General features: G+C 63.2%; 113 protein-coding genes and 1 pseudogene (2 of these 114 cut by a window edge). 48 read left to right on the forward strand and 66 right to left on the reverse strand.

Features of this window, described 5'->3' with window-relative positions:
• Positions 1-735: the 5' portion of a helix-turn-helix domain-containing protein gene (locus tag JQ624_RS09850; RefSeq protein ID WP_312014403.1), read on the reverse strand. 219 nt of this gene lie to the left of the window's left edge; only the first 735 of its 954 coding nucleotides appear in the window; its start codon is at positions 733-735; its stop codon lies beyond the left edge, outside the window.
• 261 nt (positions 736-996) lie between these two features.
• Between JQ624_RS09850 and JQ624_RS09855 the strand changes: the two genes are divergently transcribed.
• Positions 997-1617 carry a GNAT family N-acetyltransferase gene (locus JQ624_RS09855; protein WP_212418675.1) on the forward strand — a complete coding sequence of 207 codons (621 nt, stop codon included), beginning with the start codon at positions 997-999 and terminating at the stop codon, positions 1615-1617.
• Positions 1618-1782: 165 nt separating this feature from the next.
• Here the strand turns inward: JQ624_RS09855 and JQ624_RS09860 are convergent, their stop codons facing one another.
• The 4 genes from JQ624_RS09860 to fabG form a co-directional block, all read right to left on the reverse strand.
• Complete coding sequence (locus JQ624_RS09860) at positions 1783-2085, reverse strand: hypothetical protein (protein ID WP_212418676.1); 303 nt, start codon at positions 2083-2085, stop codon at positions 1783-1785.
• A 161-nt stretch (positions 2086-2246) separates the two neighbouring features.
• Positions 2247-2933, reverse strand: coding sequence for a DUF2161 domain-containing phosphodiesterase (locus JQ624_RS09865; protein ID WP_212418677.1), 687 nt, complete (start codon positions 2931-2933; stop codon positions 2247-2249).
• A gap of 312 nt (positions 2934-3245) precedes the next feature.
• Entirely contained in the window at positions 3246-3446 is a 201-nt protein-coding gene (locus JQ624_RS09870; protein ID WP_212418678.1) for a hypothetical protein, read from the reverse strand.
• 3 nt (positions 3447-3449) lie between these two features.
• Positions 3450-4130 (reverse strand): 3-oxoacyl-ACP reductase FabG, encoded by a 681-nt coding sequence (fabG, locus tag JQ624_RS09875; protein ID WP_212418679.1) that lies wholly within the window; start codon positions 4128-4130, stop codon positions 3450-3452.
• Positions 4131-4379: 249 nt separating this feature from the next.
• Between fabG and JQ624_RS09880 the strand changes: the two genes are divergently transcribed.
• Together JQ624_RS09880 and JQ624_RS09885 are read left to right on the forward strand one after the other, a co-directional pair.
• Positions 4380-4580 (forward strand): hypothetical protein, encoded by a 201-nt coding sequence (locus JQ624_RS09880; protein ID WP_028346392.1) that lies wholly within the window; start codon positions 4380-4382, stop codon positions 4578-4580.
• A gap of 77 nt (positions 4581-4657) precedes the next feature.
• Positions 4658-5350, forward strand: coding sequence for a hypothetical protein (locus JQ624_RS09885; protein ID WP_312014404.1), 693 nt, complete (start codon positions 4658-4660; stop codon positions 5348-5350).
• A 52-nt stretch (positions 5351-5402) separates the two neighbouring features.
• Here the strand turns inward: JQ624_RS09885 and JQ624_RS09890 are convergent, their stop codons facing one another.
• Positions 5403-6149 carry a tyrosine-protein phosphatase gene (locus tag JQ624_RS09890; protein WP_212418680.1) on the reverse strand — a complete coding sequence of 249 codons (747 nt, stop codon included), beginning with the start codon at positions 6147-6149 and terminating at the stop codon, positions 5403-5405.
• 92 nt (positions 6150-6241) lie between these two features.
• Between JQ624_RS09890 and JQ624_RS09895 the strand changes: the two genes are divergently transcribed.
• Complete coding sequence (locus tag JQ624_RS09895) at positions 6242-6559, forward strand: MliC family protein (RefSeq protein ID WP_409334308.1); 318 nt, start codon at positions 6242-6244, stop codon at positions 6557-6559.
• A gap of 92 nt (positions 6560-6651) precedes the next feature.
• Here JQ624_RS09895 and JQ624_RS09900 read toward each other — a convergent pair whose 3' ends face one another.
• The gene (locus JQ624_RS09900; RefSeq protein ID WP_212418681.1) at positions 6652-6849 is read right to left on the reverse strand and encodes a DUF2735 domain-containing protein; all 198 of its coding nucleotides are present in this window, start codon (positions 6847-6849) and stop codon (positions 6652-6654) included.
• Positions 6850-7421: 572 nt separating this feature from the next.
• On the opposite strand from JQ624_RS09900, the gene JQ624_RS09905 reads away from it, so the two are divergent.
• From JQ624_RS09905 to JQ624_RS09920, 4 genes are all read left to right on the forward strand, one after another.
• Positions 7422-8459 carry a glutamine synthetase beta-grasp domain-containing protein gene (locus tag JQ624_RS09905; protein ID WP_212418682.1) on the forward strand — a complete coding sequence of 346 codons (1038 nt, stop codon included), beginning with the start codon at positions 7422-7424 and terminating at the stop codon, positions 8457-8459.
• 194 nt (positions 8460-8653) lie between these two features.
• Complete coding sequence (locus JQ624_RS09910; RefSeq protein WP_212418683.1) at positions 8654-9358, forward strand: hypothetical protein; 705 nt, start codon at positions 8654-8656, stop codon at positions 9356-9358.
• Positions 9359-9363: 5 nt separating this feature from the next.
• Positions 9364-10050 (forward strand): substrate-binding domain-containing protein, encoded by a 687-nt coding sequence (locus tag JQ624_RS09915; RefSeq protein WP_212418684.1) that lies wholly within the window; start codon positions 9364-9366, stop codon positions 10048-10050.
• Between the two features lie 32 nt (positions 10051-10082).
• Positions 10083-10907, forward strand: a complete 825-nt coding sequence (locus tag JQ624_RS09920; protein WP_212418685.1) for a tetratricopeptide repeat protein — start codon at positions 10083-10085, stop codon at positions 10905-10907.
• Positions 10908-10920: 13 nt separating this feature from the next.
• Here JQ624_RS09920 and JQ624_RS09925 read toward each other — a convergent pair whose 3' ends face one another.
• Complete coding sequence (locus JQ624_RS09925) at positions 10921-11364, reverse strand: DMT family transporter (protein ID WP_409334309.1); 444 nt, start codon at positions 11362-11364, stop codon at positions 10921-10923.
• A 138-nt stretch (positions 11365-11502) separates the two neighbouring features.
• Here JQ624_RS09925 and JQ624_RS09930 point away from each other — a divergent pair, with 138 nt between their 5' ends.
• Both JQ624_RS09930 and JQ624_RS09935 read left to right on the forward strand, forming a co-directional pair.
• Positions 11503-11652: a hypothetical protein gene (locus JQ624_RS09930; RefSeq protein WP_141686549.1), complete on the forward strand. Its 150-nt coding sequence runs from the start codon at positions 11503-11505 to the stop codon at positions 11650-11652.
• Positions 11653-11735: 83 nt separating this feature from the next.
• Entirely contained in the window at positions 11736-12440 is a 705-nt protein-coding gene (locus JQ624_RS09935) for a hypothetical protein (RefSeq protein WP_212418687.1), read from the forward strand.
• 17 nt (positions 12441-12457) lie between these two features.
• Here the strand turns inward: JQ624_RS09935 and JQ624_RS09940 are convergent, their stop codons facing one another.
• The 3 genes from JQ624_RS09940 to JQ624_RS09950 are packed head-to-tail and all read right to left on the reverse strand — an operon-like array spanning position 12458 to position 16012.
• Positions 12458-12658, reverse strand: coding sequence for a hypothetical protein (locus tag JQ624_RS09940; protein ID WP_212418688.1), 201 nt, complete (start codon positions 12656-12658; stop codon positions 12458-12460).
• Entirely contained in the window at positions 12655-13758 is a 1104-nt protein-coding gene (locus JQ624_RS09945; RefSeq protein WP_312014405.1) for a PepSY-associated TM helix domain-containing protein, read from the reverse strand. Before JQ624_RS09945 ends, JQ624_RS09940 begins: the two co-directional genes overlap by 4 nt.
• 52 nt (positions 13759-13810) lie before the next feature.
• Positions 13811-16012, reverse strand: a complete 2202-nt coding sequence (locus tag JQ624_RS09950) for a TonB-dependent siderophore receptor (protein ID WP_249129667.1) — start codon at positions 16010-16012, stop codon at positions 13811-13813.
• A gap of 382 nt (positions 16013-16394) precedes the next feature.
• Between JQ624_RS09950 and JQ624_RS09955 the strand changes: the two genes are divergently transcribed.
• From JQ624_RS09955 to JQ624_RS09965, 3 genes are all read left to right on the forward strand, one after another.
• Positions 16395-17270 carry a S1C family serine protease gene (locus JQ624_RS09955; protein ID WP_212418690.1) on the forward strand — a complete coding sequence of 292 codons (876 nt, stop codon included), beginning with the start codon at positions 16395-16397 and terminating at the stop codon, positions 17268-17270.
• Positions 17267-17644, forward strand: a complete 378-nt coding sequence (locus JQ624_RS09960; RefSeq protein WP_212418691.1) for a LuxR C-terminal-related transcriptional regulator — start codon at positions 17267-17269, stop codon at positions 17642-17644. The genes JQ624_RS09955 and JQ624_RS09960 overlap by 4 nt, the downstream gene beginning before the upstream one ends.
• A gap of 159 nt (positions 17645-17803) precedes the next feature.
• On the forward strand, positions 17804-19426 hold the full coding sequence (locus JQ624_RS09965) for an ABC-F family ATP-binding cassette domain-containing protein (RefSeq protein WP_212418692.1): 1623 nt from the start codon (positions 17804-17806) through the stop codon (positions 19424-19426).
• A gap of 3 nt (positions 19427-19429) precedes the next feature.
• Here JQ624_RS09965 and JQ624_RS09970 read toward each other — a convergent pair whose 3' ends face one another.
• Both JQ624_RS09970 and JQ624_RS09975 read right to left on the reverse strand, forming a co-directional pair.
• Positions 19430-20410: a glycerophosphodiester phosphodiesterase family protein gene (locus tag JQ624_RS09970; protein ID WP_212418693.1), complete on the reverse strand. Its 981-nt coding sequence runs from the start codon at positions 20408-20410 to the stop codon at positions 19430-19432.
• Between the two features lie 106 nt (positions 20411-20516).
• Complete coding sequence (locus JQ624_RS09975; RefSeq protein ID WP_212418694.1) at positions 20517-21392, reverse strand: dienelactone hydrolase family protein; 876 nt, start codon at positions 21390-21392, stop codon at positions 20517-20519.
• A gap of 126 nt (positions 21393-21518) precedes the next feature.
• Between JQ624_RS09975 and JQ624_RS09980 the strand changes: the two genes are divergently transcribed.
• Both JQ624_RS09980 and JQ624_RS09985 read left to right on the forward strand, forming a co-directional pair.
• The gene (locus JQ624_RS09980) at positions 21519-22394 is read left to right on the forward strand and encodes an MBL fold metallo-hydrolase (RefSeq protein WP_212418695.1); all 876 of its coding nucleotides are present in this window, start codon (positions 21519-21521) and stop codon (positions 22392-22394) included.
• Between the two features lie 35 nt (positions 22395-22429).
• Entirely contained in the window at positions 22430-23107 is a 678-nt protein-coding gene (locus tag JQ624_RS09985) for a nitroreductase (RefSeq protein WP_212418798.1), read from the forward strand.
• 6 nt (positions 23108-23113) lie between these two features.
• Here JQ624_RS09985 and JQ624_RS09990 read toward each other — a convergent pair whose 3' ends face one another.
• Positions 23114-25198: a methyl-accepting chemotaxis protein gene (locus JQ624_RS09990; protein WP_212418696.1), complete on the reverse strand. Its 2085-nt coding sequence runs from the start codon at positions 25196-25198 to the stop codon at positions 23114-23116.
• A 163-nt stretch (positions 25199-25361) separates the two neighbouring features.
• Between JQ624_RS09990 and JQ624_RS09995 the strand changes: the two genes are divergently transcribed.
• Positions 25362-26108 carry an SDR family oxidoreductase gene (locus JQ624_RS09995; RefSeq protein WP_212418697.1) on the forward strand — a complete coding sequence of 249 codons (747 nt, stop codon included), beginning with the start codon at positions 25362-25364 and terminating at the stop codon, positions 26106-26108.
• Between the two features lie 804 nt (positions 26109-26912).
• Here the strand turns inward: JQ624_RS09995 and JQ624_RS10000 are convergent.
• Positions 26913-27167 (reverse strand): hypothetical protein, encoded by a 255-nt coding sequence (locus JQ624_RS10000; RefSeq protein WP_212418698.1) that lies wholly within the window; start codon positions 27165-27167, stop codon positions 26913-26915.
• Positions 27168-27382: 215 nt separating this feature from the next.
• Between JQ624_RS10000 and JQ624_RS10005 the strand changes: the two genes are divergently transcribed.
• Positions 27383-27625, forward strand: a complete 243-nt coding sequence (locus JQ624_RS10005; protein WP_212418699.1) for a hypothetical protein — start codon at positions 27383-27385, stop codon at positions 27623-27625.
• A 28-nt stretch (positions 27626-27653) separates the two neighbouring features.
• Here the strand turns inward: JQ624_RS10005 and JQ624_RS10010 are convergent, their stop codons facing one another.
• Positions 27654-28088: a hypothetical protein gene (locus tag JQ624_RS10010; RefSeq protein ID WP_212418700.1), complete on the reverse strand. Its 435-nt coding sequence runs from the start codon at positions 28086-28088 to the stop codon at positions 27654-27656.
• A 178-nt stretch (positions 28089-28266) separates the two neighbouring features.
• Here JQ624_RS10010 and JQ624_RS10015 point away from each other — a divergent pair, with 178 nt between their 5' ends.
• Complete coding sequence (locus tag JQ624_RS10015) at positions 28267-29055, forward strand: SDR family NAD(P)-dependent oxidoreductase (protein WP_212418701.1); 789 nt, start codon at positions 28267-28269, stop codon at positions 29053-29055.
• Between the two features lie 108 nt (positions 29056-29163).
• Here the strand turns inward: JQ624_RS10015 and JQ624_RS10020 are convergent, their stop codons facing one another.
• The gene (locus JQ624_RS10020; protein WP_212418702.1) at positions 29164-29319 is read right to left on the reverse strand and encodes a hypothetical protein; all 156 of its coding nucleotides are present in this window, start codon (positions 29317-29319) and stop codon (positions 29164-29166) included.
• Between the two features lie 9 nt (positions 29320-29328).
• Positions 29329-29562, reverse strand: a complete 234-nt coding sequence (locus tag JQ624_RS10025) for a DUF6894 family protein (protein WP_212418703.1) — start codon at positions 29560-29562, stop codon at positions 29329-29331.
• A 246-nt stretch (positions 29563-29808) separates the two neighbouring features.
• Here JQ624_RS10025 and JQ624_RS10030 point away from each other — a divergent pair, with 246 nt between their 5' ends.
• Complete coding sequence (locus JQ624_RS10030) at positions 29809-29994, forward strand: hypothetical protein (protein WP_212418704.1); 186 nt, start codon at positions 29809-29811, stop codon at positions 29992-29994.
• Positions 29995-30076: 82 nt separating this feature from the next.
• Here JQ624_RS10030 and JQ624_RS10035 read toward each other — a convergent pair whose 3' ends face one another.
• The 3 genes from JQ624_RS10035 to JQ624_RS10045 all read right to left on the reverse strand — a co-directional run bounded on the left by JQ624_RS10035 (position 30077) and on the right by JQ624_RS10045 (position 31770).
• On the reverse strand, positions 30077-31090 hold the full coding sequence (locus JQ624_RS10035; protein ID WP_212418705.1) for a hypothetical protein: 1014 nt from the start codon (positions 31088-31090) through the stop codon (positions 30077-30079).
• A gap of 254 nt (positions 31091-31344) precedes the next feature.
• Positions 31345-31527 (reverse strand): hypothetical protein, encoded by a 183-nt coding sequence (locus tag JQ624_RS10040; protein ID WP_212418706.1) that lies wholly within the window; start codon positions 31525-31527, stop codon positions 31345-31347.
• Positions 31528-31536: 9 nt separating this feature from the next.
• Complete coding sequence (locus JQ624_RS10045) at positions 31537-31770, reverse strand: DUF6894 family protein (RefSeq protein WP_212418707.1); 234 nt, start codon at positions 31768-31770, stop codon at positions 31537-31539.
• 468 nt (positions 31771-32238) lie between these two features.
• Between JQ624_RS10045 and JQ624_RS10050 the strand changes: the two genes are divergently transcribed.
• The 3 genes from JQ624_RS10050 (at position 32239) to JQ624_RS10060 (ending at position 33733) form a co-directional block, all read left to right on the forward strand.
• Positions 32239-32829, forward strand: coding sequence for an NADPH-dependent FMN reductase (locus JQ624_RS10050; RefSeq protein ID WP_212418708.1), 591 nt, complete (start codon positions 32239-32241; stop codon positions 32827-32829).
• Between the two features lie 243 nt (positions 32830-33072).
• On the forward strand, positions 33073-33429 hold the full coding sequence (locus tag JQ624_RS10055; protein ID WP_312014406.1) for a cytochrome C: 357 nt from the start codon (positions 33073-33075) through the stop codon (positions 33427-33429).
• 121 nt (positions 33430-33550) lie between these two features.
• The gene (locus tag JQ624_RS10060) at positions 33551-33733 is read left to right on the forward strand and encodes a hypothetical protein (RefSeq protein WP_212418709.1); all 183 of its coding nucleotides are present in this window, start codon (positions 33551-33553) and stop codon (positions 33731-33733) included.
• Positions 33734-33809: 76 nt separating this feature from the next.
• On the opposite strand, the gene JQ624_RS10065 is transcribed toward JQ624_RS10060, so the two are convergent.
• Entirely contained in the window at positions 33810-34736 is a 927-nt protein-coding gene (locus JQ624_RS10065; protein ID WP_212418710.1) for a ketopantoate reductase family protein, read from the reverse strand.
• 241 nt (positions 34737-34977) lie between these two features.
• Between JQ624_RS10065 and JQ624_RS10070 the strand changes: the two genes are divergently transcribed.
• A complete protein-coding gene (locus JQ624_RS10070; RefSeq protein WP_212418711.1) occupies positions 34978-35253 on the forward strand; it encodes a hypothetical protein in 276 nt (91 codons plus the stop codon).
• On the opposite strand, the gene JQ624_RS10075 is transcribed toward JQ624_RS10070, so the two are convergent.
• Complete coding sequence (locus tag JQ624_RS10075) at positions 35243-35521, reverse strand: hypothetical protein (protein WP_212418802.1); 279 nt, start codon at positions 35519-35521, stop codon at positions 35243-35245. The genes JQ624_RS10070 and JQ624_RS10075 overlap by 11 nt on opposite strands.
• Here JQ624_RS10075 and JQ624_RS10080 point away from each other — a divergent pair.
• The 3 genes from JQ624_RS10080 to JQ624_RS10090 all read left to right on the forward strand — a co-directional run bounded on the left by JQ624_RS10080 (position 35423) and on the right by JQ624_RS10090 (position 38293).
• The gene (locus JQ624_RS10080; protein WP_212418712.1) at positions 35423-36829 is read left to right on the forward strand and encodes an adenylate/guanylate cyclase domain-containing protein; all 1407 of its coding nucleotides are present in this window, start codon (positions 35423-35425) and stop codon (positions 36827-36829) included. The two genes, JQ624_RS10075 and JQ624_RS10080, sit on opposite strands and share 99 nt — an antisense overlap.
• Positions 36830-37182: 353 nt before the next feature.
• Positions 37183-37668, forward strand: a complete 486-nt coding sequence (locus JQ624_RS10085) for a septal ring lytic transglycosylase RlpA family protein (protein WP_212418713.1) — start codon at positions 37183-37185, stop codon at positions 37666-37668.
• Between the two features lie 172 nt (positions 37669-37840).
• Entirely contained in the window at positions 37841-38293 is a 453-nt protein-coding gene (locus JQ624_RS10090) for a pyridoxamine 5'-phosphate oxidase family protein (protein WP_212418714.1), read from the forward strand.
• Positions 38294-38400: 107 nt separating this feature from the next.
• On the opposite strand, the gene hisC is transcribed toward JQ624_RS10090, so the two are convergent.
• Both hisC and pdxY read right to left on the reverse strand, forming a co-directional pair.
• Positions 38401-39465, reverse strand: coding sequence for a histidinol-phosphate transaminase (gene hisC / locus JQ624_RS10095; RefSeq protein WP_212418715.1), 1065 nt, complete (start codon positions 39463-39465; stop codon positions 38401-38403).
• 104 nt (positions 39466-39569) lie between these two features.
• Positions 39570-40418 (reverse strand): pyridoxal kinase PdxY, encoded by an 849-nt coding sequence (pdxY, locus tag JQ624_RS10100; RefSeq protein ID WP_212418716.1) that lies wholly within the window; start codon positions 40416-40418, stop codon positions 39570-39572.
• A 111-nt stretch (positions 40419-40529) separates the two neighbouring features.
• Here pdxY and JQ624_RS10105 point away from each other — a divergent pair, with 111 nt between their 5' ends.
• A complete protein-coding gene (locus tag JQ624_RS10105) occupies positions 40530-40799 on the forward strand; it encodes a DUF2312 domain-containing protein (protein ID WP_212418717.1) in 270 nt (89 codons plus the stop codon).
• Positions 40800-40999: 200 nt separating this feature from the next.
• Here JQ624_RS10105 and JQ624_RS10110 read toward each other — a convergent pair whose 3' ends face one another.
• Together JQ624_RS10110 and JQ624_RS10115 are read right to left on the reverse strand one after the other, a co-directional pair.
• A complete protein-coding gene (locus JQ624_RS10110) occupies positions 41000-41173 on the reverse strand; it encodes a hypothetical protein (RefSeq protein WP_212418718.1) in 174 nt (57 codons plus the stop codon).
• Positions 41174-41507: 334 nt separating this feature from the next.
• Complete coding sequence (locus JQ624_RS10115; RefSeq protein ID WP_212418719.1) at positions 41508-41858, reverse strand: zinc ribbon domain-containing protein YjdM; 351 nt, start codon at positions 41856-41858, stop codon at positions 41508-41510.
• 444 nt (positions 41859-42302) lie between these two features.
• Here JQ624_RS10115 and JQ624_RS10120 point away from each other — a divergent pair, with 444 nt between their 5' ends.
• Positions 42303-43016: an ROK family protein gene (locus tag JQ624_RS10120; RefSeq protein ID WP_212418720.1), complete on the forward strand. Its 714-nt coding sequence runs from the start codon at positions 42303-42305 to the stop codon at positions 43014-43016.
• Positions 43017-43286: 270 nt separating this feature from the next.
• On the opposite strand, the gene JQ624_RS10125 is transcribed toward JQ624_RS10120, so the two are convergent.
• From JQ624_RS10125 to JQ624_RS10155, 7 genes are all read right to left on the reverse strand, one after another.
• Complete coding sequence (locus tag JQ624_RS10125; RefSeq protein WP_212418721.1) at positions 43287-43982, reverse strand: hypothetical protein; 696 nt, start codon at positions 43980-43982, stop codon at positions 43287-43289.
• 169 nt (positions 43983-44151) lie between these two features.
• On the reverse strand, positions 44152-46218 hold the full coding sequence (locus JQ624_RS10130; RefSeq protein WP_249129671.1) for an ATP-dependent helicase: 2067 nt from the start codon (positions 46216-46218) through the stop codon (positions 44152-44154).
• A gap of 143 nt (positions 46219-46361) precedes the next feature.
• Positions 46362-46775, reverse strand: a complete 414-nt coding sequence (locus JQ624_RS10135) for a hypothetical protein (RefSeq protein ID WP_212418723.1) — start codon at positions 46773-46775, stop codon at positions 46362-46364.
• Between the two features lie 168 nt (positions 46776-46943).
• The gene (locus tag JQ624_RS10140; RefSeq protein ID WP_212418724.1) at positions 46944-47426 is read right to left on the reverse strand and encodes a hypothetical protein; all 483 of its coding nucleotides are present in this window, start codon (positions 47424-47426) and stop codon (positions 46944-46946) included.
• 433 nt (positions 47427-47859) lie between these two features.
• A complete protein-coding gene (locus tag JQ624_RS10145) occupies positions 47860-48048 on the reverse strand; it encodes a hypothetical protein (protein WP_212418725.1) in 189 nt (62 codons plus the stop codon).
• Between the two features lie 50 nt (positions 48049-48098).
• A complete protein-coding gene (locus JQ624_RS10150; protein ID WP_212418726.1) occupies positions 48099-48650 on the reverse strand; it encodes a hypothetical protein in 552 nt (183 codons plus the stop codon).
• A gap of 234 nt (positions 48651-48884) precedes the next feature.
• Positions 48885-52631 (reverse strand): vitamin B12-dependent ribonucleotide reductase, encoded by a 3747-nt coding sequence (locus JQ624_RS10155; protein WP_212418727.1) that lies wholly within the window; start codon positions 52629-52631, stop codon positions 48885-48887.
• A gap of 822 nt (positions 52632-53453) precedes the next feature.
• Between JQ624_RS10155 and JQ624_RS10160 the strand changes: the two genes are divergently transcribed.
• Entirely contained in the window at positions 53454-54350 is an 897-nt protein-coding gene (locus tag JQ624_RS10160) for a DMT family transporter (RefSeq protein WP_212418728.1), read from the forward strand.
• A 171-nt stretch (positions 54351-54521) separates the two neighbouring features.
• On the forward strand, positions 54522-55583 hold the full coding sequence (locus JQ624_RS10165; RefSeq protein ID WP_212418729.1) for a ketopantoate reductase family protein: 1062 nt from the start codon (positions 54522-54524) through the stop codon (positions 55581-55583).
• Positions 55584-55664: 81 nt separating this feature from the next.
• Here the strand turns inward: JQ624_RS10165 and JQ624_RS10170 are convergent, their stop codons facing one another.
• From JQ624_RS10170 to JQ624_RS10195, 6 genes and pseudogenes are all read right to left on the reverse strand, one after another.
• Positions 55665-56003 (reverse strand): HNH endonuclease, encoded by a 339-nt coding sequence (locus JQ624_RS10170; RefSeq protein WP_212418730.1) that lies wholly within the window; start codon positions 56001-56003, stop codon positions 55665-55667.
• Between the two features lie 103 nt (positions 56004-56106).
• A pseudogene (locus tag JQ624_RS10175) lies at positions 56107-56316 on the reverse strand (hypothetical protein); the annotation flags it as partial.
• 40 nt (positions 56317-56356) lie between these two features.
• The gene (locus JQ624_RS10180; RefSeq protein ID WP_249129632.1) at positions 56357-57025 is read right to left on the reverse strand and encodes a hypothetical protein; all 669 of its coding nucleotides are present in this window, start codon (positions 57023-57025) and stop codon (positions 56357-56359) included.
• A 58-nt stretch (positions 57026-57083) separates the two neighbouring features.
• Positions 57084-58364, reverse strand: coding sequence for a DUF2254 domain-containing protein (locus JQ624_RS10185; RefSeq protein ID WP_212418731.1), 1281 nt, complete (start codon positions 58362-58364; stop codon positions 57084-57086).
• A 168-nt stretch (positions 58365-58532) separates the two neighbouring features.
• Entirely contained in the window at positions 58533-60776 is a 2244-nt protein-coding gene (locus JQ624_RS10190; RefSeq protein WP_212418732.1) for a CHASE3 domain-containing protein, read from the reverse strand.
• 18 nt (positions 60777-60794) lie between these two features.
• Entirely contained in the window at positions 60795-61199 is a 405-nt protein-coding gene (locus JQ624_RS10195) for a response regulator (protein WP_212418733.1), read from the reverse strand.
• A 181-nt stretch (positions 61200-61380) separates the two neighbouring features.
• Here JQ624_RS10195 and JQ624_RS10200 point away from each other — a divergent pair, with 181 nt between their 5' ends.
• Positions 61381-62271: a DMT family transporter gene (locus JQ624_RS10200; RefSeq protein WP_212418734.1), complete on the forward strand. Its 891-nt coding sequence runs from the start codon at positions 61381-61383 to the stop codon at positions 62269-62271.
• A gap of 60 nt (positions 62272-62331) precedes the next feature.
• On the opposite strand, the gene JQ624_RS10205 is transcribed toward JQ624_RS10200, so the two are convergent.
• The gene (locus JQ624_RS10205; protein ID WP_212418735.1) at positions 62332-63006 is read right to left on the reverse strand and encodes a BA14K family protein; all 675 of its coding nucleotides are present in this window, start codon (positions 63004-63006) and stop codon (positions 62332-62334) included.
• A gap of 268 nt (positions 63007-63274) precedes the next feature.
• On the opposite strand from JQ624_RS10205, the gene JQ624_RS10210 reads away from it, so the two are divergent.
• The 3 genes from JQ624_RS10210 to JQ624_RS10220 all read left to right on the forward strand — a co-directional run bounded on the left by JQ624_RS10210 (position 63275) and on the right by JQ624_RS10220 (position 64998).
• Positions 63275-63685 carry an NADH:ubiquinone oxidoreductase subunit NDUFA12 gene (locus tag JQ624_RS10210; protein ID WP_212418736.1) on the forward strand — a complete coding sequence of 137 codons (411 nt, stop codon included), beginning with the start codon at positions 63275-63277 and terminating at the stop codon, positions 63683-63685.
• A 75-nt stretch (positions 63686-63760) separates the two neighbouring features.
• Positions 63761-64204, forward strand: coding sequence for a MarR family winged helix-turn-helix transcriptional regulator (locus JQ624_RS10215; RefSeq protein ID WP_212418737.1), 444 nt, complete (start codon positions 63761-63763; stop codon positions 64202-64204).
• A 71-nt stretch (positions 64205-64275) separates the two neighbouring features.
• Complete coding sequence (locus tag JQ624_RS10220; protein WP_212418738.1) at positions 64276-64998, forward strand: hypothetical protein; 723 nt, start codon at positions 64276-64278, stop codon at positions 64996-64998.
• 429 nt (positions 64999-65427) lie between these two features.
• Here the strand turns inward: JQ624_RS10220 and JQ624_RS10225 are convergent, their stop codons facing one another.
• Positions 65428-66132 (reverse strand): DJ-1/PfpI family protein, encoded by a 705-nt coding sequence (locus JQ624_RS10225; RefSeq protein WP_212418739.1) that lies wholly within the window; start codon positions 66130-66132, stop codon positions 65428-65430.
• A gap of 112 nt (positions 66133-66244) precedes the next feature.
• Here JQ624_RS10225 and JQ624_RS10230 point away from each other — a divergent pair, with 112 nt between their 5' ends.
• The gene (locus JQ624_RS10230; RefSeq protein ID WP_212418740.1) at positions 66245-67183 is read left to right on the forward strand and encodes a GlxA family transcriptional regulator; all 939 of its coding nucleotides are present in this window, start codon (positions 66245-66247) and stop codon (positions 67181-67183) included.
• A gap of 17 nt (positions 67184-67200) precedes the next feature.
• On the opposite strand, the gene JQ624_RS10235 is transcribed toward JQ624_RS10230, so the two are convergent.
• From JQ624_RS10235 to JQ624_RS10260, 6 genes are all read right to left on the reverse strand, one after another.
• A complete protein-coding gene (locus tag JQ624_RS10235; RefSeq protein WP_212418741.1) occupies positions 67201-67713 on the reverse strand; it encodes a hypothetical protein in 513 nt (170 codons plus the stop codon).
• Positions 67714-67879: 166 nt separating this feature from the next.
• The gene (locus JQ624_RS10240) at positions 67880-68761 is read right to left on the reverse strand and encodes a hypothetical protein (RefSeq protein WP_212418742.1); all 882 of its coding nucleotides are present in this window, start codon (positions 68759-68761) and stop codon (positions 67880-67882) included.
• A 185-nt stretch (positions 68762-68946) separates the two neighbouring features.
• Positions 68947-69243, reverse strand: coding sequence for a hypothetical protein (locus JQ624_RS10245; protein WP_212418743.1), 297 nt, complete (start codon positions 69241-69243; stop codon positions 68947-68949).
• A 181-nt stretch (positions 69244-69424) separates the two neighbouring features.
• On the reverse strand, positions 69425-70645 hold the full coding sequence (locus JQ624_RS10250) for a citrate transporter (protein ID WP_212418744.1): 1221 nt from the start codon (positions 70643-70645) through the stop codon (positions 69425-69427).
• Positions 70646-70705: 60 nt separating this feature from the next.
• Complete coding sequence (locus JQ624_RS10255) at positions 70706-71653, reverse strand: alpha/beta hydrolase (protein ID WP_212418745.1); 948 nt, start codon at positions 71651-71653, stop codon at positions 70706-70708.
• A gap of 32 nt (positions 71654-71685) precedes the next feature.
• The gene (locus JQ624_RS10260) at positions 71686-72465 is read right to left on the reverse strand and encodes an SDR family NAD(P)-dependent oxidoreductase (RefSeq protein ID WP_212418746.1); all 780 of its coding nucleotides are present in this window, start codon (positions 72463-72465) and stop codon (positions 71686-71688) included.
• A gap of 401 nt (positions 72466-72866) precedes the next feature.
• Between JQ624_RS10260 and JQ624_RS10265 the strand changes: the two genes are divergently transcribed.
• The gene (locus tag JQ624_RS10265; RefSeq protein WP_212418747.1) at positions 72867-73874 is read left to right on the forward strand and encodes a DUF2155 domain-containing protein; all 1008 of its coding nucleotides are present in this window, start codon (positions 72867-72869) and stop codon (positions 73872-73874) included.
• A 22-nt stretch (positions 73875-73896) separates the two neighbouring features.
• Here the strand turns inward: JQ624_RS10265 and aat are convergent, their stop codons facing one another.
• Entirely contained in the window at positions 73897-74571 is a 675-nt protein-coding gene (gene aat / locus JQ624_RS10270) for a leucyl/phenylalanyl-tRNA--protein transferase (RefSeq protein ID WP_212418748.1), read from the reverse strand.
• A gap of 86 nt (positions 74572-74657) precedes the next feature.
• Here aat and JQ624_RS10275 point away from each other — a divergent pair, with 86 nt between their 5' ends.
• The gene (locus JQ624_RS10275) at positions 74658-75011 is read left to right on the forward strand and encodes an AEC family transporter (protein WP_212418749.1); all 354 of its coding nucleotides are present in this window, start codon (positions 74658-74660) and stop codon (positions 75009-75011) included.
• 10 nt (positions 75012-75021) lie between these two features.
• On the opposite strand, the gene JQ624_RS10280 is transcribed toward JQ624_RS10275, so the two are convergent.
• The 10 genes from JQ624_RS10280 to JQ624_RS10325 form a co-directional block, all read right to left on the reverse strand.
• Positions 75022-76113: a sensor histidine kinase gene (locus JQ624_RS10280; RefSeq protein WP_212418750.1), complete on the reverse strand. Its 1092-nt coding sequence runs from the start codon at positions 76111-76113 to the stop codon at positions 75022-75024.
• Positions 76110-76550 (reverse strand): response regulator, encoded by a 441-nt coding sequence (locus JQ624_RS10285; protein ID WP_212418751.1) that lies wholly within the window; start codon positions 76548-76550, stop codon positions 76110-76112. The genes JQ624_RS10280 and JQ624_RS10285 overlap by 4 nt, the downstream gene beginning before the upstream one ends.
• On the reverse strand, positions 76547-78079 hold the full coding sequence (locus JQ624_RS10290) for a CHASE3 domain-containing protein (protein WP_212418752.1): 1533 nt from the start codon (positions 78077-78079) through the stop codon (positions 76547-76549). The genes JQ624_RS10285 and JQ624_RS10290 overlap by 4 nt, the downstream gene beginning before the upstream one ends.
• Positions 78080-78195: 116 nt before the next feature.
• The gene (gene accC, locus JQ624_RS10295; RefSeq protein WP_212418753.1) at positions 78196-79554 is read right to left on the reverse strand and encodes an acetyl-CoA carboxylase biotin carboxylase subunit; all 1359 of its coding nucleotides are present in this window, start codon (positions 79552-79554) and stop codon (positions 78196-78198) included.
• Between the two features lie 86 nt (positions 79555-79640).
• Positions 79641-80132, reverse strand: coding sequence for an acetyl-CoA carboxylase biotin carboxyl carrier protein (gene accB / locus JQ624_RS10300; protein WP_212418754.1), 492 nt, complete (start codon positions 80130-80132; stop codon positions 79641-79643).
• Positions 80133-80208: 76 nt separating this feature from the next.
• On the reverse strand, positions 80209-80676 hold the full coding sequence (gene aroQ, locus JQ624_RS10305) for a type II 3-dehydroquinate dehydratase (protein ID WP_212418755.1): 468 nt from the start codon (positions 80674-80676) through the stop codon (positions 80209-80211).
• Between the two features lie 486 nt (positions 80677-81162).
• Entirely contained in the window at positions 81163-81978 is an 816-nt protein-coding gene (locus JQ624_RS10310; RefSeq protein WP_212418756.1) for a DUF1236 domain-containing protein, read from the reverse strand.
• 159 nt (positions 81979-82137) lie between these two features.
• The gene (locus JQ624_RS10315) at positions 82138-82488 is read right to left on the reverse strand and encodes a nuclear transport factor 2 family protein (protein WP_212418757.1); all 351 of its coding nucleotides are present in this window, start codon (positions 82486-82488) and stop codon (positions 82138-82140) included.
• Between the two features lie 55 nt (positions 82489-82543).
• On the reverse strand, positions 82544-83311 hold the full coding sequence (locus JQ624_RS10320; protein WP_212418758.1) for a DsbA family protein: 768 nt from the start codon (positions 83309-83311) through the stop codon (positions 82544-82546).
• Positions 83312-83437: 126 nt separating this feature from the next.
• Positions 83438-84841: a M48 family metalloprotease gene (locus JQ624_RS10325; RefSeq protein ID WP_212418759.1), complete on the reverse strand. Its 1404-nt coding sequence runs from the start codon at positions 84839-84841 to the stop codon at positions 83438-83440.
• Positions 84842-85111: 270 nt separating this feature from the next.
• On the opposite strand from JQ624_RS10325, the gene JQ624_RS10330 reads away from it, so the two are divergent.
• On the forward strand, positions 85112-86299 hold the full coding sequence (locus JQ624_RS10330; protein ID WP_212418760.1) for a pyridoxal phosphate-dependent aminotransferase: 1188 nt from the start codon (positions 85112-85114) through the stop codon (positions 86297-86299).
• A 198-nt stretch (positions 86300-86497) separates the two neighbouring features.
• Positions 86498-87826, forward strand: a complete 1329-nt coding sequence (locus JQ624_RS10335; protein ID WP_212418761.1) for a dicarboxylate/amino acid:cation symporter — start codon at positions 86498-86500, stop codon at positions 87824-87826.
• A 66-nt stretch (positions 87827-87892) separates the two neighbouring features.
• On the opposite strand, the gene JQ624_RS10340 is transcribed toward JQ624_RS10335, so the two are convergent.
• Positions 87893-91036 (reverse strand): ribonuclease E/G, encoded by a 3144-nt coding sequence (locus JQ624_RS10340; protein ID WP_212418762.1) that lies wholly within the window; start codon positions 91034-91036, stop codon positions 87893-87895.
• A 734-nt stretch (positions 91037-91770) separates the two neighbouring features.
• Here JQ624_RS10340 and JQ624_RS10345 point away from each other — a divergent pair.
• From JQ624_RS10345 to JQ624_RS10370, 6 genes are all read left to right on the forward strand, one after another.
• Positions 91771-93099 (forward strand): N-acetylmuramoyl-L-alanine amidase, encoded by a 1329-nt coding sequence (locus JQ624_RS10345; RefSeq protein ID WP_212418763.1) that lies wholly within the window; start codon positions 91771-91773, stop codon positions 93097-93099.
• Between the two features lie 237 nt (positions 93100-93336).
• Positions 93337-95850: a penicillin-binding protein 1A gene (locus JQ624_RS10350; protein WP_212418764.1), complete on the forward strand. Its 2514-nt coding sequence runs from the start codon at positions 93337-93339 to the stop codon at positions 95848-95850.
• Positions 95851-96016: 166 nt separating this feature from the next.
• Positions 96017-98509 (forward strand): penicillin-binding protein 1A, encoded by a 2493-nt coding sequence (locus JQ624_RS10355; RefSeq protein ID WP_212418765.1) that lies wholly within the window; start codon positions 96017-96019, stop codon positions 98507-98509.
• A 91-nt stretch (positions 98510-98600) separates the two neighbouring features.
• A protein-coding gene (gene prfB / locus JQ624_RS10360) for a peptide chain release factor 2 (protein WP_212418766.1) occupies positions 98601-99732 on the forward strand; the annotation gives its coding sequence in 2 pieces (ribosomal slippage) (positions 98601-98669 and positions 98671-99732; 1131 coding nt in all).
• 3 nt (positions 99733-99735) lie between these two features.
• Positions 99736-100608, forward strand: coding sequence for an NAD(P)-dependent oxidoreductase (locus JQ624_RS10365; protein WP_212418767.1), 873 nt, complete (start codon positions 99736-99738; stop codon positions 100606-100608).
• An 81-nt stretch (positions 100609-100689) separates the two neighbouring features.
• Positions 100690-101595: a DMT family transporter gene (locus tag JQ624_RS10370; protein ID WP_212418768.1), complete on the forward strand. Its 906-nt coding sequence runs from the start codon at positions 100690-100692 to the stop codon at positions 101593-101595.
• Here JQ624_RS10370 and JQ624_RS10375 read toward each other — a convergent pair.
• Positions 101586-103661, reverse strand: coding sequence for a carbamoyltransferase C-terminal domain-containing protein (locus tag JQ624_RS10375; protein WP_249129635.1), 2076 nt, complete (start codon positions 103659-103661; stop codon positions 101586-101588). The genes JQ624_RS10370 and JQ624_RS10375 overlap by 10 nt on opposite strands.
• A 262-nt stretch (positions 103662-103923) precedes the next feature.
• On the opposite strand from JQ624_RS10375, the gene JQ624_RS10380 reads away from it, so the two are divergent.
• Positions 103924-105147: an ABC transporter substrate-binding protein gene (locus JQ624_RS10380; RefSeq protein ID WP_212418770.1), complete on the forward strand. Its 1224-nt coding sequence runs from the start codon at positions 103924-103926 to the stop codon at positions 105145-105147.
• A 41-nt stretch (positions 105148-105188) separates the two neighbouring features.
• On the opposite strand, the gene JQ624_RS10385 is transcribed toward JQ624_RS10380, so the two are convergent.
• The 3 genes from JQ624_RS10385 to JQ624_RS10395 form a co-directional block, all read right to left on the reverse strand.
• Positions 105189-105638 carry an SRPBCC family protein gene (locus JQ624_RS10385; RefSeq protein WP_212418771.1) on the reverse strand — a complete coding sequence of 150 codons (450 nt, stop codon included), beginning with the start codon at positions 105636-105638 and terminating at the stop codon, positions 105189-105191.
• Positions 105639-106046: 408 nt separating this feature from the next.
• A complete protein-coding gene (locus JQ624_RS10390) occupies positions 106047-106472 on the reverse strand; it encodes a hypothetical protein (RefSeq protein WP_212418772.1) in 426 nt (141 codons plus the stop codon).
• Positions 106473-106528: 56 nt separating this feature from the next.
• Positions 106529-106693 (reverse strand): hypothetical protein, encoded by a 165-nt coding sequence (locus tag JQ624_RS10395; RefSeq protein WP_212418773.1) that lies wholly within the window; start codon positions 106691-106693, stop codon positions 106529-106531.
• A 116-nt stretch (positions 106694-106809) separates the two neighbouring features.
• Here JQ624_RS10395 and JQ624_RS10400 point away from each other — a divergent pair, with 116 nt between their 5' ends.
• The gene (locus JQ624_RS10400; protein WP_212418774.1) at positions 106810-107682 is read left to right on the forward strand and encodes a DUF6502 family protein; all 873 of its coding nucleotides are present in this window, start codon (positions 106810-106812) and stop codon (positions 107680-107682) included.
• The gene (locus JQ624_RS10405; RefSeq protein ID WP_212418775.1) at positions 107679-108851 is read left to right on the forward strand and encodes a DUF5666 domain-containing protein; all 1173 of its coding nucleotides are present in this window, start codon (positions 107679-107681) and stop codon (positions 108849-108851) included. The genes JQ624_RS10400 and JQ624_RS10405 overlap by 4 nt, the downstream gene beginning before the upstream one ends.
• A 72-nt stretch (positions 108852-108923) precedes the next feature.
• On the opposite strand, the gene JQ624_RS10410 is transcribed toward JQ624_RS10405, so the two are convergent.
• Complete coding sequence (locus JQ624_RS10410; RefSeq protein ID WP_212418776.1) at positions 108924-110282, reverse strand: M23 family metallopeptidase; 1359 nt, start codon at positions 110280-110282, stop codon at positions 108924-108926.
• 112 nt (positions 110283-110394) lie between these two features.
• A protein-coding gene (locus JQ624_RS10415; RefSeq protein WP_409334310.1) for a peroxiredoxin crosses the window boundary here: on the reverse strand, positions 110395-111197 show its 3' portion. It continues 232 nt past the right edge of the window; 803 of the gene's 1035 nt are visible here — the last part of the coding sequence; its start codon lies off the right edge, out of view; it ends in the stop codon at positions 110395-110397.

The raw sequence follows: 111197 nt of genomic DNA on the forward strand, positions 1-111197 counted from the left end.
GCTGGCGTAACGCGGCGAGATTCCTGTCGCCGCCGCGGCGCGCGACAGCGACAATTCGGGATCGGCGAGATGCGTCAGGATATGATTCTTGAGACGATAGAGCAGCGCCGAGCGGTGGACCGACTGGTCCGGCAGGCGCGCGTGCAGCCTGTCGGCCAGCGTCATCGCGAGCAGGTCGAGGGCCTGGTCGAGCAGGCGGCTTGCGGCCGCGGGATCGACCTGCTCGATCGTCCGGCTCACATTGCGCACGAAATCATAGGTCAGCCGTTCGAGCGGACGATCGCCGGCGAACGTGGTCGCGGTCAAGCCATCGAATGAGCCGACGCGCTGTTGCAGCAGCTTGCGCGGCATCTGGAAGATGGTCTGTGAAAAGCTGTCGTCGAAGCGCAGCTCGTAGGGGCGCGTGGTATCGTAAAGCACGAATTGTCCGGCGGAGACGATCGCCTCGCGGCCGTCCTGGAAGACGCCGTTCACGCCGCTGTTGCCCAGCGCCATCAGCACGTAATCTTCGCTGGCGCGGGCTATTCGCGACGGCGTGCGGAATACCCGCTGGGCGGTGGACTCGACCTGCGTGAGCGCCACCGGTCCGATTCTGGATTGCGAAACAGCCCCCCAGAACGCGCCGCGCATGTCAGATTTGCAGTCTAACCCGACAAAGGTGTCGCAGACGATGTCCTGCCACACCGCAAGCCGGCGCTCCGGAAGGCACGAACTCGTGTCGAGCACGACAGCCACGACGGACCTCCACAAACCATCCGAGTGTGTTCTCTAAAACCTGATTTGTTCAGAAATAAGCAATCCCCATGCCCAGTCTGCGCCGGGTGTCGAACCTTAACAATTGGTTAATAAAGATGCCGCTAAGCCACTGCAATTACTGCTGTTATTTAAGGCAGGATACCGAGAGTCCGGACTTGAATTTCATGTTGCGACGCACAATATTGGTCGCCTAGGGATTCGACGCCTCCTCGAGGGCTTCTCTCAGAGGAGTTTTAGGATATGTACCTCACCTACATTGCGGCCGCGCTCGCCAACTCTAGCGTGCGCACGCTGAGCCAGCAGGAAGAATTGCCGCTGTTGCGCGATCACCTGCTGCGGCTCGACCGCATCAGCCGCCACGACCGTTTCCATGGCTTCATGGACGACAGCTTCATCGAGCGCTACGCCGAGAAATGCGCCAATGACGGCACGACCATCATCGCCTTCTTTGAAAACGGCGTGGTTCGGGGCGCGGCGGAGTTGCATCCGCCGGACCAGTCATCGGATTCGCTCCCCGAGATCGCCTTCAGCGTCGAAGCGTCGGTGCGACGCCGGGGCGTCGGCAGCATCCTGTTCAGAAAACTGATCACGGTGGCGCGCGCCAAGGGCTACAAGAACCTGCGGATCACCACCGGCGCGCAGAACCAGGCGATGCGGGCGCTTGCCAGCAAGTTCGGCGCGCAGCTCGTGTTCCGCCACGGCGAATCCACCGGCACCATCGACCTGACGAAACAGGATCAGACCGAGCTCGCGACCACCTGGGCGGACAGCGCGCTGAATGCCGCGCGCACGGTCGCGAATTTCAACCGTGCCTATTGGCGGATGCTGCTTCGGATGTATGGCTGGGGCCGCGCCGCCTGAGCGGCGCGTTCAATCAGGGCAATTCGCTGAAATTGGATCCAGCGAATTGCCCAGAAACTTTTAGAGCCCGGTTCTGATCGAATCAGAACCGGGCTCTAGTCTTTTGTCTTGACGTTGTTTTCTTTACGCGAACCGGTATCCACTTCGCTCAGAACGGTTTGGGCTTCAGGTACCGGTACGCTTGTCGTTGCCAAAGCGCCTGATGACGCGGCGCTCGACTACGACGGCGCGCTGGGCGCCTTGCTCGCCCGCGATGATGCGGGTGGCCGATCGCGCCACCGCGCGGCCGGTCTTCTTCACTTCAGCCAGCACATCCTCGTAAGGCAGGCCCATCAGCGCGGCGGCGATTTCCGCCTGCTGCTGCTGATCGTCGGTGATCCCCACCGCGGCGAAGATTGCCTCCTCCAGCGTCGGCGGATCCCGCCGGACGCGTCGTGTGCCGTATTTCGTGTTCCAGTCTTCGCTCATCGGGGCCTCGCAATCTGATTGCGGAGATACCTAGGTGCCCGCATGTTGCATTGCAATATGAATTTCGCATGGCAATACAGCCATGCGTCGACAATCTCTCAAGTCCGGTAACGCCGTACGGTTCGGTGTTTTCACCGTTGGTGTTTTCACCGTTTTTGCCGTCATGGCGTGGGATTGCCGGCGGCGGTCAGGTCCAGCGGCTGCTGCGGCCAGCGTTTCAGCGCGGCACGTCCGGCATCGGTTAGCACATAGATGCCGCGCTCGGCGCGGTCGAACCAGCCATAGACATTGTGCAGCAGGATTTTTCCGGCATCGGGAATCTCGGCCCGCAGGTCCCTGACGCGTCGCGGCCCGCCTGACAGCGCCGAGGCGCAGGCCAGCGCCTGCTGGCGATAGGCCGTCATGATCGGCGCGCGCGTCGATCCGCCCATGGCCGGATCGCCCTTGCGCTTCTGGTGCTCCGCGACCAGCCGCGAGCGCTTTTTCGGATTGCGGCGAGGGGCTGCCGTCGCCGGCTGGACGATCACCTCGACATCGCCCGTGTCGGTGACTGCCAGCATGCCGAAACCGAGCCGGCGGCAGAGATTGCGATAACGCGCGTCGCTCTCGCGGCCCTTGCCGCGGGCAGATAATTTCGCCGCGAGCCAGACCTCGTCGGCGGCGCCGGCGCGATCGACCGCCTGCAGGATCAGTTCCAGATTGAAGGCAAGCTTCAACTCGCCGATCACCACGATCGGCGGATCGTCGCTGCTCAGCGCCACCAGATCGCAGCCACCGACCTCGCCCTTGACGGTGAAGCCGAGTTTTTCGAGGAAGCGTTTGACGGGCAGATAAAGCGCGGTTTCCAAAATTCGCTCCGGCGGCGCATGCGGCCACGACTCAACCCAGGGACTCTAGCCGAATTCCGGCAAAGCATTGAAGGCTAGAGCAGGATGAGATTAGGTTGGGCCGTGACGACGGACCACCTCGTGCCCCGGACGCAAGCGGCGTAAGTGCTGCGGGCCGAGCCCATTCTACTTTGCATGGGGTTGTTTTCGCGATTTTGTGTCTGGGCCCTGCGGTTTACCGTCGAAGGGTATCTGCACTGCGTCCGGGACACGAGATCGTTAGTGCTTCGCGCTAACGGCGGATCGATTCGACTCCAACCCGTCCCGCTTTAGTCACAAATCGCGAGATTGCCCTGTCCGGTAGTGGACAATCGCTTCCTCAGCCAATGCGTCGAGCCTTCCAGCACCTGCGTCTCGCTCGATGGCTGCATCGAAGCGGCGGGCGTCGAACACCTCGAACCAGGCACGAAAACGTGCCAACTCCCGGGCGGAGAGCAATTCGACAGCTTTCCGTATCTGCTCCATCGTCTTCATAAGCTAAACCCTCCCGTTCACCGGCAGCAGCGCTCCGGTGACGGCGCTCGCCGCGTCGCTGGCGAGGAACAGGATCACGTCGGCCAGCTCCTTCGGTGTCACCCATTTGGTGAAATCGGCTTTGGGCATGCTGGCGCGGTTGGCCGCGGTGTCGATGATCGACGGCAGCACGGCATTGACCGTGATCTTGCCATTGAGTTCGGCGGCGAGCGCCTCGGTGAGGCGATGCACGCCGGCCTTGGAGGCGGCGTAGGCGCCCATGCCGCTGCCCGCCTGTAGCGCGCCCATCGCGCCGATATTGACGATCCGCCCGGTGCCCGATGAGACGAGATGCGGGATCGCCGCGCGCGAAGCGTTGAGCGCGGTCATGACGTTGAGCGCGTACATCCGCTGCCACGTCCTGGGATCGCCGTCGGCCACCGTCTCGAATGCAAATCCGCCGGCGATGTTGATCAGCGCATCGAGCTTGCCGAAATGCGACGCGGCGGCAGCGATCGCCTTGCCGGCCTGGGCCGCGTCGGTGAGGTCGACGCCGCCGAGTTCGAACAGATCCGCCGTGGCCGGAACTTGCGTCGGCGCATGATCGACGCTCGCAATCCGGGCGCCGCGCGCCAGCGCTTCATCCACGACCACCCGGCCGAGCGCACCCAGCGCGCCCGTCACGACAATGACTTTTCCGTCCATGAGGGCCTCCGCACACCGGGGAAAGGGAGCGCAGCCTATCAGGAGTTCTTCAATCGCAATGCGGCTAATTTCTGCCTGGACGGCCAGTCTCTTGAGCCCAAATTGCCGCGGCCGCGTCGGGACGGAGGTAGCGAGCTACGTAAGACTACGGGATGGAGCGGAATCGATAAAATTTGCCGGAGTTCTGTAAGCCGTTTTCAGAATCCGTTCGCTACAACGGGATACCAACAAAAGGCAGGGGGATTTGTCATGGGTTTGCCGGATCACGGTTTACCGCTTGTTCAGCTTAAGGAGCAGCGGCGCGACCTGGTCGTAGCGCTGCAGAATCGCAGCGGTCCGGTCTCGAGCTGGGAATTGATGCAGATCGCTGCGATCCAGCAGGCGATCTCGGCGTTCGAGGACGTCATCGCCGATCTCGATGCCGAATTGGAAATGGAAGCGGCGGCCTAAAGCCTGTAGCGAGCCGCACGGCCGCCAAATCCGTCCGCCGCTTTACCGAGCAGGCGGCCGGAGCTTAGGATCGAACCGTGCGCAGCGCCGTGACATTTCCGGTCGTCCTCCTCGCATTGTACGCGTCGCAAACGGCCGCGGTGCGGGGTGACGCCTGCATCGCCGATCAACGTGGCGGCCTCGTCTGCGGTGAAGGCAAGGGCGCGTTGCGGGTGTTCGCCAACACCACCTCGCCATCCAAAAACTATGCGTTCGCCTGGCGGACCGCGCAGGGCCTGCCTTCCGGCGGCGATATTCCCAACGACGTCGAAAACGTCCTGATCCGTGTCACCGATGGCGCGGTGCTGGCCACACTTGGCGGCACCTATTGGGCGACAGGCGAGATGCGGGCAAACCGCTACGAACTGATTGCGGCCTGGTCGCCGGACAGCCGGGCCGTCATCGAGGTCGCGAACAGCCGCTGGGACAGCGATTCCTTTGCCTATTACCGGATTGACGGTGCAACGGCGACCAGGCTCGATCTGCGTGCGCTGGTCGAGCCTGTCATGACGGCCAGGCTGCCGCCGCGAAATCGCCAGGGTAATTCCTTTCGCGTCCGTGAGGATCTGCCGGTAACGCTCGATGCGCGCGGCCGCGCGCGCTTTACCGCGATGCTCTATGTGCCCAAGGGCGAAACCAGCAATGACTACAAGGTGCAGGTCAATGTCAGGACGACAGGCGGCAAGCCGTCCGCGCAGGTGGTGTCGATGCGGCGGGTGAAGGCGGATTAGGCTAGATGCGTTTTTTTGACGCGAACCGGTCCCCACTTCGCTGGAAAACGCTCTAACGCTGCAGATAGCGCGCTTCGAGATGGGCGCGTTCGGCTTTGCCGAGACCGAGGCCATCGCGGAGATAGGTTTCGAGATCGCCGTAGTCGGCGTCGATGGCCTGGAACGCGGCGGCAAGAAACGATGCCTGCACTGAGCCGAGCACCTGCCTGATCTCGTCGGGCAGGTCGGTGCTGTGATTGGGATCCCTGCGGTAGAAGCGGTTGGTCAGGAGGTAGTCTTCCGAGATGATGTCGTCGGAAACGCCGAGCGTATGCAGGATCAGCGCGCACGCAAAACCGGTACGGTCCTTGCCGGCGGTGCAATGGATCACCAGCGGCGCGCGATCTTCCAGGAGATGCGCAAACAGCGTGCGGAAATGCTGCGTGTTGTTCTGTACGTAGTTGCGGTAGGAGTCGCGCATCACCTCGACAGCGTGGTCCGTCGACAGCGGCGTGCCGGCGGCTGCGATGGCGCGCAGCGTCGCGACGACAGTGGGTTCGACCGGCAGCGAATGGACTGATATTTCAGGCATGCCGCACAGGGCGGCGGCGCGCTCCTCGGTGCCGCGAAAGTCGAACGCGCTGCGGACGCCCAGTTCCCGCAGCACGGAGACATCGTCATCGGTGAGATGGCCGAGATGGTTGGAACGGAAGATCTGCCGCCAGCGCACGGTTCGGCCGTCGCTCGTGGGATAGCCGCCGAGATCGCGGAAATTGCTGGCGCCGGAGAGCTTGAGATGGCGGGCGGGGGAGGTTGACATCGGCTGGTTCGGATGATCTCGCGCGGCGGCCGGGGGAAGGGCATGTCGTCTGCCTCCGTCTCGTCTATACTGAACTCTGCAAGGGGCGAAACATGAATTGTCGCAGGAATACGATTTTTGGCGCTGCGCTATGCGCCGTGGCGATGGCAACCGCGCCGTCGGCCGCGTCCGCGCAGTCGACTTTCCGGAACTATCGCTGCGCCGACGGGGCGCAATTCATCGTCGGGTTTTTCCAGTATGATTCCCGCGCCCATCTGCAGCTCGACGGCAAGGCGCTGACACTGCCCAAGCGCGTGGCGCTGTCGGGATCGCGTTATCAGGGGAAGGGCGTGACCCTGCGGATCACCAAGGCCGGGGTCACAACGCTCAAGCATGCCAGGCGGCCGGTCACCACATGCGAGCAGACATGAAAAAGGGCCGAAACGCTTTCGTTCCGACCCTTTTCAGTTCACTGTCCGCGCCTCACTGATCGGGCGCGTCCCTGTCAGACACCTCCCGGACATCAGTGGTCACGCCCGTTCTTTTCGTCCTCGACGGCGGCCGCGTGGTACCAGCTGTCGCTGCAATCCGCGAGGTTGGCCGGCGGGGCGGCAAACTCGGTCTTGGCCTCGCCATAGCGACGTCCGCCGAGAGCCGCACGGCCCCCGGCCGGAAATTGGTAGATCCTTGCGGACCCCTGATTCACATCCGTATTCATCATCACAGTCTCTCCTTTTGCCGTGGCGCGAGCCTTCATGGTGCGCCCGACTCGTTCTCTAGTCGTTACAATCCGGCATATCGTCGGTGCCCTCTGCGGACGCAAGGTGATCAAGGGATCGGCACAGAGTGTCTATTTCGTAGGCATTTTCGGCGATGCTTCCTGCGAGGCAGCGAACGAATGGCCAACGCGTGAGCGGGCCGGAAGGTTGCCGGAGGATGTCTGCCTTGCCGGCGGATGCGCTGAGAGGCTGCCGCAGCTTTAATCGCGGAAAGGGCACGCAAGCGAAAATGCCGGAGAAATGGGCTGGATTCGGACGCTGGACGATGCAACCGGATGCCCGTTTACGGGGCCTGCCGCGCTTCTATGTCGCACCTTTTATTTGAGGAGGCGCGGTCGGCAGCCTGTGGACGGCTATTGCCGCAGTGCAGCGATTGGCACGCAAAATGCTTAGTAAGGAGTGGCCTGACGTGGCCGGGTACACGTATGCGGAGACCTCCAGGGGGCTGGGCGTCAAAATCCAGATTTCAAGGCTTTGGTTTTCCGCATTCCACAAGCAACTCAAGAGAGGCTCAATGACCAAGTACAAGCTCGAGTATATTTGGCTCGACGGCTATACGCCGACGCCGAGTCTGCGCGGCAAAACGCAGATCAAGGAATTCGACAAGTTTCCGACGCTGGAACAGCTTCCGCTGTGGGGCTTTGACGGCTCGTCGACCATGCAGGCCGAAGGCCACAGCTCCGATTGCGTGCTGAAGCCGGTCGCGGTTTATCCGGATGCCGCGCGGGAAAACGGCGCGCTGGTGATGTGCGAAGTCATGATGCCCGATGGTGTGACCCCGCACCCGACGAACAAGCGCGCGACGATCCTCGACGATGAAGGCGCCTGGTTCGGCTTCGAGCAGGAATACTTCTTCTACAAGGACGGCCGCCCGCTCGGCTTCCCGGCCGATGGCTATCCGGCGCCGCAGGGCCCGTATTACACCGGCGTCGGCTACAAGAACGTCGGCGACGTCGCCCGCAAGATCGTGGAAGAGCATCTCAACCTCTGTCTCGCCGCCGGCATCAACCACGAAGGCATCAACGCCGAAGTGGCGAAGGGCCAGTGGGAGTTCCAGATTTTCGGCAAGGGCTCCAAGAAGGCCGCGGACGAGATGTGGATGGCCCGCTACCTGATGCTGCGCCTGACCGAGAGCTACTGCATCGACATCGAATTCCACTGCAAGCCGCTCGGCGATACCGACTGGAACGGCTCCGGCATGCACGCCAACTTCTCGACCAAGTACATGCGCGAAGTCGGCGGCAAGGAGTACTTCGAGAAGCTGATGGCGGCGTTTGACAAGAACCTGATGGACCACATTGCCGTCTACGGACCGGATAACGACAAGCGCCTGACCGGCAAGCACGAGACCGCCCCCTGGAACAAGTTCAGCTATGGCGTGGCGGACCGCGGTGCTTCGATCCGCGTGCCTCACTCGTTCATCAACAACGGATACAAGGGCTATCTGGAAGACCGCCGTCCGAACTCGCAGGGCGACCCCTACCAGATCGCGTCCCAGATCCTGAAGACCATCGCGGAAGTTCCGACCGGTGCCAAGGCGGCTGCGGCCTAGGGACCTACGATGTGACCCGGGGACGCCCCGGGGCAGCAAAGCTGATCCGCCAAGGCAAAACCGCCTTGGCGGATCATTGCGTTTGGATGACACGGCGTCTTGATGGGTTTGATTCAAATACGCCGGCTCAAGACCGTTCCCCTGCGGTGTGAAGCGCGCTAGACAACCGCCGTGGGCTTGCCGGGGACACGGCATTGTTTGAGGGATTCTACAAAGTCAGGTTTCAACTTGGCGCTGCGGTCGGCCGCAGCGTGATGTATGCGCGCGACGGCAGGATGCTAGGCGGCAATTCGGCCTTTGCCCATATCGGCACCTACGAAAAACGGGACGACGGCGTCGACATCGTGATCCAGACCGTCCGCCATAACCCGGACCCGAATTATCGCGCGATGGCCGGCACCGACGATGCCACGCTGCTGGCGAAGGGCAGGGCTGACGGAGACCTCTACCGTTTTGAAGGCGGCTTGAAGGAACTGCCCGGCGTGGCGTTCCACTCGGTGATGACGCCGATCGAGCAGGATGCCGTACCGATCGCCGGCGGCGTCGGCGAGGGGGGCATCATCAATGGCCTCTATTCCATTCACATCCGCATGCTTGACGGTGTCGAGGGCGGCCTGACCGGCGTCATGTTGCTCAATGGAGGCCGCATCTTGGGCGGCGACGCCTCGTTCTATTATCTCGGCACCTACACCTCGGAGAATGGCCGCTGGAAGGGCCAGATCCTGAATCAGGAGCACACGCCGGCCATGGGGGAGAACCCCATCTTCGGCGGCCATGAAGTCGGCATCGGCTTTTCCGGCACCTGCGACAAGGAGGGCGCGATGCTGGAGGCGACCGCGCTCGCCGGCAAGCGCAGCCTTCGCATGACGGCGGTGCTCAAGCTGATGCACCGGGTGTAGATGTCATGAGCGATACCGTGCGCTTGCTTTCGACGTTGGCGTTGAAGGGTGCCGTGCACGGCCTGGCCGGCCAGCATCAGGCGGCCGGCGGCGCACGCATCGACGCCGATTTCGCTCCGACATTGGCGCTGCTGCAGCGGTTGCGCGCCGGTGAGGCCGCCGACGTCGTCATCCTGACCCGCGAGGGGCTGGACGAGGTCGCCCGCGAAGGGCGGGTGGCGGCGGAAAGTTGCGTGGATCTGGCCTGCTCCTGGGTCGGCATCGCGGTAAAGGCGGGGGCGGCCCATCCCGATATCGCGACCGAGGCTGCGCTGCGCACAGCGTTGCTCGGCGCGCGTTCGGTAGCCTATTCGCGGCTCGGCGCCAGCGGCATTCTGTTCGCAAAGCTGATCGAGCGGCTCGGCATCGCGTCCGAGATCAATGCGAAGGCGCAGATCATCCAACAGGGCTTTACCGCCGAGCGGCTCGTCACCGGCGAGGCCGATCTTGCGGTCCAGCAGATCAGCGAGTTGAAGCAGATCGGTGGCATCGAGGTGGTTGGGCCCATTCCATACGAACTGCAAACACCGGCCGTGTTTTCCGCGGGACGAATGGCAGCGACGAACAAGCCGGCCGAAGCAGACCGGTTGCTGCGATTTCTCGCGTCGCCCGAGGTCGCGCCGGCGTTGCGCGAGAGTGGGCTGGAACCTTGAATTTGCCAGCGTGCCGACGCAACCTGCGCTTTATGAAGAAGGCGCTCCAAGGCCTGTCGATCGTCGTCGTCGCTGCAGCCCTGGCGCAGGGCCCGGCCCATACGCAGTCGGCCGATCTCGTGCTGTGCGACCGCGTCGCCGCCGATCCCGCCGATCCCGACAAGCCGGCCGACGCGAAGGGCGTGGCAGATATCGCGGCCTCCGACATCGCGACCGCCATCAAGTTCTGCAAGAGCGCCGCGAATTCGTCGCGCCGGGCGATGTTTCAGCTCGGGCGGGCCTATGCTGCCAATCGCCAGATGCCGGAAGCGCTGGCGGCCTGGCGCAAGGCAGCGGACAAGGGCTCGACCTCGGCCATGGTCGAACTCGGCGTGCTCTACGGCACCGGCGCGGGCGTCGCTCGTGACGAGGCGCAGGCGCGCAAACTGTTCGAGCGCGCCGCCCAGGCAGGCAATCCGCGCGGCATCAGCAACCTCGCCGCCCTCGGCGGCGGAGCATCGTCCGATCCGGCGCGTGCGCGCGAACTGCTGTCGAAGGCCGCCGAGACCAATGCCGAGGCGCAGTATCAACTCGGCATGATGCTGGCCGAAGGCAATGGCGGCGCCAGGGACGACACTGCGGCCCGCGCCCTGTTCGAGAAGGCGGCGGCGCAAAATCACCCCGGTGCGCTGGAGCGGATGGGCGCGTTCGCGCAGGAAGGCCGCGGTGGACCGAAGGATTCCGACGCCGCCAAAGCCTACTATCAGCGGGCCGCCGCCCTTGGCGACGAGGACGCGAAGAAAGCGCTCGAGCGGCTCCGCTGTCCCTACACGATCAAGGACAAGCGCGGCAACGTGGTGACGAATTTGTGCTTCTGAGACGCTCCGACGATCACTCCCTGATCAGGACGACGCCGGCAATCAGCAGCACTGCGCCTGCGAGTCGCGCGGCGCCAACGGGATGCGGCGTCAACCCAAACGCGCCGAAATGATCCAGCGTTACTGCGGCGAGCACCTGGCCGGCGATGACCAGCGCAAACAGTGTCGCCGCGCCGAGCGAGGGCAACAGCAGGATCGCAAGCAGGATGAAGGCGGCGCCGAACACGCCGCCGGACCATGCGTACCACGGCACGCCGGCCGCTATCTTCCACGACGGCACCCGCTCGCCGAGCGCGATCACCGCAACGATCATGGTGATGAGGCCGCCGGCATAGCTGATCAGCCCCGCCCACGCCGGCGATCCCAGCGCCGTGCGCAGACTGCCATTGAGCACTTGCTGGGTGGCGACGCTGACACCGGCGGCGAGCGCGAGGAGATAGAGGAAGAAATGTTGCACCGTGGCCCCCATTCATTCCGCGCCGGCAGAGCGCTCCGGCATTGCAAGGCCTAAAGACAACGCGAATAGCCGGCCCGGAACAAGAGGCCCCGCGGCGCAATTATTGCGGATGGGGCTCGCCAACAAGCGGTGCTTTTCATGATCCGAAAACTGCAATCAGGCGAATACCGGCTCTATTCTCGCAAAATCAACCCGAAAACCGGCAAACGCCGCAACCTCGGAACCTTCAAATCACGCGCCGCGGCGGAAAAGCACGAGCGGGCTGTGCAGTACTTCAAACGGCACTGAACCTGCCCTAAAACGCGGCTGGTTCCGGCCCTGCGGCGGTGCTATGTCCCCGCGAGACGATTCAATAGTGCGGGACACTTTCGTTGCTGAACGGGCTCTACAAGGTCGAGTATGGCGTGAACGATGCGTTCGGCCGCAGCATCATGTGCATGCACAATGGCAAGCTGCTGGGCGGCAATTCAGCCTTTGCCCATCTCGGCACCTATCAGGAGAGCGGCGAGGAAATTCTCGGCGAAGTCATCACCCAGCGCCACAATGACGATCCCTACTACAAGCCGCTGATGGACACCGACGTCGCCGCCATCAGCGTGCGAGGCAAGCTGCAAGGCAACAAGATTCGTTTTGAAGGCAGCGCCGCGCCGCGGCCCGGCGCCCTGTTCTGGGCCGAATTGACGCGGCTCGACGATGAGGGATTGCCGCCGGTCGGCACCGTCGGGCAGGGCGGTATCGTCAACGGGCTCTATTCCCTCCAACTTCGCGCGCTCGACGGAGTCAAAGCCGGCCTGTCGGGCGTCATGCTGCTATTGAACGGCCGCATCCTCGGCGGCGACGCTTTCTTTTATTACCTCGGCGCCTATTCCTCGGCCGAGGGCCGCTGGAAGGGCGAGATCCTCAACCAGGAGCACACGCCGGCTAAGGGTGAAAACCCCGTGTTCGGCGGCCATGAGGTCGGCATCGGCTTTACCGGCACCTGCGACGAGGCGGGCGCTGAACTCGAAGCCATTGCGCTGGCGGGCAAGCGCAGCCTGCGGCTGGCCGCCACGCTGAAGCTGATGCGGCCGGCCTAGCGTCCGCGAATCTCGGCCTAGGTGCGCCTGCGCCGCGCGAAAAACCACGCGGTGATCACGACGGGAGCGCCAACGGCAATCCAGGAAAAATAACGGCCGGCGCCTTCGGAGAGCAGCGCCGTCAATAACCCCGCGGTAGAGAGCACGCCGAGCAGGATCGGGCCGCCATATACGGCGCGCCAGTTGCCGCTGGATCGTGGTTTGCGTGCAGCGGTCATCCGGACGGCTGCAACAAAGGCTGCCCGGCGATGGCGTGGCTGCGGTGCTTGCGGCGTTTGACGACCCACAGATAGAGCCCGCTGCCGATCACCACGATGGTCATGACGTCGAGCAGCGCCCAGATGATCTTCAGCGGCATGCCGCCATAGTCGCCGAAATGCAGCGGCTGCGAGACCAAGAGCGCCTTGAGATAGACGGGAAGGTCGCGCGCATCGGACACTTCGCCGGTTTCGCCATCCAGCAGCACCGGCTTGAGCAGCCGCGACGTCAGCGGCGTGTGGCCGCGCATGAAGACAGCGAAGTGATGCGAACTCGTAAAGGGCGTGCCTGGAAAGGCGACGAATGAGACATTCATGTCGGGCGTGGTTTTGCGCGCTTTCTCGAGCGTTGCGTCAAGCGAGGCGAGGTGCACCGGCGGCGGCTTGCCGGCATAGGGCTTGACCATGTCAGCGAGTTCGGTGGCTTTCCACTGGCTCAGCATCACCTCGGCGAGCGTATTGATGACACCGGTGGCGCCGACCACCAGCGCCCATGCGATGGTTATGGCGCCCAGCAGATTGTGCCAGTCGAACCAGGCAATACGGCGCGACTTGTCCCTCAGCGTGCCAAAGCTCAGGCGGCGCGTGAACGGCCAGTACAGCACCACGCCGGAGATGATCGCGACCAGGAACAAAAAGCCCATCGCGCCGAGAAACAGCTTGCCGGGCCGGCCCGCAAACATGTCGACGTGGAGTTTTAAGAAGATCAGCATCGGGCCGCCACCAACCGAGCCGAGCGGCTTGGCCGAGTGCGCGTCGTACGCCCTGAGCGTCGCCGCATCCGGATCGCCATCGACCTTGTTGTTGGTAAAGGCAATCACCGTGTTCGGCTCGTCCTTGTCCCACAAGATATACTGCAGGACACGACCGGGATCGTTCGCCAGCGCCGTGCGGGCGATCTCGTCGATGCTGCGCTTCACCGCGCCTGGCCGGGCGATCTCGGGCTTCGGACCATAGCCGAGCAACTCGTCGATCTCATGATGGAAGATCAGCGGCAGGCCGGTGACGCAAAGCAGCAGCAGGAACAGCGTCGATATCAGGCTGCTCCAGGTGTGAATCACCGACCAGATGCGAACGGTTCTGGCTTTCAGCGCGGCCTCCCTCGCGTCGGCGCTACCATTTGTAGGCGAGGCTCGCTGTTACGCGGCGCCGGTCACCATAGAAGCAGGACGTATCGGACGCGCAACTTGCGACGTAAGTTTTGTCGGCGATGTTGATGACGTTCAACGCTGCACGCCAGTTTTGCCATTCGTAATGGACCGTCGCGTCGCCGAGCACGACCGAGGGAACCACCAGTGTGTTTGCGGTATCGGCAAAGGACTTGCCGACGTAGCGCACACCGCCGCCAACACCAAAACCGCGCAGCGGCCCTTCCTGGAACGTGTAGTCAGCCCAGAGCGATCCTATCTGCTGTGGCGTGTTGGTCGGTGTCAGGCCGATCAGGGCCGGATTTGCGTCCTTGCTGGTGAATAGGTCGTAGGTAGTGAACGCGCCAACCATCTTCAGGCCGGGTGCGAGATTGGCCACGGCCTCCAGCTCCAGACCGCGCGAGGTGACCTCACCGGTCTGGTTTTGCAGAGTCGGCGTGGTGTTCGGGACTGTCGTCGGCACATTTTGCCGCTTCAGATCGAACACGGCAATGCTGAAATGGCCGTTGAAGCCGCTAGGCTGAAACTTCAAGCCGATCTCGGCCTGCTCGCCGGTTTCCGGCAGGAACAACTGGTTCGAAGCGTTGAGGCCGATGATCGGGTTATAGCTTGTCGCGTAGGCGACATAGGGCGCGAGGCCATTGGCGAAGTTATAGATCAAGCCGGCCCGGCCACTGAACTTGCTGTCCTCTCGGTTGAACAGCGTGGCGCCGGTCGGACGATCGTCCTGGCTGGTTGATACCCAGTCATTGCGGCCGCTCAACACCAGCGTGAAGCCGCCGAATTTGATCTGGTCCTGAATGTAGGTGCCGAGTTGATTCTGAGTTATGAGGAAATTACGGAACGGCACGCCAGTGAACGGAATGTCGCCGACGCCGTAAGCAGGATTGAACACGTTGATCGAGGGCACGCCGCCAAAGGCGAAGATTTGATAGTCGTCGATCCGATAGGTTTTCAGATCGAGGCCGAACAGCATTGTGTGCTGCACCCGACCGGTATCGAAGCGATATTCCAACTGGTTGTCCAGATTGCCCTGGTTGGCGGTGTTTTTCGCATACCAATTGTAGCGCCCGATGTCGCGAGTGGCGAGATTGGTATAGCTATTGCCGATCAATCCTCGATAGGTGACGTCAACATGGGCGTAGCGGGCATTTTGTCGGAATGTCACGCTGTCGGAGACGTTGCGCTCGAACTGATAGCCGAGCATCTCCTGTTCGCGCTTGAACGAGTCGACGCTGGGATCGCCGACGAACAATTTGGTCGAGATGCGGCCAAACGGTGCATCGACTACCGTTCCCACATAGGGCAGGAAATTGATGCCGCGGGTGTCCGTCTTGGACGCTGACGCCAGCACTGTGAACGTCGTGTCCGCGTCCGGCTTGTAGGTGACGGACGGCGCGATGAAGTAGTTATTGTCGGGCGTGAAATCGACCTGGGTGCCGCCGTTCTGGATCTGGCCGACCACGCGATAGAACAGTTTTCCGTTCTCGCCGGATGTCGCAACCGGACCGCCTAGATCGAAGGCAAAATAGGCGTTACCGAAATTATTGACCCCGGTCTCGAGATAGCGGATCGGCTCCGCCGGAGGCGTCTTGCTGACAGCGTTGACGATGCCGCTCGGGCTGGAGCCGCCATACAGCACGGCGGAGGGGCCGCGAAGCACTTCGACCCGGGCGAGATTGAACGGCTGCAGCTTCCAGCTCGCGTAGGACGTGTAGAAGAGCTGGAGACCGTCGAAGAACAGGCCGACATCGTCGGATTTGAAGCCGCGGATCAGGAACCAGTCGTTGCGTGTGTCGGCGCCGAATGTTCCGGCGACAACGCCCGGCGTGTAGCGCAGGATCTCGTCGAATTTGCCGGGCTTCTGGTCGCGAATCTGTTCGCTGCCGATCACCGACAGCGACTGCGGCGTCTGCATGATCGGCGTGTTGGCCTTGGTGCCCGCCATCGAACGGCCGGCGACGTAACCCTGGACCGCGCCGCGCGGATTCTCGACGATGGTCGTTGCCTCGCGTTTCGGTTGGGGCCTTTGCGAAGCGGCCGCACTTTGCGCCGCCGGGCGCCGGCTGCGCCGCGTTGTCGTGGCCGCAGCGCGCTTCTCAGGTGAAGTGACTACGACTGACGGGAGTGATTGCGACGCAGAGCCGGAGCTCGACTGCGCCAACATCGCCTGCGGCCACAACACCAATACCGACGCGGCGACCCTCAACAAATCACGAGACTTCAAAGCGTCACCCCAACCTGCGAGCACTTGTCGCGCTTTCAGGAAACTTGGCAGCGCAACCCCGGTGGGACGCATAACGCGAGGGACGACGATTCCTCTAATTGAAAGGTTCTTAGAGTAGCTCTTAGAAAACCTCCAAAAACGAATGCAGAAAATTGCTCATCGTCGGAGCAACACGCGGTAGCTGAGAAGTCAGTAAACCTCGATGATGCTGGTTCCGTGGTGATGCGCTCATCGTCAAAAGCATCCGCGCCTCCCCATCAGGCTAGTTCCCGAACGCAATCGGATACCCCAGATTGGATCAAACAATCCTGGAGTTCCTGTCATGACCGACCCGAGCGCAGCTATCCTTTCCTCGTTCTCCTCCGCCCTTGCCGAACTCGTCGCCCGAACAAAACCGGCAATCGCCTCGGTGCATTCGCAGCGCCTGCAGGCCTCCGGCTTCATCTGGAAACCCGGGTTGATCGTGACCGCGGACGAGGCGTTGGCCGAGGAAGGCGAAGTCTCGGTCAAGCTTGCCGACGGAACGACGCGGCCAGCCAGCATCGCTGGACGCGATCACACGACCGACATCGCGCTGTTGCGATTTGATGCCCAGAATGTTGCGCCGGTCGCGCTTGCATCCGTCGTTCCGGATCTCGGCTCGCTGTCGGTCGTAGTTGCCGCCGAGCACGGCGCTCCCACCGCCGCGCTGGGTACCGTATCGCTGGTTGGCGGCCGCTGGCGAAGCCTGCGCGGTGGTGAGATAGACGCCAGAATCGAACTCGGCGTGCGGCTGCGACCCAGCCACGAGGGGGGCCTTGCCCTCACTGCCTCCGGCGAAGCGATTGGCATGGCTGTCCAGGGCGTGCGACGCGTTCTTGTCATTCCCAGTGCGACGATCGGCCGGATCGCGGGAAGACTTGAAACCCATGGCAGGATCGCGCGGGGTTATCTCGGGGTTGGGCTGCAGCCCGTCAAGCTCGACGATGGGATCGGCGCGATGGTGATGAGTGTCGATAAGTCGGGCCCTTCGGCAACCGCCGGCATCCGGCAAGGCGATATTATCGTCGCCTGGAACGACGAGAAGCTCTCCGGCGTGCGTTCGTTGTTAAGAGCGCTCGGGCCGGACAGCGTCGGCTCGGTCGTTGACGTCACGATTCGGCGCGGCGGCGAACCGGTGCGGATCAAGCTCACGATCGGCGAAAGGGCGGACGCGTGAGCGAGGAGGTTGCACCGGTCGTTGTCGTCGCCATCGAGATTTCCGATCCGGCGCTGGCGGACCGGCTTGCATCGCTGCTCGGCGGCGTTGCCGGCATCCGCCTGGCGACACCGGGGGAGGCAGCCACGGTCGTGCTCGTGTCACGAGAGGCGCAAGCGGTCCTCGAAACGGCTGACATCGAGCTTACGCCGCGCGAACGCGACGTGCTCCTGCTGATGGCCGAAGGCGCATCGAACAAGGCTATTGCGAGACAGCTTGGAATATCCGTTCACACGGCCAAATTCCACGTCGGATCGCTGCTCGACAAGCTCGATGCCACCGGCCGCACCGACGCCGTGGCGCACGCGGCGCGCCGCGGCGTGATCCATTTGTAACGCTGTGCGCCCGGTGGCGAGGGAGCAGGCCGACACCTTGGTATTTAATCCTAAAGGTGGCGGGAACCTGTGTCGCGAGAGCGGTCCGGAACCGCTTCCACTAGCGCGCCGGATGTCCTAAGCAGCGGGCCGCAGCGATTTCCTCCTTTTCAGGCCCCAATGATCCGTCTCGATAACGTCAGCAAGCAAGTCGGCCACCAGATCCTCTTCATCGAAGCCTCCGCGGCCCTTCAGAAGGGCGAGAAGATTGGCCTCGTCGGCCCGAACGGCGCGGGCAAGACCACGCTTTTCCGGATGATTTCAGGCCAGGAACTGCCCGACGAGGGCCAGGTCTCCCTCGATCGTGGCATTACCATCGGCTATTTCAGCCAGGACGTCGGCGAGATGTCGGGCCGCAGCGCCGTGGCCGAGGTCATGGACGGGGCCGGGCCCGTCAGCGTCGTGGCGGGCGAGCTCCGGGAACTCGAGGCCGCGATGGCCGATCCCGATCGCGCGGATGACATGGACGAGATCATCGCGCGCTATGGCGAGGTGCAGCACCGCTTCGAGGAACTCGACGGCTATGCCCTCGATGGGCGCGCGCGCGAGGCGCTGTCGGGCCTGGGCTTCAGCCAGGAGATGATGGAAGGCGACGTTGGCGCGCTGTCGGGCGGCTGGAAGATGCGGGTGGCGCTGGCGCGCATTCTGTTGATGCGGCCCGACGTGATGCTGTTGGACGAGCCGAGCAACCATCTCGACTTGGAAAGCCTGATCTGGCTGGAACAGTTCCTGAAGGGATACGAGGGCGCGCTCTTGATGACCTCGCATGACCGGGAGTTCATCAACCGTATCATCAACAAGGTCGTCGAGATCGACGGCGGCACGCTTTCGACCTATTCCGGCAATTACGAATTCTATGAGCAGCAGCGCGCGCTGAACGAGAAGCAGCAGCAGGCCCAGTTCGAACGTCAGCAGGCGATGCTGGCCAAGGAAATCAAGTTCATCGAACGCTTCAAGGCGCGCGCCTCGCATGCAGCCCAGGTGCAGAGCCGGGTCAAGAAGCTCGACAAGATCGAGCGCGTCGAGCCGCCGAAGCGCCGCCAGACGGTGGCGTTCGAATTCCTGCCGGCGCCGCGCTCGGGCGAAGATGTCGTCAGCCTGAAGAACGTCCACAAGGGCTATGGCAGCCGTACCATCTATCAAGGGCTCGATTTCATGATCCGCCGCAAGGAGCGGTGGTGCGTGATGGGCGTCAATGGCGCGGGCAAGTCGACGCTGTTGAAGCTGGTGGCAGGTTCGACCGAGCCCGACGACGGCACGGTTGCCGTCGGTGGTAGCGTCAAGATGGGCTATTTCGCCCAGCACGCCATGGATCTGCTCGACGGCGAACGCACGGTGTTCCAGTCGCTTGAAGATTCCTTCCCGCAGGCCGGCCAGGGTTCGCTGCGCGCGCTCGCGGGCTGCTTCGGCTTTTCCGGCGACGATGTCGAGAAGAAATGCCGGGTACTCTCGGGCGGCGAGAAGGCGCGTCTCGTCATGGCAAAAATGCTCTATGATCCGCCGAATTTCCTGGTGCTGGACGAGCCGACCAACCATCTGGACCTCGCGACCAAGGAAATGCTGATCAACGCGCTCTCTGAATTCGAGGGCACCATGCTGTTCGTCTCCCACGACCGACATTTTCTGGCCGCGCTCTCTAATCGCTTGCTGGAGCTGACGCCGGAGGGCCCTCATCAATATGGCGGCGGCTATACCGAGTATGTCGCGCGCACCGGACAGGAAGCGCCGGGATTGCGGAGCTAGCGGCTAGTTTCGCTTGCCCGTGAGCGGGGCGATCGCCTCGATCTCATTGGTCCAGATACCGCCCGAATAGTTTTGCGGCAGCCGCGCAAATTGCTCAGGCGTGTCTATTCCAGTCGAGAACTCGCCGCCGCGATAGGGGCCGAGCACGAAGACCTCGCTGTTGGCGGCTTTCATGCGGTTGAGGAAACGGTCCGGCCAGCCCCACATCCATGGGGCGACGTTGATCGGTAGCATCACCATCGCATTGCTGCAGGCGTTCGGCACCACGCCGCTCCAGCCGTAGCCGATGTAGCCGAGGAGGCAGCTCTTGATGGTCGCGCGTGAGATCGTTCGGATATCCGGCATACGCTGGCGCACGATCTCGACCGGCTCGTCGCCGCCATAGACCATGATCTGCGCTCGGCGTTCGGCGGGAAGCTTGTCCAGTGCGACCGCGAGCTTCTCTCCCTCAGAAGGGTCGCGGCTCTTTACATTGATCAAGAGCCGCCGCTGTGGGAAGGCCTCGAGCACCTCGCCAAGTGTCGGCATCAGGCCGATGCCCTTGCCGCGAAAGGGAAAGGTCTCGCCGCCATCGGCCGTATAGCCGTGGCCGATGTCGAGCTTCTTCAAATAGGCCATGGAGTGTTCGCGCGTGACGCCGCGCCCGTCGGTGCGGCAGTCCAGCATCCAGTCATGAAACACCGCGAACTCGCCGTCGGTGGTCGGATGAATGTCGAGCTCGACGATATCGGCGCCGGCCGCAAAACCGGCCCGCATAGAGCCGATCGTGTTCTCCAGATACTCGTGCGTCGGTGGTAACATCCGCGCCGCCGTGCAGGTGTCATTCTGCAGGTCGCGTTCGTCGAAGCGCTGCGCCATTCCGCGATGGGCGAGAAGGATCGGTTGGCCGTCGTGATGCCGGACGAGAAGATTGGTGTTGTTGAGGTAGATCGCGGCCGCGAGAACGGCAATTACCGCCGCGGTATATTTGAGTTTCTTGTTCAAGGCCTGCCCCCGCGCGCAAGGTGCTTTCGCTAGGCAGCATTTCTGTTCGATTTGCGGCGGAGAACAAGGACAGACCGAAACGATGGCGGTGACGTCCTTCCCGCCGCTAATCCCTTAATCTCTCAACAAATGCGATCGCGCGCTTCAGTACATCCTCGAGCGCAGCGCGATTGCCTGGAATGGATTGGTGGCTTCGTCCGGGGTCGTCAAAACCATGTGTCGCGCCGGGATAGAGCACGACATCGATCTTGCTGCCCGCGGCGATGGATCGCTGGGCCATGTCCTGGCACCTCGCGGGCGAGACCTCTTCGTCGTCTGAACCGAGCAACAAGGTGACCGGTGCAGTCGTCGCAAGAGCCGGTGCAAGCAGGGCTTTCGGCCCGCAGCCGGGATAGAGCGCCAGTGCGGCGCGATAGCCCGAAGTCTTCGCACCCTGCCGTTGCATCACATTCAGCGCGGTGCTGCCGCCATTCGACCAGCCCTGCAGGAAGATGCGATGGGGAATGACGTCGCGCTGACTGCGCAGCCAGCTCAGCGCGCCCTCGGCATCGAGCGGCCGCACGGTCTTTTCATTGACGTCGGCGCGATCGGGACCGTCATGGGTGAAGCGGCCAAAACCGTGCGCCTTGCCGCGCGGTCCAAAACTGTCCGGAAGCAGCGCAATGTAGCCGCGCTCCGCCCAGTACTGGCCCCACATCATGTGCCGCTTCGACAGGCCGCTCGCATCGCACGCCGACGAGCTGGCACGCGACACCAGCGTGCAACCCTTGTTGACGTTGGCCGAGTACGGCCCGCCGCGACCGTGAAGCATGACGATGGCGGGGTGAGGGCCCCGCGTTTGCGGCTTGAAGAGATAGGCGACGATTTCGGTCGAGCCGTCGGCGCTCGGAAAGAACACCGTGTCGGGGGCCGCGAAGGCCGCCGGCGTTGGCAGCATTGCAAGCATCAGGAGGACGACAAGCTGAATCGGTTGGTTGGCCATCTGCGCAGCATTAGCAACATTTCGGACGGGCAATGCAAGGACGCATGGCAAAAGCATGCTGTACTCGGCTTGTGGAGATTGAGGCTCGCAGCTACGCTTTTCAAAAAATTGGGGAGCGTAACAGCCATGAAGCAGCTCAGGATCGGGGACATCACCATCGATGCGGTGATCGAGCGCGAGGGACCGTGGCGGCGGCCGCAGGATTTTTTCCCGGCTTACGACGAGAAGGTATTCCGGCATCACCTTGCTGGCATGGAGCCGGAAGTGTTCGACGACGCGCTGGGCTTGATGGTGATCACCTATCAGACCTTTGTCGTCCGCACGCCGCGCTACACTATCCTGGTCGATACCTGCACCGGCGAAGACAAGGGCCATCCACCGCCGTTCGACTTTCCCGGCAAGGAGCGCTGGCGCAACGAGCTGTTCGCGCTCGGCATATCCTACGAGCAGGTCGATTACGTGTTCTGCACCCATCTGCACATCGACCATACCGGCTGGAATACCACGCTGCGCGACGGGCGCTGGGTGCCGACGTTTCCCAATGCGAAGTACATATTCCATAAGCGGGAATATGCCGCATGGGAGGCGGAGAGCGCCAAGGGCGCCAACCCGCCCGGCACGGTCTTTCGCGACAATTGCCTGCCGATCGTCGAGGCCGGGCAGGCGGTACTGGTTGACGACGATTACGCGCTCGACGATACCGTTACGCTGACGCCGACGCCGGGGCATTCGCCCTGTCACTGCTGCGTCAACATCTTCTCAAAGGGCAAACGCGCCGTGGTGGCTGGCGACCTCATGCATCACGTCATCCAGTGCCGCGAGCCGGAATGGTCGGCGAAGCCCGACTGGGATCCGAAGCAGTCGGCGGTCTCGCGTCGCAAGTTCTTTGCTTCCGTCGCCGGCACCGACACGCTGATCCTCCCCGTTCATTTTCCGGCGCCCACCGCCGGCCTGATTACCGCCGACGGCGACCGCTTCGATTATCGTTTCAAAAGGGACTGACCATGGGAATGCAACGGACGGACGGAATGCAACGGATGGATTTCGAGACGCTGGTTCAGACCCGTAAGAGCGTGCGCGGCTTTACCAAGGAGCCGGTCGCCCGCGCCGTCATCGAGGACATCATCGAGGTTGCCAAGCGCGCGCCGTCGTCGATGAACACCCAGCCCTGGCACATCCACGTCCTGACCGGCGAGCCGCTGGAGGAAGTGCGCCGTCGCAACATGGAGGAGATGATCGCGGGCGCCAAGCCGAAGCGCGACATCATCAGCCATGGCGAATATCAGGGCGTGCACCGCGGCCGCCAGGTCGATATCGCGAAAAAACTGTTCGCCGTGATGGGGATTGCCCGCGACGACAAGCCGATGCGGCAGGACTGGGTGCTGCGCGGCTTCCGGCAGTTCGACGCGCCGGTCTCGCTGGTGCTGACCTATGACAAGATTCTCGATCCCGGCGCGGTGTGCCATTTCGATCTCGGCGCGCTCTGCTACGGCATTGTGCTCGCCGCCTGGGGCCGCGGGCTTGGCAGCGTCATCAACGGGCAGGGCATCATGCGCTCGGACATCGTGCGCGAGGTCGCCAATATCCCTGAGGACGAGGTCATCATGACCTGCGTCGCGATGGGCTATCCCGACGACAGCTTTCCCGCCAACTCCGTCCGCTCCGATCGCGAGCCCAATGGCGATTTCGTGCGTTATGTCGGGTTTGCGGATTGACGGGAGCTACGCCGCACGCACCTCCGACAGGAAGCGGTTGACCTGTCCGGCGAGATCCTTCGACTGCGAGGACAATTGCTCGGCGGCGCCAAGCACCTGATTGGCGGCGGCGCCGGTGTCGTCGGCGGCCTTCTGGACGCCGGTGATGTTGGAATTGACCTCCTGGGTGCCGCGTGCCGCTTCCTGGACGCTGCGCGAGATTTCCTTGGTCGCGGAGCCCTGTTCCTCGATCGCCGCCGCAATCGCGGTGCCGATCTGGTCGATCTCGGCGATCACGTTGGCGACGTTCTGGATCGCCGTCACGGTCTGGTCACTCGCCGCCTGAATTGAGGCGATCTGCTCGGAGATTTCGGTGGTCGCCTTTGCGGTCTGGCCGGCCAGCGATTTGACTTCGGAGGCGACGACGGCAAAGCCGCGGCCGGCATCGCCGGCGCGCGCGGCTTCGATGGTCGCGTTCAGCGCCAAGAGGTTGGTCTGCGCGGCAATGCTCTGGATCAACGTCACGACGTCGCCGATCTTCTGCGCGCCCTCGGCGAGCGAGCGGGCGGTGTCGCCGGTGCGCCGCGCATTGTCGACCGCGCGGGCGGCGATCTCGGTCGATTGCGCGACCTGGCGGCCGATTTCCGAGATCGAGGAGGCCAGTTCCTCGGTGGCGCTGGCAACCGTCTGCACGTTGGCGGAAGTCTGTTCGGAAGCAGCGGCGACGATGGCCGCCTGACGATTGGTGAGGGTTGCGGTCGATGACATCGACTGCGCGGTGTCTTCCATGACCGACGACGCCGACGACAGCCCGCCGACGAGTTCGGTGACCTTGGCTTCGAACACGCGGGTGAGTTCGTCGAGCACCTGGGCGCGGCGCATCTTGCCGTCGCTCTCGGCGGCCTTCTCGGCGGCGAGCCGCTCCGCCTCGATCATGCTGTCCTTGAAGACACCTACGGCAGCAGCCATCGCGCCGATCTCATCGCCGCGGCCGGCGCCGGCGATTTCACCGGAGACATCGCCGCCGGCCAGCCGCGACATCGTGGCGGTGAGGTCGACGATCGGCCTGCAGACACGGCGGCGCACCATCACGATCAGCGCGGCGCTGGCGGTGACAACCGCAATGAGGACCGCGAGCGCGATCAGGAAGCTGACGCGCGCCGAGGAATAGGCCGTGCCAAGAACGTGCTCGGCGTTGTCGTAGAAGGCGTCGCGCAGCCCGACCACGGCGCCGAGGCCGATTTGCGATTCCGCGAAAAAGACGTCGACATCGTGCTCGTACTTGCCGGTGGCTGCGCCATCCTTGGCAAGCTTCAATTCCTTGCCGAAGCGGTCGACATAGAGCTCGTTCATCTTGCCGAGCGCCGCCGCCACATTGGCGGGCGTCGCGGGATTGCCGCGCAGTTCCTGCAGCGTCATCAAGATCTGGTCGGCGCGGCCCTGCGAGCGGCTGAACTCCATCTTTTCGGCTTCGGTGGCGGCGCGCTTGGCGCCGACGAGATTCTTGTGAACGCTGGCGTTGTAGCCGCCGACGTCGCGCAGCGTCCAGGCGACGTTGGCGTAGACCGCCTGCCGGTAGGCGTCGCCGTCGAGCAGCGCCATGCGGCGCACCTGTTCATCGAGCAGCGTGGTGATCGCGGTGTTGAACACGGCGTTGTCGGCGACGATCTTCTTGGCGGCGTCCTTGCGGGCTTCAGCCGGGCCGTCGATGGCCTTGTCGATGGCGTCGCGAAGGGCCGCGAACTTTGCATTCAGCGCATCGATGCCGGCGCCGACGGCCGCGGCATCGTCGAGTGCGCCGGACAGGTTCTTGCGGATTGCATTCATCTTGTCGCGCGCGGCGTCGGTCTGCTTGCGGTATTTTTCATTCATCTCGGCGCGCATCTTCGGGTCCACCGCGGGCGGGCCGTACAGGATGTTGGTGGAAAAGCCGCGCTCGGGATTCATGTAGCGCGGGATCTCGCCGACCGCGCGCACCACCTCCAGCCGGCTTTGCGCGACCGAGACCTTCTCCATGGTCTGGTACTTCGAAGCCGCCACGTAGACGGCGAGACCGCCGCCGACGGCGGAAAGCGAGACGATGGCAGCGGTGAGGAGGGTGCCGATTTTCATGGAATTTCAGGCCATTTGCGCTGGTGCGGGCGTGCGGGCCACCAGTATAGGTGGTGCAAATTAATCCAGAGTTTACGGTGGGGCGTGTCACACCGGCCCGTTCCATTTCGTCTTGGTGACGTAGCGTGGGGTGCCGCGGCTACAGAGACAGAGGAGCGAGGAAATGAAGATCGTTATCATCGGCGGTACGGGCCTGATCGGCTTGAAATTGGCCCCGTTGCTCCGGTCGGGCGGCCATGAGGTGCTGCAGGCGTCGCCGAGCAGGGGCGTCAACGCCGTGACCGGGGAGGGTCTGCAACCAGCGCTTGCAGGTGCCGATATCGTCGTCGATGTGTCGAATTCGCCCTCGTTCGAGGACAAGGCGGTGCTGCACTTCTTCGAGGCGGCGACGGGCAACCTGATCGCGGCTGCGAAGCAGGCCGGCGTGCGGCATTGCGTTGCACTGTCGGTCGTCGGCACCGACCGGCTCGAGAGCAGCGGCTATTTCCGCGCCAAGCTGGCACAGGAGCGGCTGATCGCGAATTCCGGCCTGGCCTACACGATCCTGCGCGCCACCCAGTTCTTCGAATTCGTCGGCGCGATCGCGGATTCCGGGCGCAGGGATGGGGCGGTCCATGCCTCCAGCCAGTTGATGCAACCGTTGCTTTCCGACGAGGTCGCTGTTGCGCTCGCCGATGCGACCCTCGGCGAGCCCGCCAACGGCATCCTCGAGGTCGCAGGTCCCGAAGCGGCGCCGCTTGCGGACTTCGTCGGCCGCTGGCTCCGCAAGCAGGGCGACACCAGCGGGATCGTGGCGGGCGCCGACGTGCCGTATTTCGGCGCACCGCTCGCGTTGCGTACGCTGGTGCCGGACGACGGCGCGCGGATCATGCCGACGCGTTTCGACGATTGGCTGGGCAGGACGGCGTAGGCTGCAGCGATCGTCATTGCGAGCCAACGGGTCGGCGCGAAGTGCGGCCCGATGACAGGCTCCGCGAAGCAATCCATCTTTCCGTGCGTGAGGTGACAATGGATTGCTTCGCTGCGCTCGCAATGACGGTGGATACAATTTCGCGATCTCGCGGCACATTGCGCCCGAGGTTTGCATCTTCGTTTGCCCTCTCGTCGATCAGAGGGCGCAGGGAAGACCGGGTGCTTGCTGCACCCGCGGTCTCGCGTGCGATTTGCGCTAGAAAATGCACACGAGCATACAGGGCAGCGGGAGCATTCCGGCCTTCCCTGCGCAATGGCTTTACGGCTTATAACGTGCTCTCCCCGGTGAACGGCTTTCTTGCCACCGTCGCCCGCGAGAGATTTGGTTTCCCGCGAACTTGACGCCAGCACCGCGGCGTCAGGACCACACGACTTCGCCGTACGCGATAGGCCACACACGTCAGTCGCAGCTCTCGCGTCCATCGCATCTCACCGCGCGTTCGTGACGATCGCGAGCGCCCCTCATCCGCCGTGAGACAAGCGGAGTTATGCCGATGATTTGCTCTCGAAGTTAAGCGGAATATTTTTGCAAAAGGGGCTGGACAGGTTTTGGGTGATTTGCCCGTCGTGTTGATTTGTCGCAGTCGTGCATCAAGATTGCGCTTGCGCGCAAAGCAAATCAGTTCGCAGAAAATCGGAGGGTGGGCAAAGCGACAGCGTGCCCACCATCAAGACGTGCGCACGGCGACAAATGGTGGGCACGTCGCTAACGCGCCTTTGCCCACTCTACGGACTGTCCCGGTCACCGCGTTTCTTCGGTCGCGCCCTTTGCGGCGGAGCGAGGCTGGGCTGGTGCCTTGGCGCCCATCTCCTGACAGGGCAGTTGCGTCCACGAACCGTCGGCCGCCTGCTGGTAGGCATGGCAGGAGGAGGCCGCAGGCACCTCGGTTGCTTTCGCCGTATGCGAATTCGCGCTGGAATTTCTGGCGAGCGTCGGCGCTGCCAACGTGAGGAGAGCTGCCGCCGAACCGAAGAAGATCGCTTGCCCTAACCGCATGGGAAATTCTCCTCTCTCGAAAAGCGGGGTCTTTTAATAAGAAGGATTGTGGAAATTTTTGGGATGCCCATGGGGTATGCCAGCGCTTGCTTAACGCTTTGCAAACGGCCGGGGACGCTGATGCGCCGCAGCACAAGACGAATTCTGTTCTCTCGATGAGGAACCAGTTCCATCGGCCGTGCGTTGGCTTGGCATCATGCCGAGGGCACGGCGTCATGCGTCCGCAAAAAAAGTCACTCTTCAATGCGCTGCTTACCCATTTCCTGATGGGCGTGGCGCTTGGGCTGTCGCTGGTCCTATTGCTCAGCCTGATCGATGCCTTCCATGTCAGGGACCTCGTTGCCAAAAGCGGCGCACCGGTTCAGACCATGCTGATGCTGGTCACGACCTACGGGCTGATGTTCGGCATCGGCGCGGCGCTGACCGGTCTGGTGCTGACGCTGGAGGACGAGAGCTGACGGCGAATGCCGGGCTACCTGCTGCCGATCAACGGCGGAGGCGGGCGATCGCGCCGGCGACGATCTGCATGGTCACGCCGACCACCCATCCGGCCATGATCATCCATATCCATGCCATATGCGGATCGTGGCGCAGCACGATCACGCCGACGCAAGCGAACGCCGAGAACGCCGCGAGGAAGGTGCCGATCGCGCTGAGCAGTTCCGGCGTATCGATCTTGCCGACCCAGGTGCCATCGGCGGGCCGGCCGGTCGATGCGTTGAAGGGCAATGGCGGCGTATCGATGCCGAGATAAAAGCCGACGGCGCCGCCGATCATCATCAGGAGCAGGAAGGCCTGGTTAGTGAGTGCGGCGTGGCTCGTTCCCACCAGAGCCGCCACGAACAACCCGCTTGCCGCGCCTGCCATTGCAAGCCCAAGACGTTCCAGAACGTGGGCGACTTTTCGAACGCGGGTTTGCATGGTGGTTGAGCCCCGCCGGTTGCTGGGAGGACATTAGGACGGTTTCCGATAAGGTGGAAGCAACCTAGCGGTGCAGGTGGCGCCCGTATTGATGCAGCGCAAGGTTCGGCCAGCAACGCCGCGCGTAGGGCTGCAATAGCGAAGTGTACCAAGACTTGTTTCTATGGGAGACGCGAACATGAGCCTGTTCAACAATCCATTCGATCCCGCACGCGAGGCGGCGCTCGTCACCGGCGCAGGTAACGGAATCGGCCGCGCGATCGCGCAAGCCCTGGTCGGTGAGGGCGTGCGCACGGTATTCGCCGACGTGAACCGGGATACGGTGACTGCGGCCGTGAAAGCTTCGGCCCGGCCGGAACTGGCGGTGCCCTGGATCGGCGATCTCGCTGATCCTGCCGCGCGCGAGGCGTTGCTGGCGGAAGCAGCCGCCGCCGTCGGGCGCGTGACGCATTTTGTGCACAGCGCCTCGCCGCCGCGGCGTGAAGCCGATCACGTGCTTGGCGTCAGCACGGAGACCTGGGCGCAGATGCATGCGGTGAACCTTGAAGCCGGATTCCATCTCTCGCGCGAACTGGCGCGAAAGCTGATCGCCGACAAACAGCCCGGTTCGTTCCTGCTGCTGACCTCGCTGCATGCCGGCACGCCGCGCAACCTGCCGCACTACTCGACGTCGAAGGCGGGACTTTCGATGCTGGTGAAGGAATTGGCCAAGACGTTCGGCCGCTTCGACATCCGCGTCAACGCGCTGGTGCCCGGCGCGATCGCGGCCGGCGGCTTCGTCGCCGATCCCGCGCTCGCACGACACATTCCGCTCGGCCGGCTCGGCCAGGCCGCGGATCTTGCGCCGCTGGCGCTGGCGGTGCTGTCGAACCGGATATCGGCCTACGTCACGGGCGCGGCGATCGTAATCGACGGCGGCCTGTCGCTGACGAACTGGTTCGAGCCGCCGGAGTTGGGGGATGTGTAGGTGTAGATCTGTAGGATGGGTGGAGCGAAGCGATGCCCATCGCGCCTATGGCCGCGATTGATGGGTTTCGCTGCGCTTTACCCATCCTACGGGAGCGGGGTTACAGGGCTACTGAATGCCCTGATGCTTCGCGTGCCATTTCGGGCCGGGGCCGCGCATGTAGTGCAACTCGGGGCGGTAGGGGTTGCGGGCGAGATTGATCAGCCTGTGCCAATGAATCACGATCTCTGTCAGGTGTCGGAGCAGCGGTTGCATGGCCAGCATGGCGACCTCTCAATGCAGCCTGCCGAGCATGGACGAAAACGGCAGGACGAAGATTTCGTCGTTGAGATCGTCGCTGACATGCAGCGTCCAATCGCGCCAGTCTTCCGGGCCCTGCGCCGCTATCAGCGACTGCACGACGCGGGCGGCGTGGTCGCGCATCTCGGCCATGTTTCCGACGGCGGTGCCGCGATGATCGACGCATACGCCCTCGGAATTGGAGTAGTGGAAATAGACTCTGGCCATGTCCGACTCCCGCCATTGCGATTCACGCTAAAAAAATAGCAGGCGGGAGATCGACTTAATATTCGGGGAGATTGCGTACGGGATACTACGGGGGCCAGCGACCTCAGGTGGAACTGGTCGGTAAACTTGTTCGAAAATTATCTATTGCCGCGGGAGGAACGAGACTTTCGGTTCGGCAGTTTCCACGAGGAAGCCGCGACGAGTGAGTCGCTGCGGCGTGGACTGGTGGAACCCTGGGAGAGCGACATGATGTCGGAAATGCAGATCCACACGATTGCGCGCCAGATGATGGAGAAGCACGGCCTGACCGCGATCGCGCAAGCCGCCCACAATGCCCAGGCTAGCGAGAGCAAGGGCGATGCCGAGGAAGCCAGGGAGTGGCGTCATATCGAGGACGCTATGAAGATGATGCGGGGACCGCACCAGAGCTGAGTTCCGCGCGATCCGAAGGCCTGGAAGGAGCAATGCAGTCGCGCGAATGCGCGACTGACAGGCTTTTGTCGAACCCGGCTTGCTACCGCAGCGGCATCGGCGGGCGCACCACCGGCTCGCCGTCATCGGCGATCGTTTGCTTGGGCGGTGCAGGCGATAACGGTGCGGCGGCCTGCGCCGGCGGGAGCGGCGCTGCAGGAGCGGCGGCAATCGGCGCAGGCGAGTAGGAAGGCGAATAGGAATAGGCCGGCTTCGGCTTGCGCACGGGCGGCGGCGGGGCGGCCGGCCGCGATGCAGGCGGCGTCAGCGCCGACACCCTGGGCCGCAGGTTCTGCTCGACAGGCCTGGTTTCGGCCGCTTTGCCCTCTGAAGCCTTGGCAAGTTCACGCGCCATTTGGGCCTGGCTCGCCTTGAGCTGCGCGATGGTGGTTTTCAGCTCCTCGACCTGCTGGCCCATCGTGGTGAGATCCTGCGCCATCGATTGCAACTGGGCCGATTCCGCAGCAGGAGCAACCGCGGCAGTGGCAGTAGTGGCGGCGGGTTCGGGCTGAGCCGGTGCTGCGGCTGCCGTCGGTTGCGCGGCGGCCTGATCCGTTGCGGCGGTTTCAGTGGCCGGGGCGCTCGGCTGTTCCGCGGCGGCAGGCCTAGTTGCCGAAGGCAATGCCGCCAGCACGAAGGGCGGCGCCCACTCGGCGGCCATCGCCTTGGCCTGATCGCCATAATGCTGCCAGGCCGCGGCGGCCATTGCGCCGCACAGGCCGAGCAGCGCCATGACCACGCGCTTCACCCATTTGGACATCGGCCGTTCGCCCGGAGGCTTGAGACCATCCACCTTGATCTCGCTTGGCCTGACGTTCTCGAGCTGGATATCGCTGGCCCGAAACGTCGGTTCGACCTGCGGTATCGGCGCGCCGGCCGAAATCGGCGGCGTAACGTGGACTTGCGGCTTCGCCGCGACCTGGACGTGCGGCGCCGCTGGCGGGGCGGCCGGATCGTGCGCCAGCGGCGGCGCCTTTTCGGCATGCGCGTGCAGCAGCGATTCGATTGCGAAGACGTCGTGCGGATCGGTGTCTTTCAGCGTCGGCGTGGATTGCATTGGCGGTCCCTTGCTCAGTCCAATGTCACCCGCATCGGGCGGCGAGCATGCTTTGCGGCGTGGAAAACCCTCTGCCCAGAAAGCCTTGTCCAAGCCGCCACACGGCCAGCGAGGTTTGACCAAAGCAAGGCGATCTCGTGGAGAGGTTGGGGCCGCGGGTTCCGGTGCTGGAACCGGCACGCGAAGAAAGCGCGAAGGGAATAGGGGGATTTTCGGGATCTGGCGCAGAACGCCCCCGGGTGCGCGCTCGCGTCTTAGAGGGCGACGCCTGCGACGTCAGCGCGATGCCTGGCGTGCCATTTCGGGCCGGGGCCGCGCATGTAGTGGCGCTCGGGACGATAGGGGTCGCGGGCGCGCTCGATCAGGCGGTGGCACCGCGCCACGATCGCATCGAGGCGGCGAAGCAGCGGCATGAAGGGCGGTCGCGCCGGCAGCATGGCAACCTCTCAGTGCGGTTTGCCGAGGACGAAGGCGAACGGCAACACGAAGATCTCGTCGTCGAAATCGTCGCTGACATGCACGACCCAGTCGCGCCAGTCTTCCGCGTCGCGTCCCATGATCAGCGACCGGACGATGCAGGCAGCGCGGTCGCGCGCCTCGGCAAGGTCGCTTACCGCTTCGCCGGATCGATCGAGCCGGACTTCCCGTGAGTTCGAGCAGTGGAAATAGACTTGCGTCATGTTGGCCTCCTGTAAGCGAAGCTACTCTTATTGGTACGAAGCTAGCGCCAGAAGGTTCTGCCCATCCGTGATGCACCTCACATCCGGTCGTTAAGATTTTATTAATGCTGTAGAGGTCAAACTTTAGGCATGGAATCGCAGCGGAACCGGACCTCCCGAGCCGGCAGTTGCAAGAGAAGGCCGGCGGCGTAATGCCCGCCGGCCTTTTCTCTTGCAGCGAGCGCAGCCCGGATGAGCCAACGGGTCGCGCGAATGCGCGCCCCGCGACGAGCGCAATTGCGCTCGCGCAGTGATGGAGCTCCGCGAAATCCGGGTGCGGTGTTGGAGTGGTCCCGGATATCGCTAACGCTCATCCGGTGTGCTCGCGGCAGCGCAAGACGCGGCAGGCTCGGGCCTTGCATGGGAAGGACCCGCATGGTTCGACTGCATCATCCAATGTCTTAAGGTGCAGTCTAAGGTACAAGTGTCATGAGCAACCGCATTCTCGTGTTTTACGGCTCCTACCGTTCCGACCGCATGGGCATCCGGCTGGCGCAATTCGTCGTCGATGGGTTTGCTGCGCGCGGCGACGATGTCGAACTGATCGACGCCAAGGCGATCGGCCTGCCGATGCTGGACCGGATGTACAAGGAATATCCGAAAGGCGGCGCGCCGGACGCGCTCGAAAAACTGGCCGAGCAGATCCGCACCGCCGACGGCTTTGTCTTCGTTACCGGCGAATACAATTGGGGCATGCAGCCGGGGCTGAAAAACCTCACCGACCATTTCCTCGAGGAGTGGTTCTGGCGGCCTGCGGCGATTGCGAGCTACTCCGCCGGCCGCTTCTCCGGCGCGCGCGCAGCGCTGGCATGGCACGGCACGCTTTCGGAAATGGGCATGGTGGTGATTTCGAGTTCGATCGCGGTCGGGCCGATCGCGCAGACGCTGACCGAAGACGGCAAGCCGGCCGGCGAGGGCGGCAAGGCGCTGTCGCACGCGTTTCCGCGCTTTGCGGATGACCTCGTGTGGTGGATGGAGGCGGCAAAAGCGCAGCGGGAAAAGAAGAAGCCGCCTTATTGAGGGGGGCGTGCGCAATTGTAGCCCGGATGAGCGCAGCGATATCCGGGGGGATGTTAGAGTGGTCCCGGATGTCGCTGCGCTCATCCGGGCTACCGCTCGACGCCCCGATTGGAACGCAATTGTGGCAGAGGCGCACCCACTTTTCGCCACGCCTGGACAGCAGATTGCGCTTCGCCTGCCATCTTCCGTCTTCTTCCCCGAGCCGCCGCAGGCAGCTCATCCGCTCCGTGTACCGGAAAACTGATGTCGCCAATGAAAGCGCGCTGCGGTCTGCTTGTTCTTGCCGTGATAGTCGCGCTCGGCGGATCGGTGGCCGTCGCGCAGAATCTCGATCAGGGCAAGCCGGCGCCAAAATTGTTTGCCGAAAGTTGCGCGTCCTGCCATCGCAGCCCGCGCGGGCTCGCCAAGGGCCGCTTTCACCTCACGCTCTATCTGTTTCTGCAAAAACACTATTCCAGCGGTTCGAGCTCGGCCTGGGCGATGACGTCCTATCTGGAATCCATCGACAGCGGAAAGCGCGTCGCGGCGAAACGGCCGGCTACGACAGGCGCGTCGCGGTCACGCTTGTTGCGGCCGCCGGCGCCGGTGCCGGCGCGATAGGCCTCGCGCGATCAGTCACGACTTGCTCACGGCTACGCTACGAAATCTCCTCAGCCCGGCCATCTTTTCGACCTTTGCCGGCCTAGCATTCTAGGCGTGTGTGTGGCGGGGAGTAACGACGATGGTGGTGGCCGAGCTTAAGACCAAGGTGGAGAAGTACGAAACGAAAGCCTCGCGCTGCGAACAGCAGGCGCGGGCAGCGACCGACAAGGCCGAGCAGAGCTTTTACGAGGTGCTCGCCGGCTATTATGGCAGCTTGGCAACGGATTTTCGCAAAATCCTCGAGAAGCGGCTGGTTGCGTAAGGCTGCGGCCCTTAGCCCGGATGAGCGTTAGCGATATCCGGAGCGGTGTTGGAGTTGTCCCGGATGTCGCTAACGTTCATCCGGGCTTGTAGCTATTCCGCCGCCCGGATATCTCCTTGCCCCGTTCTACCAGCTTCACCATTACCTGCAGGGCGTGATTGGTCGGCGTGGGAATGCCGAGCTCGGCGCCCTTTCGCACCACATAGCCGTTGAGAAAGTCGATCTCGCTGGGCTTGCCGCGCGCGAGATCCTGCGCGGTGGACGACATCTGGTTCGGCATGGCGGCGGGAATTTTGAGGATCTGCTCGATGATGTCGTCGGCAATCGATACGCCGCAGGCACGCGCGACCGTTACAGCTTCCTGCACCGCGCTTGCGACGACATCCCTTGTACCCTCGACTTCCAGCATCGGGCCGTAGGAAATATCAGCCACGGCAGAAAGCGCGTTGAAGGCGCAGTTGATGATCAGCTTGCTCCACAGTGTGACCTCGATGTCGTCGGCGATCGTGGTGTTGATGCCGGCGGCCTGAAGCGTTTGTGCCAGCGCTTCGCTCGCGGCGGAGGGGCCGATGGCGAGGTCGCCGCCGCCGTGGTGCCTGACATGGCCGGGACCGGCCATCTCGCTGCCGACATAGACCACCACGGGAATGACGGCGTGGCCGGTCACGGCGGCAAGACGCGGCGCATTGTCGACGCCGTTCTGCAGGCTGAGAACGGAAGTTTCCGGCAGCAAGCGCCCCGCGAGCGACCGGCCGGCCTGCTCGGTATCGGCCGACTTCACGCAGACTAGCACCAGATCGGGCGAGGCAAGCGCGGTTGCGTCGGTCGCGGCTTTGGCGGGCAGGTGGCCGTTGAAAGTCTTGGTGTCCAGCAGCAGGCCATGGGCGTTGATGGCGTCGACATGCGGCTGCCTGCCGATGAACGTCACGTCGTGTCCGGCCCGCAGCAGCAGTCCGCCATAATAGCATCCGACCGCTCCGGCACCGACGACCGCGACTCGCATGCTCTTCTCCCGTTCGGCCTGACGCTGCGCGTAGGGCGAGTTAGCGCCCATGACAGGCTCAGCGTAACCCGCCGATAAGCCGCGAACGAAGGGCGGATACGGCCTTTCTGCTAACTATTTGGCCTCTCACTATTAATTGAGTGTCGGCGGCTGCATTGTTGCAATGCAATATAATGATATCGCAACGCAATAAAAGGGGTGTAGGCTTTGACTTAGAATCCTTATCGTTCGGAGAATTGAAGTGAAGAAAACTTACCTTTCCATCGCTGCCGCCGCCGCATTCTCGATTGCGGGTGCCACTGCCGGCTTTGCGGCGGAGTTGCCGAGCTATCAAGCGAAGGGGCTGCCGATATCGGCGGTGCAGGTTCGCGTGCTGGGAGCCGCCGATGTCAGGGAGCAGTCGCCGGCGCTGACCTCCACAGCCACTGCTCATCAACTCAGCGTCCTGACACCGCGGACGACATGGACGGCCGAGACGGCCGCGCCAACCCCGACCACCGGTCGCGTCATTCGCTGACCGACATCTCCATCGCCGTTTGAGCAAAAAGCCCGCGATTTCGTCGCGGGCTTTTTGTCTTGAGCAAACCGGCAAAGGCCACGAACAACGCGCGGGTTCCGTGGTTCGGTGCGCGCACGAGATGGGTTAGCGGGTGTTCGCGCTGCCTTCTTTCAGGTAGCATTGTCGCATGAGCGAAACCGATACTTTGTTTGCGGCCCTGCGTCAGTCGTCCGACGGAGCCGTTGTCGACATGCTCGAGCGTATGGTGCGGGATGCCCCGGATCATGCCTTGAACAAGATGAACGCGCTTGATCTCGCACGCACGGCAGGCATCGACGAAGAGCGGCTCATCGCAGCATTTCTGAATGCGGTCGGGCTCGGCATGTTCGAGATGACATGGAGCGTGATGTGCCCGAGCTGCGCCGGGGTTCTTTCCGCCAACAAAAGCCTGAAGACGCTGAATAGCGCGCAGTATAATTGCGCTTTCTGCGCCGCGGGCTACGAGACGACGCTCGACAATCTGGTCGAGGTGACGTTTACGGTAAGCCCGCGCGTGCGGAAGATCGCGGCCCATAATCCCGACGAATTGTCCGCACCCGAATATTATCGCCAGATCTTCTGGAGTTCGGCGATCGATCTTCCGGACGATCTGGAGAAGCTGCTGGACGAGGTCACGCTCGAAATCGTCGACTTGCCGGCAGGGGAGCGGGCCATCCTTTCCTTGCAGGTGCCGCAGGGCACGCTGATCGTGTTCGATCCCGTGACGCATGCGGCCCAGTTCCTGGAGGTCAGCGGCGACGAGGCCAGCGAGCGCCAGAACCTGTCGGTGATCTTCAACAGGGTCCAGGTTCCCGTCGACACCGTCACCTTGCGCCCCGGGCCACTGCGTCTCGCTTTGGACAACCGCACCGACGGTCGCGTGCTGCCGGCGGTATGGGTGGCGAACCCGGCACTGGACGACCTGCTGAAGCGACGAAAGCCGGTTCTCACGGCAACGCGGCTCCTCACCAATCAGACGTTTCGCGATATCTACCGGACCGATACGCTCGCCATCGGCCAGCGCCTCAAGATCCTCAGCCTGACTTTCCTGTTCAGCGATCTCAAGGATTCCACCGAGCTCTATGAGCGCGTCGGTGACCTCACAGCCTTCGATCTCGTCAACGAGCATTTCAGGCTGCTGCAGGAGATTATCGCCTCCGAAAGGGGCGCGGTCGTGAAGACCATTGGGGATGCCGTGATGGCGACCTTCGAGACGCCCGACCGCGCCATTGCCGCGGCGATCCGCATGCGCGAGGCGATGAGCGATCTTGGCGCCGAGCGTCAGCACCAGAGCCTGCGCCTGAAGATGGGCATCCATGAAGGCTCATGCCTCGCGGTCACCCTCAATGGCCAGCAGGATTATTTTGGCCAGACGGTCAATATCGCCTCGCGCGTCCAGGGCCTTGCGGCCTCGCGCTCGATCGTGGTGACGGAATCGGTGGTCGAGAACACGTATGCCCGGGCCCTGCTCGAGACCAGCGGGCTAAAGCCAGCGCCCCGGCGCGTGGCGTTGAGCGGCATTGCGGACAAGGTGTCGGTCTACGAGATTTCCTGACGTAGCTAGCTGGTGGCCCGGATGAGCGCAGCGATATCCGGGGCGGTGGTCGTGTGGTCCCGGATATCGCTGCGCTCATCCAGGCTACAGGATTCCAGCTAATCCTGTGACGCAATCACCACACTCGAACGGAATTGCGCTGGGGAAACCGCGCCTGATCGCGTCCGGCCACGCTTCCGCCCGGATTCGGTCCCGCCATTGCCGCGTGTTGGTTTTCGGCTTGGGCTGGGGCGCGAGCGGGGGATTGCAACATGTCTTCCATTGGCTGCACCGGTACTTCGTGCGTCGACGTCAGAGCAGGCCGCACTCAACTTGAAGCGCCGTTAGTTTCGGCTGCGCGTGCAGGGAAATTCATGCGGCTGCTGGCTGTCACGCTCGCAGCCGCATCGCTTGCGGCCTGCGCGCAGTCTTCGGTCGTCACCCAGAAATCCGAACATCGTGCCAGCCGGCAGGCGTCGCTGGATTACGATCGAACGACACCGTCCGTGACGACCAGGCGCGTGGCCGTGAGAAAGCACACCCCGTTTGCGTCGCGCAGAAATGCAGGCGACGTCAAAACGGCCTCGCATGGGGTTGCAAGCTTCTACACCGAGGGAACGAAGACCGCGAGCGGCGAAAAGTTCGACGCGATGGAAATGACCGCCGCCCATCCGACATTGCCCTTCGGCACCAAATTGCGCGTGACAAACGTCGCGACCGGCCGGTCGGTGACGGTACGGGTCAATGACCGCGGCCCCTATGTTCAGGGGCGTGTTGTCGACGTCTCCTATTCCGCGGCCGACGCGCTGGGAATGGTGGGGAAGGGTGTTGCCAAGGTCAAACTCGACGTCGTGCCGTGAGTAGGGCGGATGAGCCAACGGGTCGCGCGAACGCGCGCCCGATGATAAACTCCGCGTAATCCGCCGATTGGTCGCGAATGACCGCGCTTCGCGCAACGAGGGTTGACGCGCATCAATATCATCGTGCGAGCCGTCGCTATCGTGCCGTGGAAACCGGACACGGAGGCGATCGATGGATGATGCAATCAGACAGAAGATCCAATCGCTGCTGGATCGGCACCGCACGATGCGGATCGCGACCTTGCGGCCGGACGGCTGGCCGCAGGTGACGACCGTCGGCTATGCAAACGAAGGCTTCACCATCTACTTTCTCTGCGGCCCTGACAGCCAGAAGGCGGCGAACATCGCGCGGGACGACCGGGTGTCGCTTGCGATCGATGATGATCCCGCGGAGGTGATGGAGATCACCGGCCTTTCGATGGCGGCGCGGGCACGCGCCGTGACCGACCCGGCCGAAGCCGAGAAGGCAATCGGCCTCCTGATGTCGCGATATCCCGAGCAGAAGGCAATCGGCCTGCCAATGCCGAAACCTTCCGAGGTCAGGCTGTTTCGCCTGACGCCGACGGTGATTTCCGTGCTCGACTACGCGAAGGGATTCGGCCACACCGATCTTGTAACGTGCTGAGCGATGCCCTGCGGCTCAGTCGCGCAGCGAGTAGGGCGGATTAGCGGAGCGTAATCCGCCGATCGGTTGCGGATGCATGGCGGATTACGCCTTTCGGCTAATCCGCCCTACGCGCTGCCCAGGATGTCCGACAGGGCTGACAGCAGCCGGTCGATTTGCCCGTCGTTGCCCACGGTGATCCGCAGATAGTCGGAGATACGCGGCGCGGGAAAATGGCGGACGATCACCGCCCGTTGGCGCAACGCGGTGGCCAGCGCCGCGCCCTCGCGCGCCGGATGACGCGCGAACACGAAGTTGGCGGACGACGGCAGCACGTCGAAGCCGAGCCCGGCCAGTCCGCGGTTCAGCCGCTCGCGGCCTTCGATCACGCGGGCGCGGCTCCGTTGAAACCAGGCTTCGTCCTCCAAAGAGGCGATGGCGCCGGCCTGGGCGGGCCGGCCAAGAGGGTAGGAGTTGAAACTGTCCTTGACCCGGGTGAGCGCCTCGATCAGGTCGGCGTCGCCGATCGCATAGCCAACCCTTAAACCCGCCAGGGCCCGGGATTTTGACATGGTTTGAACGACCAGAAGGTTCGGGTGGGAGGCGACCAGCGGTATCGCGGTCTCGGCGCCGAAATCGACATAGGCCTCGTCGATGACAACGGGCGCGTCGGGATGTTGCTCCAGCAGGGTCACGATCTCGGCCCGTGACAGCGCAACGCCTGTCGGCGCATTCGGATTGGGTATGATGAGCGCGCCGGCCGGCCGGCGATAGTCGGAACTGCGGATCTGCATGGCCTGATCGAGCGGCACGGCCTCGTAAGCGATGCCGAACAGGCGGCAATAGACCGGGTAGAAACTGTACGTGATGTCAGGGAACAGCAACGGCGCATCATGCTTCAGCAGCGCGGCGAAGGCGTGGGCCAGCACCTCGTCCGAGCCGTTGCCGACGAACACCTGTTCGGGGCGTACCTGGTGGTAGGTGGCCAAAGCGGCGCGCAGCGCTGACGCCTGTGGGTCCGGATAGAGACGCAGCGTGTCGGCCGCCTCGCCACGAATGGCTTCCAGCGCGCGTGGCGAAGGACCAAACGGACTTTCATTGGTGTTGAGCTTGACCAGCTCCGCCATGCGCGGCTGTTCGCCCGGCACATAGGGTTTCAGGTCGTGCGTCAAGCTGCTCCAGAAACGGCTCATTGTTCTCTCCGGCGAGTAGCGAGTAGGGCGGATTAGCGAAGCGTAATCCGCCGAATAGTTGCGGATAAATGGCGGATTACGCCTTCGGATATCCGCCCTACGGGCTACGGGCTGATCGCGATGCAGTCAAATTTCCGCTCCGGGTGGACGAGCAACGTCGCGCTCTCGACGATGCGCATTTCCTCGGTGCCGCTGGCCGCCGTGCGTTCCAGCACGGCGAAGATGGCGGAGGCGGCATGAACGAGCGCATCCGGCGTGTCGGCGCCGCGGACGCGCGCGGCGACCAGGAGCGCGGCAAACAGATCGCCGGTGCCGTTCGGGCTGATCGGCAGTTTTGGCGTACGCACGCGCCAGGCCTTTGCGCGCTCGACCGCCAGCGTCTCGATCTCGTGCCGCTGCGTGTCGGCAAGCTCGGCGCTGGTGACGACGACCGTCCCGCGCGCCATGAACGCGCGCGCCGCCTTGAGCACCTGATCGATCGTGGCCGTCTGCGCCCCGCTCAGCCATTCGAACTCGAAATGATTGGGCGTGATGATATCGGCGAGCGGACACAACAGATCGCGTACCAGCGGCGGGATGTCGGCATGGACGAACAGGCCGCGGTCGCGATCTCCGAGCACGGGATCGCAGCAATAAAGCAGCGCGGGATTTTTGGCCTTGGCGCGCGCGACAAAATCCGCGACCACGGCGGCGTTGTCGGCCGAACCGAGATAGCCGGACAGGATCATCGTGGCGGTATCGACCGCGCCGCGCTCTTCGATTCCGCGCAAGAGATCGGCAACCAGCTCGGCATCGAGCACCCGGCCGCGGATGGTCTTGTAGCCCGGCCGGTTGCTCAACAGCGTGGTCGGCACCGCGATTACGTCGATCCCGTGCATCTGCATGGGAAAGACCGCGGCGCTGTTGCCGACATGGCCGAAAGCGACCTGCGACTGAATTGAAATCACATTCATGCGATGAGTTCTGGGGATTATCTGATTTGCCGGGGCGGGAACCGTCCGAGGTTAACACATTGGTTATTTGTTTGCGGGCATTTTCACAACCTCATTAAACAGGGAGGCACCATGTCTGACGTCACCATTCCCGGCGGCCGGATTCGTTCTTTCGTCGAGCGGATCGAGAACATCGACGGCGAATTGCAGGAGCTGAACGAGCAGAAGAAGGAAGTGTTTTCGGAGGCCAAGGGCGAAGGGTTCGATGTGAAGATCCTCAAGGAGATCATCAAGTTGCGCAAGCAGGACCAGGACGAGCGCGACGAGCGCGAAAGCCTGCTCGATCTCTACATGCGGGCGATGGAAACCGCGCCGCCGGAAAAGACCGCGAAGGCGGCCTGAGCGAAACGAAGAGCGTAGCTGAACCCTCATGGTGAGGAGGCGCGTAGCGCCGTCTCGAACCATGAGGCCCCGCTAGTGCCACTCATCCTTCGAGACGCCGCTTCGCGGCTCCTCAGGATGAGGTCTGACAGGGCGTAGATCGGATGAGCCAACGGGTTGCGCGAATGCACGCCTCGTTGGCTCATCCGGGCTACTTACTATCACCCGAACAGCGCGATGTAGATCACGTAGAGCCAGCCCAGGATGCCGTGGATGATCGCCCACAGGATCGAGTGATTATTGGTGTAGGAGATCGCGATGGCGAGCGCCGAGCCGAAGCCGACGCCGTATTTCGCGCCCTCGACCCGAACCCCGTAATATCGATTTCCGTTCATGGCGATCCTTCCAATGCGATAGACGTGGGGCAGGTTAGCGCAGCGTAACCCGCCATTTGTCGCCAATTCAACGGCGGATTGCGCCTTCCGCCTTCGCTCGTGGAGCTGCCAGTTGGCCCGCGCGGAAGAGACGGGAAGCCGGCGGCTGGCGCAGAAGATGCGGGCGCCGCGGCCGGGGCTTGGCCATGAGCAGTAGCCCGGATGAGCCAACGGGTCGCGCGAATGCGCGCCCGGCGACGAGCGCAATGCGCTCGCGCAGTGATGACAGGCTCCGCGATATCCGGGGCGGTGTCAGAGTGGTCCCGGATGTCGCCGCGCTCATCCCGGCGACTTGCTACGCCTTCTTCACGAATTCCGATTTCAGATTCATCGCGCCGATGCCGTCGATCTTGCAGGCGATGTTGTGGCCATCGGTCGCCTCGGTCAGGCGGATGTTCCTGACCTTGGTTCCGCCTTTAACGACCGATGACGATCCCTTGACCTTGAGATCCTTGATGACGATGACGCTGTCGCCATCGACCAGCAGGTTGCCATGGGCATCGCGGACGCCCGGCTCCGGCGAGGCCTCCGCGGCTGCCGCCGCCTCGGCGCTCCATTCATGCGCGCATTCCGGGCAAACCCACAGGCCGCGATCCTGATAGGCATGCTCGGAATTGCATGCCGGGCACTTCATTGCATCGTCCATAATCGGTCTCGTTCCCCTCTTGGCGGAGCGCACCGTAGGGTCATGCCCGGGCAAATCAAGCGAAAAAGGGGAGCCAGACGTCAGGCTTGACGTCGTCCGATGGCTGATGCCATCGGCTGCAAAATCTCGATCAGGGCAAATCGGCCAAGGGGTAGCCAGGGGTAGCTCGGATGAGCGAAGCGACATCCGGGTCTCGAATGATCCCGCATCTCGCTCATGCGGGCTACTTGCTGCCGTGCAGGACGGAGAAGTGCAGCGGCATGGCGCAGCACGAAGCAAACGCGTTGTTAAGAATTGGCTCGGGCTGATTTGCACGATTCCGATTCGTTCTTTGCGAACAAAATGGAGTCGGATGGAGAACAAAGCTGTGGTGCTGTTTGTTTCTCGACCTCGGCAGAGTATCGGCTACAGTTGTGCTTGTCCGACAGCGCAGGACGCGAGTTCATGGTGAAGAAAACGGGCAAGCGTGCATCGCGACACACGATCCTGGCGATCGACGTCGGCGGTTCGCGCGTGAAGGTCATGACCGACAGGGAGCGAACCAGGCGCGCGTTTGCGTCCGGTCCCGACCTTTCCGCGAAAATGATGGTGAGGAAGGTCAAGGCGCTGACGAAAGACTGGTCCTATGACGTCATCTCGATCGGATATCCGGGGCCTGTGATCAACAACCGGCCCTTGTCGGAGCCTCACAATCTCGGTCTCGGGTGGGCCGGTTTCAATTTCGAAAAGGCCTTCGGCCGCCCGACGAAGGTCGTCAACGATGCGCTGATGCAGGCGATCGGCAGCTACCAGGGCGGCCGGATGCTGTTCTTAGGGCTAGGAACGGGTCTGGGCTCCGCGATGATCGTGGATGGCACTCTGGAGCCGATGGAGCTCGCTCACCTGCCGTACCGCGGCGGCAAGACGTTCGAGCAATGCGTCGGCGCCGCAGCCCTCAGGCGCGTTGGCAGGAAGAAATGGCAACGCGCTGTCGATGATGTCTTGAAACGTCTGCTCGCCGCGCTGGAGCCGGATTACGTCATGCTGGGCGGCGGCAACGCCGACAAGATCGACAACCTGCCGCGCAAGGTCCGGCTCGGCGTCAACACCAACGCATTCGAGGGCGGATTTCGGCTGTGGAAGAAGGGGGTAGTAAAACCGCCCGGCGTACGCCGATAGAGAATGCCGTCCTGGCGGCGTCAGGGAGTAGGGTGGGTTAGCGCAGCGTAACCCGCCGACTCGGTCGCTGAGAACGGCGGATTACGCCTTCGGCTAATCCGCCCTACGCTTGCTCTTCCGCAGTACACGCAGGGCCCCAGGCACAAATCGCGAAAACAACCCCATGCAAAGTAGCGAGCGTAGCCCGGATGAGCGCAGCGATATCCGGGGGTGATGTTAGAGTTGTCCCGGATGTCGCTGCGCTCATCCGGGCTACTAGCTAGCACTGCTTTATCGCTTCGGTCTCCTTTGGTAGACCCCTGAAAACGACACGTTGGCGCCGCCGCAATGGAGATTGTCGCCGACAACCAGTGACTTGCCGACGAGCTGCATAGTGACCTGGCAGTCGAGTTCGTCCGTCCCGTCGCCGAACTTCATTTTACCGGCAGAAGGTTTTGCGTCGTAATCGAGTTCGCCGGTATGGGTGCGGCTGCCCGAACCCCATGTGGCCTCGCCCTTGACGGCGAGCGTACCGGCCTCTTTCGATTTCGAGATGCTGATAACATTGTCGTAGGCGCGCCATTCGCCGAGCCAATCCCGCATCGCCGGTGGTCGGACGTCCTCCTGCCACGCAAGCCGGTCGGTCGCGATCCAGCCGACCGTTTCGGTGCCCTTGCGAGGTTGAAACCAGCTGCACGCGAACTTGCCGAACGTCCTGGAAATAATGACTTCATCGTTGGGAACGACATAGGTTTTCAGACGACAGGCCTGGTCGTCGGGGCAACGCTCGTTGTCATCGCCATGGAAGTAGATCCTGTCGCCTGCCGCGCCCTTGATCTTCGCCAGCCTGTAGTTCGTGCTCTCGCGTGGAAAATATCCGTTCCGACAAACGTTGTCGGCGTTGCCCTTGAGCTGGGCGGATGCGGGCGAGGCCTGGAGAAGGCTCCATGCGAGGAGTCCGAGCGAAGCCTGGACAAGGCGGTTCATTTGGTTTTCACTTTCGGTTCATTCTCCGCGTGAAGTATAGCCGCGTGGTTGCACGGTGATTCCATTCTAATTTGGCCCGCCAGAGCGTCGCAGATCAATCGCGGAGAGGCATGATCAACAAGGCGTTGCCCGACAGGATTGAGCGAGTAGCGGCAGGATCGCAGGCCGACTAACGCCACATGCCGCGCATGCGCTCACGAATATCCATCTGCACGGCTTGATTTGGCGTCGCGCGGGCCGCCGGGGCCGCCGCCGGCCATACCTGCCGATCGAACAGCTTCACCAGATGGTCCGGTATGAACCGCGTCCGCGACGCATAGACATGGCGGTCGCCGCGGGCCTGCTGACCATGCACGAAGAAGCGCTGCGGCACGATCAGGTGCAGATCGTCCTTGGCGCGCGTCATCGCAACGTAGAGCAGGCGCCGCTCTTCTTCGAGTTCAGCCGTCGTGCCGGCGCCGAGATCGGACGGCATGCAGCCGTCGACGACGTTGAGGGCGTATACCGATTTCCATTCCTGCCCCTTTGCAGAATGGATGGTGGACAGGATCAGATAGTCTTCGTCGCGCAGCGGCGGCCCCGAGCGATCGCTGGTCGCATCAGGCGGATCGAGCGTGAGTTCGGTGAGGAAGCGCTCGCGGGAGGGATAACCCGAGGCGATCTGCTCGAGCTGTAGCAGATCGGCGAGCCGCACCTCGGCATCCTCGTGGATGCGCTCCAGATGCGGGGTGTACCAGAGCCTGATGCGTTCGATGTCGACAGGCCATTCCGAATAGCTGACATTGCGCAGCGTTTCGACAAAGGCGGTCCAGTCCTGGCCGGCGCGGGGCGGGGTGGGCAGCGCCGCGAGGGCAGAGATCGGATCGGCCATGACAGTGGTTTGATCGAGAATGCGCTGCGCCGACGCCGGCCCGATGCCGGGCAGCAGGTGCAGCACGCGGAATCCGGCGACGCGGTCACGCGGGTTCTCGATGAACTTTAGTAGCGCCAGAACGTCCTTGACATGGGCGGCGTCCAGAAACTTCAAGCCGCCGAACTTGACGAAGGGAATATTGCGCCGTGTCAGCTCGACCTCCAGCGGGCCGCTGTGCGACGACGTCCGGAACAGGACAGCCTGCTCCTTGAGCCGCGTTCCTTCCTCGCGATTCGCCAGCACCTGCTCGACGATGTAGCGCGCCTGGTCGGCCTCATCGCGCACCGTAACCAGGCGCGGCAGCCGGGCCGAATGGCGCTCGGTCCAGAGGTTCTTGGTGAAGCGTTCCCGGGCAAGCCCAATCACGCCATTGGCCGCCGCCAGAATCGGCTGGGTCGAGCGATAGTTGCGGTCGAGCGTGACGATCTCCGCCCGCGGGCTGAAATGGTCAGGAAAATCCAGAATGTTCCTGATGGTGGCGGCGCGAAACGAATAGATCGATTGGGCGTCGTCTCCCACCACGGTGAGGCCACGCCCATCAGGCTTGAGCGCCAGCAGGATCGCCGCCTGCAGCTTGTTGGTGTCCTGATACTCGTCGACCATGACATGATCGAACCGGCCGCCGATCTCCTGTGCGATTGTAGGCTCCGATACCATCTGCGACCACCACAGCAGCAGGTCATCATAGTCGAGCACATTCTGCTTCTGCTTGGCCTCGACGTAAGCCGCGAACAGTTGCTTGAGCTCATCCACCCATCCCGAACACCATGGATAGTGCTGTCCGAGTACCGTCTCGATCGGCATCTGCGCGTTCACGCAACGGGAATAGATCGCAAGGCAGGTGCCCTTGGTCGGAAACCGAGACTCGGTCTTTGAAAATCCGAGTTCGTGGCGCACCAGGTTGAGCAGGTCGGCCGAATCCTCGCGGTCGTGGATCGTGAAGGCCGGATCGAAGCCGATGCTCTCGGCGTATTCACGCAGCAGCCGCGCCCCGATGCCGTGAAAGGTTCCGGCCCAGGTCAGCGCCTCCGTCATGATGCCGGCCTTGTCGCCGAGCACGCGGCGCGCGATGCGTTCGACACGCTGGGTCATCTCGGCGGCGGCACGGCGCGAGAACGTCATCAGCAGCATGCGGCGCGGGTCGGCGCCGCTGATGATGAGGTGGGCCACACGATGCGCGAGCGTGTTGGTCTTTCCGGATCCAGCACCGGCAATGACCAGAAGCGGCGAGCCGATGGTTCCATCGGCGCCGATGCCGTGCTCGACGGCCCGGCGCTGTTCCGGATTGAGGCTTTCCAGATATTTATCGGTCGTTTCAGGCAGCACGAATCACCCCATGTCATCGGAGACTCGGCCGATTCGCAGGGGCTCGCAACGACGAATGTCCGCTCTTTCCCGTTATCCGGCAAACGCGTTGTTAAGGATTGGCCCGCGCTGATTTGCGCTTACCCTACGCTTGCTACAGGCTACTCACCGTAAATCATGACTCGTTCAAAAACTGCTTTGCAATGCGGGCAAACGTCTTTGCCCATTAGGCGGGTCAAGTGATAGAACTGTCCATGCTTCTGCTCGCACACCGGACAAAATGCTGCGCCCTTTGGTTTGCCGTCCTCACCCTTCTTGTATTTGAATCCCTTTACTTCGATCGTCTGAGCTGAACGCTGAAATTGCTTCTTGAGAGCTGCAATCTCAGCGTCCTTGCCTGTTAGTTCCTCCTTCGCTTCCGCGAGAGCCAGCTTTATCTCGGAAAGCGCCACGGTCAGATCGGCGATCTTCAGCTTGAACTCGGCCGCGTTGATCGCTTTGTCGATGCCACGCAGCTCTTGCGCTAGTTTAATAGCTTGGCCAGCGGTCGCGAGCGCTGTCATTATGTCGACCATGCTTAATCCTTCAAAACAAAGTAAGGCCAATTGTGATTGCGCGTGCAGCGAGTAGGGCGGGTTAGCGGAGCGTACCCCGCCGACTTGGTCACTTGGAAAGGCGGATTAGGCTTCGGCTAATCCGTCCTACGCTTGCTCCCAACTTCCACGCCATCGCTAATCCTCCCTCTAGTATGCAGACCAATTCTTCCCGTCCCATACAAATCCTGTCGAAGCGAAAGATCCGGCTATCGACCATTCCGGTAACCCGTCAATCGTGCCGCCCTCGGCCCGGACTTTGATTTCGCGCAGATGCGATGTTCCACTCTTGTCTTTGATTGAAACTGTCTTGCCCTTCAGAAAACCTGAAGGCAGCAGGATCACTGGAGATACGTCATTGGTTGCTAGATTGACTTGAACAAGATCGTCGGTTGGTTGAACCCGATAGGGGTTTTCATTCGTCACTTCCGCAATTCGAATGTGATAAGGCGACTTAGTCTCTTGGGCTAGTTTTAGGCGCTCTTCGAGAGTTGCAATCTTCCCAGATGACTGGAAGTAGGCTGCGCTATATCCAGTGCTTGCGGCAACGATGGCGACAAAGATTGTCCACTTTATCGCAGCGCGCTTGGTCGGAAACCCGTCAACAATGCGGTCAAGCTGGTCGGTGCCCATTGGAACGCACCCCACTCAAATAGCCGAGCGCGGCCTAAAAAATCTATTTTCGGATCTATTACAGATTTCACATGTCCAATCTTCGCGAACGTTGCCTTTGGCGTCGGTTGACGGGTACGAGTGATATAGTCGCATTCCGCGCTCTCCACAGAACTTGCAAACGTCGGCGGGCCATTTGCCATTCAACTTGTCTTCTAATGCGGATAGTCTTTCTTCCAGGGACTTTGTTCGGTCTGGAATGGTGCCCAACTCTTTCCAAAGCGGAACGTCGTTGAGCCATTTGCGTACATCATCAAGAACGCCCATTTTTGTGTTCTCACCCCGTGGTTGAAACCTCCCGCAACCGGAGAACGCGCGCAAGCTCAATTTTCCCCCTGATGGAGTTGCTTCACGAGGGCCGGCATTGTTCTCATGGATCAACTTACGCCCCTTGCTAGCGCGTCGTGGCTGTGGAGGGTTCGATTACCGATCCACGATCCGGCGACTCCTGATTATTGCCTGATCCGGCTCGGAATTGTTCGAGTTCGTCGATCGCTTGCTCTACTAGCTGCGCCATCTTTTCCAGGGACTCGATGATTTCGCGGCCTTCCAAAGGTCCGCTGCCGAATAGCAAAACCGCCATGGCGTTACCGTGATTCGTTATTTTTATGGGTCCGGGTACCTCAGCATAATTCAACCGTCCACCGCTGCGCCGCAACGTGTGTAAGTCGCCCCACTTACTTCGTTGATAAAGTCGAAATTTTCAATCGCTTGCACTGAAACAAAGGGAATGAGCAAGTTGTGCTTGGCGGTATTGTCTAGCTGACTGATTGCCCAGATGCATACGTCGCCAGTGTCGTGGATGACGATCTTGTCCACGAGAAGCGTTGCCAAGTCCGGAAATCGTTTCTTGATAAGCTGAAAGGTGGAATGCGCGCCCGGATTGCTTTTATCCTTAGCAACCGGGAAAGCGTGCTTGGCTCCCTCTGCACCAAGAATGTCCACAACTGCATGATCAAGGGCGGCTCTAAGATTATGTACCGCGTCTCCGATCGAAAGAGCAATTTCGGCTGGGGGCTCAGCGGTAGACACGACAGAAATAGCCGCTTGGCCGGTACTGGCGTCGGTCTCGACGTGAAGCTTGCAAAACTCTTTTGTAAGAAAATCTTCGATGGCTCGCTTGGTCTCATCGATAAAGTTGCGGGCTCGTTTGATCTTTAGCCGCGAGCTCTGAAATTGCTGCATAACGCCGTCCCTCGTTCAGCGCACTCTGACGCGAACTCAACCTCAACGCGCAGGCAAAGGCAATTCCCCTAAAGGGGTGCCGAGGGGCTCGTTCGAACAATCCAGAGGGTAATGAAGGAACCGCTATGGCAATGCGCGAATTGATTTCATTGGTGAACGCGGAGGGAATCGAACCCTCGACCCCATGATTAAAAGTCACAGGGGCGAGGGTCACCTTCAAATAACAGCCAGCTCTCAACTACACCCCGTCGTGGACCCACACGTATCGCACTTCATGCAGGTGCCGTTCCGCACCAGCGTGAAGTTGCCGCACTCCGAGCACATCTCGCCTTCGTAGCCTTTGGCTTTCGCTTCCGCCCGGCGTTCGGCCTTGCTTGGTGCGATGGCCTGGGCGGCGCTGCCGGCCTTGCTCCACTGCATCGCTTCCAGCTTTTCCGTTGGCGACAAATCGTGCTGGGATTCCTGCTTAAGCGCCACCGCGCCTTCGATGGTGTCGGCGAGGCGGGCGCTGGGGCCGTGTCCGCCGATCGCGGTGACGTTGCCGGAACCGCGGGCGTCGACGTCGACGCCGCGCATGACCACCAGTCTATCCGAGCGCGAGCGGGTCAGGCCCTTGGACAGATATTTGTTGGCCTGGTGGCTGCCGTCGGACGGCTCCTTGCCTTCCTCGACGCCTTTGCCCATCGCGTCGAAGTTGGACTCAGAAGGATCGACGTGGGCGAGATCGAAGCGCGACATGTAGCTGACCGCGAGTTCGCGGAACACATAGTCGAGGATCGAGGTCGCGTACTTGATGGAGTCGTTGCCCTGCACGGGGCCCGCCGGCTCGAAGCGGGTGAAGGTGAAGGCGTCGACATATTCTTCGAGCGGCACGCCGTATTGCAGGCCGAGCGAGACCGCGATGGCAAAATTGTTGATGAAGGAGCGGAGGGCCGCGCCTTCCTTGTGCATGTCGATGAAGATCTCGCCGAGACGGCCGTCGTCATACTCGCCGGTGCGCAAGTACACCTTGTGCCCGCCGACCACCGCCTTCTGGGTGTAACCCTTGCGGCGATCCGGCATCTTCTCGCGCTCGCGCATCACCACGATGCGCTCGACCAGCTTCTCGACGATCTTTTCCGACACCTGGGCAGCACGTGCGGCCATCGGCTTGTCGTAATACGCTTCCGTCGCATCATCCTCGTCGTCATCATCGCTGATGAGCTGCGAGTTCAAGGGTTGCGAAAGCTTCGAGCCGTCGCGGTAGAGCGCGTTGGCCTTCAGCGCGAGCTTCCAGGACAAGAGATACGCCGACTTGCAATCCTCGACGGTGGCGTCGTTCGGCATGTTGATGGTTTTTGAGATCGCGCCCGAGATGAATGGCTGCGACGCCGCCATCATGCGGATGTGGCTCTCGACCGACAGATAGCGCTTGCCGATCTTGCCGCAGGGGTTGGCGCAGTCGAACACCGCGTAATGTTCTGCCTTGAGGTGGGGAGCTCCCTCGACCGTCATCGCGCCGCAGATGTGCACGTTGGCGGCCTCGATTTCGCGTTTTGTAAACCCGAGCGCGGCGAGCAGGTCGAAGCCGGGGGCCGCGATGACTTCGGGCGCGATGTTCAGCGTCTCGCGCAAAAAGTCTTCGCCGAAGGTCCACTTGTTGAAGGCGAACTTGATGTCGAACGCGGTCGGCAGCGCCTTCTCCACCTTGGCCAGCGCTTCGTCGGTGAAGCCCTTGGCCTTCAGGGTCGAGACGTTGATGCCGGGCGCATTGGAGAGCGAGCCGTGGCCGACGGCATAGGCCTCGATCTCCGCGATGTCGGCCTCGCTATAGCCGAGCGTCCGCAGCGCCACCGGGACGGCCTGGTTGATGATCTTCCAGTAGCCGCCGCCGGCGAGCTTCTTGAACTTGACCAGCGCGAAATCAGGCTCGATGCCGGTGGTGTCGCAATCCATCACCAGGCCGATGGTGCCGGTCGGCGCCACCACCGTGGTCTGCGCGTTGCGGTAGCCATTGAGCTCGCCGAGCTCGAGCGCCTTGTCCCAGGCGGCCTTGGCGTGGGTGATCACATCTGCCTGCGGGCAGGAGGCGTGATCGAGCGGCACGGGGCTGACCGCCAGCGCCTCATAACCACGGGATTCGCCATGCGCCGCGCGGCGATGGTTGCGGATCACGCGCAGCATGTGCTGGGCGTTCTTCTTGTAGCCGGGGAAGGGGCCAAGCTCCTTCGCCATCTCGGCCGAGGTGGCATAGGCCACGCCGGTCATGATGGCGGTCAGCGCGCCGCACAGCGAGCGGCCTTCCTTGGAGTCGTAGGGCAGGCCCATGGTCATCAGCAGGCCGCCGATGTTGGCAAAGCCGAGGCCCAGCGTGCGGAACTCGTAGGAGAGTTCGGCAATCGCTTTTGAGGGGAACTGCGCCATCATGACGGAGATTTCCAGCACGATGGTCCAGAGCCGGCAGAGATGCTCGTAGGACTCGACGTCGAACCGTTTTGTGGTGGTCGAATAGAAGGTGATCAAATTGGCGGAGGCGAGGTTACACGCCGTGTCGTCCAGGAACATGTATTCCGAGCACGGATTCGACGCGCGGATCTCGCCGGACGCCTTGCAGGTGTGCCAGTCGTTCATGGTGGTGTTGAAGTGCAGGCCGGGATCGGCCGAGGCCCAGGCGGCGTGGCCGATCTTCTCCCAGAGCTCGCGCGCCTTGAGAGTCTTCGTGATCTTCTTGTTGGTGCGGCCGATCAGGTTCCAGTCGCCGTCGGTTTCCACGGCGCGGAGGAAATCGTCCTTCAGCGAGACCGAGTTGTTGGAGTTCTGGCCGGATACCGTGAGGTAGGCTTCCGAATCCCAGTCGGTGTCGTAGGTCGGGAAGTCGATCTCCTTGTAGCCCTGCTTAGCGAACTGGATCACGCGCTTGATGACGTTGTCGGACACCAGCGCACGGCGCGCCAGCTTGATTTCGCGACGGAGCGCAGGGTTTTTCTCGGGGTCGAAGCAGTCGTCGCCGGAGCCTTCGCAATTGACGCAGGCCTTCAGCACGGCTTTCAGGTGCTTCTGGTTGATCTTGGAGCCGGTGACGAGAGCGGCAACCTTCTGCTCCTCCTTCACCTTCCAGTCGATATAGGTCTCGATGTCGGGATGGTCGGCGTCGACCACGACCATCTTGGCCGCGCGGCGCGTGGTGCCGCCGCTCTTGATGGCGCCCGCGGCCCGGTCGCCGATTTTGAGGAAACTCATCAGGCCGCTTGAGCGGCCGCCGCCGGAAAGCTTTTCGCCTTCGCCGCGCAGGCGGGAGAAGTTGGAGCCGGTGCCGGAGCCGTATTTGAACAGCCGCGCTTCACGCACCCAGAGGTCCATGATGCCGCCCTCGTTGACGAGGTCGTCACCCACGCCCTGGATGAAGCAGGCGTGCGGCTGCGGATGCTCGTAGGCCGACTTCGACTTGGTCAGCTTCCCCGTGAACGGATCGACATAATAGTGGCCCTGGCCGGGGCCATCGACGCCGTAGGCCCAGTGCAGCCCGGTGTTGAACCACTGCGGCGAGTTCGGCGCGACCATCTGTTTGGCGAGCATGTAGCGCAACTCGTCGAAGAAGGCCTGCGCGTCCTCTTCTGTGGAGAAATAGTTGCCCTTCCAGCCCCAATAGGTCCAGCAGCCGGCCAGCCGGTCGAACACCTGCTTTGCCGAGAGTTCACTGACGAATCGTTCAGATTCGGGGAGGAGGGCCAGCGCCTCGGTGTCGGGCACCGAGCGCCACAGCCAGGACGGCACGGTCTCTTCCTCGACCTTCTTCAGCCGCGCGGCGACGCCCGCTTTGCGAAAGTACTTCTGGGCCAGCACGTCGGAGGCGACCTGCGACCAGAACTGGGGCACTTCGACATTTTCGAGCCGGAACACGATCGAACCGTCGGGGTTGCGGATCTCGGATGTCGTCAGCCTGAAATCAATCCCTGCATAGGGTGACTGGCCGGAAGTGGTGTTGCGCCGTTCGATTCGCATAGGTCGTGCCCCGTCTTCTTGACCGGTCCGCATTTCCCGCGGTTGCCGGATGTTATCAATGAGCGAACTTTCGGCACCAAGGTTGAAGACAACCTTGGGCCTGAGATCCGCAAGCTCTACCGGTGGACCCGGCCCTGTTCTGTCTTCGCCACCCCAAGGTCCCGCCGATCGACGGGGCCAATCCCTCTTCAGATTTGAGCATGATCCGCTTCGGAAAACCGGTTCCCACTTTTCCGGATCATGCTCCAACTCAACGCCGCAACTCGTCACCTGGGCCGGTTTCGGCCCTTTTTTACCGCCCCAAAACCCCACGGAATTCCGGGAGGAATGTTGGGGTCCCGAAGGCAGACAAGTCCTCCACCCGTGCCTCAACCGGCTGACGGAGTGCTCGTTTCGGAACCCATTTGGGAGCGACCGGCGGGACCCAAAACTCACTCGCGCCGAACAGGAAGAAAGCTAGGCCAAACCCGTCGCGCCCGTCAAGGACTAGTACGAGTTCCTGAATCAAATACTAAATATGGTGGAAAGTAAGGGATAACAGGGGGTGATGCCGCCCCTGTGATGGGCCCAAGTATCAGTGAGTCCTCAGGGATTCCCAAGGGAAAAAAATTGTTGCGGCGTGTGGAAACCAGCTTCGCCCCGCTGTTCACAGGGCAGGTATTTTTTCAGCCGCCGGGATTGCACTGGAGAGACTCACGTAGGCCTACGGAGCGCGCTTCCGTAAGGCTACGGGCAGGGGAGGTCTGGCATGTCCGCGCATCCGTGGTCGGAGGGGCGGATACGCGCCATGGTGCGGGCTGATTCCATCCCTTGCCGGGCTCCATGACAGAATCAAAACCCACCGCGCCTTCGCGGATCGCGCCCGCAGGCCTGATGTTCCTCGCCATCACCTCGGTGGGCTGGGGCTTTAATTGGCCGGTCACAAAGTATCTCCTGAGCGAGCTGCCGCCGCTGACGCTGCGCGGCACCACCGGCATGATCGGCGCGCTGTTGCTGGCGCTACTGGCGCTGGCGCGCTCCCAGAGCCTGAAGGTCGAGCGCCATTTGTGGCCGCGGCTGATGCTGGCGGCGCTACTCAACGTCACCGGCTGGATGGTGCTGATGGGGCTGGCGCTATTGTGGCTGCCGGCGAGCGAGGCGGCGCTGATCGCCTACACCATGCCAGTCTGGGCCTCGCTTCTGGCCTGGCCGGTGCTCGGCGAGCGGCCGACGATCCTGCGCACGGTGGCGCTGGTGATGGCGTTTGCGGGGTTGGCCGCGATCATGGGCGGCAACGGCATCACTGCCACGACCGAAAAACTGCCGGGCATGGTGATGGCGCTCGGCGGCGCGTTCGGCTTTGCGCTCGGCACGGTGCTGGCAAAGAAGTTGCCGGTGCCGCTGCCGCCGATCCCGGCTGCCGCCTGGCAGATCGGGCTCGGATGTTTCCCGATCGTCATCATCGGTCTCGCCTTCGAGACCACGCATATCGATGGCGTGACGCAGCTCGGCTGGTGGTTGCTGGTCTATTCGACCGTGATCCAGTTCTGCATCGCCTATGTCAGCTGGTTCGCCGCGCTGGCCCGCCTGCCGGCTTCGGTGGCGGCGATCGGCACCATGGCGGTGCCCGTGATCGGCGTCGTGGCGTCGGCGATCGCATTGGGCGAGCCGCTCGGGCTGACGCAGATCGTGGCGCTGGTCTTTACGCTGGCCGGCGTGGTGCTGGCGACGCGGTCTTGAGGCAAGTCTCGCCCTTTCAATCCCATCGCAGGCGGGCCGCAAAGGTTGGATTCCGGCCTGCTATGTGATTGTAACGCCTATTAATATACTGTATGCCACGGGCGAAGTTTGCGGCCCGGCTGGGGTCGGGGCGTTCGGGAAAATTCCGGCATCACCTGTGAAAGAGAGAGTATGGCGCGCAACATTTTGATCCTTGGGGCCTCGTACGGCTCCTTGCTGGCGACAAAGCTTTTGATGGCAGGTCACAACGTGACCCTGGTTTGCCGGCGGAAGACGGCAGACCTCATCAATCGCGACGGCACCGAGGTTCGCATCAAGCTGCGCGACGAGGCGGTGCACCGCGCGATCTTCTCGCGCGATCTGCCGGGCAAGCTGGACGCGACCACGCCCGCCGAGGTCGACCTTTCCCGCTACGATCTGGTCGGTCTTGCGATGCAGGAGCCGCAATACACCAACCATACGATCCGCGTTCTGATGATCAAAATCGCCGCGGCCGGGCTTCCTTGTCTTTCGATCATGAACATGCCGCCCTTGCCCTATCTCAAACGGATCCCGGCGCTGGCGGAGATGGACCTGGAGGAGGCCTATACCAACGCGTCGGTGTGGGAGCGGTTCAAGCCGGGGCTGGTGACGCTGTGTTCGCCCGATCCGCAGGCCTTCCGCCCGCCGGAAGAGGCCGCGAACGTCCTTCATGTCGGGCTGCCGACCAACTTCAAGGCCGCGGTTTTTGAGGACGAGCAGCACAACAAGATGCTTCGCGAGCTCGAAGCCGACATCGACGCGGTGACGCTGGATGGCAAGGACGTTCCGGTGAAGCTCAAGGTGTTCGACTCGCTGTTCGTACCCCTGGCCAAATGGTCGATGCTGCTGACCGGCAATTACCGCTGCATCACGCCGCACGAGCCGCAGTCGATCCGCGATGCCGTGCACGGCGATCTGAAGCTCTCGCAGTCGATCTATGACCATGTCGACGGCATCGCTCGCCGTCTGGGCGCCGATCCGCAGGATCAGGTGCCCTTCGCGAAATACGCCAAGGCGGCAGAGAGCCTGCTCAAGCCGTCATCGGCGGCCCGTGCGGTTGCTGCTGGAGCGCCCTTCATCGAGCGGGTCGACCTCCTGGTGAAGCTGGTTTCCGATCAGCTCGGCGCGCCCAGCGCCGAGATCGACCGCACGGTGCAGACTGTCGATCAGAAACTGAACGAGAAGATCGTGGCGGGCGGATCGGGCTCGTAGCGACGGGCTTGCGATCGTAACTTGGAGAAGCCTCCACGCACTTCACCCGCGCACCCCGATAGCTTCCCGGCGGATCAAGCCTTAGGCGTAAACCTGCTTCACCAATTCGGGCAGGATCTCTTTGAGTCGCCGGTGACTGATGAGCGGGGTGGCGGCGATCTCGGCGAGCCGCCGTTCAATATGAGGCCATTGATTTGTTTCGCGCGGGTCGGTGTCGTTCTTGGCGAGATTGCAGGGGTAGCAGGAGAGCACGCGATTGCCCCGGATATTCTGCCCTCCCTTTGAGAGCGGGATGAAATGGTCGATGCCGGCTCTGACTTTGCCGTCCCATTTTATTCTGGGGAGTCCTGTGTTGCAGTAGGCGCATCGTCCACCCCAATCCACGTAGCAGCGTTTGTAGTTCAAATTGGGCACGGTCATTGGCTCTTCCGAGAATCCTTATATCCAGGTTTTCCTTCTCCATACACCAACTCGGCACTCAAAACGACGCTTGCTAGCGCGGAGAAGCTTGCGCCTTGCCCGCTCACCCCGTCAGCGCGCGGCGGACCATGTTGGCCAGCTGAGACTTCCGATACGGCTTGGTCAGCAGCAGCACGCCGGGATCGAGGCGGCCCTGATGCACGATGGCGTTGTCGGTATAGCCTGAGGTGTAGAGCACCTTGATGCCGGGCCGGAGCTTCAACACCTTCTCCGCCAGTTCGCGGCCGGACGTAATGACATCGGTGAACAGGAGGTGGTGGAGATGCTGCCTGCATCTCCAATGTCAGCCGCGATCAGCCCCCCGGGGTCCGCAGATTGTCGATCAGGATATAGACGCTGACCAGAAGCACCCAAACGGGCAATACAGCAAAACTCCAGCTGATGAACGAGCTGCCGATCAGAAGTACCAGTGCCAGTAAAAATCCGACCAAGGCAATCCAGCGCGGAACGATGCCGGTGCGGATTACGACGGTTGACGTAGAAATCATGAACACCGCAGCCATCTTGATCGCGTACACGTTCATGATGATGTATGAGGCGGCGCGCGCGAAGCGAAAGGTGGTGGAACTGATCAACTCGTTGGGCTCGGAAACCGAAGCTACCAGCATGATTGCGCCTATTGTCGCGGCGGACGTGAACAGCATCGCCAGAAACAATAAAGCGCTGCCGAAAAATACAGTCGCGAAAAAGCGGTCCTCAAGGTGACCGAGCCGATCGCGCAGTACGCCGATGAACCAAAGGAAGGCGACACCGGCAAACGGGACCAGGTTCAACGCAACAGCTATCGTTCTTGTATCGGAAGCAAGCCACGCGCCGGCCTCCAGCGGATCGTCCGGAATGGAGCGCCGTAGCAGCCCAAGGATCGCAAATATCAAGACGGAAAAGGCGATGCCCGCGATGGCGGCGGCCTTCGGAGTTTTCAACCCCGCATGAGTGAGAGTGCCATTCTCCGGCATCGCCATTGATCCTTGTTACTGCAACCAGTCGACTTGAAGCTCAAGTTGAACTCGCAGGATGCCTTCAGTGTGCTGTTCCAGGGTGGCCGCCCAGCCCCTGAGCATCCGCGACACGGGCGAGCGCCAACTCTTCGGGATACGTGAAGTGTTTCTCGATTTCGAGGTCGAGCAAGGCCAGCTGTTGAAGCAGCGCTGCATGGCGGTGGGCCGGCAACGTCTGGACCAGGTTTTCGATCATCGCCCGCAGCCGCCTCACGACTTGCAGGTTGTTCGCACCGCAGCTGCGGATCTCGCTGAATGCCAGATGCACAAATTCCTCCCAGTTGGGTGTCCGGAAGATCACGCGCAGCTGTCCGGAGGCATCCAGCAATTCGTCAGTACGCAGGTTACGTTTGCCGACCAGCCGGAGCATGCGATGGAGTTGGTCTATCGCGAGTACGGCTGTGGTCGGATCGTTGATCGCCGGGGACAACGCCTTGAGCGCAATGTCGACGACAATGCGAAACGCGAATGTGGGGTCTTGCTCCATCGTGCGCTCCGACCCGAGGGCGACCGACGCACGCAATGTTTCTTCGGCGATCGAGCGATCGCTGAAATACAGGTTGAACATGGGTTCGTCCACCGCGACAAAATCGCCGATTTGGGGAACGAATTCGATCACGCCGTTCGACCGCGCGGCCGCAGCCTTTAGCAGATCAAGATTGACCGCAAGAATGATGCCCGACGTTCCCTGATGGCAAATGACGCCGCTTGGAGAGCCGAGATTGGGGTTTTGGTTTTCCCGGGTGTCGGGCCTGGCAGCTGGATCTGGATACACGCTTTCGATGACCGCCAAGCCGTCTGCACCAACTTGGACCAGAATACTAACAGGGCGCAGCAATCGCGATGCGTAATCAATCAAATAGAAGAAGGCTGCGAAGGACAATATGCCGAGCAGGGTGGCGAGCAGCATGACCAATTGGTGAACATCCTTGACCATTTTATTCTGCGCGCTAAGCGAGAACATCAACGTAAAGATGAAAAGACCAACGGTGTATCTGACGACATCGTTTCGCAACAGCGTGGTGGCGATAATTCGGGGGGTCATCTGCGCGCTGGCGACCTGAATGGCTACGAGCAACGACCCAAAGGTGAAAACCACGAACGAAAGCGTTGCCGTGACGAAAGTCTGGAGCAACGCCTGTGCGCCGCTCACGCTGTAGTCCATGGGGCTCCATCCGTACCAGGCGTCAAGGCCGTGCACTAACCGCGTGGCGATCAATTCAAGCGGGATGGCAACGAATGGTACGACCCAGAGTGACGCCTTGATATAGCTCCTGACGCCGAATAATCGATTCCAGTTCATCGAGCTATTCTCTGCTGAAATGCCAAAAGGGGCACGGATAGAATCTCGAAAGTCCTGCGTCGGAAATCAATTTTAGCTTTGCTGCCCTTTTTCCCGGCGCTGCTTGACCCAAATCAATCAAAGCGGGGGCGCAGGGGCCCGATTGTTCGCAGAGATCTCCGCCCGGGTTTACGCGGCGCCGCCGGTCAGCGCGCGGCGGATCATGTTGGCCAGCTGAGACTTCCGATACGGCTTGGTCAGTAGCAGCACGCCGGGGTCGAGGCGGCCCTGGTGCACGATGGCGTTGTCGGTATAGCCGGAGGTATAAAGCACCTTGATGCCGGGCCGGAGCTTCAGCACCTTCTCCGCCAGTTCGCGGCCGGACATGCCGCCGGGCATGATCACATCGGTGAACAGGAGATCGAACGCCTGGCCGCCTTCGATCAGGTTCAGCGCCGCCGGTCCATTGGCGGCGCCGACCGTGCGGTAGCCGAGGCTCTGCAATTGCGCGGTGACGAAGTTGCGCACCAGCGCGTCGTCTTCCACCACCATGATGGTTTCGTTGCCATGCGGCAGCGGCGCCACCGCGGCTGGCGCGGCCTCGATCTGGCCGCGGGCAGGCGGCAGATAGAGCTTGATGGTGGTGCCGTGGCCGATCTCGCTGTAGATCCGGATGTGCCCGCCCGACTGCTTGACGAAGCCGTACACCATGCTCAGGCCGAGGCCCGAGCCTTTGCCGACCTCCTTGGTGGTGAAGAACGGCTCGAACACCTTGTCCAGCACGTCCCGCGACATGCCGGCGCCGGTGTCGCTGACCGCGAGCATCACATAGGGGCCGGGTTTCACGCCGGGGTTGGCCTGCGCATAGGCTTCGTCGAGCACGACGTTGCGCGTCTCCAGCAGCAGCTTGCCGCCGTTCGGCATCGCGTCGCGGGCGTTGATCGCCATGTTGAGCAGGGAGTTGGCGAGCTGCGAGGCGTCGATGTGGGCGGTCGCCGTTTCCTGCTCGAGGATCGAGTTGACCTCGATCTGCTCGCCAAGTGTCGGGCGAAGCAATTTTGCGATGTCGAGCACGGTGGCGTTGATGTCGACATTGCGCGGCTGCAGCGGCTGGCGGCGGGCGAAGGCGAGCAGATGCTGGATCAGCTCGCTGCAGCGTTCCGCCGCCTGGTCGATCAGTTCGGCTGTTTTCTGCAACCCCGGCTCATGCGCGAGGCTCGCGACCAGCGTTTCGGTGGTGCCGGTGATCACCGTCAGCATGTTGTTGAAGTCGTGCGCGACGCCGCCGGTGAGCTTGCCGATGGCGTCGAGTTTCTGCGATTGCAGCAGCTTGTGCTCGGTTTCGCGCGAGGCGGTGGCGTCGTGATAGACCAGCGCCGCGCCGCTGATGGCACCCGCGGCGTCGCGCAGCGGCCGGCCACTGATCATCAGATGAACGGGCGGATTGCCGCTGACGGGTCGCACCACGATTTCGGTGGCGTCGAACGCTTCGCCGCGCAGCGCCCGCGAGGCGGGCATGTCCTGGACCAGCAGGGGCGTGACGCCGTCGGCATGAAAAACCGTGCTGAGCGACCGCAACAATTCGACCGTCATGCCGGGACGATAGCGCAGCATCTTCTCCGCGGCCGGATTGGAAAGCAAAATCTCTCCCTTGGGGTCGATGACGAGCACGGCCTCCGCCATGCTGTGAAAGGTGCTCCGCAGTACGGCCGCCGAAAGCCTGAGTTCGTCATGGGCTGCGACCAGATGCTCGGTGCGCTCGGCGACCGCTGCCTCCAGCGCCTCGTTGGTGGCCTGGGTGGCGCTGAGCGAATCCTGCAGTTGCCGGCGCGAGCGGCGGGTCGACACCGTCAGAACGGTGGCGAGGATCAGAATCAGTGCGACGCCGGCGAGATCGATCGCCAGCAGGAACATCCCGTTGGTTTCGGATTCGGCGCGTCTCGCGAAGAGCAGCCTGCGCTCTTCCGCCACCGCCTTTTCAAGGTTCCCCGCAATCGCGGCCGTCGCCGCACGGTCCTCCTGGCCGACGAGTGCCGCGACGGCGGCGCTGTCTCCCGCGGTCCGGAGCCTGATCAGCTCGCCATTGATGGCAATCTGGCGCTCCACCAGCGCCTTGGTCTCTTCGATCAGCTGCTTTTCGGTGGGATTGGCCTTGACGGCCTCGATCAGTGTCGCGAGCGCGGGCAGGATCGTGTCGCTGGCCTCGCGGTATTCCCTGGCGAATTCTTGATCGCCGCTGATCGCGAAGGCGCGCGCCGCGCTTTCCGTCCGGCGCAGCAGCGGGCGCATGTCGGAGATTTTGCTGAGTATTCCAAGCGCGCGGTCGACGGAAGCGTTGTCGGACCGCGACTTGAGGTCCAGACCGATCGAGGCAGCGCCGATAACGAGGAGGATAGCGAGGCCAATTCCAAGAATGATACGCTGCGAGGGCATTGCCAGTTGCTTACTTCACTATTTCGAGTGGCGCGCGGAAGCTTTCGGTGTGGTGATGCACTGATTGACCGAGGTCAACAGCGCATCCGGCGTGAACGGCTTGCGCAGGCAGCGTACCGCGCCGAGCTCGATGGTCATGCGCAGGAAATCCGGTGCGCGCTCGGCGTTGGCGAAGGCGTAGCCCGACATCGCGATGATCGGTATGTCCGGCTTGCGCTCGTGAAACATCCGGATGGCTTCGAAGCCGCGCATATGCGGCATGAACACGTCGACCAGCATGACGTCGAAATCGGAGGCTTCGAGTGCGCGCATTCCCGCTTCACCACCGTCGGCAACGGTGACCTCGAAACCCTTGCGCGTCAGACAGACCTCGATGGCAACGCATACCATCGGGTCGTCATCGACCACGAGAACGCGCGGCACGATGATTCCTTCTTCCTCGGGCGGCGGCCAGATGACCAGCACATCCCATGTGACGATTAAGTCGAAACGCCGACAGGTCGTCTGTATGATAGAGTGCACATAAAAGTTGTTTGAGGGCAATTCCGTTTCACTGTGTCAGAACGAGAACAAATGTACTTCCGGTTCCGGATCTAAGCCCGCCATGCCCCCGATCGATCGCGCGGGGCGGCTGTCGCCGCTCGGGCTCGTCCTGCTCGCCATTACGTCGGTCGGGTGGGGCCTCAACTTTCCGATCATGAAAAATTTACTGACCGAATGGCCGCCATTGTCCTCGCGCGGGCTGTGCGGCATCGCGGGCGCGGTGGCGTTGGCGCTGTTTGCGCTCGCGCGGCGGCAGAAGTTGAGCGTGCCGCGGCCGATGTGGCTGCGGTTGCTGCTGGTCTCGATGCTGACGATCGGCGGCTGGGTCGCGTTCATGGGGCTCGCGCTGTTGTGGCTCAACGCCAGCGAGGCTGCGGTGCTCGGCATATCGATCCCGGTCTGGGTGGCGTTTCTGGCATGGCCGATCCTGGGTGAACGGCTTTCGCCGCTGCGCGCCGTCGCGCTGACGGTCGCGCTCGGCGGCATCGCCGTGCTGATCGGTGGCAACGGCATCGAGGCCAGCGTCGAAAAATTGCCGGGCATCGCGTGCGCGCTGGCTGGTGCGGTGTGCGTCGGCCTCGGCACCGTACTGACCAAGCATTTCCCGCTGGCGATGCCGCCGCTGTCGCTGGCCGCCTGGCAGATCGGGCTCGGCTGCCTGCCGATCGCGATCGTTGGCCTTGCGGTCGAGCAGCCGCAACTGGCCGCGTTGTCATACGTCGGCTGGCTGTCGCTGCTCTATATGACGCTGATCCAGTTCTGCCTTTGCTATGTGTGCTGGTTTGCCGCACTGGAGCGGCTGCCGGCGGCGACGGCCTCGATTGGAACCTTGCTGGTCCCTGTCATCGGGGTGCTTGCGGCGGCGGCGATGCTGCGCGAGCCGCTCGGTCTGCGCGAGATCGCGGCGCTGGTGTTCACGCTGGGCGGCGTTGCCGTCGCGCTACGCTCCTAGTTCTGGCACGAGAAGGGCGGCGCACTGGAATGCGCCGCCCTTCGAACTCATGACATCGTGCTATTCCGCCGGGCAGGGGTGCCGTAGCCCGTCATAGCCGAGATACGTTCCTGATGCCGGATCGTAGGATTTGTACCTCTGCATGCAGTACGCCACGGCATCATCGCCGACCGGTGGCGCCGCGGCGACCACGCTGTCGTCGTAATACCCATAGGAGTCGTCGTAGTAATAGCCGTAGGTCGACCCGATGCCGGCACCGACCACGAACCCCGGCCAGAAACCGCCGCCACGGTGGCGATGATGATGGCGATAGCCGCCGCCTTGGTAGACGCCACCTTGGTAGACGCCGCCCGCGACTGGACCTGCGCTGACGCGGGGCTGAACAACGCCAGTGCCGGCAACGGCGCCAGATCTGAAGCCGCGATCACCGCTGGGTGCAATGGCCGCCGCGCCAGCTCTGAAGCCGCCACCGCCGCCGGGTGCAACGGCCATGCCGCCACCTCTAAAGCCGCCACCACCGCTAAAGCCGCCACCACCGCCGGGTGCAACGGAAGCGCCACCACCGCCCCTACCGCCACCACCGAGAGCTGCTGCGCCGCCACCCCTGGCACCGCCGCCACCGGCCGCCGCGCCGCCTCTACCGGAATCCTGCGCCTGCACGGCGCTGATAGGGGCGACCATCGGCAACACCAGCGCGATTGTCGCGGCTGTACTCAAAACTTTCAGATTGATCATTGTTGGCTCCATTTGCGGGATATAGGGCCTAATCCGTTCAGCGGGCGGACGTTCCCGAGGCCGCGTATTGATTGCGCGCAAGCTGAGCCTGTCAGGCTGGAACTGTACGTGGAATGAACGGATTGCGCCGATTCCGCGACCATGCGCGGGCGTGATCGGGCGGTGCAAAGTACGGGTCCGGCAGGGCTGCAATATCAGCCTTTGTCTGGACAATCCGTCCCGCCGGTGGCATCAGAGCGGCACGACATCTCGAACCGGCCGAGCCCTCATGAAGCTGTTTCTGCTGAAATTTTTCACCTGGTGGAGCGGCCAGACGTTCGGCACGCAATTGTGGACGTGGCGATTCGGCGAGTTGGTCGGCCAGGACGAGCAGGGCAACCTTTACTATCGCACCAAGGGCCGCAAGATCGATCCGACGCTCGGCTTCGAGCGGCGCTGGGTGATCTACAACGGCTATGCCGAGGCGAGCCGGGTGCCGCCGTCATGGCATGGCTGGCTGCATCACACCGTCGATGTCGCCCCGACCGAAGAGAACTACACGCCGCGGGAATGGGAAAAGCCGCATGTTCCCAACATGACCGGCACACCCGCGGCCTACCGTCCCTCCGGCTCGACGCTCGCCAGCGGCCGCCGCCCCAAGGCGACCGGCGACTACCAGGCCTGGACGCCGGGAAGCTGACTTCACGTTTATTTTAGCTGATGAGCTTTCGGGATCCTCTTGCCGGCTTCGATACGTGTATATACACTTATATCCATGAAGCAACTGAACGAGACGGATTCCACTGACTACATGGCTGCGGCCGGCTGTTTCTGCCTGGCGTCGCGGCAGGCCGCCCGAAAGATCACGCGGCTCTATGATTCGTACATGCAGGAAGCGGGAATTAGGGTCACCCAGTTCACCATCCTGTCGCAGTTGATGCTGCGGGGTGAACTGCCGATCGGCAGGCTGGCCGGCATTCTCGGCATGGAGCGCACCACGCTGACCCGCAACCTCGCGCCGCTCGAGGAGCAAAAGTGGATATCGATCAAGGCGGGCGACGATCCGCGGGCCCGCATGATCGGCATTACCGGGCAGGGGCGGAGTGCGGTGCGCCGCAGCTTTCCCTATTGGTCGAAGGCGCAGGCGCACATCGGCAAGTTGCTCGGTGCTGACGGGCAGGCCGCGCTGAAACTTTTGGGATCCCGGAATTTGGAGTGAGACAGGACGGGACCTTCGTCCGGCGTTTCGTTCATCTCAATAGGTGTAAATACACGTAATGGAGAAATGTCATGCTCGACTTCATCGGAACCATCGTCCTCGTTGCCGCGATCATCTTCAGCATCAATGCGCTCACTGGCGCGATGCCGATCGGCACATCACAGCGTATTGCGCTTTCCATCGGCGCGGGCCTGTGGACCGGTCTGGCCGCTGCGCTTGCGGGCGCGAACCTGTTCCTCGGAACAAATCCGGTGGGGCCGCCGACGATCGGCACGATGATCGTGCTTCCGCTCGTCGCCACTGCCGTTGCGGCCTCGATCTCGCCGTCGGTGCGCGCTGCGCTGCTGGGGATGCCGATGCCCTTCCTGATCGGTCTGAATGTCTGGCGTGTGGCGGGAGGATTTTTCCTTCTCCTCGCGGCCGAAGGCCGGCTTGCGGGACCATTTCCAACCTCGGCGGGCTGGGGCGACATCATAACCGGCGTGTTGGCCTTGCCGGTGGCCTGGCTCGCACTGCGCGGGCAAGGCAGGGCGCTGGTCTGGACCTGGAATGCATTCGGCATGCTCGATCTTGTGGCCGCGCTTGCATTCGGAATCATCTCCGCGAACGGCTCGCCGCTGCAGATCATTCACGTCGGGCAAGGTTCGGAAGCGGTGCAGCTGCTGCCATGGTCGCTGATTCCGACCGTGCTGGTGCCGATGTATCTGATCGTGCACGGCATTATCTTTGCGAAGCTGGCGAAGGTTGGCCAGCGCGCGCCGGGGCTGAAGCCTGGCGTTGCGCTGCACATATGATCCCGTTTTGCATCGGCTCGGCTGTGGATAGCGGGATCAGCGGGTACAACCATCGCGGCCGCCTTGCGCTCCCCGCGAGGCTGCGGCTCAATAGGGACATCTTACGGAGATGGGAAACCATCGCGTCGGTGTCGGGCTCCAGTCGCGACTGTCCCGGCGAGCAGCGGCCACCGAGTAGGACACGGCCGGGAAATAGGCCCCTGGTGCAGAGGTTCTGAAATCGCCCGCTAATGTGTGGCTGCCGTAGGACAGGAAAGGCCGTCTGGGAAACCAGGCGGCCTTTTTCTTTGTTGCTCTTCGTCATCGTCCGCCCTGTGCGCAATTGCGCACTGGGGCGGACGATCCATTACTCCGTGATCTCTCGGCTCCAGTTGACACCTGCGATTACTGGATGCCCGCCTGCGCGGGGCATGACGGCGGAGGGAGAAGTCACTCCAGCCGCGCGGCGGCACGGTCGATCATCTCGCCGCGGCGGATCTGCGCCTGCGCAATCCTGTCTTTCATGAAGGCGAGCACTTCCGGCGGCGCTGTGTCCGGCGAGCCGGAATTGAACGGCGGCGCGGGATTGTATTCGAGGCGGAGCTGGATCGCTTCCGCGGTCCTTTGGTCATGCAGCAGCGAGACCAGCGTCAGCGCGAAATCAATCCCTGCGGTGACGCCGCCGCCGGTGACACGGTTGCGGTCGACGCAGACGCGCGTCTTGGTCGGGATCGCGCCGAAGGCTTTCAGGAAATCCATCGCCGTCCAGTGCGTCGCCGCGCGGTAGCCTTTGAGCAGGCCGGCGGCGCCGAGCACCAGCGAACCCGTGCAGACCGAGGTGATGTATTTTGCGCCGGGTGCCTGCTTGCGCAAGAAGGCCAGCATCTCCTCGTCGTTGATCATGTCGTCGGTGCCGAACCCGCCGGGCACGCAGATGACGTCGAGCTGCGGGCAGTCCGCAAAGGTCGTGGTCGGCGTCAGCACCAGCACGGAATCGCTCGTCACCGGCTCGATCCGTTTCCAGATCAAATGCAACTTGGCGCCGGGCAGGCTGGAGAACACCTGCAAGGGGCCGGTGAAATCAAGCTGGGTGACCTTTGGGAACAGCACGAGACCGATCTGCAGCGGCGTGGGCGTGGGAGACGGCGCGGACATCGTGACCTCCGGAAAAATTGGCTTGACGGGAGGCATCCTGACATGGTCGCTTCATGTCAGAAATGGCATATTTCCCTCATTTCAGGACATCAGCCAAAAAGCGAGCTGCATGATGATCGGCGTTCTCGTGTTTCCGGATTTCCAGTTGCTCGATGCCGCCGGTCCGATTTCGGTGTTCGAGATCGGAGCGCGCTTTGCCGTTGGCGCCCCCGCGATCAGGGTTGTGGCGGTGACGCCGGGACCGGTGCGTTCATCCTCGGGCGTCGAGATGCTCGCACGCGGACTAAAGCCGTCGGGCGCGATCACCACCCTGATCGTCGCGGGCGGCGAGGGCGTGCGGCAGGCGGCGGCCTGCGCGAAGACGCTCGGCTTCGTGCGCGCCATGGCCAGGCGTGGCGTCCGCATCGCCAGCGTCTGCTCCGGCGCCTATATCCTCGCGGAGGCCGGCCTGCTCGACGGCCGCCGCGCCACCACGCACTGGCAGCGCACGCGGCATTTTCTCAAAACCTATCCACAGGTGAAGCTCGAGCCGGACCGCATCTTCGTCCGCGACGGCGACATCTGGACGTCGGCCGGGATCTCGGCCGGCATCGACCTGTCGCTGGCGATGATCGCGGAAGACTACGGCGACGAGATCGCGCAGAAGGCCGCAAAGCAACTCGTGCTCTATCACCGCCGCAGCGGCGGCCAGTCGCAATTCTCCTCGCTGCTGGAACTGAAGGCGCCGAATGGCCGCTTCGGGCCGCTATTGGCCTGGGCCCGCGAGAATCTCGATGCGCCGCTCACGGTCGAGGATCTCGCCGAACAGGCCGGCATGAGCTCACGGCACTTTACCCGCGCCTTCATGGCGGAGACCGGGACCACGCCGTCAAAGGCGGTGGAGCGGTTGCGCATCGAGGTGGCGCGGCAGCGCGTGCAGTCCTCCAGCGAGGCGATCGAGCGTGTCGCGCAAACCACCGGCTTCCGCGATCCGGAGCGGATGCGCCGCGCCTTCATCCGCGCCTTCGGCCAGCCGCCGCAATCGCTGCGCCGCGCGGCAAGGGCGGGGTAAGGACATTGGCAAGGCCGTCATCTGCGAAAATCCACCCGGCCTTGTGTAAAGTAACCGTCTATTCTCCGATCGCTCACCACCAGGCCGACCCAGGGCACCGTGATCTCCGGGTTGTTCAGGTTGATATACTTGCCCACCAGCCGGCGCGGACCTTCGCGCCTTGCGTCGATGAGGCCCCGGCGCTTGCCGGAATCCCAGTCGAATAACAGGTACACGCGGACCCCCACGATTCTCGCTTCGCCCCGGCCCTGTTTCCATTTATCGGGGGCGTCGCCCGGTATGGTGGGATCCGCAGCACCCTTCCAGCGGCTCGACCACTGACCTTCGATCGTGTCGTGCGGATAGCTGTTATCTCCAGCGCTCCACGGCTTTGCATTTTCATCGGTGGCGGATTCTTCCGGCGCCGTGTTGCGGGCGAACTGCGTCACGTCATCATCGTTGGGGTTTGGAACGTCCAAGACGCCGAACGGATTTCGGGTTGCCGGATCGTTTCCGGACACGGCGTTTCGCTTGGCGCTTTCGGATTTCATCGGTGTCTCCACTGCAATGGCCGTGCTTCGCTCCGAACGGCATGGCCGGCTTCGTGAACGGTGCGATCGCAGAATGGAGGCGTGGTGGCCACCCGATTTCCGGGGAAACCTTGCTGGCTATGTCGAACGTCTTCGACGCTCTATGACTGAGCGCCGTTCACTGGGCTCAGGCGACGTCGGCTTGCGCGCTCGGCGTCTCCTCCGCGAGCAAGGCGTCGAGATCGACGAGCTGCGGATCGTCATGCTCGGGTTCGCCGAGTCCTGCGCTGCCGTGAAGATGCATCAGGGTCTGCACACGACGGGCGTTGAGATGGTCCACATGCTGATGCTGCAGCGCTACCGGCAGCAGCGCTTTGGGCAGTCCGACCAGCGCAAAGGCCGGAACCTTGCGCACCTCGTCGCCCTCGCGCCAAAGCAAGGGATGGAGGGTGTAGATCAATTGCCGGTCGATCTCCGCCGATTGTGGCTGCTCCGACTCGGATGGCGCGAGGCTGGCGAGGTTGGCATTGCCCGCACGCGTGCGCACCGCGGCGGACCGCAGCTCCCAACATATCAAGTCCGCCGCCGCGAGAACCTCGCGGCGCACGGCATCCACGTTGCTCGAAAACCTGGTCGCTTCCGGTATCGACATCGCGCCTTTGGTGACGGCCTCGACCAGCGCGGTGGCGCCGCCATCAAATCCTGGCGCAGCCCGCTCGATCGCCGCAGCCATCGCTTCGATCTGGTCAGCCATCGTGTCGCGATCGCGCTGCGCCTTGGCATCGGCCAGGGCGCGCTCGGCCGAGGCGACCTGCTCGTCGAACTCCGCCAATTCGGCACGCCATGTCTTGGCGCGGTCTTCGACGGCGCGCATGGCGGCTTCTGCGCGATCGAGCCGGGCATTGGCCGCCCCGGCTACCGCCAGCCGTTCGGCGGCGGCGCGTTTTTCTGCAAGTTCCGCTTCGGCGACGCTCAGCCGCTCGGCCAGCTTCTGCCGAGCCGCCAACTTTTCCTTCAGCGCGTTCTCGAAGCGCTCGATCGGGCCGAGCTCGCGCTTAAAAAATGCCATGGCAATACCCCCGCGCCTCACGATCGTCCGCCGAATCAGCGGGCCGATTCGTTACAGGCAAAATCTAGCCTGAAACTTGGATGACATTGCGGCTTAAGTCTGTTTGGCGAAACCGCGCGGTGGATGATGGCCGGCGATGGGCCGGCCATCACCTTCGGTGCGCGCGGGCTGAGGCGCGCCGTCGCTCAGCTATGCTTCTTCAGGAAGATGCGCGCGCTCTGGATATTTTGCGCGGCGTGGATGCGGGCGCGCTCGAGCGGTGTGACGACACCGTTCGCCTTGGCTTGGTTCTCCAGGTTCTGCACGCGCGCCTGGCCCTTCAGCAGCTTCTGGGTTTCATTGAAGTTCAGGTCGCCATCCTGGACGCCCTTGAAGATGCGGTGCTGTTGTGCGTTCTGGCGCGCGTTGATCAAGGGCGTGCCGGCGAAGCTGGTGGCCGATGTAACGGCCAGAAGCAGCGAAGCAAGAATAACGGTCCTCATCACAATTCTCCTTTGCGTTGCTGTCGCGGGCTGCGACGACACCACGTCGGCGCTCGACCCGCGAACACGCACAGGATGGCCGACGACGGCTGCGAGGAATGTGCGCGCTGTCACGAAATCGCGTGGAATTACAAACGTTTAATGACCTCGCAGATGAATGGATTGTCAGAATTGAAAGCGGCTAATGCGGCGCGTCGGGGTGCCAGCCGAGCACCGCCAGCATCACTAAGAATCCGATGACATAGGCAACGGCCACCGGCCAGCCCTGGCCGACCCAGCGGCCGACGGATTTGGCTTCCGGATACATGTTCGACAGCGCGACGCCCGCCGACGAGCCGAACCAGATCATCGATCCGCCGAAGCCGACGGCATAGGCCAGATAGCCCCAGTCGTAACCGCCCTGCTTCAGCGCGAGCGCGGTGAGGGGAATGTTGTCGAACACGGCGGAGACGAAGCCGAGGCCGAGCGCGGTCGGCCACGAGGCGGCGGGTAGTTTCTCGACCGGCATCAACGAGGCCGCGGTGACGAGCGCGAGCAGAAAGACGGTGCCCTTGAAGGTTTCGGGCATCACCTTCCAGTCCGGTGCGCGCAATCCGGCCGTCAGCAGAATGACAGCCCAGACGGCGATACCGAGGACGGGGAGGGCGTCGAGCAGGGCAGGGAACTTGACGTTGGCGGTGATGTTTGCGGCCAGCGCGGCAATCAGAATGGCCGCGACGATGAAGACCCGCACGGGATCGATCTTCAGGCCTTTCGACGGGTCTTTCTGGATCGGCGAGTAGCGCTGTTGCTGAATGGAGGCGGGCACCGCAAAGATCAGCATCGCGACGATGGCTGCAACATAGGCTTCCACCACGGCGAGCGGGCTCACGCCGGCGATCCACATCATGGTGGTGGTGGTGTCGCCGACGACGCTGCCCGATCCGCCGGCGTTCGAGGCCGCGACGATGGCGGCGAGATAGCCGATGTGAACCTTGCCCTGGAACACGTGGCGCGCAACAGTGCCGCCGATCAGGGCGGCGGCGATATTGTCGAGGAAGCTCGACAGCACGAACACCAGGACGAGCAGCACGACGCCGCCCTTCCAGTCGTCCGGCAGCAGCGCCGGCATCTCATCCGGAATCCGGCTTTCCTCGAAATGCCGGGACAGCAGCGCAAACCCCATCAGCAGCAGGAACAGATTGGCGAGCGTGACCCACTCATGCGCCATGTGATGGCCGAGGCCGGCCAGGCCCGCACTGTGCTTGAATCCAGTGAAGACCAGTTTGTAGACGATGATCGCGGCAAGGCCGGTCAGCGCGACCTGAAGCGTCTTGTGATGGAACAGCGCGACCCCGAGCAGCGTCAGCGCGAACAGGATGAAGTCAACGGGTATCCCGAATACAAGGATGGGTTCGATCACATCGGCCTCGGATAAGCGCGAGAGAAATTCACAGGTTCAGGTCGCAATCTGCAATGTGCATTATTTCAGCGCCTTGAGCCAATCAGCGATCTCGCTGACCGCGACGTTGGCCTGCTGAAGTAGCTTGCCCATGGTGAAGAAGCCGTGGAACTGGCCGGGAAAGTGCCGGTAGGTCATGGGTACGCCGGCTTCCTTGAGCCGCGCGGCATATTCGGCGCCCTCATCGCGCAGCGGATCGGCGCCCGCGGTCAGCACATAGGAAGGTGGCAAGCCGGCGAGCGTCTTGGCGCGCGCGGGCGAGGCCTTCCAGTGATCGATGTCGGCTGTGCCGTTGAGATAATGGTTGCAGAACCATTTGATCACGGAGTGCGTCAGCAAGATGCTGGTCTCGGGTTCGCTGTGCGAGGGATGGCTCATCGCAAAGTCGGTGGCGGGATAGATCAATACCTGGCCGGCGAGTTTTGGGCCGTCGCCGTCGCGCGCGGCCAGTGCCACCACGGCGGCAAGATTGCCGCCGGCACTGTCGCCACCGACCAGCAGGTGCCCGGCGTCGATGCCGAGTTGCGCGGCGTTGGCGGCAACCCATTTCGTAGCGGTGATGGCGTCATCGGCGGCGGCGGGGAATTTGTGCTCAGGCGCGAGGCGGTAATCGACGGAGATGACAATCAGCTCGCCTTGATGGGCGAGCATGCGGCACACCACGTCATGAGAGTCGAGATTGCCGATCACCCAGCCGCCGCCGTGGAAGAATACGAGGCAGGGCGCGAGACCGTTGGCCTTGCGCAATTTCTTCGGCGTGTAGATGCGGGCCGGGAGCACGCCATGTGGCGCGGGGATCGAAAGCGATTTGTCCGATTCCAGTTCGGGCGGCTCGGGATTGCTGACGAAGCGGGCGTTCAGATAGTATTCGCGGGCTTCCGGTGCGGTCAGCGTCTCATAGGCCGGGCGGCCGGCCTCCTGAAAAGCCTTGTAGACGGCGGCGGCATCGGGATCGAGCGTGACGGGCATGATAGTGAAGACCTCGTGCGTTGATTGAAAGCTCAGGCGGCGGTGCGGCCGCCGTCGACGGTGTAGGCGGAGCCCGAGACGTAGCTTGCCTCGTCGGAGGCGAGGAACGCCACGATGGAGGCGACTTCGGACGCCTGTCCGAGCCGCCGCGCCGGAATCCGGTCGACGATCTTTTCGTTCGGCGGCGGCTCATTGCCGGGATTGCGGCCCTGCAGGATCGTGCTCAGCATCCGGCTGTCGATCAGGCCAGGACAGACGCAATTGACCCGCACGCCGGTCCCGGTGCATTCCCAGGCCGCGCTCTTGGTGAGCCCGATCACCGCGTGCTTGCTGGCGCTGTAGACGGCGATCATCGGCGATCCGATCAGGCCGGCGATCGAGGCGGTGTTGATGATGCTGCCCTTGTTCTGTTTGAGCATCACCGGCAGCACGTGCTTCATGCCGAGAAAGACGCCGATCACGTTGACGTCGAGCACGCGCCGAAAACTCTCCAGCGAATATTCCGGGATCGGCTTGATGTCGCCCTCGATGCCGGCGTTGTTGTAGAACGCGTCGATCGCGCCGAACCTGTCGACCGTGGCGCGGACATAATCCGCGACTTCGTCCTCCTGGGTGACATCAGCCGTGACCGCGAGCGCTTCGGCGGAGGCGGGCAGGTCCTTGATCGCGGCCTTGAGGTCGTCTTCCCTGCGGTCGACGGCGACGATACGGGCGCCGCGCTCGGCCAACAGGCGGATGGTCGCGGTTCCGATGACGCCGGCCGCGCCGGTCACGACGGCAACCCGGCCATCGAGGCGAATTCGATCGGGCATGTCTGGGGTTTCCTCTCGCTTCTCCGGTTATCCCGGATTTTGGTGGTTTTCGCGCCAGGAGTGGGCACGTCAGCGCGAACGGAAGCGACTATTTCATCTGAAACGGAGCGTGACTAGATCATGGCACACTATCCGAAACCCGGTTTCTGCCTTCCCGGGCCATGATTGAGATCACGGCGCGACTATCGGAAGCCGGTTTCCACCTTCCGGGGGCCATGATCGAGATCATGGCGCGACTATCCGAAAACCGCTCTCCGCCCTTCCGGGCCGTGATCGAGTGCGGCGAGAAGGGGGCGAGCCGCCCTTTCCGCGCCGTATTCGCCGTGTTAACCGGGTGGGACGCGAGCGGCGGATAAGTCTGTACTATGTCGCAAGCCCGATTCGCCTGTAAAAGCCGCGAGATGCTTCGAACCATTGCCCTGACCGGTCTTGCGGCCCTGATCGCCGCCACCACAGTCTCGCTTGTGCCGCCGGCGCAGGCGCAGATCGGCAATATCTTTTCCGATCCGCCGCTGCGGCCGCCGGGCGCCATTCCCCGCGGTAATCAGCAGCAGCAACCCTTCCCCGACGACGACGAGGAAGTGCCGGAACTGCCGCGCGGCCGCCTGTTGCCGACCCCGAACCGTCCGCCGCCGGGGCAGGGCGCTCCGCCGCCGGGAAGCTTCCAGTCGCAGCCGCTGGCGCCGCCGCCCGGCACGACCGTCGCTCCCCAGGGCACCCAGCCGGGCGTTGCCGTTCAGCCGCCGCAGCCGGGCCAGCCGGGCGTCGCCAACGCGCCGCCCAATGCGCTGCCGGGATTGCCGCCGGGCCAGCGCCAGCCCAAGGGCGTGCCCAATTCGCCGGCGACCCTGCAGCCGGGCGACGAGGTCGTGTCCGAGCCGCCGGCAACCAAGATCACCAACAAGAAGGCGAGCTTCTCCGGCCTCGACAAGATCACCGGCCGCATCATCAATTTCGATGAGGATATCGGCGAGACCGTGCAGTTCGGCGCGCTGCGCGTGAAGACCAGTGCCTGCTACACGCGGCCGTCGACCGAAGCTGCCAACACCGATGCCTTTGTCGAGGTCGACGAGATCACGCTGCAGGGCGAGGTGAAGCGGATCTTCTCGGGCTGGATGTACGCTGCAAGCCCCGGCCTGCATGGCGTCGAGCACCCGGTCTACGACATCTGGCTGACCGACTGCAAAGGCCCCGACCAGACCATCGTCAGCGCGCAGCCCGATCCGCCGAAGGCGGCGACGCCGCCGCCGGCCGCAAAGCGTCCGCCGCAGCCGAAGCAGGCGGCGCCGCGCCCGCCGGGATTGCCGCCGCAACCGCAATTCCAGCCGCAGCCGCAGCAGGCTCCTCCACCGCCGCCTCCGCCGCAGCAACGGCCGGGTGGACTGTTTGGCGGATTGTTCGGGAATTGAGCGCTCCGGGCTACGCGCTACGTCAATTGCGCTTCGCAATGATCGCGAGCGCGTCGGCACCGCTGATGCTGGGCGGTAACCGCATGAAATCCGCAGGCTCGCCCGCGATCGCCTTGTCGAGCAAGGCGCGATAGCGGCGCCTCGAAATTTCGACCGCGCCGAAGCTGCGCAGATGTTCGGTGACATATTGGGTGTCGAGCAGCTCGAACCCGCCCGCGATCAGCCGCGCCACCAGATGCACCAGCGCCACTTTCGACGCGTCGCGGGTCCGGTGAAACATGCTTTCGCCGAAGAAGGCGCGTCCCAGGCTGACGCCGTAGAGGCCGCCTGCGAGGTCGCCGTTCTGCCAGACCTCGACGCTGTGGCAGTGCCCGAGCTCGTAGAGCCCGAGATAGAGATCGCGGATACGCTTGTTGATCCAGGTGTCGTCGCGGCCCGGCTGCGGCGCCGCGCAGCCCGCGATGACCGCCTTGAAGGCGGTATCGACGGTAACGCTGAAGGCGTCCGAGCGCACGGTGCGGGCCAGCCGCGAGGCGATGCGGAAGCCCTCGAGCGGAATCAGGCCCCGCATTTCCGGCTCGACCCAGAACAGCGTCGGGTCACCGGCGCTCTCGGCCATCGGGAAGATGCCGCAGGCATAGGCCCGCAGCAGCACTTCGGGCGTGATTTCGGAAGCGGCTGACTCGCGCGATGTCATGCACTCATGATAGCAGGACGGATGGGGCGAATGCTACGTTCCGCAATAGTGACGGTGCGGCCCGATCGCGGGTGAATGAGTGCAGCATGAGCACAGTGTTGATCGTTGTGCCGGTGTTCGCCTTGATCGCGGCCGGCTATGCGGCGGTAGCGCTACACTTCATTTCCCCGACGGCGCACAAGGGCATTTCCGAGTTCGCCTTCAGCATTGCCATTCCGGCGCTGCTGTTCCGGATCGTGGTCGTTGCGGAATTTCCCGCCGTCAACGCCTTCGCGGTGTGGGGCACGCACCTATTATGGGGCAACGGCGGCGACTTGGATCGTCGCGCTTCTGGCGTCATCCGTTCTTCGGCAATCCCGGGCCGACGGCGTGGTCCTCGCGACTCGTCCTGCAGCTTGCGATGCAGGCAATACGGCTATCGAGGGATGCACGGGCCTTAACTCGAGGGCTTCAGCCCGCCGCGGCGTCGGTCGGTTTCGGCGCGGCCGTCGGCACGCGGCGGAAGCGCAGCACGATCCTGGTGCCGTGATGGTCGGGATCGCGCTCGGCAGTCGCGTCCAGCTTGGCGGCCATCGCGCTCACGATGCGTTGTCCCATGCCGGTGGAGCGCGGATCGGCCTTGGCGTTGAGGCCGACGCCGTCGTCCGCAATCGCGACCACGAGGTCGTCGCCCTCGGACTTCAGCTCGACGTGAATGGGACCGGCGCCGTCGGGATAGGCGTATTTGACGGCGTTCATCACCAGTTCGTTGACGATGATGCCGATCGCCACCGCGCGGTCCGGGTCGATCTCGATCGGCTCGGCCTTGAGCGTCAGGCGCGACATCTTGTTGCCTTCGGCCGAACGCCTGAGGTCTTCCAGCAGGGCTTCGAGATACTGGTTCAGCAGCACGCTCTTGAGATCATGCGAGGTGTAGAGGCGGCGATGCACCTGGGCGACCGCGGCGACGCGGCCCATCGCATTGGTCAGCGCCGCCTTGACGTCGTCCTGGGTCGTCGAATTGGCCTGCAAGTGCAGCAGCGAGGCGATGATCTGCAAGGAGTTGCCGACGCGGTGGTTGACTTCGCGCAGCAGCACTTCGCGTTCGGCGGCGAGCGCCGCATAGCGGTCGCGCGAGCGGTGAACCTCGGCCTCGGCCTCGTCGCGGGCGCGCTGAAGTTCGGCCTGCCGCAGCGCGCCGTTGATGGCGACCTGGAGCAACGGAATGAAGTCGCCCCTGACGTCCTTGACCAGATAGTCGGCGGCGCCGGCCTTCAGCGCGGTGACGGCGATCGCCGAATCCTGCGAGGCCGTGACGAACACGACCGGCGGCGCATTCGGGATCGCCATGATCTGTTCCAGCGTTTCGAGACCATCGAGGCCCGGCATGTACTGGTCGAGCGCAATGACATCGATGCCGCCTTGCGCCAGCCGCGCCAGCCCGTGATCGCCGCCGGCCGCATGCACGACCCTGAAACCGGCCCGCGTCAGGCCACGGTCGACCAGCCGCGCCAGCGCCACGTCGTCATCGATATACAGGAGTGTCGGCGTCGCTTTGTTCATGTGGCGGCTGGAGGTACCTGAATGACGGAAAAGAACAGGCCGAGCTGGCGAATGGCGTTGGCGAAGCTTTCGTAGTTCACGGGCTTGGTAATGTAGACGTTGCAACCGAGTTCGTAGCAGCGCTTGATCTCGTGGGAATCGTCGGTCGTGGTCAGCACCACCACCGGCGTGGTCTTGAGATATTTGTTTTCCTTGACCCGCTTCAGGATATCGATGCCGGTCGTGTCGGGCAAATTGAGATCGAGCAGGATAAGTAGCGCATTGCCCTTGTGGTCGAGGCCCGATCCATCCTTGCCGAACAGATAGTCCAGCGCGGCTGTACCGTTGGTGAACGGGATTATCTCATTGTTGACACCGGATCGGCGGATATTCCGCTCGATCAGGCGGGCATGGCCCTCATCGTCCTCGATCATGATGATGGTGACTGGATTAGTCATGTCCGTGTGTTCCGATTACCCACTGGCCAATTGATAGGCAGCGTGATCGTGAACGTGCTGCCTTGGTGAAGTTCCGACGCGACCGACATGGTTCCTCCCAGGCGACGCACCAGGGCGCGGACATGGGCAAGGCCGATGCCCTGTCCCGGCCTATCCTGGGTTCCAGCGCGGCGGAACAATTCGAAAATGCGCTGATGGTCCTTGGGATCGATGCCGCGCCCATTGTCTGATATCTCGAAAATCGCAAAGCCGAGCTTGGTGCGGCCGCGCACCGTGATTTCGCCGGGGACCCCGGTCTTGAGGTATTTGAGCGCATTATCGATCAGATTGGAGAAGATCTGCTCCAGCGCAAGCCGATCGCTGACGATATTCGGCAGCGCGTCGATCCGGATCTCGGCCTGGGCTTCCGCGGCCTGATGCGCCACGGTCGCCACGATGCCTTCGATCAGCTCCCTGGTATCGATCCAGACCGGCTCGAACTCGCGCCGGCCCTCGCGGGTGAGATTGAGGATCGCCGATATCAGCCGGTCCATCTTGCCGATCGACGATTTGATGAAGGCGAGCGCCTCGGAGAAGTCTTCCGAGAGCTGCTTGTCGGAGCCCTCGAGGCGGGGTTCGGCGGTATCGGTGGCGTTTTCCGGGGCTGATGGCGCGGCGGACTGCTCGCGGGAAAGCGCCGCGATCCGCTTGAAGATGTCGCCGCGCAACTCCTCCAACTCACTGGTGAAGCCCATGATGTTCACCAGCGGCGAGCGCAGGTCGTGGCTGACGATGTAGGCGAAACGCTGGATCTCGTCATTGGCTTCGCGCAGGTCCGCGGTGCGCTCGTCGATCGTGGCCTCGAGGTTGATATGACTGTCGCGCAGCCTGGCGTCGGCCTGGTCGCGCGCGTGCGACGAACGCCTGACTAGGAAGATCGCGATGCCGGCCAGCACGACCACGAAGCCTGAGCCGATGCCGGTGATCGAGGCCGCCAGCGTCTGGCTGCGATCGGCGTTGGTCGTGCGCTCGACAAACAGACGGTCTTCCTCCGCCCGCATCCGCACCGCGAGATCATCGATATGTTTCATGGTGTCGCGCCCGATGCCCTCGCGAACGATCTTGGCGGCGTCGCTCATGCGCTGCGACCGGGCCAGTTCAATGGTCTTACGGAATTCCGCGATCCGCTGGTCGTAGAGCGGCATCATCTCGTTGATGAGGCGCTTTTGAACCGGATTGTCGCTGGCAAGCTCACTCAACCGCGTCAGCGCCGGCGCCAGTTCGGATATGGCTTGATTGAAATCGGTCTGAAAATCAGGCCGCAATGTTGCGAGGTAGCCGCGCTGTGCGCTTTCGGCGCGGCGCAACTGCAGTTGGACGAGCGATATCTGATTTTCGACCTCGAGGGTGTGCAGCACCGCGCGCGCGTCCTCTCGCGCCTTGTTCACCAGATGGACTGAACCGGCGCTGATGGCGGTCAACACCAGGAGCCCCGCCGCAAGCAGCAGGATGTGCCCGATGGCGCGCTTACGCTGGGCATCAGCGGTCACGGTGATCTCGCGTCATGACAAACGGACAAGCGCCCCTGGCAACCCCTGTACACCCCAACGTGCGATGGAACCCATCGGTTCCGTGCGCCATCGAATATTTCAGGAGGTCTTGTCGCTCAGGTCTTGCCGTCCACCGGCTGGCCGGCGAGGTACTGCTCGAGCCAGTGGATGTGGTAGTCGCCGTTGATAATATCGGCCTCCCGGACCAGCGCCCGGAACAGCGGCAGAGTGGTTTCGATGCCGTCGACCACCATCTCGTCGAGCGCCCGGCGCAGCCGCATCAGGCATTCGGCGCGGGTCTTGCCGTGCACGATCAGCTTGCCGACGAGGCTGTCGTAATATGGCGGAATGACGTAGCCCTGATAGACAGCGGAATCGATCCGCACGCCGAGCCCGCCGGGCGGATGGAATTGGGTGATCCTGCCGGGCGACGGGCGGAAGGTCTGCGGGTTTTCCGCATTGACGCGGCATTCGATGGCATGCCCGATGATGGCGATCTCTTCCTGCTTTGCAGGCAGGTCGCCGCCGGCGGCGATGCGGATCTGCTCCAGCACGAGGTCGATGTCGGTAATGCTCTCGGTGACGGGATGCTCGACCTGGATGCGGGTGTTCATCTCGATGAAGTAGAACTCGCCATCCTCGTAGAGAAATTCGATGGTGCCGACGCCGAGATATTTCATGTCCCGCATCGCCTTGGCGCAGGTCTCGCCGATCCTGGCTCGGGCGGCGGCGGAAAGAACCGGCGAGGGGCCTTCTTCCCAGACCTTCTGGTGACGGCGCTGCAGCGAGCAGTCGCGCTCGCCGAGATGGATCGCGCCGCCGCGGCCGTCGCCGAGAATCTGGATCTCGATGTGGCGCGGCTTCTGCAGGTATTTTTCGAGATAGACCGAAGCGTCGCCGAACGCCGATTTGGCCTCGTTGGACGCGGTCGACAGCGCCATCATCAGATCGTCGGCGGTGTGCGCCACCTTCATGCCGCGTCCGCCGCCACCGGCGGCCGCCTTGACCAGCACGGGGAAGCCGATCGCCTTGCCGATCGCCAGGGCGTCGTCGTCGGGCGAGACCGCGCCATCGGAGCCCGGAACGACGGGGATGCCGAGCCGCTTGGCGGTCTTCTTGGCCTCGATCTTGTCGCCCATCAGGCGGATATGCTCGGCTTTCGGGCCGATGAAATGCAGATTGTGGTCGGCGAGGATTTCGGCGAAGCGGGCGTTCTCCGACAGGAAGCCGTAGCCGGGATGCACGGCATCCGCACCCGTGATCTCGCAGGCCGCGAGCAGTGCGGGGATGTTGAGATAAGAATCCTTTGACGGCGGCGGCCCGATGCAGACGCTCTCGTCGGCGAGCCGCACATGCATGGCGTCGGCATCGGCGGTGGAATGCACCGCCACGGTGTTGATGCCGAGCTCCTTGCACGCGCGAAGCACGCGGAGCGCGATCTCGCCGCGATTGGCTATGAGGATCTTGTCGAACATGGTGTCCTAACGAAGAGGGCGAGTAGCGAATGGCCAATAGCGAATAGATAGCTTGCTTCTATTCGCCATTCGCCACTCCCCATTCGCTATTCAATGATCACGAGCGGTTCGCCGAATTCAACCGGCTGGCCGTCCTCGACGAGAATTTGCGTCACCGTGCCCGCGCGCGGCGACGGGATCTGGTTCATCGTCTTCATCGCTTCGATGATCAGCAGCGTTTGCCCGGCCGATACCTTGCTGCCGACATCGATGAACGGCTTGGCGCCGGGCTCAGGCGCCCAATAGGCGGTACCGACCATCGGCGAGGGGACCACGCCCGGATGCTTGGCCAGGTCGGCACCCGCCGCAGGGACGGCCGCCGCCGCAGCAATCGGCGCCGGCTGGAAGCCCGCCGGCATCGCCGCCGACACGCTGATGGTGCGCGCGACCCGCACCCGCAAGCCGGAGCGCTCGATCTCGATCTCGGTCAGGCTGGTCTCATCCAGCAGCAGCGCGAGTTCGCGAATGAGCGCGCTGTCGTCGCTCTTCAGATTTGCGGCTGATTTGTCCGCTGACTTGTTGTCGGGCTGGCGGGCCATGCTCTTGATCCGGAATTCTCGATGTGGGTGACGGCTGAAGCGTCAGGCTTGATATCGTTCGACGTCAGGTTTGAAGTCAGGTCTTGGCCTTGGCGCCGAGTTTGGCGGCAAGGCCATTGATTGCGAGGCGGTAGCCATCGATGCCGAAGCCGCAGAGCGATGCAAAGGCGGCCATGGCCGTGTACGAGTGATGACGGAAGCTCTCACGGGCGTGGATGTTGCTGATATGCACTTCCACCGTCGGGATTTTCACGGCGACCAGCGCGTCATGCAGCGCGATCGAGGTGTGCGAATAGCCGCCGGCGTTGATGATGATGCCGACCGCCTTTTTGGCGTGCGCCTCGTGGATGAAGTCGATCAACTCGCCTTCGCGGTTGGACTGCCGGCAATCGGCCTTGAGGCCGAACTGCGCCGCCGTTTCCACGCACAGGCGTTCGACGTCGGCGAGCGACGCATGGCCATACTTTTCCGGCTCCCGTATCCCCAACATGTTGAGGTTCGGGCCATTGAGGACATAGATCGTCGCGGCAGAAGCTTGGGCCATCCGGATTCCAGCAAAGCGGGGGGCAGGCAGGTCGCGGGGTTATAGGTAACAACGAGGCCAAGGGGAAGCCTTTAGGCCGCTCCGGCGCCCATTCGAGGGCCTCATCTTGTTCATAAAAAGGTCCGGAGAACCTGCTGAAATTGCACGTTAACCCAATGCCAAGGAATCGAGCCGGGGGCCTCCGGCGCGCCGTCATCCACCACCATTGGGCTTAAAGACCCCAAGCCCAGGCCAAGATCGCCACGGTTGTGCTGCCGGAGATGGGTGGCGCAGGCCGACACGGATTTTTTCCGCCAATGTCGGGCCGGGCTTTCCGAATGCATATGCACCATACACTGCAGGCCAAACCCGGTTTGTTAGGTCTCCACCCGAAATGATGAATTCGCTGGGAACGCTCGGTCGCTGCAGCTCTTGTGTATCGGCCGAGCAAAAGAGGGCGGGCATTTCTGCCCGCCCTCTTAGTTGCGTAGTTGCGAAAGCCCGCTGTTAGACTTCCAGAATCGCTACGATCTCGTAGGTGTTCGGATCCACGATCACGATCTGCTCCTTGACGAGGATATACTTATACCTGCGCCATTCCGGATAGATCGTCACCACTCGCTCCGGCAAGGTGTGGAAGGTCACGTCGCGCGGTACGCGAGTGCCGACCGAAATCGAGAAGTTAACGTTCGTCACCGGCGCAACGCGCTGTTCCTTGATCACGCTGGTGATCTGGGTGCGCTGCTCGGTCGAGAGCTTCGCGGCCGCGCCGGCTTGGCCCGTCGTGGTCGTGCTTTGGCCGGCGGCTCCGCCCTGGGTCTGCGTCTGCATGCGATCCTGCTGGCCCTGAGCCTTCTGGTCCTTTTGGGTCGTAGTCTGGTCGCGACCCTGCGTCGTGGTCTGGTCACGATGCTGGGTCGTGCTTTGATCACGCTGCATCGTGCCCTGGCCAGTGGTCTGTCCCTTCTGTTCGGACTTCTGCTCGGCCTTTTGCTCGGATTTCATGCCGCCGCGGTCTTCCTTACCCTCGGCCTTCATGTCCTTGCCGCCCTTCATGTGGTCTTCGGCGCGCTGGTTCTTTTCAGCGCCCATCGACTTCTGCTCGGACTGCGAGGACTTCATGCCCGACGTGCCGCCGCTCTCGCGCCCGCTATCGCGCTGCATGGTGCCGGACGAGGGGCCACCGCGCTCGGACGAAGGCGCGCTCTGCTGCGCCGCGGAACCTGCGGATCCCGGGTCGCGGCCCGGACCCTGCGCATTGGCAAAGCCGGTTCCGGCGATCAGCGCCGCCGCGGCGACCGAAATCAAAAAGCGATTAGTCATTAGAATGTCTCCTCACGTGTTTCTGCATTGCCCACGCCAACAACGAAAGGATTTGCCTGATGTTCCTAACCAGAGGCGGTTCCGCCGACTTTGTTTTGTGAATGCGTGATGAATGACTTCGCCTTGCAAATTACACAGAAAAACAAGACCCGTCCGAAATCAGGGGAGGCTGATATCGAAGCGCTTGATCAGCCCGTTCTCAATCCTGAAAACGTGTCCGACCATTTTGTCGGACAGCAGCTTGCCGCCGAGGTCGCGCACGGTCTGATGAACCTCGACCACGACTTCTCCGTCAGCCCCGATCGAGAAGCCCGTCGGCTCAACGTGGGGATCGATCATCGTCCACTGACGCGTCCAATAGCTGCGGACACCTTCTTGGCCATGGACGTGCCCGCCCTCCATGCCATTGGCCCACATGATGTCCCGGTGCATGAGAGCGAGGATCCGGTCGATGTCGCGGGCATTGAAGCGGTCGTAAACGCGCTCAAGAAGCTCCCGCTCGCTCGACATCGAAGACCTCATGCGCTCGCGGCACCGGCCGCGTCAGCACTGTTGAAAGCGGCGCTCAGCACGTCGCCTTGCCGCAACGGGCGTTGCTGATCTTTTCCCGCAGGTTCTCGACGCCGACCGCGCCGATCACGACCTGCTTGCCGATCACGTAGCTCGGCGTGCCGTTCATGCCCATCGCTTCGGCGAGCTTGAAATTTTCCTCGAGCGTGTTGCGCACTTCGGCGCTTGCAAGGTCCTTCTCCAGCTTTGCCATGTCGAGGCCGACTTCCTTGGCAACGGCCATGGCTCGCGCCTTGTCGGCGGCGCCGCGGCCGGAGAGCAGCTTCTGGTGGAAGTCGAGATATTTCTTGCCGGTCGGATCCTGCATGCGCACCGCGACGGCGACCTGGGCGGCTTCGACCGAGCCCGCGCTCAGCACCGGAAATTCCTTGAGCACGACCTTTAGCTTCGGATCGGCCTTCATCAGCTCCATCATGTCAGCCATCGCGCGCTTGCAGTAGCCGCAATTGTAATCGAAGAATTCGACGAAGGTGACGTCGCCGTCCTTGTTGCCGACGGTGACGCCGCGCGGCGAGTTGAAGATCGCGTCGGAATTATTGGCGACTGCGGCTTCGTGCTTTGCGGTTTCAGCCGCGCTCTGCCGCTTGCTGAGTTCGGCCATCGCCTCTTCGAGCACTTCGGGATGCGCAATCAGGTAGTTCCGGACGATGGTCTCGATGTCGCCGCGCTGGGTATCGGTGAAGCTCTGCGCGGAAGCGGGCATCGGCGCGCCGCAGAGCGCCACGGCAAACAATGCGGGAATGAGAAGACGGAACGAGGGCATCGGTAAATCCTTATGCGGCGGGTTCCCGGGCAATTCTGCTGAAGGCCGGCTCCTGGAGAATATCCTGGTCGCGGGTGACCAAGTCCTTGGTGACCAAGTCCGATTATAGCCGAACGCGGTTTATTACTAGTTGCTCCTCTGGCCCGGCAGCGGCTTGGCGCTCACAATGTCGTCAGCCTTGACCCATCCCGGCGTCCCGACCGCGAAGCGTGTTTTCGCCCGCGATGCAAGATCGCGCGCCGTCTTGTTGTCGCCGCGAAGGTAGGCGGCCTGGGCCGACGCCAGATCGGCCTGCGCGTAGTCGCCTTTTCGGCCATAGGCCATGGCGAGCTGGATGTAGCCGATTGGCGCTTCGCTCTCTCGCGCCACCGCCGCGCGCAGGATGGCGATCGCCTCATCGGTGTAGGCATTGTTGCCGGTTGCCACGAGGGCCTGTCCAAGCAGCATCTCGATCAGCGGCGCGTTGTTGGAGAGCGCTACGGCCTTGCGCAGCGGCGCAATCGCCTCCTGCGGCTTGCCGCCTTCCAGCAGCGCCTGGCCGCGCACCTCGTGGAAATAGGGATTATTGGGTTGCTGTTGGATCAGGGCGTCAATCTGGGCGAGCGCGCTGCGCAGGTCGCCGTGCAGATAGGTCGAGATCGCGTGGGCATAGCGCGCGGGCAGGCTGTTGTTGGACAACGGATAGCGCCGGTACACGGTCTCCTGCCGCTCCATGAAGGCCGAGATCTTGGCGCGCACCATGTCGTGGCGCAGCTGCAGGGCAGGGTCGTCCTTCTTGTCCCAATAAGGGCTCGACCTTGCCAGTTCTTCCAGCGCGGCGACGCGCTGGGCCGGCATCGGATGCGACTGAACGTAGGGGTCCGAGCCGCGCGCGGCGAACAGGCTTTCGTCGGTGAAGCGCTTGAAGGTCTCGTACATGCCCCGGGCCGACTGGCCGGTGCTGGTGAGAAATTTCACGCCGGCCTTGTCGGCGTTTTCCTCCTGCTGGCGCACATAAGACAGCAGGTTGCGGCGGATCATTTCTCCCGGTGCGGAGAACATTGCCGCTCCGGCGTTTGACAAGCCGCTGTTGCTGCCGCTCTTCGCGCCCGCCACCATCGCGCCGGCGCCAAGCAGCATGGCAATGATCATCTGCGTCTGGGCCTGCGCCATCTGCTCGCGCATCTTGGCGAGGTGGCCGCCGGCAAGATGGCCGGTTTCGTGCGCCATCACGCCGATGATCTGGTTCGGCGTCTCCGACTGCATGATCGCGCCGTAGTTCACGAAGATGCGGCGGCCGTCGGCGACGAAGGCGTTGAAGACGCCCTGGTTGATGATCACCATCTGGATGTTCTGTTTTTCCAGACCGGCGGCGCGCAGGATCGGCCGGGTATATTCGCGCAGCAATTGCTCCGTCTCGGTGTCGCGGAGTACCGGTGGGCCCTTGTTCTCCTGCGCCACAGCCGCCATTGGCGCAACGGCAAGCGCTGTGGCCGTCATCAGCGCGGTCAACTTCAGTGGTTTCTTGCGTAAGGCGATGCGGAGCAGCATGAGCGGTCTTTGGCGATTGGTGATGCGTCCGGATTTGCCCGGACGCAGGTTCGGCTTCCGATTAGATCAGAAACGGGTCCCAGTTTGTTGTTTCAACGTGTTTCTTTCGCCCGAGCCGGGGTATCACTGCGTGAACCCGGGTATCACCACGTGAACCCGGTATCACTTCGCTGGAAAAGGCTATAACAAGCCACCGAATGCGGCCAGTCTGGGGCGGTGGCCGGTTCGGGAACCTGAATTCGGCGCGCGCCCTGCAAATAGCAGATATCGATGCTGGAATCGACACTTAGAGATCGCGCGACGGCGCTGCTGACCCCCTCGGCACGGAGCGACGTTCCGCCCTTCATGGTGATGGACGTGATGGCGGCTGCGGCCCGCATCGAAGCCGCCGGCGGCCATGTCATTCACATGGAGGTGGGGCAGCCGGCGGCGCCGGCGCCCAGGGTCGCGATCGCGGCCGCGCATGCCGCGCTCGATGCCGCGCGGATCGATTACACGTCCGCGCTCGGCATCCCCACGCTGCGCGCGCGGATCGCGAGGCACTACCGCGATACTTATGGCTGTGCGGTTGATCCCGAGCGCATTGTGATCACGACCGGCTCCTCCGGCGGTTTCATTCTGGCCTTTCTGTCGATGTTCGAGCCGGGCGACCGGGTGGCGGTCACGGTGCCGGGCTATCCGCCATACCGGCATATCCTGACGGCGCTCGGCTGCGAGCCGGTGCTGATCGAGACGTCGAGCGCGACGCGTCATGCGTTGACGGGCGAGGCCTTGCTGGCCGCGCATCGCAAGACGCCGCTGAAGGGCGTGCTGGTCGGCAGCCCGGCCAATCCGACGGGAACCATGATGTCGCGCGAGGCGCTGACCGGCCTGATCAATGCGGCGGAAGGCGCGGGCATACGCTTCATTTCCGACGAGATCTATCATGGCCTCGACTATGCGTTTCCGGCGGTGACGGCGGCGGAGCTTTCGCCGCAGGCACTGGTGATCAATTCGTTCTCGAAATATTTCTGCATGACCGGCTGGCGGGTCGGCTGGATGGTGGTGCCGGAGCCGCTGGTGCGGCCGATCGAGCGGCTGCAGCAGAACCTGTCGATCTCGGTGCCGACGCTGTCGCAGATCGCGGCCGAAGCGGCATTCGAAGGCCGCGAAGAGATGGAGGCGATCAAGCGCGGCTATCAGGAGAACCGCCGCATCCTGATCGAGGGACTGCCGAAGGCCGGCCTCAGCAAGTTCCTGCCCGCGGATGGCGCCTTCTACCTCTACGCCGATGTTTCTGATTTCACCGCCGACAGTTTCGAATTTGCCGGCCGCATGCTGGAGAAGGCGCATGTGGCGGCGACGCCGGGCGTCGATTTCGATCCGATCCACGGCCGCAGCTTCATTCGCTTCTCCTACGCGCGCTCGGCTGACGAGATGCGTGAAGCGGTGACGCGCATCGCGCGTTGGCTTCGCTAGCACGCAGCCATTGCCGTTCGTTTCATTGCATCGTTCCGCGCCGGCCTGAAAGATTATTCTTCTCTCGACCGACGCATCGTCTCGCCTGCTGGCGAAGCGCCCAACGCCATTGACTCCGCTCGCCCAAAGGATTTTGGCTGTGTGCGACGGATTGGCGCATGCTCGACCGATCCGCACTTTCTGAGGGGAGTAAGCGTCATGGCGGCAACGATTGCGACCGAAGCACCGGCAAGTGCGGCAAAGCCCTGGTACCGCGTTCTTTACGTCCAAGTCTTGATTGCGATCGTGCTCGGCGCGCTGTTCGGCTGGCTGTGGCCTGCGCTTGCGACCAACGACTGGATCAAGGCGCTCGGCGACGGCTTCATCAAGCTGATCAAGATGGTGATCGCGCCGATCATCTTCTGCACGGTGGTATCTGGTATCGCGCATATACAAGACGCCAAGAAGGTTGGCCGGATCGGCGTCAAGGCGCTGGTTTATTTCGAGGTCGTCTCCACCTTTGCGCTGGTGATCGGTCTGCTCATCGGCAATCTGGTCAAGCCCGGCGCGGGGTTCGGCGGCGGCATGGCCGACGCGGCAAAAGTAGCCGGTTTCGCCAAGCAGGCCGAGGCGCAGAAGAGCGTCGATTTCTTCCTGCACATCATTCCCGATACGGTGGTAGGTGCTTTCGCGCAGGGTGAAATCCTCCAGGTCCTGCTGTTCGCGATCCTGTTCGGCTTTGCGCTGATGGGCCTCGGCGAGCGCGGCCACACGATCCGCGCCTTTATCGACGATGCGGCGCACGCGGTGTTCGGCGTCATCGCCATCGTGATGAGGGTTGCGCCCATCGGCGCGTTCGGCGCGATGGCGTTCACGATCGGCAAGTTCGGAACCGGCGCGATCCTGAACCTGATCGGGCTGATCGCGACCTTCTACGTCACCGCCGCGCTGTTCGTGTTCGTGGTGCTCGGCGTGATCGCGCGGATCGTCGGTTTCTCGATCTTCAAGTTCCTGGCCTACATCAAGGACGAGCTCCTGATCGTGCTCGGCACGTCGTCCTCGGAAAGCGCGCTGCCGTCCTTAATGGAAAAGCTCGAGCGGCTTGGCTGCTCCAAGTCGGTGGTCGGCCTCGTGGTGCCGACCGGCTACTCGTTCAACCTCGACGGCACCAATATCTACATGACGCTGGCAACCCTGTTCATCGCGCAGGCGCTCGGCTTCGATCTCTCCTTCGGCCAGCAATTGACCATCCTGCTGGTCGCGATGCTGACCTCGAAGGGGGCGTCCGGCATTACCGGGGCCGGCTTCATCACGCTGGCCGCGACGCTCGCCGTGGTCGATCCGCGGCTGGTGCCGGGCATGGCCATCGTTCTCGGCATCGACAAGTTCATGAGCGAGTGCCGCGCGCTGACCAATCTGTGCGGCAACGGCGTCGCCTGCGTGGTGGTGTCCTGGTGGGAAGGCGAACTCGATCACGATAAGCTGATCGCCAATCTCAACAAGGAGATCGACCCGACCGACGTGGAGACTGCGATTACGACGGGATAGCATCAGCTCGATGCAAACAAAGAACCGCCCGGTTTTGGCCGGGCGGTTTTCTTTTTGGTTTGATCCTTACTCGCCGCTGCCGAAGCGCCGCGACCACCAACCCGCCTTGCGCGGCGCGGTTTCGTCCGGTGCGGCCGGCGCCGGCTCGGCCGGAGCAGGCGCGGGAGACACGACCGGCTCCGGCGCGCTGTGGCTGATGGAGGGCGCCGGTTCGGCCGCAGCGCTGGTCACGAAGCTGACTTTCTCGCGCACGGTCGAACGCCGCCGCGCCGCGGCCCGCTCGGCCTCTTGCCTGGTTTCTTCAGCGGTTGGCGCGGGCGCACGCACGTCCGGCTCGGGTTGGGCGTAGGCCGCAGGCTGCATCTCCACCGGCTGCGAGACCGGTTCGGGTTGAACGTCGGCCTGCACCAGCGATGGCGCGGGCTCGGACGCGCCGCCGTCGAAATCGGCAACCGCGCTGGTCACTTCGAAAGCCGGCGGCGGCCCGAGTTCGTCCGCGATCGATCCGGCAAGGCCGTCTTCAAGTTCGGTACCACGCCGACGGCGTCCGCCGCGACGGCCGCGACGGCGCGGGCGCCGTTCGCCACTGGCAGGCTGATCGCCGCGGGCCATGCCGGGCTGTTCGTCGCCTTCGTCCTCGTCGGCTTCGCCGTCCTCGGCGGTCACGCCTTCGATGGTCTCGCCCGCGACGCGCGTCGCGTCACCGTCCTCGCGCGGGGCGGCGCCGTCACGCGGCTCGCCACGGCCGCGCCGGCGTCGGCGCCGCTTGCGGCGGTGGCCGTCTGCTTCGCTTTCGCCCGCCGCCGCTTCGGCGGCATCGTCGGCCAGTCCCTCGGTCTCCTCGGTTTCGACCTCGGATTCGGTTTCGATGTCGAACGCCTCGTCGTCGTCATAGGCTTCCTCGACCGGCGGCGGGAAGGCGGCAGCCTGCGCCGCCAGCAACGCCTTGGCGGCTTCCAGCGTGTGCACCTGTTCGCCGCGGTCGATAATGAACGACTGCTGGCCGGCGACGGTTGGATCGGCGCTCACGGCGAGCGACACCTTGAAGGCGTTTTCGAGATCGCGCAGATGGCCGCGCTTGTGGTTGAGCACATAGAGCGCGACGTCGGTGCGGGTGCGCACCACCAGATTGTGGGTCGCGCCCTTCATCAGGATTTCCTCGATGCCGCGCAGCAATTGCAGCGCGACCGACGAGACCGAGCGGACATGACCGCTGCCGCCGCATACCGCGCAGGGCTCGGTCGAACTCTCCAGCACGCTGGCGCGGATGCGCTGGCGCGACATTTCCAAAAGGCCGAAATGCGAGATGCGTCCGACCTGGATGCGCGCGCGATCCTGCCGCAGGCAGTCGGAGAGCTTGCGCTCGACCGCGCGGTTGTTGCGCTTCTCGTCCATGTCGATGAAGTCGATGACGATGAGGCCTGCGAGATCGCGCAGGCGCAATTGCCGGGCGACTTCTTCGGCCGCCTCGAGATTGGTCTTGAGCGCAGTGTCCTCTATGTGATGTTCGCGGGTCGAGCGGCCGGAATTGACGTCGATCGAGACCAGGGCCTCGGTCTGGTTGATGACGATGTAGCCGCCGGAGCGCAGCTGCACGGTCGGCGAAAACATCGCGTCCAACTGACTCTCGACGCCCATTCGCGAGAACAGCGGCTGGCCGTCGCGATACTGCTTCACCGCCCGCACGTTCGAGGGCATCAGCATCTTCATGAAGTCGCGCGCTTCCTGGTAACCGGCCTCGCCGGCGACCTGGATTTCGTCGATTTCCTTGTTGTAGAGGTCGCGCAGCGACCGCTTGATCAGCGAGCCTTCCTCGTAGACGAGGGTGGGGGCCTGCGACTTCAGCGTCATGTCGCGCACGGTTTCCCACATCCGGATCAGATATTCGAAGTCGCGCTTGATCTCGGGCTTGGTCCGCGAGGCGCCGGCGGTGCGCAGGATGATCCCCATGCCTTCCGGCACGTCGAGGTCCTGCACCACTTCCTTCAGCCGCGAGCGGTCCTGGGCCGAGGTGATCTTGCGGCTGATGCCGCCGCCGCGGGCGGTGTTGGGCATCAACACGGCATAGCGGCCGGCCAGCGACAGGTATGTCGTCAGCGCCGCGCCCTTGTTGCCGCGCTCTTCCTTGACGACCTGAACCAGCATCACCTGGCGGCGCTTGATGACTTCCTGGATCTTGTACTGGCGGCGCGGGCGGAACGGGCGTTCCGGAACTTCCTCCAGAACGTCGTCGCCACCGACGGATTCGACCACTTCCTCTTCGGCATCCTCGCCGTCGTCTTCATCATCATGACCGTCGTCGCGTTCGGAAGCCGGGGCGAGTTCGTCCGGAGAAGCGACGGCGTACCCTTCACCGGCGTGCTCGATATGCGGCGCATCGTCGGCATGGGCCGCGTTTTCGCGCGCATGTTCCTCGTCATGCGGCTCATCATGAGCGTGTTCAGTCGTCGCCTCGGGGGCGGCCGCCTCGACCGGCGCCACGGTGGGCATGCCGGATTCCAATTCTGCGACCGGTGCTTCGCCCGCGGCGTCTGCCCGTTGGTCAGAACCTTGCGCATTGTGATCGTGGTGATCATCGTGGTCGTGATGAGCATCGTGATCGTGCGAATGATCGTGATCGTGGCCATTCGCCTCGTGATCATGCGCATCGTGGTCGTGATGGGCCGTATCCTCATGATGCCCGGCATCATTCTCATGATGCTCAGCATCGTGCGGATGCACTTCGCCGGCATACGCGACTTCGTGCTGATGCGCCTCGCCTTCATAGGGCTGGGCCGCCTGCGCGGGATCCTGGCCGGCGTTCTCGACGACGCCGCTCTGGACGCGGTCGCCATGGCCGCGACGGCGCGCATTGCGGTGGCGCGAGCGGCCACGGTGGCGGTTGGAGGAGCGGTTCTCGCTTTCTTCTTCGGCTTCGCGGTGGGCGCGCTCGTCGGCCTCGATCAGCGCCTGCCGGTCGGCAACCGGGATTTGGTAGTAGTCCGGGTGGATTTCGCTGAACGCCAGGAAGCCGTGGCGGTTGCCGCCATATTCGATGAACGCTGCCTGCAGCGACGGTTCTACGCGCGTGACCTTGGCGAGATAGATATTGCCGCGAAGCTGCTTGCGCTGGGCGGTCTCGAAATCAAATTCTTCGACGCGGTTGCCGCGGACCACAACGACCCGGGTCTCTTCCGGGTGGGTGGCGTCGATCAACATCTTGTTGGGCATTTTGGAACTCTTGACGGCGGCGGGCGCGGTGCATGGCACGCGCAAATTGCGCGGCCCGGTGACGCGACGGTCCACCTGATTCGGGGGTGAGGGGAAGGCCAAAACGCACTTCTTGGCGCCGCGCCGAACGGGGAGCCACCGGAGCGAGGCGACGTGCGAAGCTTTCGCCTCGCGTCGGCGCGATCGTTCCGTGGATCCTGGTCGGCAACACAGTCTGGCGCATCAAGCGTCGGCCCGTCTAAACATGTTGGCGGAAAGGATACCGCCGTATCTATCGCTGAAGGCCCGGTTCGGCGCCTAAACGCCCGCCGGCCATCGCATATCGGACCCTTTTTGGATCCGGATAATCAGTTTTGCCGCGTCTCAAACCGTCCCTGGAAAAGGTACCTGGGACCGGACGCCGCTCGGGCTCGAAACCGCCACTCCGTGTCAGCCGCGCGCGGCGCTGGCCGTGGAGGGATCGGGAAAGACGCAGGTTCCTTCGACTTGGAAGGCTCCAGCGCTGCACCGGGAGGCTGAACGCGACACAACCGGGAGTATTAGCCGTCAGCACCTCGTACATACGTGGATTGGGGGCTGCGTGCAAGGGAAGCGCAAGGGAACTCCAAGGGAACCCCCTCTCGAGCGTCGCAGCGCGGCAACACTCGCTCCTTTTCACAGATTCGACGTTAAGGTCCGATTAACCCTGTGGTTCTAATGCGGTAAGGGAAGGCTCCTCCGGAGGCACCGAATCGTTGGCGAGCCGCGCAAATCACCTTGTTTTGCTGGGATGTGGCCTATTGTGCGCCGCAGCATTGCTATGCACCCAAATGACCGGCCCCGGCGCGGCTCAAGCGCCGGTTTATCAAGCACCGGCTGCTCAAGCCGCCATTGCCGGCCCGGCGGCAGTATCGAATTTCCCGATAGCGTCTGACGCTCGTCTGGCCGGCGATGCCAAACAGACCCGTTTCATCCTCGATCTCGACAAGGCGGTCCAGTTTCGGGCTTTTACCTTGGCGGACCCCTATCGTGTGATCGTCGATCTTCCCCAAGTCAGTTTCCAGCTACCGGCCGGGGTCGGTGTCGCGGGACGGGGATTGGTCAAGGCGTTTCGTTACGGCTTGGTCATGCCGGGCGGATCGCGGATCGTGTTCGACCTGACCGGACCGGCCAAGATCGCCAAATCCTATGTGCTGGAGGCGGCCAACGGCCAGCCGCCGCGGCTGGTGCTTGAATTCGAACAGGTGGACCGCACCGCCTTTGTCCAGTCGCTGGCGCCGGAAAGCCGCCCCGAGCTGCGCCCTGCGATCGCCGAGGCCAACGCCGCCGTTGCGCGGGCGGACGCGCCGGCCGCGCCTCCGTCGCCGCCGGACAAAAGGCCTGTCGTCGTGATCGATCCCGGTCATGGCGGAGTCGACAACGGCACCCAGGCCGGCGGCGGCGACATCATGGAAAAGAATCTGGTGCTGGGTTTTGGCCTCGCGCTGCGCGATCGGATCGAGAAGTCGGGCAAGTATCGCGTCGTCATGACCCGGACGGACGACACCTTCATTCCGCTCGGCGACCGCGTGAAGATCGCGCGCAACGAGTCGGCGGCGCTGTTCGTCTCGATCCATGCCGACGCCTTGCGGCGTGGCGAGGGCGACGCCCAGGGCGCCACCATCTATACGTTGTCGGACAAGGCCTCCGACTCCGAGGCCGAGCGGCTGGCGGACACTGAAAACAAGTCGGACGCGATCGGCGGGGTCAGTCTCGCCGACGAGCCGACCGAAGTCGCCGACATCCTGATCGATCTGGTGCAGCGGGAGACCAAAACCTTCTCAAACCGGTTCGCCCGGGTCCTGATGGGCGAAATGAAGAGCACGGTGCGGATGCACAAGCATCCGTTGAAATCGGCCGGTTTCCGGGTTCTGAAGGCCCCCGACGTGCCCTCGGTCCTGGTCGAACTCGGCTATGTCTCGAACAAGGGCGACCTCGAGCATCTGGTGTCGGAAAACTGGCGGAACCGGACGGTCGGATCGATGGCGCAGGCAATTGATGCGTTTTTAGCCAAACGGCTGGCAACTGCCGGACCGGGCAGGTGAAAAGTCTGGTGCTCGTGGCGTAACGGCAGGCTGAAAAGCGTGCGGTCCGGTGGCCCAAGCCCTAGTTTGGCCACAGCGGCAACGGTATAGAAAATTGGCTGCGGGTCTTCGGAATCGGTATTGTCCGCCGGACCTTTTATTGTTCGACCGCGTAGCGGCAACTCGTTCGGCGGGATTGCCGTATCAGGATAGACGCCGCAGATACCGGCGCACAGGGTTGGAACGGAAACTTCGATAATGCGCTTGCTGGTCCGGTTTTTGGGTTTCCTGTTCGCTGCCGGAACGGTCGTGTTCCTGGTCGGCGTGGCCGGCGTCGCGGGCGCGATCTGGCATTTTTCCAAGGACTTGCCCGACTACTCACAACTTCAGGACTACGAGCCTCCGGTGATGACGCGCGTGCATGCGTCTGACGGTGCGCTGCTCGGCGAGTATTCCAAGGAGCGCCGCCTCTATCTGCCGATCCAGGCGGTGCCAAAGCTTGTGATCAACGCGTTCCTGGCGGCCGAGGACAAGAACTTCTACGAGCACGGCGGCATCGACTTCACCGGCATGGCGCGCGCGGCCGTCCTCTATGCGCAGAATTTCGGCTCCAACCGCCGGCCGCAGGGCGCCTCCACGATCACCCAGCAGGTCGCGAAGAACTTCCTTCTGACCAACGAGGTCTCGTTCACCCGCAAGATCAAGGAAGCCTTGCTGGCGATGCGCATCGAGCGCGCCTATTCGAAGGACCGCATCCTCGAGCTCTATCTCAATGAAATCTATCTCGGCCTCGGCGCCTACGGCATCGCGGCGGCATCGCTGGTCTATTTCGACAAATCGGTGAACGAACTCACGATCGCGGAAGCCTCCTATCTGGCGGCGCTGCCGAAGGCGCCCGCGGCGCTGCATCCGGTTCGTAACCGCGATCGTGCGGTTGAGCGGCGCAATTACGTGGTCGACCGTCTGTTGGAAAACGGCTGGATCAAGCAGGCCGACGCCGACAAGGCCCGCAAGGAGCCACTCAACGTCACCAGCCGCGGCAACGGCGCGCATATCTTCGCCGGCGAATATTTCGCCGAGGAAGTCAGGCGCGACATTTTCGAGCGCTACGGCGAAAAGAAGCTGTACGAAGGCGGATTGTCGGTCCGCGCCACGCTCGACCCGAAGATGCAGGTGATGGCGCGCAAGACCATGGTCGCCGGGCTCGTGAGATATGACGAGGCGAGCGGCTGGCGCGGCGCGCCCTCGAAGCTCGACATTTCCGGCGACTGGGGCGTCAAGCTCGCCGACGTCAAGTCGCTCGGCGATATCGCGCCGTGGCGGATGGCCGTGGTGCTGGAGACATCGGACCAATCGGCGCGGATCGGTTTCCAGCCGGGCCGCGAACTCGGCGGCGCCGTCAGTAAGGTCAGGCAGACCGGCATCATCACGCTCGAGGGTGTGCGCTGGGCCAAGGCCGCCTCGGGTCCTGCAAGGGGCAAGACGCCGACCTCGGTGGCGCAAGTCCTGGCGGCCGGCGACGTGATTTATGCTGATCCGCTGTTCGACAAAGAGGGCAAACCAGTCGAAGGCCAGTATCGGTTGCGCCAGTTGCCGGAAGTTTCGGGCGCGATGGTTGCCATGGACCCCTGGACCGGCCGCGTGCTGGCGATGGTCGGCGGCTTCTCGTTCGACCAGAGCCAGTTCAATCGCGCCACCCAGGCCTATCGGCAGCCGGGCTCGTCGTTCAAGCCGCTGGTGTACTCAGCGGCAATGGACAACGGCTACACCCCGTCGACGGTCGTCGTCGACGCGCCCATTGAAATCGATCAGGGACAGGGCGTCGGCGTCTGGCGCCCGGAAAACTATTCGTCGGGAAAATACCAGGGACCGGTCACGCTGCGCAACGCGCTGCGGAATTCGCTGAATACGGTGACAGTGCGGCTGGCCCAGGACATCGGCATGCCCTTGATCGGCGAGTATTCCAAGCGTTTCGGCGTCTACGACGAACTGCCGAACTATCTTTCCTATGCGCTCGGCGCCGGCGAAACCACGGTCATGCGCATGGTCACGGCCTATTCGATGTTCGCCAATGGCGGCCGCCGCGTGAAGCCGACGCTGATCGACCGTATTCAGGACCGCTACGGCCACACCATCTTCAAGCATGACGCGCGCGAGTGCCGCGGCTGCGATGCGCCCGGCGGCTGGAAGAATCAGCCTGAACCGCAGCTCGTGGATCGTCGCGAGCAGGTGCTCGATCCGATGACGGCCTACCAGATCACCTCGATGATGGAATATGTGGTGCAGGCCGGCACCGCGACCGTGGTCAAGGAAGTCGGCAAGCCGATCGCCGGCAAGACCGGCACCACCAACGATGAAAAGGACGCGTGGTTCATCGGTTTCTCGCCGGACCTCGTGGTCGGCATCTATGTCGGCTTCGACAAGCCGCGCAATCTCGGCCGCGGCATGACCGGCGGTCATCTGGCGGCGCCGATCGCCAAGGACTTCCTGAAGCTCGCGCTCGCCGACAAGCCTGCGATTCCCTTCAAGGTGCCCGCCGGCATCAAGCTGGTCCGCGTCGACCCCAAGAGCGGCATGCGTGCCGGTCCGGGCAGTGGCGGCCTTCTGGAAGCCTTCAAGCCGGGCACCGCGCCGCCGGATAACTACTCGGTCATCGGCGTGGCCGATGCGGACGGCCGGATGCCGCAAGGATATCAACAGGGATACCAGCAAGGGTATCAGCCCGACGCCGCCGGCAATATCATGCGTCCGGGAACCGGCGGGCTTTACTGATCCGCACGAAGTGTTCACAACCTCAAGGCGCATCTTCGGACATTGCGTTATAAATGTTTCGACCCGGCGGATCTGAGCGATCCGTGTCGCGGGAGAGGAAATGTCCGATGGACACGAGGACAAGCGCCGGCTGTTGCGGTGCCAGGGTTGGAATGGAACTTCGATAATGCGCTTTCTGGTCCGGTTTTTTGGTTTCCTGTTTACCGCCGGAACCGTGGTGTTCCTGGTGGGGGTGGCCGGCGTCGCGGGCGGGATCTGGCATTTCTCCAGGGACTTGCCTGACTATTCGCAGCTTCAGGATTATGAGCCGCCGGTGATGACGCGCGTCCATGCGTCCGATGGTGCGCTGCTCGGTGAATATTCCAAGGAGCGACGGCTCTATTTGCCGATCCAGGCGATGCCAAAGCTCGTCACCAACGCGTTCCTCGCGGCCGAGGACAAGAACTTCTACGAGCACGGCGGCATCGACTTCACGGGCATGGCGCGCGCCGCCGTGGTGTATGCGCAAAATTTCGGCTCCAACAAGCGGCCGCAGGGCGCCTCCACGATCACCCAGCAGGTCGCGAAGAACTTCCTTCTGACCAACGAGGTCTCCTTCACCCGCAAGATCAAGGAAGCCCTGCTGGCGATGCGCATCGAGCGCGCCTATTCCAAGGACCGCATCCTCGAACTCTATCTCAATGAAATCTACCTCGGCCTCGGCGCCTACGGCATCGCGGCGGCGTCGCTGGTCTATTTCGACAAATCGGTGAACGAACTAACGGTTGCGGAAGCCTCGTATCTGGCAGCGCTGCCGAAAGCACCGGCCCAGTTGCATCCGGTGCGCAACCGCGACCGCGCGGTCGAGCGGCGCAACTACGTGATCGATCGCCTGGTGGAAAACGGCTGGATCAAGCAGGCCGATGCCGACAAGGCCCGCAAGGAGCCGCTGGCCGTGACCAACCGGTCCAACGCCGCGCATACCTTTGCCGGCGAGTATTTTGCCGAGGAAGTCCGGCGCGACATCTTCGAGCGCTACGGCGAAAAGAAACTCTATGAAGGCGGCCTGTCGGTCCGCACCACGCTCGATCCGAAGCTGCAGGTAATGGCGCGCAAAACCATGGCCGCCGGCCTGGTGAATTTTGACGAGGCCCAGGGCTGGCGCGGAGCCATGAGCAAGCTCGACATTTCCGGCGACTGGGGCGTGAAACTCGCCGACGTCAAATCGCTCGGCGACATCTCGCCCTGGCGGATGGCCGTGGTGCTGGAGACGTCGGACCAGTCGGCCCGCATCGGTTTCCAGCCCGGCCGCGAACTGGGGGGCGCGATCTCCAAGGACCGGCAAACCGGCCTCATCACGCTGGAAGGTGTCCGATGGGCGAGGGCGGCTTCCGCCTCAGCTCGCGGCAAGGCGCCGGGCGCGGTCTCGCAAATTCTTTCGCCGGGCGATGTGATCTACGCCGATCCGCTGTTCGGCAAGGACGGCAACGCGGTCGAAGGCCAGTATCGCCTGCGGCAATTGCCTGAAGTGTCCGGCGCCATGGTCGCGATGGATCCGTGGACCGGCCGCGTGCTCGCGATGGTCGGTGGCTTCTCGTTCGACCAGAGCCAGTTCAATCGCGCGACCCAGGCCTATCGACAGCCGGGATCGACGTTCAAGCCGCTGGTCTATTCGGCGGCGATGGACAATGGCTACACCCCGTCGACGATCATGATCGACGGGCCGATCGAGATCGATCAGGGCCAGGGCGCCGGCGTCTGGCGCCCGGAGAATTTTTCGGTGGGCAGTTACCGTGGCCCCATTACGCTCCGTGAAGCCCTCAAATGGTCGGTCAACACCGTGACGGTGCGGTTGGCGCAGGATGTCGGCATGCCCTTGATCGGTGAATATGCCAAGCGCTTCGGCGTCTATGATGATTTGCCGAACTATCTTTCCTATGCGCTCGGCGCCGGCGAAACCACGGTCATGCGGATGGTTACGGCGTATTCGATGTTCGCCAACGGCGGCCGGCGGGTGAAGCCGACCCTGATCGACCGTATCCAGGACCGCTACGGACGCACGATTTTCAAGCATGATGCGCGCGAGTGTCGCGGCTGTGACGCGCCGGGTGGCTGGAGGAATCAGCCCGAGCCCCAGCTTGTCGACCGCAGGGAGCAGGTGCTCGATTCGATGACCGCCTATCAGATCACCTCGATGCTGGAGGGGGTGGTGCAGGGCGGCACGGCGTCGGTCATGCGCGAGGTCGGCAAGCCGATCGCCGGCAAGACCGGCACCACGAGTGACGGAAAAGACGTCTGGTTCATCGGCTTTTCGCCGGATCTCGTCGTCGGTCTCTATCTTGGCTATGACAAGCCGCGCAGTCTGGGCAGGGCCGCGCAAGGAGGCCATACCGCCGCGCCCATCGTCAGGGATTTCATGAAGCTCGCGCTCGCCGACAAACCGGCGACCCCGTTCAAGATTCCTGCCGGCATCAGGCTGGTTCGCGTCGACGCCAAGAGCGGCATGCGCCCCAGCCCGGGCGAGGGCGGCCGCACCATCCTGGAAGCCTTCAAGCCGGGCACCGCGCCGCCGGATAATTACGCCGCCGTCGGCGTTACCGAGCAGGATGGACGCGTGCCGCAGGAAATTTCGCCCGACGCCGGCAATATCATGCGTCCCGGAACCGGCCGGCTTTATTAGCGGCCGGTTTGCGGATTGCGCTTTGCGGCGTAGGCCGCTACATCCCTCCGATATAATCCAGTAGCGGTTCCGACCGCAGACAGAAGAGATCATGCGCGCCGAAGTCGAACGCCTCGTAGAAGAGATCAAGCAGTCAGTCGGGCTGCTGAGGAGGCATCTTTGACGTCGAGAAATCCACGGCTCGCCTCGCCGAGCTGAACAAGCTCGCCGAAGATCCCAATCTCTGGAACGATCCCCAGAAGGCCCAGAAGCTGATGCAGGAGCGCACCTCGCTGGTGGATGCGCTCGAGGGCATCGGCAAGGTCGAGCGCGAGCTCGACGACAATGTCGAGATGATCGCGCTCGGCGAGGCCGAGAACGATGACGGCGTGGTGGTCGAGGCCGAGAACGCGCTGAAGGCCCTCAAGAAGGAAGTCGCGCGCCGCGAGCTGGAAGCGCTGCTGTCGGGCGAGGCCGACAAGTTCGATTCCTATCTCGAAGTGCATGCCGGCGCCGGCGGCACCGAAAGCCAGGATTGGGCCGCGATGCTGCTGCGCATGTATACGCGCTGGGCCGAGGAGCACGGCTTCAAGATCGAGTATCTCGAAGAGACTCCCGGCGAAGAAGCCGGCATCAAATCCGCGACCATCCAGATCAGCGGGCACAATGCGTATGGCTGGCTGAAGACGGAGGCGGGCGTGCACCGCCTGGTGCGGATCTCGCCATTCGATTCCAACGCGCGCCGGCACACCTCATTCTCTTCCGTGGCGATCTTTCCCGTCGTCGATGACAGTATCAAGATCGACATCAAGGAATCCGACGTGCGCACCGACACCATGCGCTCCGGCGGCGCCGGCGGCCAGCACGTCAACAAGACCGAATCCGCGGTGCGCCTGACGCATATTCCGACCGGTGTGGCGGTGGTCTGTCAGGCCGGCCGCTCGCAGCACAAGAACCGTGCGCAAGCCTGGGACATGCTGCGCGCGCGGCTCTATGAAATCGAACTGAAGCGGCGCGAGGAACAGGCCGCCGCCGATCAGGCCGCCAAGACCGACATCGGCTGGGGCCACCAGATCCGCTCCTACGTGCTGCAGCCCTACCAGATGGTGAAGGACCTGCGCACGGGCGTGCAGACTTCCGATACGTCGGGCGTGCTCGACGGTGACCTCGACGAGTTCATGGCGGCAACCCTGGCGCAGCGCGCCTTCGGCACCACGCCCGGCGCGGTCGAGGATGTGGATTAATCCATGACCAAAGTAGCCTTCATCGGGCTCGGGCGCATGGGCCATGGCATGGCCGGCCGCTATCTCGATGCTGGCTTCTCGGTCGCGGTGTGGAATCGCAGCAAGGCCAAGGCGGAAGGCCTGATCGCGCGCGGCGCGCGCTGGGCTTCGTCGCCTGCGGACGCTGCCGATGGCGCTGATGCCGTCGTGACCATGGTCGCCGACGACGTGGCAGCGCGTGTCGTCTGGCTCGGCAAGGATGGCGCCGCGGCAACGATGAAAGCGGGCAGCCTCGCGATCGAATGCTCGACCGTCTCGCATCAGCACACGCTCGACATGGCGCGCGAGCTGCGTGGCCGCGGCCTGATCTATATCGATTGCCCGGTCACCGGCCTGCCGCAGGCGGCGGCCACCGGGAAACTGACTTTGCTCGTCGGCGCGGAAGCCGTCGATCTCGACCGGGCAAAGCCTTATCTCGCACCGATTGGCGACGTGATCAGGCACTTCGGCGCGGTCGGCACCGGCACGGTCTTCAAGCTGATCAACAATTTGATGGGCGCGGTGCAGATCGCAAGCCTGGCCGAAGGCGTCGCCATGGCCGAGCAGGCCGGGCTCGACATGAACCTGGTGGCGGAAGCGTTGGCGACGGGTGCCGTGGCGAGCCCTCAGGTGATCCGGCATTCAAAGCGCATGGTGGCGCGCGATTTCTCCGGCGCGTCGTTTACCGCAGCGCTCCGCCACAAGGATGCGGCGTATGCGGTGAAACTGGCCGACAGCCTGCTCGCCAACGCACCGCTGCTCGGACATGCCGCGATCGAGGCCTACACCCGCGCAAAGGCCGAGATGCCCGACGACGACGAAGGCAGGATGATTGAGATCGTCTCGCGGCCGAAATAGCCGTCGCGAGCCTGCATTCGGGAATCGGGTGGCAAAACCCGGCGCGGCTGAATAGAGCTGTGTCCTCCGATCTGAGCCGCCATGACCGCAAAAGACACTTCGATCGAAGCCCGCGACTGGTCGCTGCTCGGCCTGCTCTCGGTCCTGTGGGGCGGGTCGTTCTTCTTCAACGGCGTGGTGCTGAGGGAATTGCCGCCGTTCACGGTGGTGTTCCTGCGCGTGGCGCTTGCTGCGCTCATGTTGTTGCCGCTGCTCTGGCTCTACCGCATCCGCTTCCCGGCCGGCTTGTCAGGCTGGCGGCCGTTTATCGCCATCGGGCTTCTCAACAACGTGCTGCCGTTCTCGCTGATCGTGGTCGGGCAGACCTATATCCCGGGCGGGCTGGCCTCGATCCTGAACGCCACGACGCCGCTGTTCACGGTGGTTGTGATGGCGGTGGCGGGTGAGGAGAAGCTGTCCGCACGGCGGATCGCGGGCGTCGTCGCAGGGCTGGTCGGCGTGATCATTCTTCAGGGCGGCCGGTTTGGATTGCAGAGCGGGCAGGGCCTCGGCATCCTCCTCTGCCTGGCAGCCGCCTTCTCTTACGGATTGTCGGCGCTGCTGGCGCGACGGCTGTTGTCGAATTCCCCACCGCTCGGCACCGCGACGTTCCAGATGCTGGCCTCGGCCGCGATGATGACTGTGGTCGCCGGGCTCGTCGAGCGTCCCTGGCTATTGCCGATGCCGGGAGCCACGACGTGGCTCGCCGTGATCGGCCTTGCCGCGCTGTCGACCGCGCTCGCCTATATCGTGTTCTTTCAGATCCTGCGGCGTTCCGGCGCCACCAATGTCATGCTGGTGACGTTGCTGATCCCGGTGACCGCGATCCTGCTCGGAGTTCTGGTGCTCGGCGAGAAAATCTCGTTGCGCGAAATTGCGGGCGCGCTGGTGATCGGCAGCGCATTGTTGTTGATCGACGGGCGGGTGCTGAAAATCTTTCAGCGCTGAGTGACCTGCACCCGGCGTTTCCATTCTGAATACCAGCCGGAGAACCGGCCGCTGTCGCGCTCGCCGCCATGCCAGGCCGCATGGACTTCGCCGTCGCTTGCCACCAGCACCACGACGTCGAGCCCCTTGGAACGGCGCAGCGTATCGATCGCCTGTTGCGGGGTCTGGGCGATCGGACCCGCGACATTGAAGGACGTGTTGACGGATAGCTCCACCCCGATATGGCGGCCGAGCGCCTTCAGGTAGGCATAGGTGAGGGGATCATCGCCGGCGCGCACGATCTGGATGCGGCCGGTGCCATCGGCGTGAATGACGGCTGGAATTTTTTCGCGCGCGTGCGGCTTCGAATGCGCTGTCAGCACCATGTAATTATAGGCGTTGTAATCGGCATCCGAGGCGCCCGGCAGCAGTTCGAAATACTGTTGTGCGGCCTCCAGCGTCGCCATCGGCGCCAGCGGACGAATGGCCTCGCGATACTTGACGCGCTCGTTGAGCCGCTCGCGCGCTTGCGCGTCGCAGGAGTTGGCCAAGATGGAGCGGTGGCCGAGCGCACGGGGGCCGGTTTCGGCCGCGCCTTGATAGAGTGCGATGACGCCGCTTTGCGCGACCATGAATGCCATCAGGTCGGCGATCGCGTCGCGGCCTTCGGGCGTCGAGACATCGCCGATGCATTGTGAGGCGATGTCATCGGCCTCGAGTGCGCTGATGATGTCTTCCCGCGCCGGCGGTGTGCCGCAATAGAAGGCGTGCGCCATCGGTGCGCCGCGCGGGGCGCCGGCCAGGTGCGCGAACAGCCAGGCGGCGCCGATGGTGACGCCGGGATCGCCGGGGACCGGCGGCACCCACAGATGCAGGCGCGCGTTGCGCTGCTGGGCCTTGGCGAACCAGGCCTCATCGAAATGTTCGAGCAGCCGCATATTGCCGACCGCGTTCAGCGCCACGCCGCCGGTCAGCACCAGCCGGCTGGCGCCCGTGGTGCGCAACAGATGATCGACGACATGGATCATCGCGTCCTCGAACACCAGTTGGGTTGCGGCGGCCTTGTCGAGGCGGTCTTTGGTGTCGGGGCGGTGATGGATGTCCTCGACACGCAGCACCGCATCCGGATTCCAGAGCTGGTCCGGCTTGAGCGGCTCGCCGAGTATCTCCGTGAGCGGCTGCTTGTAGGGATGATCGAAGGGATCGCAGTACCAGTTGGCCATCGTGCGGTTGAGCCGAACTTCGCCGTTGCTGCCGAAATGCAGAACGTCTTTGAGCCGCGGATAATAGGGATTGCTGGCGCGGTCCATGTCGCCCCATGCGCCCGCGCCCATATAGCGGCCCTCGCTGGACAGCCAGGTCCAGCCTCCCTGCGTCGACGAGATCACGCTGTAGAACGCGCCGAGTGAATCGAACATGCTGTCGTTGCAGTAGAGCCGGCGCATCGCGCCATTATCGACGACGTAAAGCGAGATCGAGCCCTGATCGCCGGTGCCGTCGAGCACCGCGATCGCCGTCGGCTCGCCGTCGTCGGCGAACGGCGAGGCGGCGTAGGAAAACCAGGCGTGGTTGTCGTGATGCGGCAGGCAGATCAGCGGCACGCGCTCGGCAAGCCCGAGCTGGCGGGCGAGGATTTTTGGCGTCCGCGTCATCTGGTCGAGGCGGCGGCCGTCGAAGCCGGCGGCCTCGGTGGTGCGTACCAGCTTGAAACTCTGCGGCAGTTCCTCGATCATCGAGCGCGCCAGCGTGCCGGCCAGGGTCGGATAATCCCAGCTCGTCAGCCAGGCATCGATATCGCCGATATCGCGGCCCATCTCGCGCAGCGTCGCCACCGCCGCGTCGACCGACAGTTTTGGATATTCCGTCGTGTGCTTGTTGCCGGAAAAGCGCTCTTCCTCGTTGTTGGCGATCAGCCGTGGCCCATCCGACTGCGTCACCTCGACCAGCGCCAGACCTGAATTATGCGTGCCGGGTGCGCCGAGGCCAGCGAGATAGACCGTTTCGCCCCGCGCGAGCTTGTCGCGCACATGCGCGATCCGCGCATCGGCGAATTCCGAGCCGAGCTGGTGAAATCCCGCAGCTGCCATGGTTTTCGCCGCCAGCCAGCGCGCGAAGCGGAAGCCGATGCCAGCGAGCCTGGGGTGCCGCGGACCAATTCGTATGTCTGGTTTCAACCTGTTCAACCTCTGGGGCCATGCACGCATGGTAATGACGCGAACCCGCATCAATCACAATTGCCGCCGGGCAACAATGCTGTTTCGTCATACGGAATAAGCACATGCTTGCAAGCGCTGATGCGACTTGCGAGACTTGGCCGCAACAAGACTGAAAAAGTAAGGGGAGAAAACGATGCCGGTTCGCATGCAGAACCTAGTGGCCCTGACAATGTTCGCCGTCGCCGCAACGGTCGCGACCGCGGCCCAAGCACAGAAGAAATACGATCCCGGCGCCAGCGATGCCGAAATCAAGATCGGCAATATTATGCCCTATAGCGGCCCGGCGTCGGCCTATGGCACGATAGGTAAGGCGCAGGCCGCCTATTTCAACAAGATCAACGCCGAAGGCGGCATTAATGGCCGCAAGATCAATTTCGTCAGCTATGACGACGCCTTCAGTCCGCCGAAGGCGGTCGAGCAGGCGCGCAAGCTGGTCGAGAGCGACGAGGTGCTGCTGATCTTCCAGCCGCTCGGCACGCAGTCGAACTCCGCCATCCAGAAATACATGAACGCCAGGAAGGTCCCGCAGCTTTTCGTTGCAACCGGTGCGACCAAATGGGGCGATCCGCAGAACTTTCCGTGGACCATGGGCTGGCAGCCGAATTACCAGAGCGAGGGCCGGATCTACGCTGCCTATATCCTGAAGAACTTTCCGAACGGCAAGATCGCGGCGCTCTGGCAGAACGACGACGCCGGCAAGGACCAGATGAAGGGCTTGCGCGATGGCCTTGGCGACAAGGCCGGCATGATCATCGCCGACAAATCCTACGAGATTTCCGATCCCACCATCGATTCGCAGATCGTTGCGCTGAAGGATTCCGGCGCCGACATCATGATGACCTGGGCGGCGCCGAAGGGCGCGGCGCAGGCGATCCGCAAAGTCGCCGAGCTCGGCTGGAAGCCGGTGTATTTCCTCGGCAATGTCTCGACCTCGGTGGCGGCGGTGCTCAAGCCGGCCGGCCTTGAGAATTCGAAAGGCATCATTTCAACGGCCTATCTGAAGGATCCGACCGACCCGTTGTGGAAGAACGATCCCGGCATCAAGACCTGGTTCGCCTTCATGGACAAATATTTTCCCGACGGCGACAAGACCAACATCAACAATATCTATGGCTATGCGAGCGCGCAGACCATGGTGCAGGTGTTGAAGCAATGCGGCGACAACCTCACGCGCGAGAACGTGATGAAGCAGGCCGCCAGCCTGAAGGATTTCACCAGCGAGGTGCTGCTGCCCGGCATCAAGATCAACACGGCCGCCAACGACTTCTTCCCGATCGAACAGATGCAGTTGATGAAGTTCAACGGCGAGGCCTGGGAAGTGTTCGGCGACATCATCACCGGCGAGGTGGGGCATTAGAGAGCAGGGCACCACAGCGTGGTGCCCTACCTCGACCGTCACTATCCCGGAATATCCGGCTCCACGAGTGACGCGAGCTGGGCGAGCGACTGTTGCCAGCCGAGATAGCAGGCTTCGACCGGAATCACCGTCGGCAGGTTTGTCTGTTCGATGTTGATTTCGGTTCCGACCGAAACCGCTTTCAGGGTCACGGTAACCTCAATGACGCCCGGCAAATTGGGGTCGTCGAAACGATCGGTGTAGCGGATACGCTCGTGGGGCACGATCTCCAGATATTCTCCGCCGAACGAATGGCCCGCATTCGTGGTGAAATTCGAAAATGACATCCTGAATGTGCCGCCGACCTTCGCCTCCAGATGGTGAACCTTGCAGGTGAAGCCGTAGGGTGGCAACCACTTGGCCATGGCTTCCGCATCGAGGAAGGCACGAAAGACCTTCTCCGGCTTGGTGGCGAGGACACGATGCAAACGAACGGTATTGCCTTGGGTCATGACGTTATTTTCTCCGTGACTGAGCGGAGTATATCGCGGGATTTGCTTGGGTTGGCTCAGTCTCTGCCACAAGGACGCCTGGCGTGCCTGTGAGCCGACACGGGGCCAAAAAAATTTGAGCGAGGCGGGCGCGCCGGTTCCGTTTTAAGTGGCCTTCATGGAAGTCGAATAGATACAGGAATTCAGGAGGGAGCTGACGAGGTTCTGCACGACAAGCCGGAGCCAGGCCGCGAGCGTTAGTCCGGTGAACAGCAGGAGGTAGCTGAGCCATGTCGCGTAGAGAAGCGCGACGCCGGTCACTCCCATTGCACCGAGAGCGTCCTGCCAAACAGGTCGGGATAGTAGACCTTGAAGGTACGAAGCACCGACGGGCGCCGGGCGGCGTGGTGTACCGGGATCATGGACAGCTCATTGATCTTGGGTTTGCTCTTCGCAGGGGCGTTCGATCCGCCCGTTCAGGAATTTCCGAATCGCGGTGACGTCGAACTCGATCTTCTCGGATCGCGCCGGCTCTTGTGGTTCGGGCGCGACCACCACACGCTTGCCTCCGTGTGGCGTCAGGACGATAGCGACGGATTTTGCGTCCGCGTTGGTTCTCAGCGCGCAATGCACCCGGCCGGCATATTCGCCGGCGCGCATGATGTCGAAACCGAAGGCAAGCAGCCGACCGTAGATGTAGAGCGTGAGCAGATCGGTTTCGTCGAAGGTGCGGGGAGAGCCGGGGACAGCGCCCGGCAGGCAGGGATAACCGCCGGTAGCGATCGTCAAGATGAAGTCGTCATAGCAGACGTCCGCTGTCCTGCACGCATCTGCCAGCCACAAGTCGAAGCGCATGGAATTATACCGATCGCCGTTGGTTGATCCGCTGTCGCGCAAGTGTCGGGAGCCTGTCAGCGGGCGAGCAGCGCGACGATGAATGGCGCCGCCAGTCCGGCGAGGAAGATCACGCTGCGCAGCAGTGCCGGCATCATCGGCGTGATGGCCATGCGCTTGTCGCGCTCGGTCAGGACATTTCTGGTGGCGGAAGTGGAAACTCGAACCGAGAGGCGAGACATGCGTCGATTTCCCCGTGGTTGACGTTTCCCTAATATGTGGGAAAAATTCACACGTCAATCTTGATCGGCGGAAATGTGGGATTGTATCCCACGCCGAGAGCCGGTACGATTTCACCATGAACGCCAAGTCCCGGGGTTTGAAGCCGGCCTCGCACCAGCCGAACGCCGCGGCGAAGCTGCATGCGCCGCTGGCGCGGCTGCTGCGTCCGCTGGTCCGGCTTTGCATCCGCAGCGGCATGACGTTTCCGGCACTGGCGCAGTTATTGCGCGAGCTCTTCGTCAACGTCGCCGAGCACGACTTCGCGCTGGAGGGCAAGGAGCAGACCGACAGCCGCGTCAGCCTGCTCACCGGGATTCATCGCAAGGAGGTGGCACGGCTGCGCGGCGCCGGAGCCCCGGTCCATGAGGTGCCGGCCACGCTGTCACGCACCAGCGCGATCATCGCGCGCTGGCTCGCCGCGCCCGAGTTCACCGACGCGAAAGGCGAGCCGCTGCCGCTGCCGCGCACCGCGGAAGGCGACGCGCCGTCGTTCGAGCAGCTCGTCGAGTCCATCACAAAGGACGTGCGCCCGCGCGCGGTGCTTGACGAATGGCAGGATCGCAAGCTCGTCACCATCAATGGCAACGACGAGATCGTGCTGACCGACACTGGCTTCGTGCCACGTGGCGACGATGATCGCAAATGGCACTATCTCGGCCGCAACCTGCATGATCACGTCGCGGCGGCCGCGGAGAACGTTTCCGGCCCGGCGCCGCGCTTCCTCGAGCGCGCCGTGCACTATGACGGCCTGTCGCCGAAGCTGGCGAAGCGGCTGGAGGCGCGCTCGCGCGAACTTGCGATGGAGGCATTGAAGGTCGCGAACCGCGAAGCCAACCGCGCGCTGGCAAAGGACAAGGGCGGCAACAGCCGGTGGAATTTCGGCGTCTACATCTATTCCGAAGGTCCGGACGGTGCGGCTGATGATGCAGGTGAAGGCGGTCAGTCATGACGGAGCCCCCAATCATCACGCGTCGCCTGCTGCTGGTGGGATTTTGGCTCGCCGGAACGTCCTCGCTATGGGCACAGGTCAAGCGCGGCAACGACCAGGGCATCGGCGGCACCGGGATTTCGCGCGGCAATGATCACGGCATCGGCGGCACCGGCATTGTCGGCGTGATCCAGCGCTTCGGCAGTATCTTCGTCAACGGCGAGCGCATCGGCTACGCGCCTGATGTACCGGTGCGAATCGACGGCGAGGCTGCGTCGGTGAAGGCGTTGCGGATCGGGCATGTCGCGCGCGTGGTGGCGCAGCGCCAGGCCAACGGCATGCTGACCACCAACCGCATCGACGCGGTCAGCGAGGTCGTGGGACCGATCGAAAGCGTCAAGGGCGGCGAGATGACCGTCCTCGGCCAGAAGGTCGCGTGGACCGGCCGTGAAAACTGGCGCGTCGGCACGCAAGTGGCGGTCTCGGGATTGCGGCGCACCGACGGCGTGATCGTCGCAAGCCTGGTCGAGCAGCGTCGCAATGCGACGTCGCGGGTGACAGGACCGCTCGAACGGGATCGTGACGGCCTGCGGATCGGCGGGCTGCGGCTCGACGGCGTCGATGCCGCGCTCGTCGGTCAACGCGTTCAGGCCGAGGGACGCGTCGTACCGGGCGGCAAGCTGCAGATCTCGCGCGCAAGAGCCGACGACCTGTCGGATTTGTCCGGCGCCACGCGCCTGTCAATCGAAGCCTATGTGCGGCGCGTCGGCACCAATCTGCAGCTCGGTTCGGGCTACATGGCGCGCGACACATCGCGCTTCGAGCCGGGCCAGGATGCGCGCGTGGTGGTGAATGCCGTCCGCGACGGCTTGCAGGGCCTGCGCGTTGAATCGGTCCAGTCGGTGAACCACTTCCCGGGATCGTCGATGCAGGGCCCCCGTGCGCCGGATCGTGCCCCCGGCAGAACGCCGGGACCTGGCGGTGGCGGACCCAATGTGCCCGGCGGCAGCGGACCCGATGTACCCGGCGGCAGCCGCCCTGATGCGCCCGGCGGGCGTGGTCCAGGTTCTGGCGAGCCCCCCGGCGGCGGTCCTGGCGGACCCGGCGGTGGCTTTGGCCCCCCGGGTGGCCCCGCCGGATTCGGCGGTGGGCCGGGTGGCGGCGGCTTCGGTAGAGGCGGGCGTCGCTGACGGCCGGCCTCCGCATCGCATTGGCGCAGCCGAACGGGGGCGCGCCGCGTTTCCTTCTTTAGGTTTTGGAGGCTAGCCTGAGCTGAGCCTGACGCCCGCGCGCAAAAACTTCTGCGGATCGACGGCATCGCCGTCGATCCGTGTTTCGTAGTGCAAATGCGGACCAGTGGAGCGACCGGTGGAGCCGACGGCGCCGATCACCTGTCCGATCCGGATGATGTCGCCGACCTTGACGTGAATTTCCGACAGGTGGCCATAACGAGTCGACAACCCATTGCCGTGGTCGATCTCCACCATGCGGCCATAGCCGCCCATCCATCCCGACGACAGCACCTTGCCATTCGCGGTGGCTCGAACGGGATCGCCGGTGGCGGCCCGGAAATCCAGGCCGGTGTGCATGGCGGGGCGGCCGAGGAAGGGATCGCTGCGGACACCGAAACCCGAGGTGAATTCGACCTCGCCGACAACCGGCTTGCGGTAGGGCACCAGCGCCAGCGTCGCGTTGAGGCGCTGCATCTGGGCGCGGCTGATGTTGATCCGGTAGAGCTGGCGCTCGAACGCGCCAGCATCGGCTGAAAGCTTCACCGGCACGAATGGGCCGCCGATGGCCGAGCGCGGCGTCGCCGCTTCGAGCTGCGCCATGTCGAGGCCGAGATCGGTGAACACGCCGCGCATCCGGCGGAGACGCGATTCCATGCCGTCCTCGACTGAACTCAACGCCGCCATCTGGCGTCGCTCGACGGAATCGAGCGAGGTCTGCAGGCGGACCAGCACGTTGTCGACGCCCTGAACCTTGGCGAACTGATTTGGCTGCGGCTTGACCACGATCGGCGCGCGCGATTCCAACCGCGCTTCGTGATCCGGCGGCGCCACGAAGATCACGGTGTCGCTGATCGGGGAGGGTTTTAGGGGGCCGGAAGCCGGCGTCTCCACGGCTGCACCGCGTGCCGGGGGCCTGATCGAACCGGTGGCTGCGGTATCCGGGATCGCGCCGAGGGCGGTGGCGCGCGATTCGAGCGCGGTCTGGCGGCGCATGATCTGGTCGAGCTTCTGGTCGAACTGTTCCTGATCGAGCAGCTGACGGCTGGTGGTGCGGTCGACCTTGGAGCGCAGCTCCGCGATGCGGTCTTCGTAGGCGTATTGCATCTCGGCCTGACGGGCGATCAGCCGGGTCAGGACATCGTCGCGAAACGCGAAATAGGTGGCTGTCGCCGCCGACCACATGCCGAGCAACACGATCGTGCCGACGACGATCCAGAAAACGACAGGGCCGAGCCGGACCTGCTTGCCGGCATGCACGATGGTGTAGCCGTCACCGTCTATCGCAGCGGCCTTTGCCGCATAGTTGGCGGGACGGCGGGGCGGCGTCCGGCCGTGGTCGTGAGGATGGTGGTGGTGGTCGGAATAATGTTGACCGGAACGGTACGACATCGGCACTCCCGCGCCGGTCGGAGATGAGTTCCGTACGGCTCAATTTGCGTCCCGATTTGACCCTTTCATGGTTAATTTTTGGGAAATGGAACCTGCCAAATCGCCTGCCAGGTCATATGGCGCGGACGGCGGCCAGCACCTCGTCGGCATGGCCGTCGACCCGCACGTTGCGCCAGATTTTGGCGATCCGCCCATTGGTGCCGATCAGAACCGTCGTTCGGATGATCCCCATGAAGCTCCTGCCATACATCGATTTTTCGCCCCAGGCGCCATAGGCCTCCAGCATCTCATGTTGCTCATCCGAGATCAGAGGAACCGAAAGCTGGTGCTTGTTGCGGAAGGATTCCTGGGCTTTTGCGGTGTCTGCCGAGATGCCGAGTACCACGGCTCCCTCGTCGGCAAACGTATCGTTGAGCCGCGTAAAGTCGATTGCCTCCCGGGTGCAGCCCGGCGTGTCAGCTCTCGGATAGAAAAACAGCACCAGTTTCTTGCCCGCATAGTCGGCCAGCGAGACGCTGTCGCCGCCATCGCGGGGCAGGCTGAAGGGGGGAGCCTTCGCGCCCTCGACCAGTCCGGTTCCCGCATCCGGTTTGGGCGGAGCCGATAGATTGGATTTTATTAACTGTTTCGATGTCGGCTTGTGCGACGCTTTGGCTGACGTGGTTTTGGCCGTCTTCTCCGGTTTCGCGACGGTCGTCTTGGTGGCGGTTTTGGCTGCCTTGCTGGCAACCTTGGAGGCCGGCTTTTTGGCCGATGTCATCCCGCTGCGGGGAGCGGCCTTGCTGGGGGTCTTGGCCACGGCTGGTTTTCGGGCGGGCGTCTTGCGGCTTTTGGGGGCTGGCTTGGAGGATTTCTTGCGCGTTTTCTTGGACATACGCCTTCCTTTCGTCGCTTTCCGCAGATCAACCATTAGGG

Source organism: Bradyrhizobium sp. AUGA SZCCT0283, assembly GCF_018130385.1.
Taxonomy (GTDB): domain Bacteria; phylum Pseudomonadota; class Alphaproteobacteria; order Rhizobiales; family Xanthobacteraceae; genus Bradyrhizobium.

What these genes read in the sequence shown, in the direction of transcription:
- JQ624_RS10410 (WP_212418776.1), bottom strand. Translation starts at nt 110,282, where the DNA reads ATGTCGTACCGTTCCGGTCAACATTATTCCGACCACCACCACCATCCT.
- JQ624_RS10405 (WP_212418775.1), top strand. Translation starts at nt 107,679, where the DNA reads ATGACGGAGCCCCCAATCATCACGCGTCGCCTGCTGCTGGTGGGATTT.
- JQ624_RS10120 (WP_212418720.1), top strand. Translation starts at nt 42,303, where the DNA reads ATGGTGAAGAAAACGGGCAAGCGTGCATCGCGACACACGATCCTGGCG.
- JQ624_RS10390 (WP_212418772.1), bottom strand. Translation starts at nt 106,472, where the DNA reads ATGCGCTTCGACTTGTGGCTGGCAGATGCGTGCAGGACAGCGGACGTC.
- JQ624_RS10000 (WP_212418698.1), bottom strand. Translation starts at nt 27,167, where the DNA reads ATGCGGTTAGGGCAAGCGATCTTCTTCGGTTCGGCGGCAGCTCTCCTC.
- JQ624_RS10060 (WP_212418709.1), top strand. Translation starts at nt 33,551, where the DNA reads ATGGTGGTGGCCGAGCTTAAGACCAAGGTGGAGAAGTACGAAACGAAA.
- JQ624_RS10375 (WP_249129635.1), bottom strand. Translation starts at nt 103,661, where the DNA reads ATGGCAGCTGCGGGATTTCACCAGCTCGGCTCGGAATTCGCCGATGCG.
- aat (WP_212418748.1), bottom strand. Translation starts at nt 74,571, where the DNA reads ATGACATCGCGCGAGTCAGCCGCTTCCGAAATCACGCCCGAAGTGCTG.
- JQ624_RS10010 (WP_212418700.1), bottom strand. Translation starts at nt 28,088, where the DNA reads ATGCAAACCCGCGTTCGAAAAGTCGCCCACGTTCTGGAACGTCTTGGG.
- JQ624_RS10025 (WP_212418703.1), bottom strand. Translation starts at nt 29,562, where the DNA reads ATGGCCAGAGTCTATTTCCACTACTCCAATTCCGAGGGCGTATGCGTC.
- JQ624_RS10015 (WP_212418701.1), top strand. Translation starts at nt 28,267, where the DNA reads ATGAGCCTGTTCAACAATCCATTCGATCCCGCACGCGAGGCGGCGCTC.
- JQ624_RS10265 (WP_212418747.1), top strand. Translation starts at nt 72,867, where the DNA reads ATGCTTCGAACCATTGCCCTGACCGGTCTTGCGGCCCTGATCGCCGCC.
- JQ624_RS10180 (WP_249129632.1), bottom strand. Translation starts at nt 57,025, where the DNA reads ATGGCGATGCCGGAGAATGGCACTCTCACTCATGCGGGGTTGAAAACT.
- JQ624_RS10030 (WP_212418704.1), top strand. Translation starts at nt 29,809, where the DNA reads ATGATGTCGGAAATGCAGATCCACACGATTGCGCGCCAGATGATGGAG.
- JQ624_RS10165 (WP_212418729.1), top strand. Translation starts at nt 54,522, where the DNA reads ATGGCGCGCAACATTTTGATCCTTGGGGCCTCGTACGGCTCCTTGCTG.
- fabG (WP_212418679.1), bottom strand. Translation starts at nt 4,130, where the DNA reads ATGGACGGAAAAGTCATTGTCGTGACGGGCGCGCTGGGTGCGCTCGGC.
- JQ624_RS10185 (WP_212418731.1), bottom strand. Translation starts at nt 58,364, where the DNA reads ATGAACTGGAATCGATTATTCGGCGTCAGGAGCTATATCAAGGCGTCA.
- JQ624_RS09980 (WP_212418695.1), top strand. Translation starts at nt 21,519, where the DNA reads ATGAAGCAGCTCAGGATCGGGGACATCACCATCGATGCGGTGATCGAG.
- JQ624_RS10050 (WP_212418708.1), top strand. Translation starts at nt 32,239, where the DNA reads ATGAGCAACCGCATTCTCGTGTTTTACGGCTCCTACCGTTCCGACCGC.
- JQ624_RS10310 (WP_212418756.1), bottom strand. Translation starts at nt 81,978, where the DNA reads ATGACTAATCGCTTTTTGATTTCGGTCGCCGCGGCGGCGCTGATCGCC.
- JQ624_RS10085 (WP_212418713.1), top strand. Translation starts at nt 37,183, where the DNA reads ATGCGGCTGCTGGCTGTCACGCTCGCAGCCGCATCGCTTGCGGCCTGC.
- JQ624_RS10330 (WP_212418760.1), top strand. Translation starts at nt 85,112, where the DNA reads ATGCTGGAATCGACACTTAGAGATCGCGCGACGGCGCTGCTGACCCCC.
- JQ624_RS10260 (WP_212418746.1), bottom strand. Translation starts at nt 72,465, where the DNA reads ATGCCCGATCGAATTCGCCTCGATGGCCGGGTTGCCGTCGTGACCGGC.
- JQ624_RS10110 (WP_212418718.1), bottom strand. Translation starts at nt 41,173, where the DNA reads ATGAACGGAAATCGATATTACGGGGTTCGGGTCGAGGGCGCGAAATAC.
- JQ624_RS10395 (WP_212418773.1), bottom strand. Translation starts at nt 106,693, where the DNA reads ATGTCTCGCCTCTCGGTTCGAGTTTCCACTTCCGCCACCAGAAATGTC.
- JQ624_RS10205 (WP_212418735.1), bottom strand. Translation starts at nt 63,006, where the DNA reads ATGATCAATCTGAAAGTTTTGAGTACAGCCGCGACAATCGCGCTGGTG.
- JQ624_RS10020 (WP_212418702.1), bottom strand. Translation starts at nt 29,319, where the DNA reads ATGCTGGCCATGCAACCGCTGCTCCGACACCTGACAGAGATCGTGATT.
- aroQ (WP_212418755.1), bottom strand. Translation starts at nt 80,676, where the DNA reads ATGGCCCAAGCTTCTGCCGCGACGATCTATGTCCTCAATGGCCCGAAC.
- JQ624_RS10285 (WP_212418751.1), bottom strand. Translation starts at nt 76,550, where the DNA reads ATGACTAATCCAGTCACCATCATCATGATCGAGGACGATGAGGGCCAT.
- JQ624_RS10275 (WP_212418749.1), top strand. Translation starts at nt 74,658, where the DNA reads ATGAGCACAGTGTTGATCGTTGTGCCGGTGTTCGCCTTGATCGCGGCC.
- JQ624_RS09860 (WP_212418676.1), bottom strand. Translation starts at nt 2,085, where the DNA reads ATGAGCGAAGACTGGAACACGAAATACGGCACACGACGCGTCCGGCGG.
- JQ624_RS10145 (WP_212418725.1), bottom strand. Translation starts at nt 48,048, where the DNA reads ATGGCGGTTTTGCTATTCGGCAGCGGACCTTTGGAAGGCCGCGAAATC.
- accB (WP_212418754.1), bottom strand. Translation starts at nt 80,132, where the DNA reads ATGGCCCGCCAGCCCGACAACAAGTCAGCGGACAAATCAGCCGCAAAT.
- JQ624_RS10325 (WP_212418759.1), bottom strand. Translation starts at nt 84,841, where the DNA reads ATGCTGCTCCGCATCGCCTTACGCAAGAAACCACTGAAGTTGACCGCG.
- JQ624_RS09880 (WP_028346392.1), top strand. Translation starts at nt 4,380, where the DNA reads ATGGGTTTGCCGGATCACGGTTTACCGCTTGTTCAGCTTAAGGAGCAG.
- JQ624_RS10045 (WP_212418707.1), bottom strand. Translation starts at nt 31,770, where the DNA reads ATGACGCAAGTCTATTTCCACTGCTCGAACTCACGGGAAGTCCGGCTC.
- JQ624_RS10315 (WP_212418757.1), bottom strand. Translation starts at nt 82,488, where the DNA reads ATGTCGAGCGAGCGGGAGCTTCTTGAGCGCGTTTACGACCGCTTCAAT.
- JQ624_RS09995 (WP_212418697.1), top strand. Translation starts at nt 25,362, where the DNA reads ATGAAGATCGTTATCATCGGCGGTACGGGCCTGATCGGCTTGAAATTG.
- JQ624_RS09895 (WP_409334308.1), top strand. Translation starts at nt 6,242, where the DNA reads ATGAATTGTCGCAGGAATACGATTTTTGGCGCTGCGCTATGCGCCGTG.
- JQ624_RS09920 (WP_212418685.1), top strand. Translation starts at nt 10,083, where the DNA reads ATGAAGAAGGCGCTCCAAGGCCTGTCGATCGTCGTCGTCGCTGCAGCC.
- JQ624_RS10040 (WP_212418706.1), bottom strand. Translation starts at nt 31,527, where the DNA reads ATGCTGCCGGCGCGACCGCCCTTCATGCCGCTGCTTCGCCGCCTCGAT.
- JQ624_RS10150 (WP_212418726.1), bottom strand. Translation starts at nt 48,650, where the DNA reads ATGCAGCAATTTCAGAGCTCGCGGCTAAAGATCAAACGAGCCCGCAAC.
- JQ624_RS09990 (WP_212418696.1), bottom strand. Translation starts at nt 25,198, where the DNA reads ATGAAAATCGGCACCCTCCTCACCGCTGCCATCGTCTCGCTTTCCGCC.
- JQ624_RS10220 (WP_212418738.1), top strand. Translation starts at nt 64,276, where the DNA reads ATGCTCGACTTCATCGGAACCATCGTCCTCGTTGCCGCGATCATCTTC.
- JQ624_RS10380 (WP_212418770.1), top strand. Translation starts at nt 103,924, where the DNA reads ATGCCGGTTCGCATGCAGAACCTAGTGGCCCTGACAATGTTCGCCGTC.
- JQ624_RS09855 (WP_212418675.1), top strand. Translation starts at nt 997, where the DNA reads ATGTACCTCACCTACATTGCGGCCGCGCTCGCCAACTCTAGCGTGCGC.
- JQ624_RS09975 (WP_212418694.1), bottom strand. Translation starts at nt 21,392, where the DNA reads ATGGCCAACCAACCGATTCAGCTTGTCGTCCTCCTGATGCTTGCAATG.
- JQ624_RS10105 (WP_212418717.1), top strand. Translation starts at nt 40,530, where the DNA reads ATGTCTGACGTCACCATTCCCGGCGGCCGGATTCGTTCTTTCGTCGAG.
- JQ624_RS09900 (WP_212418681.1), bottom strand. Translation starts at nt 6,849, where the DNA reads ATGATGAATACGGATGTGAATCAGGGGTCCGCAAGGATCTACCAATTT.
- pdxY (WP_212418716.1), bottom strand. Translation starts at nt 40,418, where the DNA reads ATGAATGTGATTTCAATTCAGTCGCAGGTCGCTTTCGGCCATGTCGGC.
- JQ624_RS09940 (WP_212418688.1), bottom strand. Translation starts at nt 12,658, where the DNA reads ATGACCGCTGCACGCAAACCACGATCCAGCGGCAACTGGCGCGCCGTA.
- JQ624_RS09870 (WP_212418678.1), bottom strand. Translation starts at nt 3,446, where the DNA reads ATGAAGACGATGGAGCAGATACGGAAAGCTGTCGAATTGCTCTCCGCC.
- JQ624_RS10140 (WP_212418724.1), bottom strand. Translation starts at nt 47,426, where the DNA reads ATGGGCACCGACCAGCTTGACCGCATTGTTGACGGGTTTCCGACCAAG.
- JQ624_RS10280 (WP_212418750.1), bottom strand. Translation starts at nt 76,113, where the DNA reads ATGAACAAAGCGACGCCGACACTCCTGTATATCGATGACGACGTGGCG.
- JQ624_RS10385 (WP_212418771.1), bottom strand. Translation starts at nt 105,638, where the DNA reads ATGACCCAAGGCAATACCGTTCGTTTGCATCGTGTCCTCGCCACCAAG.
- JQ624_RS09965 (WP_212418692.1), top strand. Translation starts at nt 17,804, where the DNA reads ATGATCCGTCTCGATAACGTCAGCAAGCAAGTCGGCCACCAGATCCTC.
- JQ624_RS10340 (WP_212418762.1), bottom strand. Translation starts at nt 91,036, where the DNA reads ATGCCCAACAAGATGTTGATCGACGCCACCCACCCGGAAGAGACCCGG.
- JQ624_RS10090 (WP_212418714.1), top strand. Translation starts at nt 37,841, where the DNA reads ATGGATGATGCAATCAGACAGAAGATCCAATCGCTGCTGGATCGGCAC.
- JQ624_RS09905 (WP_212418682.1), top strand. Translation starts at nt 7,422, where the DNA reads ATGACCAAGTACAAGCTCGAGTATATTTGGCTCGACGGCTATACGCCG.
- JQ624_RS10035 (WP_212418705.1), bottom strand. Translation starts at nt 31,090, where the DNA reads ATGCAATCCACGCCGACGCTGAAAGACACCGATCCGCACGACGTCTTC.
- JQ624_RS10200 (WP_212418734.1), top strand. Translation starts at nt 61,381, where the DNA reads ATGCCCCCGATCGATCGCGCGGGGCGGCTGTCGCCGCTCGGGCTCGTC.
- JQ624_RS09915 (WP_212418684.1), top strand. Translation starts at nt 9,364, where the DNA reads ATGAGCGATACCGTGCGCTTGCTTTCGACGTTGGCGTTGAAGGGTGCC.
- JQ624_RS10225 (WP_212418739.1), bottom strand. Translation starts at nt 66,132, where the DNA reads ATGTCCGCGCCGTCTCCCACGCCCACGCCGCTGCAGATCGGTCTCGTG.
- JQ624_RS09890 (WP_212418680.1), bottom strand. Translation starts at nt 6,149, where the DNA reads ATGTCAACCTCCCCCGCCCGCCATCTCAAGCTCTCCGGCGCCAGCAAT.
- JQ624_RS10155 (WP_212418727.1), bottom strand. Translation starts at nt 52,631, where the DNA reads ATGCGAATCGAACGGCGCAACACCACTTCCGGCCAGTCACCCTATGCA.
- JQ624_RS10170 (WP_212418730.1), bottom strand. Translation starts at nt 56,003, where the DNA reads ATGACCGTGCCCAATTTGAACTACAAACGCTGCTACGTGGATTGGGGT.
- JQ624_RS10370 (WP_212418768.1), top strand. Translation starts at nt 100,690, where the DNA reads ATGACCGCAAAAGACACTTCGATCGAAGCCCGCGACTGGTCGCTGCTC.
- JQ624_RS10160 (WP_212418728.1), top strand. Translation starts at nt 53,454, where the DNA reads ATGACAGAATCAAAACCCACCGCGCCTTCGCGGATCGCGCCCGCAGGC.
- JQ624_RS10115 (WP_212418719.1), bottom strand. Translation starts at nt 41,858, where the DNA reads ATGGACGATGCAATGAAGTGCCCGGCATGCAATTCCGAGCATGCCTAT.
- JQ624_RS10350 (WP_212418764.1), top strand. Translation starts at nt 93,337, where the DNA reads ATGCGCTTGCTGGTCCGGTTTTTGGGTTTCCTGTTCGCTGCCGGAACG.
- JQ624_RS09930 (WP_141686549.1), top strand. Translation starts at nt 11,503, where the DNA reads ATGATCCGAAAACTGCAATCAGGCGAATACCGGCTCTATTCTCGCAAA.
- JQ624_RS10065 (WP_212418710.1), bottom strand. Translation starts at nt 34,736, where the DNA reads ATGCGAGTCGCGGTCGTCGGTGCCGGAGCGGTCGGATGCTATTATGGC.
- JQ624_RS10005 (WP_212418699.1), top strand. Translation starts at nt 27,383, where the DNA reads ATGCGTCCGCAAAAAAAGTCACTCTTCAATGCGCTGCTTACCCATTTC.
- JQ624_RS10255 (WP_212418745.1), bottom strand. Translation starts at nt 71,653, where the DNA reads ATGCCCGTCACGCTCGATCCCGATGCCGCCGCCGTCTACAAGGCTTTT.
- JQ624_RS10235 (WP_212418741.1), bottom strand. Translation starts at nt 67,713, where the DNA reads ATGAAATCCGAAAGCGCCAAGCGAAACGCCGTGTCCGGAAACGATCCG.
- JQ624_RS10215 (WP_212418737.1), top strand. Translation starts at nt 63,761, where the DNA reads ATGAAGCAACTGAACGAGACGGATTCCACTGACTACATGGCTGCGGCC.
- JQ624_RS10240 (WP_212418742.1), bottom strand. Translation starts at nt 68,761, where the DNA reads ATGGCATTTTTTAAGCGCGAGCTCGGCCCGATCGAGCGCTTCGAGAAC.
- JQ624_RS10210 (WP_212418736.1), top strand. Translation starts at nt 63,275, where the DNA reads ATGAAGCTGTTTCTGCTGAAATTTTTCACCTGGTGGAGCGGCCAGACG.
- JQ624_RS10335 (WP_212418761.1), top strand. Translation starts at nt 86,498, where the DNA reads ATGGCGGCAACGATTGCGACCGAAGCACCGGCAAGTGCGGCAAAGCCC.
- JQ624_RS10230 (WP_212418740.1), top strand. Translation starts at nt 66,245, where the DNA reads ATGATCGGCGTTCTCGTGTTTCCGGATTTCCAGTTGCTCGATGCCGCC.
- JQ624_RS10080 (WP_212418712.1), top strand. Translation starts at nt 35,423, where the DNA reads ATGAGCGAAACCGATACTTTGTTTGCGGCCCTGCGTCAGTCGTCCGAC.
- JQ624_RS10055 (WP_312014406.1), top strand. Translation starts at nt 33,073, where the DNA reads ATGTCGCCAATGAAAGCGCGCTGCGGTCTGCTTGTTCTTGCCGTGATA.
- JQ624_RS09950 (WP_249129667.1), bottom strand. Translation starts at nt 16,012, where the DNA reads ATGTTGGCGCAGTCGAGCTCCGGCTCTGCGTCGCAATCACTCCCGTCA.
- JQ624_RS10125 (WP_212418721.1), bottom strand. Translation starts at nt 43,982, where the DNA reads ATGAACCGCCTTGTCCAGGCTTCGCTCGGACTCCTCGCATGGAGCCTT.
- JQ624_RS09985 (WP_212418798.1), top strand. Translation starts at nt 22,430, where the DNA reads ATGGATTTCGAGACGCTGGTTCAGACCCGTAAGAGCGTGCGCGGCTTT.
- accC (WP_212418753.1), bottom strand. Translation starts at nt 79,554, where the DNA reads ATGTTCGACAAGATCCTCATAGCCAATCGCGGCGAGATCGCGCTCCGC.
- JQ624_RS10135 (WP_212418723.1), bottom strand. Translation starts at nt 46,775, where the DNA reads ATGGTCGACATAATGACAGCGCTCGCGACCGCTGGCCAAGCTATTAAA.
- JQ624_RS09955 (WP_212418690.1), top strand. Translation starts at nt 16,395, where the DNA reads ATGACCGACCCGAGCGCAGCTATCCTTTCCTCGTTCTCCTCCGCCCTT.
- JQ624_RS10075 (WP_212418802.1), bottom strand. Translation starts at nt 35,521, where the DNA reads ATGATCCGGGGCATCCCGCACCATACGCTCGAGCATGTCGACAACGGC.
- JQ624_RS10400 (WP_212418774.1), top strand. Translation starts at nt 106,810, where the DNA reads ATGAACGCCAAGTCCCGGGGTTTGAAGCCGGCCTCGCACCAGCCGAAC.
- JQ624_RS10245 (WP_212418743.1), bottom strand. Translation starts at nt 69,243, where the DNA reads ATGAGGACCGTTATTCTTGCTTCGCTGCTTCTGGCCGTTACATCGGCC.
- hisC (WP_212418715.1), bottom strand. Translation starts at nt 39,465, where the DNA reads ATGAGCCGTTTCTGGAGCAGCTTGACGCACGACCTGAAACCCTATGTG.
- JQ624_RS10190 (WP_212418732.1), bottom strand. Translation starts at nt 60,776, where the DNA reads ATGCCCTCGCAGCGTATCATTCTTGGAATTGGCCTCGCTATCCTCCTC.
- JQ624_RS10365 (WP_212418767.1), top strand. Translation starts at nt 99,736, where the DNA reads ATGACCAAAGTAGCCTTCATCGGGCTCGGGCGCATGGGCCATGGCATG.
- JQ624_RS10355 (WP_212418765.1), top strand. Translation starts at nt 96,017, where the DNA reads ATGCGCTTTCTGGTCCGGTTTTTTGGTTTCCTGTTTACCGCCGGAACC.
- JQ624_RS10320 (WP_212418758.1), bottom strand. Translation starts at nt 83,311, where the DNA reads ATGCCCTCGTTCCGTCTTCTCATTCCCGCATTGTTTGCCGTGGCGCTC.